Annotated in this window: 106 protein-coding genes and 2 tRNA genes; 68 read left to right on the top strand and 40 right to left on the bottom strand. The window is 36.5% G+C overall.

The genetic code is table 11. The features are described from left to right. The first annotated feature begins 194 nt into the window (after positions 1-194). Positions 195-2,180 (top strand): S9 family peptidase, encoded by a 1,986-nt coding sequence (locus tag A0F92_RS15185; RefSeq protein ID WP_068248321.1) that lies wholly within the window; start codon positions 195-197, stop codon positions 2,178-2,180. Between the two features lie 79 nt (positions 2,181-2,259). On the opposite strand, the gene A0F92_RS15180 is transcribed toward A0F92_RS15185, so the two are convergent. Further along, positions 2,260-3,060: an NIPSNAP family protein gene (locus A0F92_RS15180; RefSeq protein WP_068248318.1), complete on the bottom strand. Its 801-nt coding sequence runs from the start codon at positions 3,058-3,060 to the stop codon at positions 2,260-2,262. Positions 3,061-3,426: 366 nt separating this feature from the next. Between A0F92_RS15180 and A0F92_RS15175 the strand changes: the two genes are divergently transcribed. The 12 genes from A0F92_RS15175 (at position 3,427) to A0F92_RS15120 (ending at position 21,338) form a co-directional block, all read left to right on the top strand. Further along, positions 3,427-4,293 (top strand): DUF4382 domain-containing protein, encoded by an 867-nt coding sequence (locus tag A0F92_RS15175; RefSeq protein WP_068248211.1) that lies wholly within the window; start codon positions 3,427-3,429, stop codon positions 4,291-4,293. A 180-nt stretch (positions 4,294-4,473) separates the two neighbouring features. Then, a complete protein-coding gene (locus A0F92_RS15170; protein ID WP_068248209.1) occupies positions 4,474-4,677 on the top strand; it encodes a cold-shock protein in 204 nt (67 codons plus the stop codon). Between the two features lie 228 nt (positions 4,678-4,905). After that, positions 4,906-6,234: a TolC family protein gene (locus A0F92_RS15165; protein WP_068248206.1), complete on the top strand. Its 1,329-nt coding sequence runs from the start codon at positions 4,906-4,908 to the stop codon at positions 6,232-6,234. Between the two features lie 18 nt (positions 6,235-6,252). Beyond that, positions 6,253-7,374, top strand: a complete 1,122-nt coding sequence (locus tag A0F92_RS15160) for an efflux RND transporter periplasmic adaptor subunit (RefSeq protein ID WP_068248202.1) — start codon at positions 6,253-6,255, stop codon at positions 7,372-7,374. A 21-nt stretch (positions 7,375-7,395) separates the two neighbouring features. Continuing rightward, positions 7,396-10,581: an efflux RND transporter permease subunit gene (locus tag A0F92_RS15155; RefSeq protein WP_068248195.1), complete on the top strand. Its 3,186-nt coding sequence runs from the start codon at positions 7,396-7,398 to the stop codon at positions 10,579-10,581. 126 nt (positions 10,582-10,707) lie between these two features. Continuing rightward, positions 10,708-11,178, top strand: coding sequence for a nucleoside deaminase (locus tag A0F92_RS15150; protein WP_068248193.1), 471 nt, complete (start codon positions 10,708-10,710; stop codon positions 11,176-11,178). Between the two features lie 21 nt (positions 11,179-11,199). Continuing rightward, entirely contained in the window at positions 11,200-12,021 is an 822-nt protein-coding gene (locus tag A0F92_RS15145; protein ID WP_068248190.1) for a purine-nucleoside phosphorylase, read from the top strand. 69 nt (positions 12,022-12,090) lie between these two features. Then, complete coding sequence (locus A0F92_RS15140; RefSeq protein WP_068248188.1) at positions 12,091-14,142, top strand: putative porin; 2,052 nt, start codon at positions 12,091-12,093, stop codon at positions 14,140-14,142. 348 nt (positions 14,143-14,490) lie between these two features. After that, positions 14,491-15,126 carry an HXXEE domain-containing protein gene (locus tag A0F92_RS15135; protein WP_068248186.1) on the top strand — a complete coding sequence of 212 codons (636 nt, stop codon included), beginning with the start codon at positions 14,491-14,493 and terminating at the stop codon, positions 15,124-15,126. A gap of 130 nt (positions 15,127-15,256) precedes the next feature. Then, positions 15,257-15,646: a hypothetical protein gene (locus A0F92_RS15130; protein ID WP_068248185.1), complete on the top strand. Its 390-nt coding sequence runs from the start codon at positions 15,257-15,259 to the stop codon at positions 15,644-15,646. A 142-nt stretch (positions 15,647-15,788) separates the two neighbouring features. After that, complete coding sequence (locus A0F92_RS15125) at positions 15,789-20,159, top strand: CusA/CzcA family heavy metal efflux RND transporter (RefSeq protein ID WP_068248315.1); 4,371 nt, start codon at positions 15,789-15,791, stop codon at positions 20,157-20,159. A 39-nt stretch (positions 20,160-20,198) separates the two neighbouring features. Then, the gene (locus A0F92_RS15120; RefSeq protein ID WP_167517135.1) at positions 20,199-21,338 is read left to right on the top strand and encodes an efflux RND transporter periplasmic adaptor subunit; all 1,140 of its coding nucleotides are present in this window, start codon (positions 20,199-20,201) and stop codon (positions 21,336-21,338) included. Positions 21,339-21,384: 46 nt separating this feature from the next. Here the strand turns inward: A0F92_RS15120 and A0F92_RS15115 are convergent, their stop codons facing one another. From A0F92_RS15115 to A0F92_RS15090, 6 genes are all read right to left on the bottom strand, one after another. Next, complete coding sequence (locus tag A0F92_RS15115) at positions 21,385-22,173, bottom strand: hypothetical protein (RefSeq protein ID WP_068248182.1); 789 nt, start codon at positions 22,171-22,173, stop codon at positions 21,385-21,387. 70 nt (positions 22,174-22,243) lie between these two features. Continuing rightward, on the bottom strand, positions 22,244-23,449 hold the full coding sequence (locus tag A0F92_RS15110) for a hypothetical protein (RefSeq protein ID WP_068248180.1): 1,206 nt from the start codon (positions 23,447-23,449) through the stop codon (positions 22,244-22,246). A 74-nt stretch (positions 23,450-23,523) separates the two neighbouring features. Then, positions 23,524-24,372, bottom strand: coding sequence for a type 1 glutamine amidotransferase (locus tag A0F92_RS15105; RefSeq protein WP_068248176.1), 849 nt, complete (start codon positions 24,370-24,372; stop codon positions 23,524-23,526). Positions 24,373-24,435: 63 nt separating this feature from the next. After that, positions 24,436-25,551 carry a M42 family metallopeptidase gene (locus A0F92_RS15100; protein WP_068248174.1) on the bottom strand — a complete coding sequence of 372 codons (1,116 nt, stop codon included), beginning with the start codon at positions 25,549-25,551 and terminating at the stop codon, positions 24,436-24,438. Positions 25,552-25,569: 18 nt separating this feature from the next. Then, a complete protein-coding gene (locus tag A0F92_RS15095) occupies positions 25,570-26,484 on the bottom strand; it encodes a UbiA prenyltransferase family protein (protein ID WP_068248165.1) in 915 nt (304 codons plus the stop codon). Next, positions 26,484-26,936 carry a hypothetical protein gene (locus tag A0F92_RS15090; RefSeq protein ID WP_167517134.1) on the bottom strand — a complete coding sequence of 151 codons (453 nt, stop codon included), beginning with the start codon at positions 26,934-26,936 and terminating at the stop codon, positions 26,484-26,486. Before A0F92_RS15090 ends, A0F92_RS15095 begins: the two co-directional genes overlap by 1 nt. A 55-nt stretch (positions 26,937-26,991) precedes the next feature. Between A0F92_RS15090 and A0F92_RS15085 the strand changes: the two genes are divergently transcribed. The 7 genes from A0F92_RS15085 to A0F92_RS15050 all read left to right on the top strand — a co-directional run bounded on the left by A0F92_RS15085 (position 26,992) and on the right by A0F92_RS15050 (position 32,332). Continuing rightward, positions 26,992-27,960: a LuxE/PaaK family acyltransferase gene (locus A0F92_RS15085; RefSeq protein WP_068248159.1), complete on the top strand. Its 969-nt coding sequence runs from the start codon at positions 26,992-26,994 to the stop codon at positions 27,958-27,960. 31 nt (positions 27,961-27,991) lie between these two features. Continuing rightward, a tRNA-Leu gene (locus tag A0F92_RS15080) sits at positions 27,992-28,075 on the top strand. Positions 28,076-28,622: 547 nt separating this feature from the next. Next, positions 28,623-29,057: a rhodanese-like domain-containing protein gene (locus A0F92_RS15070; RefSeq protein WP_068248150.1), complete on the top strand. Its 435-nt coding sequence runs from the start codon at positions 28,623-28,625 to the stop codon at positions 29,055-29,057. Between the two features lie 2 nt (positions 29,058-29,059). Beyond that, entirely contained in the window at positions 29,060-29,569 is a 510-nt protein-coding gene (locus A0F92_RS15065) for a TlpA family protein disulfide reductase (protein WP_068248147.1), read from the top strand. A 43-nt stretch (positions 29,570-29,612) separates the two neighbouring features. Beyond that, a complete protein-coding gene (locus tag A0F92_RS15060) occupies positions 29,613-30,287 on the top strand; it encodes an ArsR/SmtB family transcription factor (protein WP_068248141.1) in 675 nt (224 codons plus the stop codon). A gap of 717 nt (positions 30,288-31,004) precedes the next feature. After that, on the top strand, positions 31,005-31,634 hold the full coding sequence (locus tag A0F92_RS15055; protein ID WP_068248138.1) for a hypothetical protein: 630 nt from the start codon (positions 31,005-31,007) through the stop codon (positions 31,632-31,634). Beyond that, on the top strand, positions 31,631-32,332 hold the full coding sequence (locus A0F92_RS15050) for a DUF3307 domain-containing protein (RefSeq protein ID WP_068248135.1): 702 nt from the start codon (positions 31,631-31,633) through the stop codon (positions 32,330-32,332). The genes A0F92_RS15055 and A0F92_RS15050 overlap by 4 nt, the downstream gene beginning before the upstream one ends. A gap of 54 nt (positions 32,333-32,386) precedes the next feature. Here A0F92_RS15050 and A0F92_RS15045 read toward each other — a convergent pair whose 3' ends face one another. Genes A0F92_RS15045 through A0F92_RS15035 form a run of 3 tightly spaced genes read right to left on the bottom strand, consistent with a single transcriptional unit; the run spans position 32,387 to position 34,036 of the window. Then, complete coding sequence (locus tag A0F92_RS15045) at positions 32,387-32,674, bottom strand: hypothetical protein (protein ID WP_068248132.1); 288 nt, start codon at positions 32,672-32,674, stop codon at positions 32,387-32,389. An 11-nt stretch (positions 32,675-32,685) separates the two neighbouring features. Further along, positions 32,686-33,375, bottom strand: a complete 690-nt coding sequence (locus A0F92_RS15040) for a carbonic anhydrase (RefSeq protein ID WP_068248129.1) — start codon at positions 33,373-33,375, stop codon at positions 32,686-32,688. Between the two features lie 55 nt (positions 33,376-33,430). After that, the gene (locus A0F92_RS15035) at positions 33,431-34,036 is read right to left on the bottom strand and encodes a methyltransferase domain-containing protein (protein WP_068248122.1); all 606 of its coding nucleotides are present in this window, start codon (positions 34,034-34,036) and stop codon (positions 33,431-33,433) included. Between the two features lie 149 nt (positions 34,037-34,185). Between A0F92_RS15035 and A0F92_RS15030 the strand changes: the two genes are divergently transcribed. Beyond that, positions 34,186-34,890 (top strand): Crp/Fnr family transcriptional regulator, encoded by a 705-nt coding sequence (locus tag A0F92_RS15030; protein WP_068248121.1) that lies wholly within the window; start codon positions 34,186-34,188, stop codon positions 34,888-34,890. Positions 34,891-35,029: 139 nt separating this feature from the next. After that, positions 35,030-36,136, top strand: coding sequence for a fatty acid desaturase family protein (locus tag A0F92_RS15025; protein WP_068248118.1), 1,107 nt, complete (start codon positions 35,030-35,032; stop codon positions 36,134-36,136). A gap of 66 nt (positions 36,137-36,202) precedes the next feature. On the opposite strand, the gene trxA is transcribed toward A0F92_RS15025, so the two are convergent. The 5 genes from trxA to A0F92_RS15000 all read right to left on the bottom strand — a co-directional run bounded on the left by trxA (position 36,203) and on the right by A0F92_RS15000 (position 40,582). Further along, a complete protein-coding gene (trxA, locus tag A0F92_RS15020) occupies positions 36,203-36,508 on the bottom strand; it encodes a thioredoxin (RefSeq protein ID WP_068248307.1) in 306 nt (101 codons plus the stop codon). Between the two features lie 28 nt (positions 36,509-36,536). After that, positions 36,537-37,481 (bottom strand): DnaJ C-terminal domain-containing protein, encoded by a 945-nt coding sequence (locus A0F92_RS15015; RefSeq protein WP_068248116.1) that lies wholly within the window; start codon positions 37,479-37,481, stop codon positions 36,537-36,539. Positions 37,482-37,656: 175 nt separating this feature from the next. Continuing rightward, the gene (locus tag A0F92_RS15010) at positions 37,657-38,076 is read right to left on the bottom strand and encodes an Hsp20/alpha crystallin family protein (RefSeq protein ID WP_253810530.1); all 420 of its coding nucleotides are present in this window, start codon (positions 38,074-38,076) and stop codon (positions 37,657-37,659) included. 724 nt (positions 38,077-38,800) lie between these two features. Then, a complete protein-coding gene (locus A0F92_RS15005) occupies positions 38,801-39,712 on the bottom strand; it encodes a DMT family transporter (protein ID WP_167517133.1) in 912 nt (303 codons plus the stop codon). 57 nt (positions 39,713-39,769) lie between these two features. After that, a complete protein-coding gene (locus A0F92_RS15000; protein WP_068248112.1) occupies positions 39,770-40,582 on the bottom strand; it encodes a 2,3,4,5-tetrahydropyridine-2,6-dicarboxylate N-succinyltransferase in 813 nt (270 codons plus the stop codon). A 115-nt stretch (positions 40,583-40,697) separates the two neighbouring features. On the opposite strand from A0F92_RS15000, the gene A0F92_RS14995 reads away from it, so the two are divergent. The 8 genes from A0F92_RS14995 (at position 40,698) to A0F92_RS14960 (ending at position 49,734) form a co-directional block, all read left to right on the top strand. Next, complete coding sequence (locus A0F92_RS14995) at positions 40,698-41,270, top strand: L-threonylcarbamoyladenylate synthase (protein WP_068248109.1); 573 nt, start codon at positions 40,698-40,700, stop codon at positions 41,268-41,270. A 309-nt stretch (positions 41,271-41,579) separates the two neighbouring features. Next, positions 41,580-41,798, top strand: a complete 219-nt coding sequence (locus A0F92_RS14990; RefSeq protein ID WP_068248107.1) for a hypothetical protein — start codon at positions 41,580-41,582, stop codon at positions 41,796-41,798. 30 nt (positions 41,799-41,828) lie between these two features. Beyond that, a complete protein-coding gene (locus tag A0F92_RS14985) occupies positions 41,829-42,854 on the top strand; it encodes a glycosyltransferase family 9 protein (RefSeq protein WP_068248094.1) in 1,026 nt (341 codons plus the stop codon). Positions 42,855-42,934: 80 nt separating this feature from the next. Continuing rightward, positions 42,935-44,365: a CCA tRNA nucleotidyltransferase gene (locus tag A0F92_RS14980; protein WP_068248305.1), complete on the top strand. Its 1,431-nt coding sequence runs from the start codon at positions 42,935-42,937 to the stop codon at positions 44,363-44,365. A gap of 124 nt (positions 44,366-44,489) precedes the next feature. Then, the gene (locus A0F92_RS14975) at positions 44,490-45,068 is read left to right on the top strand and encodes an IS1096 element passenger TnpR family protein (protein ID WP_068248091.1); all 579 of its coding nucleotides are present in this window, start codon (positions 44,490-44,492) and stop codon (positions 45,066-45,068) included. A gap of 48 nt (positions 45,069-45,116) precedes the next feature. Continuing rightward, positions 45,117-46,025 (top strand): tRNA (adenosine(37)-N6)-dimethylallyltransferase MiaA, encoded by a 909-nt coding sequence (miaA, locus tag A0F92_RS14970; protein WP_253810528.1) that lies wholly within the window; start codon positions 45,117-45,119, stop codon positions 46,023-46,025. A 210-nt stretch (positions 46,026-46,235) separates the two neighbouring features. Then, the gene (locus A0F92_RS14965) at positions 46,236-47,537 is read left to right on the top strand and encodes a M16 family metallopeptidase (protein WP_253810526.1); all 1,302 of its coding nucleotides are present in this window, start codon (positions 46,236-46,238) and stop codon (positions 47,535-47,537) included. Between the two features lie 127 nt (positions 47,538-47,664). Further along, on the top strand, positions 47,665-49,734 hold the full coding sequence (locus tag A0F92_RS14960; protein WP_068248083.1) for an insulinase family protein: 2,070 nt from the start codon (positions 47,665-47,667) through the stop codon (positions 49,732-49,734). 110 nt (positions 49,735-49,844) lie between these two features. Here the strand turns inward: A0F92_RS14960 and A0F92_RS15725 are convergent, their stop codons facing one another. Continuing rightward, entirely contained in the window at positions 49,845-49,985 is a 141-nt protein-coding gene (locus A0F92_RS15725) for a hypothetical protein (protein WP_167517132.1), read from the bottom strand. Positions 49,986-50,201: 216 nt separating this feature from the next. On the opposite strand from A0F92_RS15725, the gene A0F92_RS15915 reads away from it, so the two are divergent. Beyond that, positions 50,202-50,420, top strand: coding sequence for a hypothetical protein (locus A0F92_RS15915; protein ID WP_253810524.1), 219 nt, complete (start codon positions 50,202-50,204; stop codon positions 50,418-50,420). After that, positions 50,410-50,685 (top strand): fasciclin domain-containing protein, encoded by a 276-nt coding sequence (locus tag A0F92_RS15910; protein ID WP_253810522.1) that lies wholly within the window; start codon positions 50,410-50,412, stop codon positions 50,683-50,685. Before A0F92_RS15915 ends, A0F92_RS15910 begins: the two co-directional genes overlap by 11 nt. An 81-nt stretch (positions 50,686-50,766) precedes the next feature. Here A0F92_RS15910 and pruA read toward each other — a convergent pair whose 3' ends face one another. Further along, entirely contained in the window at positions 50,767-52,398 is a 1,632-nt protein-coding gene (gene pruA, locus A0F92_RS14950) for an L-glutamate gamma-semialdehyde dehydrogenase (protein ID WP_068248078.1), read from the bottom strand. Between the two features lie 121 nt (positions 52,399-52,519). Between pruA and A0F92_RS14945 the strand changes: the two genes are divergently transcribed. From A0F92_RS14945 to A0F92_RS14930, 4 genes are read left to right on the top strand one after another with little or no spacing between them, the layout of a single operon-like run. After that, entirely contained in the window at positions 52,520-53,524 is a 1,005-nt protein-coding gene (locus A0F92_RS14945; protein WP_068248077.1) for a class 1 isoprenoid biosynthesis enzyme, read from the top strand. A gap of 31 nt (positions 53,525-53,555) precedes the next feature. Beyond that, positions 53,556-54,728, top strand: coding sequence for a putative sugar nucleotidyl transferase (locus A0F92_RS14940; RefSeq protein ID WP_068248299.1), 1,173 nt, complete (start codon positions 53,556-53,558; stop codon positions 54,726-54,728). A gap of 37 nt (positions 54,729-54,765) precedes the next feature. Then, entirely contained in the window at positions 54,766-55,527 is a 762-nt protein-coding gene (tpiA, locus tag A0F92_RS14935; protein WP_068248075.1) for a triose-phosphate isomerase, read from the top strand. Then, entirely contained in the window at positions 55,528-56,001 is a 474-nt protein-coding gene (locus A0F92_RS14930) for a hemerythrin domain-containing protein (RefSeq protein WP_068248072.1), read from the top strand. It begins immediately after the preceding gene. A gap of 2 nt (positions 56,002-56,003) precedes the next feature. Here the strand turns inward: A0F92_RS14930 and A0F92_RS14925 are convergent, their stop codons facing one another. After that, positions 56,004-56,972 carry an ion channel gene (locus A0F92_RS14925; RefSeq protein ID WP_068248069.1) on the bottom strand — a complete coding sequence of 323 codons (969 nt, stop codon included), beginning with the start codon at positions 56,970-56,972 and terminating at the stop codon, positions 56,004-56,006. Positions 56,973-57,098: 126 nt separating this feature from the next. Between A0F92_RS14925 and A0F92_RS14920 the strand changes: the two genes are divergently transcribed. The 3 genes from A0F92_RS14920 to lepA all read left to right on the top strand — a co-directional run bounded on the left by A0F92_RS14920 (position 57,099) and on the right by lepA (position 61,404). Next, a complete protein-coding gene (locus tag A0F92_RS14920; protein WP_068248067.1) occupies positions 57,099-58,388 on the top strand; it encodes a lipopolysaccharide biosynthesis protein in 1,290 nt (429 codons plus the stop codon). A gap of 1 nt (position 58,389) precedes the next feature. Beyond that, the gene (locus A0F92_RS14915) at positions 58,390-59,556 is read left to right on the top strand and encodes a glycosyltransferase (RefSeq protein WP_068248062.1); all 1,167 of its coding nucleotides are present in this window, start codon (positions 58,390-58,392) and stop codon (positions 59,554-59,556) included. Between the two features lie 63 nt (positions 59,557-59,619). Further along, a complete protein-coding gene (gene lepA, locus A0F92_RS14910) occupies positions 59,620-61,404 on the top strand; it encodes a translation elongation factor 4 (protein WP_068248059.1) in 1,785 nt (594 codons plus the stop codon). Positions 61,405-61,479: 75 nt separating this feature from the next. Here the strand turns inward: lepA and purB are convergent, their stop codons facing one another. Then, a complete protein-coding gene (purB, locus tag A0F92_RS14905) occupies positions 61,480-62,826 on the bottom strand; it encodes an adenylosuccinate lyase (RefSeq protein WP_068248056.1) in 1,347 nt (448 codons plus the stop codon). Positions 62,827-62,973: 147 nt separating this feature from the next. Here purB and A0F92_RS14900 point away from each other — a divergent pair, with 147 nt between their 5' ends. Both A0F92_RS14900 and A0F92_RS14895 read left to right on the top strand, forming a co-directional pair. Continuing rightward, positions 62,974-63,720 (top strand): menaquinone biosynthetic enzyme MqnA/MqnD family protein, encoded by a 747-nt coding sequence (locus tag A0F92_RS14900; RefSeq protein WP_068248296.1) that lies wholly within the window; start codon positions 62,974-62,976, stop codon positions 63,718-63,720. Positions 63,721-63,731: 11 nt separating this feature from the next. Next, on the top strand, positions 63,732-64,514 hold the full coding sequence (locus A0F92_RS14895; protein WP_068248051.1) for a glycosyltransferase: 783 nt from the start codon (positions 63,732-63,734) through the stop codon (positions 64,512-64,514). A 5-nt stretch (positions 64,515-64,519) separates the two neighbouring features. On the opposite strand, the gene A0F92_RS14890 is transcribed toward A0F92_RS14895, so the two are convergent. From A0F92_RS14890 to A0F92_RS14880, 3 genes are read right to left on the bottom strand one after another with little or no spacing between them, the layout of a single operon-like run. After that, positions 64,520-65,269: a TylF/MycF/NovP-related O-methyltransferase gene (locus tag A0F92_RS14890; RefSeq protein WP_068248048.1), complete on the bottom strand. Its 750-nt coding sequence runs from the start codon at positions 65,267-65,269 to the stop codon at positions 64,520-64,522. 58 nt (positions 65,270-65,327) lie between these two features. Next, positions 65,328-66,473 carry a glycosyltransferase family 9 protein gene (locus A0F92_RS14885; protein ID WP_167517131.1) on the bottom strand — a complete coding sequence of 382 codons (1,146 nt, stop codon included), beginning with the start codon at positions 66,471-66,473 and terminating at the stop codon, positions 65,328-65,330. Between the two features lie 28 nt (positions 66,474-66,501). Continuing rightward, complete coding sequence (locus A0F92_RS14880) at positions 66,502-67,986, bottom strand: polysaccharide biosynthesis C-terminal domain-containing protein (protein ID WP_068248038.1); 1,485 nt, start codon at positions 67,984-67,986, stop codon at positions 66,502-66,504. Between the two features lie 45 nt (positions 67,987-68,031). Between A0F92_RS14880 and A0F92_RS14875 the strand changes: the two genes are divergently transcribed. Together A0F92_RS14875 and A0F92_RS14870 are read left to right on the top strand one after the other, a co-directional pair. Next, positions 68,032-68,841 carry a class I SAM-dependent methyltransferase gene (locus A0F92_RS14875; RefSeq protein WP_167517130.1) on the top strand — a complete coding sequence of 270 codons (810 nt, stop codon included), beginning with the start codon at positions 68,032-68,034 and terminating at the stop codon, positions 68,839-68,841. A 13-nt stretch (positions 68,842-68,854) separates the two neighbouring features. Next, entirely contained in the window at positions 68,855-69,841 is a 987-nt protein-coding gene (locus tag A0F92_RS14870) for a glycosyltransferase family protein (RefSeq protein WP_068248035.1), read from the top strand. On the opposite strand, the gene A0F92_RS14865 is transcribed toward A0F92_RS14870, so the two are convergent. The 4 genes from A0F92_RS14865 to A0F92_RS14850 are packed head-to-tail and all read right to left on the bottom strand — an operon-like array spanning position 69,838 to position 74,960. After that, entirely contained in the window at positions 69,838-70,428 is a 591-nt protein-coding gene (locus A0F92_RS14865; protein ID WP_068248033.1) for a class I SAM-dependent methyltransferase, read from the bottom strand. The genes A0F92_RS14870 and A0F92_RS14865 overlap by 4 nt on opposite strands. A 2-nt stretch (positions 70,429-70,430) precedes the next feature. Further along, positions 70,431-71,348 (bottom strand): glycosyltransferase, encoded by a 918-nt coding sequence (locus A0F92_RS14860; RefSeq protein WP_167517129.1) that lies wholly within the window; start codon positions 71,346-71,348, stop codon positions 70,431-70,433. Further along, entirely contained in the window at positions 71,332-72,462 is a 1,131-nt protein-coding gene (locus A0F92_RS14855) for a glycosyltransferase family 4 protein (protein WP_068248030.1), read from the bottom strand. The genes A0F92_RS14860 and A0F92_RS14855 overlap by 17 nt, the downstream gene beginning before the upstream one ends. A 2-nt stretch (positions 72,463-72,464) precedes the next feature. Then, positions 72,465-74,960: a YfhO family protein gene (locus A0F92_RS14850; RefSeq protein WP_068248027.1), complete on the bottom strand. Its 2,496-nt coding sequence runs from the start codon at positions 74,958-74,960 to the stop codon at positions 72,465-72,467. A gap of 217 nt (positions 74,961-75,177) precedes the next feature. Here A0F92_RS14850 and A0F92_RS14845 point away from each other — a divergent pair, with 217 nt between their 5' ends. Then, entirely contained in the window at positions 75,178-75,462 is a 285-nt protein-coding gene (locus tag A0F92_RS14845; protein WP_068248024.1) for a hypothetical protein, read from the top strand. 38 nt (positions 75,463-75,500) lie between these two features. On the opposite strand, the gene A0F92_RS14840 is transcribed toward A0F92_RS14845, so the two are convergent. The 3 genes from A0F92_RS14840 to A0F92_RS14830 are packed head-to-tail and all read right to left on the bottom strand — an operon-like array spanning position 75,501 to position 77,666. Then, complete coding sequence (locus A0F92_RS14840; RefSeq protein ID WP_253810520.1) at positions 75,501-76,001, bottom strand: NUDIX domain-containing protein; 501 nt, start codon at positions 75,999-76,001, stop codon at positions 75,501-75,503. 6 nt (positions 76,002-76,007) lie between these two features. Beyond that, positions 76,008-76,790 (bottom strand): diaminopimelate epimerase, encoded by a 783-nt coding sequence (dapF, locus tag A0F92_RS14835; RefSeq protein WP_068248021.1) that lies wholly within the window; start codon positions 76,788-76,790, stop codon positions 76,008-76,010. 3 nt (positions 76,791-76,793) lie between these two features. After that, positions 76,794-77,666 carry a nucleoside phosphorylase gene (locus A0F92_RS14830; protein WP_068248018.1) on the bottom strand — a complete coding sequence of 291 codons (873 nt, stop codon included), beginning with the start codon at positions 77,664-77,666 and terminating at the stop codon, positions 76,794-76,796. 70 nt (positions 77,667-77,736) lie between these two features. Here A0F92_RS14830 and A0F92_RS14825 point away from each other — a divergent pair. Both A0F92_RS14825 and A0F92_RS14820 read left to right on the top strand, forming a co-directional pair. Beyond that, positions 77,737-77,807: transfer RNA gene (locus A0F92_RS14825), tRNA-Cys, on the top strand. A 43-nt stretch (positions 77,808-77,850) separates the two neighbouring features. Then, positions 77,851-78,255, top strand: coding sequence for a hypothetical protein (locus A0F92_RS14820; protein WP_068248015.1), 405 nt, complete (start codon positions 77,851-77,853; stop codon positions 78,253-78,255). A gap of 12 nt (positions 78,256-78,267) precedes the next feature. On the opposite strand, the gene A0F92_RS14815 is transcribed toward A0F92_RS14820, so the two are convergent. Continuing rightward, positions 78,268-78,975, bottom strand: coding sequence for a VIT1/CCC1 transporter family protein (locus tag A0F92_RS14815; protein WP_068248008.1), 708 nt, complete (start codon positions 78,973-78,975; stop codon positions 78,268-78,270). Between the two features lie 28 nt (positions 78,976-79,003). Beyond that, a complete protein-coding gene (rocD, locus tag A0F92_RS14810) occupies positions 79,004-80,236 on the bottom strand; it encodes an ornithine--oxo-acid transaminase (RefSeq protein WP_068248005.1) in 1,233 nt (410 codons plus the stop codon). Positions 80,237-80,672: 436 nt separating this feature from the next. On the opposite strand from rocD, the gene rpmB reads away from it, so the two are divergent. The 4 genes from rpmB (at position 80,673) to ftsY (ending at position 82,456) form a co-directional block, all read left to right on the top strand. Continuing rightward, the gene (gene rpmB, locus A0F92_RS14805; protein WP_068248283.1) at positions 80,673-80,909 is read left to right on the top strand and encodes a 50S ribosomal protein L28; all 237 of its coding nucleotides are present in this window, start codon (positions 80,673-80,675) and stop codon (positions 80,907-80,909) included. A 25-nt stretch (positions 80,910-80,934) separates the two neighbouring features. Further along, on the top strand, positions 80,935-81,117 hold the full coding sequence (gene rpmG, locus A0F92_RS14800; RefSeq protein ID WP_068248002.1) for a 50S ribosomal protein L33: 183 nt from the start codon (positions 80,935-80,937) through the stop codon (positions 81,115-81,117). 2 nt (positions 81,118-81,119) lie between these two features. Then, positions 81,120-81,290, top strand: coding sequence for a DUF4295 family protein (locus tag A0F92_RS15720; RefSeq protein WP_074417709.1), 171 nt, complete (start codon positions 81,120-81,122; stop codon positions 81,288-81,290). Positions 81,291-81,493: 203 nt separating this feature from the next. Next, positions 81,494-82,456 carry a signal recognition particle-docking protein FtsY gene (gene ftsY / locus A0F92_RS14795; protein WP_068247999.1) on the top strand — a complete coding sequence of 321 codons (963 nt, stop codon included), beginning with the start codon at positions 81,494-81,496 and terminating at the stop codon, positions 82,454-82,456. 87 nt (positions 82,457-82,543) lie between these two features. Here the strand turns inward: ftsY and A0F92_RS14790 are convergent, their stop codons facing one another. Continuing rightward, positions 82,544-83,026, bottom strand: coding sequence for a hypothetical protein (locus A0F92_RS14790; RefSeq protein ID WP_068248280.1), 483 nt, complete (start codon positions 83,024-83,026; stop codon positions 82,544-82,546). A 103-nt stretch (positions 83,027-83,129) separates the two neighbouring features. Here A0F92_RS14790 and A0F92_RS14785 point away from each other — a divergent pair, with 103 nt between their 5' ends. Both A0F92_RS14785 and A0F92_RS14780 read left to right on the top strand, forming a co-directional pair. Then, the gene (locus A0F92_RS14785) at positions 83,130-84,095 is read left to right on the top strand and encodes a polyprenyl synthetase family protein (protein ID WP_068247996.1); all 966 of its coding nucleotides are present in this window, start codon (positions 83,130-83,132) and stop codon (positions 84,093-84,095) included. Positions 84,096-84,137: 42 nt separating this feature from the next. Continuing rightward, positions 84,138-85,826 carry an amino acid permease gene (locus A0F92_RS14780; RefSeq protein ID WP_068247993.1) on the top strand — a complete coding sequence of 563 codons (1,689 nt, stop codon included), beginning with the start codon at positions 84,138-84,140 and terminating at the stop codon, positions 85,824-85,826. On the opposite strand, the gene A0F92_RS14775 is transcribed toward A0F92_RS14780, so the two are convergent. Next, positions 85,827-87,497, bottom strand: coding sequence for a M1 family metallopeptidase (locus A0F92_RS14775; RefSeq protein WP_068247987.1), 1,671 nt, complete (start codon positions 87,495-87,497; stop codon positions 85,827-85,829). It abuts the gene before it with no gap. 109 nt (positions 87,498-87,606) lie between these two features. Between A0F92_RS14775 and A0F92_RS14770 the strand changes: the two genes are divergently transcribed. Continuing rightward, positions 87,607-89,181, top strand: a complete 1,575-nt coding sequence (locus A0F92_RS14770; RefSeq protein ID WP_253810517.1) for an ABC transporter substrate-binding protein — start codon at positions 87,607-87,609, stop codon at positions 89,179-89,181. Positions 89,182-89,217: 36 nt separating this feature from the next. On the opposite strand, the gene msrA is transcribed toward A0F92_RS14770, so the two are convergent. After that, complete coding sequence (gene msrA, locus A0F92_RS14765) at positions 89,218-89,895, bottom strand: peptide-methionine (S)-S-oxide reductase MsrA (RefSeq protein ID WP_253810515.1); 678 nt, start codon at positions 89,893-89,895, stop codon at positions 89,218-89,220. A 168-nt stretch (positions 89,896-90,063) separates the two neighbouring features. On the opposite strand from msrA, the gene A0F92_RS14760 reads away from it, so the two are divergent. Next, positions 90,064-92,208, top strand: a complete 2,145-nt coding sequence (locus tag A0F92_RS14760) for an endonuclease MutS2 (protein ID WP_068247981.1) — start codon at positions 90,064-90,066, stop codon at positions 92,206-92,208. On the opposite strand, the gene A0F92_RS14755 is transcribed toward A0F92_RS14760, so the two are convergent. The 3 genes from A0F92_RS14755 to A0F92_RS14745 are packed head-to-tail and all read right to left on the bottom strand — an operon-like array spanning position 92,203 to position 95,412. Beyond that, positions 92,203-92,691 carry a GNAT family N-acetyltransferase gene (locus A0F92_RS14755; RefSeq protein ID WP_068247978.1) on the bottom strand — a complete coding sequence of 163 codons (489 nt, stop codon included), beginning with the start codon at positions 92,689-92,691 and terminating at the stop codon, positions 92,203-92,205. The two genes, A0F92_RS14760 and A0F92_RS14755, sit on opposite strands and share 6 nt — an antisense overlap. A gap of 3 nt (positions 92,692-92,694) precedes the next feature. Further along, positions 92,695-94,350, bottom strand: coding sequence for a glucose-6-phosphate isomerase (gene pgi, locus A0F92_RS14750; protein WP_068247975.1), 1,656 nt, complete (start codon positions 94,348-94,350; stop codon positions 92,695-92,697). A gap of 39 nt (positions 94,351-94,389) precedes the next feature. After that, positions 94,390-95,412, bottom strand: a complete 1,023-nt coding sequence (locus A0F92_RS14745) for a threonine aldolase family protein (RefSeq protein ID WP_068247972.1) — start codon at positions 95,410-95,412, stop codon at positions 94,390-94,392. Positions 95,413-95,639: 227 nt separating this feature from the next. Between A0F92_RS14745 and A0F92_RS14740 the strand changes: the two genes are divergently transcribed. The 4 genes from A0F92_RS14740 to A0F92_RS14725 all read left to right on the top strand — a co-directional run bounded on the left by A0F92_RS14740 (position 95,640) and on the right by A0F92_RS14725 (position 98,777). Next, positions 95,640-96,497, top strand: a complete 858-nt coding sequence (locus A0F92_RS14740; RefSeq protein WP_068247969.1) for a sigma-70 family RNA polymerase sigma factor — start codon at positions 95,640-95,642, stop codon at positions 96,495-96,497. Between the two features lie 121 nt (positions 96,498-96,618). Continuing rightward, entirely contained in the window at positions 96,619-97,566 is a 948-nt protein-coding gene (trxB, locus tag A0F92_RS14735; protein ID WP_068247966.1) for a thioredoxin-disulfide reductase, read from the top strand. A 9-nt stretch (positions 97,567-97,575) separates the two neighbouring features. Then, positions 97,576-97,953 carry a dihydroneopterin aldolase gene (gene folB, locus A0F92_RS14730; RefSeq protein ID WP_068247964.1) on the top strand — a complete coding sequence of 126 codons (378 nt, stop codon included), beginning with the start codon at positions 97,576-97,578 and terminating at the stop codon, positions 97,951-97,953. A gap of 50 nt (positions 97,954-98,003) precedes the next feature. Then, complete coding sequence (locus tag A0F92_RS14725; protein ID WP_167517128.1) at positions 98,004-98,777, top strand: tetratricopeptide repeat protein; 774 nt, start codon at positions 98,004-98,006, stop codon at positions 98,775-98,777. Positions 98,778-98,793: 16 nt separating this feature from the next. On the opposite strand, the gene A0F92_RS14720 is transcribed toward A0F92_RS14725, so the two are convergent. Next, positions 98,794-100,161, bottom strand: coding sequence for an MATE family efflux transporter (locus tag A0F92_RS14720; protein ID WP_167517127.1), 1,368 nt, complete (start codon positions 100,159-100,161; stop codon positions 98,794-98,796). Between the two features lie 82 nt (positions 100,162-100,243). Between A0F92_RS14720 and A0F92_RS14715 the strand changes: the two genes are divergently transcribed. From A0F92_RS14715 to A0F92_RS14685, 7 genes are all read left to right on the top strand, one after another. Then, positions 100,244-101,089 carry a DUF3822 family protein gene (locus A0F92_RS14715; protein ID WP_068247952.1) on the top strand — a complete coding sequence of 282 codons (846 nt, stop codon included), beginning with the start codon at positions 100,244-100,246 and terminating at the stop codon, positions 101,087-101,089. Then, on the top strand, positions 101,086-101,643 hold the full coding sequence (locus A0F92_RS14710) for an RsmD family RNA methyltransferase (protein ID WP_068247950.1): 558 nt from the start codon (positions 101,086-101,088) through the stop codon (positions 101,641-101,643). The genes A0F92_RS14715 and A0F92_RS14710 overlap by 4 nt, the downstream gene beginning before the upstream one ends. Before the next feature lie 74 nt (positions 101,644-101,717). Beyond that, positions 101,718-102,356 carry a dethiobiotin synthase gene (gene bioD / locus A0F92_RS14705; RefSeq protein ID WP_068247949.1) on the top strand — a complete coding sequence of 213 codons (639 nt, stop codon included), beginning with the start codon at positions 101,718-101,720 and terminating at the stop codon, positions 102,354-102,356. Beyond that, positions 102,353-102,922: a 5-formyltetrahydrofolate cyclo-ligase gene (locus A0F92_RS14700; RefSeq protein ID WP_068247947.1), complete on the top strand. Its 570-nt coding sequence runs from the start codon at positions 102,353-102,355 to the stop codon at positions 102,920-102,922. Before bioD ends, A0F92_RS14700 begins: the two co-directional genes overlap by 4 nt. Further along, complete coding sequence (gene lpxK / locus A0F92_RS14695) at positions 102,912-103,994, top strand: tetraacyldisaccharide 4'-kinase (protein ID WP_068247944.1); 1,083 nt, start codon at positions 102,912-102,914, stop codon at positions 103,992-103,994. Before A0F92_RS14700 ends, lpxK begins: the two co-directional genes overlap by 11 nt. Further along, positions 103,991-106,018 carry a ribonuclease R gene (gene rnr / locus A0F92_RS14690; protein ID WP_068247941.1) on the top strand — a complete coding sequence of 676 codons (2,028 nt, stop codon included), beginning with the start codon at positions 103,991-103,993 and terminating at the stop codon, positions 106,016-106,018. The genes lpxK and rnr overlap by 4 nt, the downstream gene beginning before the upstream one ends. A gap of 27 nt (positions 106,019-106,045) precedes the next feature. Further along, on the top strand, positions 106,046-106,819 hold the full coding sequence (locus tag A0F92_RS14685; protein ID WP_068247938.1) for a 3-keto-disaccharide hydrolase: 774 nt from the start codon (positions 106,046-106,048) through the stop codon (positions 106,817-106,819). Positions 106,820-106,842: 23 nt separating this feature from the next. On the opposite strand, the gene A0F92_RS14680 is transcribed toward A0F92_RS14685, so the two are convergent. Next, complete coding sequence (locus A0F92_RS14680; protein ID WP_068247934.1) at positions 106,843-108,633, bottom strand: MutS-related protein; 1,791 nt, start codon at positions 108,631-108,633, stop codon at positions 106,843-106,845. Between the two features lie 5 nt (positions 108,634-108,638). Then, entirely contained in the window at positions 108,639-109,955 is a 1,317-nt protein-coding gene (locus tag A0F92_RS14675; protein WP_068247930.1) for a saccharopine dehydrogenase C-terminal domain-containing protein, read from the bottom strand. A gap of 376 nt (positions 109,956-110,331) precedes the next feature. Between A0F92_RS14675 and gyrA the strand changes: the two genes are divergently transcribed. The 3 genes from gyrA to A0F92_RS14655 form a co-directional block, all read left to right on the top strand. Then, positions 110,332-113,037: a DNA gyrase subunit A gene (gene gyrA, locus A0F92_RS14665; protein ID WP_068247923.1), complete on the top strand. Its 2,706-nt coding sequence runs from the start codon at positions 110,332-110,334 to the stop codon at positions 113,035-113,037. Between the two features lie 101 nt (positions 113,038-113,138). Next, positions 113,139-114,515: a hypothetical protein gene (locus A0F92_RS14660; protein WP_068247920.1), complete on the top strand. Its 1,377-nt coding sequence runs from the start codon at positions 113,139-113,141 to the stop codon at positions 114,513-114,515. A gap of 551 nt (positions 114,516-115,066) precedes the next feature. Then, positions 115,067-115,343, top strand: a 277-nt coding sequence (locus tag A0F92_RS14655; RefSeq protein WP_167517003.1) for a helix-turn-helix domain-containing protein, incomplete at its 3' end; no start/stop codon positions are given.

The raw sequence follows: 115,343 nt of genomic DNA, 5'->3' as shown, positions 1-115,343 counted from the left end.
AAAGATGAAAGTTATTTCATTCTATTCATTTTTCAGGAACGAAATTATATGAGTGGCATATGGCTTAACTATGTTTATAATATATTTACAACAAATTGCCTGCTTATTTATTAATGGTAAGAAATATTGCTGTATCAAAATTTGCCTGCCACAAACTAAAATTGTATTGATTACTTAAACAAAAATATATGCACATGAAAAAATGGTTGTTCACGCTCTTATTTTTGACAGGTGGCAGTTCGGTTGTAATGGCACAGTCATCATCAAAACGTAGTTTACTACCAACGGATATTTATCGGATAAAAAATGTATCAGATCCACAAGTATCGCCCGATGGGAAATGGATAGCCTATACCGTTAGTATGGCCGATAGTGCTAAAGATAGGCGCAATACAGATATCTGGATGGTGAGTTGGGATGGGCATCAGACTGTACAGCTTACCCATACACCTGAATCGGAATCAATGCCCAAATGGAGCCCGGATGGGAAATATCTTTCGTTTGTGTCAGCACGAATGGGAAATGCAATGGCGCAAATTTGGCTTTTAGACAGGCGTGGAGGTGAGGCAAAACAGATTACCCATTTAAAAGGAGATTTGGGTGAATATGTTTGGAGTCCGGATGGTAAACAAATTCTTTTAACCATGAAAGACCAGGATTTTTCTGATACAGCCTCTACAAAAACCAGAAAACCTTACGTAATAGATCGCTACCATTTTAAAGAAGATATTACGGGTTATTTAGACAACCGGCATACCCATTTATACTTATTTGATGTACAGGCCGAAAAGTTAGATACATTAACAAAGGGCCAGTTTGATGAAAGTGCTCCGGCTTGGAGTCCCGATGGTAAACGTATTGCTTTTGTAAGCAACAGAACGGCTGATCCTGATAAGAATGATAATACCGATATATGGTTGATGAATGCCGAAAAAGGAGCTTCTTTACAACAAGTAACTACTTGGCCGGGCAGTGATACGCGTCCAATATGGAGTCCCGACGGGCAATCGATTGCTTATTTACAATCCAGCAGCAATCAGGCTTTTACCATGTATGGACAGAGTATTTTAGCTGTAGTGTCTGCAAATGGAAGTTCACCCATTTTATTAACCACTGCTATTGACAGACCAGTTTCAAATCAGCAATGGGCCGCCGATGGCAAGTATATTTATTGTTTGATAACTGATAACAGAAAAAAATATCTTGCAAAGGTAGAACTGGCTACCCAAAAAATACAACCACTTGTGGAGGGTGAATTTTGTTTGGAAAGATTAAATATGAGTGATAATAAATCGCAAATGGCAGCGCTTTGGAGCGATCCCTATCATCCTTATGAAGTGGTAGTGATAGAAGGAAATGCCATGCACCAGATAACGCACATGAATGATGATTTTATGCAATCACTTGCCCTGGCTAAAGTAGAAGGCTTTACATCAGTAAGTAAAGATGGAACAAAAGTTCCCTGCCTGTTATTTACGCCTCCGGGTATGGATAATGCCACTAAGTTGCCTGCCATATTTTATATACATGGTGGCCCGGTAGCGCAAGATGACTATGCTTTTGATTTTACAAGGCAAGTTTTAGCAGCAGGCAATTTTGCTGTGATAGGTGTAAATTACAGAGGTAGTAACGGTAGTGGCTTGGCTTATATTAAAGCCATTTATGCAGATTGGGGTAATAAAGAAGTGATGGATATAACAGGCGCAGCAGATTATTTAATTAAAGCCGGAAAAATTGATGGAAACAGAATGGGAATTAGCGGTTGGAGTTATGGTGGTATTTCAACCAATTATACCATTGCTACCGATAACAGGTTTAAGGCAGCGGCCAGCGGTGCAGGCAGTTCCTTGCAATTAAGTATGTATGGCTTCGATCAATACATTACACAATACGAAACAGAATTAGGGAAGCCATGGGAACATCCTGAAAAATGGATGGCATTGTCTTATCCTTTCTTTCACGTAAACAAAATTAAAACACCAACATTATTTATGGCCAGTGAAAAAGATTTTAACGTACCTACCATTGGCGCAGAACAAATGTATCAGGCATTAAAATCAATTGGTATACCAACTGAATTGGTCATTTATCCGGGGCAACATCATGGTATTATCAAACCCTCTTATCAGGTTGATCGGTTAGAGCGGTATTTGGTATGGTTTAAACAATACTTACAATAGCTTACTATTGAAATAATCACAAAAAAACCTGATGCATTCTGCTCAGGTTTTTTTATGCAAATAGGTTAAAGTTTGTTGTTTAAAAATCTGAAAAAGATGTAGGATGCAGCAAATAAATATTAGCAGTAGAAACAGTATGCTGATATTCCGGTAAAGTAGATAATGTTTTCCAAGCCGGATTATCGCCAAATACTTTCCAATGTGCATCTCTGTCGGCTATATTATTAAATGTGGTCATGTACATTAAGTCGGGCATGTGGCAGCCTGATAAAACTTCTGCATAAAAAACTGCATTAAAATTGAGGCTTTTAAAAATATTGATTTCACCACCTTCATTAAACATTTTCACTTTTTGGTGATAGAAGGTTTCATTAGAACCCTCATAACTTCTTAATTCATAAATACGTTCGGTAAGTGGGCCAGTTAATTGAGGTAAGGCAAACGTTGGATGATCTTTAAATGCTCTTAGCACTATGGTTTCAATTCTCTGATAAGGAGGGGTGTTATAAGCAGCCTGCAAATAAGTTGTACCATTTTTTTGCAGGTTACCATCTTTTAATAATTCATCATCCAGCAACAATAGTTTTTGTACAACTGTATTTGGGATAAAAACATATACACGTTTGTCGGTAGCCGTATCGTTATCATATCTTGTAAATACGCCAATTTTTTCAAAACCATGTTGGTGTAAGGCAGGTAAATATGCTTTTTCTAAATAATCATTTACCATGTTTACCTGGTCAGTGCTTTTACAATGGTAAACTTTAATAAGGTAATAATCTTTTTTCTGTTTTTCTTTTTGTGCTTTCAATGAATTTGAAATTGCTGCAATAAAAAATAAAGACAAAGCCAGCATGCTTTTTTGAGCCAGTCGTTTCATATGGTTTGATTTATCAGTTACAAAATGGTAGCTATTGGATATTGGATATTGGTTATGATTGTGTTTGGTTTTGTAAGTACAATCAGGACTATCCATTTTTTAAATTCAGCCTGCAAGCTACATTTTGTAGTGCTCCGATGCAAGTACATTTCAATTATTCCTGCGTTTTGTTAAGCATTTCTGTTATTATTTGAGGAATATCAATTGTTGGGCTTATTTATACTGGATGAATTTTTAAGTTTTTTTTAAGCTCGTTTGGGCAACAAAATAACTGAACGGGTATCTTTTCATTAAATATTGGCTCGTTTTTTGGAAACAATAATTAAACTGTATCCATGTAATCATTTTTACTTAAAATTTTACGCAATGAAAAACAAAATCGGCATGGTTGGGCTGCTGTTATCAGCCATTTTTATTTGGGCTGCCTGCTCAAAAAGTAATTCAGTTCAGGTACCACCCGGTACACAACAGGTAAGTTTGTATATGACGGATGGCCCTGGTTTCTTTGATCATGTGTATTTAGACATTGATTCGGTTATGGTATTGGTAGACACATCCACCAATACCCGAAACAATGATACTACCAATTGGGATCATGTAGGGGAAGATGATGAGCACCATCATCCCGAAGGAAGTTTTGTTTGGGAAAATTTACACGTACAGCCGGGAGTTTATGATATTCTTTCTTTAAGTAATGGCGTAGATACGCTGTTGGCATCTGCTAATATTAAGGCCGGTTCTATCCGCTTAATTAGAATTAATCTGGGCACCAGAAATTCATTGGTTAAAAACAGTGTAACATACCCATTAAATCTTTTGCCGGGTTCAAAAGGTTATGTATTAATACAATTAAAAGGAGATGAATGGGATGAATACCAGCCCGGTGCATCCAGACTTTGGTTAGATTTTGATGTAGCCAGATCTGTTGTTCAGTGGAATAATCAGTTTTATTTGAAACCCGTTTTCCATTTCTTTACTGAAGCTACTACAGGTAGTATTGCAGGTGCTGTATTGCCCTACAATGCCTATCCGGTGTTAAGCATTTACAGTGGTACCGATACGGCCTATGCATTGCCCAATAAAAAGGGACAATTTAAAGTGCGTGGTTTAAAAAGCGGTTCGTACAGCGTTTTCATCAACGCATCCAATGGGTATAAAGACACTACTATCAATAATATTAACATCAACGGAGCAAATAATGTAAATATTGGCGTTATTCAACTACATCAATAAGTTCCTCTTGAAAATCAATCCCCAGCATCGGAGCAGCTTTGCTCTGGTGCTTTTTTGTAAAATAAATGCCAATATTGAATACCATCTTCAACATATATTTCAATATTCATGGAATTTAATTAGGCTATCAGTAAAATAAGCATTACCTTGCAGGCATTATTTTATTTTTTAAATTTTACAATGAACACAAAAATTCAAGGAACTGTAAAGTTCTTTAACGAAGAAAAAGGTTTTGGATTTATCAAACATGACGATTCAAACAAAGAAACTTTTGTACATGCCAATGGTTTAATTGACCAGATTGAAGCAAACGACAAAGTTGAATTTGATGTACAGGAAGGCCGTAAAGGTTTGAACGCTGTTAATGTTAAAAGAATAGTATAAAAGTATATCTATTTACAACCTTACCAAGGCCGGTAGCAACATTGCTGCCGGTCTTTTTTTTTGATATGTGTCAAACATCCATTTAAATAATTGTTTGTTTTTTTAGTGTTTAAACTTTTAACTTCGCACTCCTTTCACCAATTCCCCGGTTATAATTATTGCAAAAAGAAAAATCAATAAGTATCTTTCTAAAAAAGCTACATTTAATATATGAAATTAAAATAAAATATGAATCGAATATTTTTATTACTTTTTTTGTTAGTATCCAGTATTGGGCCTAATAAAGCTCAGGCGCCATTAAAAGCGACTGCTGCAGATACACTGGCGCAGGCAACATTACAGTCTTGCGTTCAATATGCTTTGCAACACCAACCCATTGTGCAGCAATCATTAATTGACGAACAAATTGTAGATAAAACCATTCAAACCAAATTAGCCGATTGGTATCCACAAATTAGTATGAACTATTATATTCAGCACAACTACCAATTACCTGCATTTTATTTTGGTGGGAATTATGTACGCAATGGTACTTATAATGCATCTAATCTGGGTTTAACACTTACCCAAAATATCTTTAACAGAGATGCGTTATTAGCCAGCCAAACAGCACAACAGGTAAAAAAGCAGGTAAGGCAAAATACTGTTAGTAATAAAATTGATGTTACCGTAAATGTGAGCAAGGCATTTTATGATGTGTTATTAACGCAAAAACAAGTGCAGGTGTTAGACCAGGCTATTATTCGTTTGCAGAAAAATGTGCAGGACTCTTATCATCAATACGAAGCGGGTATTGTAGATAAAACCGATTATAAAAGAGCTACCATTTCATTAAACAATACCATAGCACAACGTAAGCAGGTTTTTGATTTGGTAAAAGCAAAATCTGTTTATTTAAAAGAGTTAATGGGATATCCTGATTCAGCAGATTTACATTTAAGTTATGATACCACTGCCATGGAAAAAGATGCGTTTATAGATACTTCTGTAAATGTATTTTTCGAAAATAGAATCGAATATCAGCAATTGGTTACCCAGCAAAAGTTACAGCAGGCCAATTTAAAATATTATAAATGGGGATTCATTCCCACCATCTCTGCTTATGGTATTTATAATTTCAACTATTTAAATAATGATTTTGGAAAATTGTACAACCAAAATTTAGGTAACTCAAATATTGGATTGCAATTATCTGTTCCAATTTTTCAGGGAAATAAACGTGTGAACCAAATCAAAGAAGCGCAATTACAAATAGATCGTTTAAACTGGGATGTTGTAGCTTTGAAAAGCCGCGTAAATACTGAGTATGCAACAGCACTGGCCAATTACAAAGGCAATCTTGCCAATTATGTTGCATTGAAAGATAATTTGTCGCTTGCCAATGATGTGTATGAAACCATCCAACTCCAATACAATTCCGGAATTAAAACTTATTTAGATGTTATTGTTGCTGAAAGTGATTTACGCACTGCACAGTTAAACTATTATGATGCGCTTTATCAATTGTTGGAAAGTAAAATCGATGTTGAAAAAGCTTTAGGTACTATTAAAAATTAAAAATATAAATATTTTTATATGAACAATTCGCTACGTTTTATTTTGGTATATTTTACAGGATTAGTTTTAATGGCATCCTGCACCAACAAACCGCAGCAACAACAAGCACCGCCACCCGTTGCTGTTAACACTTACCAGGTACAAAAAGGTTCGGCCGTATATTATGATAACTATCCTGCCACTGTTGCAGCACTCAACGAAATTGAATTGCGTGCACAGGTTACCGGATATATAAAAGGTATTTTTTTTAATGACGGACAACATGTTTACAAGGGTCAGAAGTTGTATGATATTGACCATGAAACCTATCAGGCTGCTTATAATCAGGCAGTAGCCAATATGAATGTGGCTTTGGCTAATTTAGACAAGGCACAGCAAGATGCCGACCGTTATACCGAACTGCTAAAGAAAGATGCCATAGCCCGTCAGGTAGTTGATCATGCCATTACAGATTTACAGGCTGCAAAAATGCAGGTAGCAGCTTCAAAAGCAGCAGTTGCAAGAGCAGAAACCGATCTGAAATTTTCTGTTTTATATGCACCTTTTGATGGTACCATTGGCATTTCGCAGGTAAAAATGGGTACACTTATTTCGGCCAATCAAACTTTATTGAATACAATATCTTCAGACAATCCGATGGCAGTTGATATTGCTGTAGATCAAAGCCTGATACCCCGCTTTGCTGCATTAAAAGCACATCCTGCACCGGCTTCAGATTCTATGTTTACCATGAACTTTAATGACCAGTCTGTATATCCTTTACCCGGTACACTTAGTTTTATTGACAGGGCAGTAGATCCCCAAACCAGTACCATTCGTGTTCGATTCATCTTCCCCAATAAAGACAATATGCTAAAACCCGGAATGAGCTGTAATGTTCGGGTAAAGAACAATAATCCATTGCAACAATTTTTACTCATTCCATTTAAAGCAGTGGTAGAGCAAATGGGCGAATATTTTGTGTTTGTACTGAGTGCCAACCAAACTGTTAAAGAACAGAAAATTGCTTTAGGTCAACGCATCAATGATAAAATTGTGGTTCGTTCCGGTTTAAAAGAAGGTGATGCCATTGTAATAGATGGGGTACAAAAATTAAGAGATGGTGCAAAAGTTCAATTAGCTGCACCTCAGACTCACTAAACAAATAATTTAGAGAATATTATGATTGCAAATACATTTATAAAACGCCCGGTTACGGCAATTGTTATATCTATTGTAATTGTGTTATTGGGCGTTTTGGCTATTTTAAATTTACCCATAAGTCAATATCCCGATATTACACCTGCAACGGTTCAAATTACCGGAATCTTTAATGGGGCAGATGCACAAACCGTTGAACAAACTGTAACTACACCTATTGAAACGCAGGTAAACGGTACACCCGGAATGGCTTATCTGCAAAGCAATAGTACCAGCGATGGGCGCACCACCATTAATGTAGTATATAATGTAGGAGCCGATGTAAATATTGGTGCACTTGATGTACAAAACAGAGTGGGTATTGCCACACCACAATTGCCCGATGATGTAAAGCGACTGGGTCTTACTACCCGTAAAAGAAATCCCAGTATTTTAATGCTGGTAGCTATGTACTCGCCCAATGGCACACATAGCGTAACTTTTGTAGATAACTATGCCAACATATTTGTACGCGATGCATTGTTGCGTGTAAAAGGGGTGGGCGATATTTTTACCCGTGCCGATGATTTTAGTATGCGTATTTGGTTGCAACCCGATAAAATGGCGCAGTTAGGGTTAACCACTACTGATGTGTTGAATGCATTGCAGGATCAGAACCTGCAAATTGCTGCCGGTTCTGTGGGCGCTCCTCCACAAAGTAAAGATCAGTCGTTTGAGTACAACGTGTTTACCAATAGCAGGTTAAGTACCGAAGATCAGTTTGCACATATTATTGTTCGCAGTAAACCATCTGATGGGTCATTGGTGTATTTAAAAGATGTAGCCCGTATACAATTGGGTAAATTCAGTTATGCCAGCAATTCATTTGTAGATGGTAAAAGAGCTTCTTATTTACTGGTATACCAGGCGCCGGGCAGCAATGCATTGGAGACTGCGCAGGGTGTATATAATGCCATGAATCAGTTGCGGCAGTCTTTTCCGAAAGATGTAGATTATACCGTTCCATTTGAATCTGTTTCTGTTGTAAAAGTATCGATTGATGAAGTGGTAAAAACTTTATTAGAAGCGTTGGCATTGGTTACTTTGGTTGTATTCTTATTCCTGCAAAGCTGGCGTGCTACTTTAATTCCGGTATTGGCCATTCCTGTTTCTATTATTGGCACATTTGCATTTTTTGTACCCTTAGGGTTTACCATTAATACATTAACCATGTTTGGTTTTGTACTGGCCATTGGTATTGTGGTAGATGATGCCATTGTGGTGGTAGAAGCTGTGCAGCACTATATTGATCAAGAACATTTAACGCCCAAAGAGGCTACTGCACGTGCCATGAAAGATATATCGGGTCCGGTAGTGGCCATTGCTTTAATTCTGGCAGCAGTTTTTATTCCTGTTGGTTTTATACCCGGTATTGTTGGGCGTTTGTACCAGCAATTTGCCATCACCATTGCAATTTCTGTGTTAATTTCTGCATTTGTTGCATTGTCATTAACACCTGCCCTTTGTTCACTGATGTTGCGACCTATGGACTTAAACAAAAAATCAAGAGGTATTAATCAGTTCTTTTTCCGTTTTAATGAATGGTTTAGAAGAACAACAGCTAAATATACCATTGGTGTAAGAAAGGTAATTAAATGGGCACCTTATACAATGGTATTGCTAGTTTGTATTTTTGTTGGAACTGCCATTTTGTTTAAAAACAAACCCACCGGCTTTATTCCTACTGAAGATGAAGGCCGTATTTATATTACGTTTGAGTTACCGGAAGCCAGCTCAACCACCCGAAGTTTAGATGTATTAAACCGGATGATGGGAATTTTAAAAGAGGTTCCCGGAGTAGGTCATTTTGCGGCTTTAGGCGGATTAAACGTAGTAACATTTGCCACCAAATCAAACAGTGGAACCATCTTCTGTCAATTAAAACCTTGGGATCAACGTACCGATAAATCACAACAAATTAAATCCATCATTGCAACGCTTCAAAAACGCTTTGCCGTTATCAAAGAGGCAAATATTGTGGTAATTCAGCCACCTGCCATTCCAGGTTTGGGGCAAACTGCCGGTTTTACTTTTGAATTAGAGCAACGAGAAAGCACCGACGATATTAAAACCTTTGAAAAAGTGGTGCAGAATTTTGTAATGGCTGCCAATAAAAGGCCGGAAATAGCCAGGGCATTTAGCTTCTTTACTGCTAGAACTCCGGGTTATAAGGTAGATGTTGATCGTGAAAAATGTCAAAAATTAGGAGTTTCTATTGCAGATGTATACAATACCTTGCAAACATTTCTGGGAAGTCGTTATGTAAATGATTTTACCATTTATGGCAGAAATTTTCACGTAGTGGCTCAGGCAGATTCCTTATATCGTGGTGATATTAAAGACCTGAATCAGTATTATGTAAAAAATCAGGCAGGTACTTTGTTGCCGATGAGTACTTTAATCACCTATCAGCTTACGGAAAGTGCACCGCTTATTTCGCATTACAATCTATTTAGAACGGCCGAAATTAATGGTACACCCAAAGAAGGGTATAGTAGTGGACAGGCCATTGATGCATTAAAAGACGTAGCTGCACAAGTATTGCCTGCAGGCTATGGTTATGAGTTTTCTGGTTTAAGCCGCGAAGAAATTAATGCTGGCAACAGTACAGTGTATATATTTAGCTTATCTATTTTATTTGTATTTCTGTTTTTAGCAGCTTTATATGAAAGTTGGAGCATCCCATTTTCGGTATTGCTGGCGGTACCCATTGGTGCTTTTGGTGCCATTTTAACGTTAACATTTATTCCAAGGCTCGATAATAATGTATATGCGCAAATTGGCTTGGTAACCCTCATTGGTTTGGCTGCTAAAAATGCCATTTTAATTGTTGAGTTTGCTAAAGAAAGGGTAGATGGAGGCATGGATATTGTACCGGCAACGCTGGAAGCGGTTAAGTTAAGGTTGCGTCCTATTTTAATGACTTCAATGGCTTTTATTTTAGGAGTATTGCCTTTGGCTTTTGCAACCGGTGCCGGCGCGATCGCCCGTTCTACCATTGGATTTACCGTGTTGGGTGGTATGCTGGCTGCCACTTTACTGGCTATTTTTATAGTACCTGTTTTATTTGTGCTGATTGCTAAGATAGCTTATGGCAAACAGAAATTAGAAGCATTGCGTAGGCAACGTTTAGATGAAATAAATGATCTGCCCAAAGCTAATATATAGGTTAAAATAAATAATCCATCTTCTTGCAACAGCCTTACTTTCGGTTAAGGCTGTTGTTGTTTTATCCACTTTTTTTCCCTTATTAAAAAATATGTAATATCCTTGCAGCTGCTAAAACAAGTGTACATGAGTGCTTTGCATTATATGAGAGAAGCCATTAAAGTAGGTTTGGAAGGAATGATGGCTAACCAGGGTGGACCATTTGGCTGTGTAATTGTGAAAAATGGCGAAATTATTGCCCGGGGTTGCAATAAGGTATTGTTGTTAAACGATCCTACCGCACATGCCGAAGTAACAGCCATTCGGGAGGCTTGTAAAGTATTGAACGATTTTCAGCTTACCGACTGCGAAATTTATACTACCTGCGAACCATGCCCCATGTGCATGGGTGCTATTTATTGGGCAAGGCCTAAAAAAGTATATTATGCCAATACAAGGGAAGACGCGGCAGCCATTGGATTTGATGATTCATTTATTTACCATGAATTAACGCTGCCGGTTGATCAGCGTAAAATAGTAATGGAATGTATAGGTAGAAACGAAGCCATTGCTATGTTTGAAGCCTGGCAACAAAAAGACAAAAAAACATTGTATTAATACTTTTCAAATTTTATAATAATGAACAATTTAATGAGCGAGTTACAGGAAGCAGTTGCATATATTATGTCACAAACAAACATTACAGCTAAAGTGGGTATAGTTTTAGGCAGTGGTCTTGGTAATTTAGCCAATTTAGTAGAAGCTGAAAAAGAAATTCCTTATACACAAATTCCGCATTTTCCTGTTAGTACCGTAAAGGGACATGGCGGTAAATTAATTATTGGAAAACTAAAAGGAAAGCCTGTTATTGTTATGGCAGGTCGTTTTCATTTTTATGAAGGCTATGTTCCACAGCAAGTGGTTTTTCCTATTCGGGTAATGAAGTTGTTGGGAGTTGAAACCCTTTTACTCTCCAATGCTGCCGGAGCTGTGAACCCCGATTATAAAGTAGGGGATTTAATGATTTTAAAAGACCATATTAGCTTTTTTACTGCCAATCCATTAATAGGTCCCAATGAAGAGGCTTTGGGTACCCGCTTTCCCGACATGAGTGAACCTTATTGTAAAGTACTTATTGAAAAAGCAATTCAAATTGCAAAAGAAAACAATATTGAATTGCATCAGGGGATTTATACGGCTGTTACCGGACCTACTTTTGAAACACATGCCGAATACCAACTTATTAAAATTGTTGGCAGTGATGTAGTGGGAATGAGTACTGTTCAGGAAACCATTGCCGCAGTGCATGCAGGTATGAAAGTATTTGCAGTAAGCGTAGTAACCGATTTAGGAATTCGTCATGAAGATAACATCATTACCCACGAAGAAGTATTACAAGCCGCCAAAGCTGCAGAACCTAAGCTTAGCTTGTTGTTTATGGAGTTAATTCAACAATTATAATACAAGTGTGTATGGATTATAAAGGTTCTTTTAATGCTTTAGCTTTAATTTGCACATCATTTAGTTAGCATGAACAGATTGGCAGCAGTAAAAATAATTTTTTTATGGATGGCTTTCATCAGCTTTGCAACGCTTGCTGCTGCTCAACAACAATATGGTCAATCAGGCCGATTTAGCGGTGGCAATGCTGGAAATATTTCTTATGATAGAAATGGCAGACCCATTCCCAATCAACCCAAACAAGATTCTTTACAGCATCGCGATAAATATGCGGATTCCATCACTATTTTTTACAGGCATTTCGACTCTACCCGTATTCGTAAAATAGATTCTTCTTTAAATGATTTTACAAAGCGCTTCCCACAACCTTACAATTATTATACGTTAGGCAATTTTGGAACTGCATCGCATTCCCTGTTGTTTTCTCCCATCATGCAATCCGGTTGGGATGCCGGTTTTCATCAGTTTGATATTTATAATTTTACATTAGAAAATACAAAAATATTTCAAACCACACGTCCATACACAGAAATAGCTTATTTATTGGGCAATAAATCAGAACAGTTACTCGATTTTATGCATACGCAAAACCGAAAAAGTAATTTCAATTTTTCTTTTGAATATCGGTTTACAAATGCACCCGGTACCTATAAAAATCAAAATGCCAGTAATAATAATTTACGGTTTACCACTCATTATCAATCGCCGAATAAACGCTACGAAAATTACTTCATTTTTCTTTCCAATAAAAATGCATCCTCTGAAAATGGGGGTTTAAAAAACCCAGGTAAAATTGATAGCCTTGCGCTCAACAATCCATATGAATTGGAAACCAGATTGGGTATTGCCGGTATTGCCAATCCCAACCCATTTAGTACAACTGTTAGTACGGGTAATGTATATAAGCAAAATACTTATTTGTTTAGGCAACAATACGATTTTGGCAAGAAGGATTCATTGGTAACTGATTCTGTTACTTATAAGTTGTTTTATGCTCGTTTGCGTTTACAACAAACACTCATTATTAAAAGTAGTAGTTATAATTATTATGACAACAATGTAATTGATTCGCAATACCAGCAATATTTTAATTTCAGCACCATACGCGACAGTTTAAGTTATAAAGATGCCTGGAGTAATATCACCAACGAGCTTGCCGCCATTACATTTCCCGATAAAAACAATCAAAGTCAGTTTTTTAAAGCAGGTTTAGGTATCCAGCTATTAAAAGGAACATTTACAGATACACTCAATACACGAACGCAAAATTATCATAATATTTATTTGTTGGGTGAATACAGAAACAGAACCCGAAATCAAAAATGGGATGTAGAGGTATCTGGTAAATTATTTCTGAATGGGTATAATAGTGGCGATTATCATGCTTTCATAAGTCTGCAAAGAGAATTAAGTAAACGGTTGGGAACATTGGCATTAGGTTTTCAAAATACAAACAGAACACCTTCTTTTATTTTCGATCCTGCTACTGCATTCCCGGTGAGTGATAAGCAGAATTTTTCAAAAGAAAATATTACTAAATTATCTGCTATTTATGATAATCCGAAAGCGGCGTTTACTTTAAGTGGTGAATATTATTTGATGAATAATTACACTTATTTTGATAGTTTCTTTGTGGCTACACAGGATAAAAATTTATTCAATTTTATTCATGTAAGTGCTGAGAAGAAATTTAAACTCACAAAGCATTGGAATTGGTATACCGAAGTACATTTACAACAGGTAACCGGAAAGGCTCCTATTCATGTACCTTTTTTATTAACCAGAAATCGACTGGCTTTTGAAGGTAATTTTTATACCAACTTATTTCTTTCTACAGGTATTGAAGTAAGGTACTATTCAAATTTTAAAGCCGACAATTATTCCCCTTTTACTGGCCAGTTCTTTTATCAGTCTGCTTACACAACAGCTAACCGACCGGATGTGAATTTGTTTTTCCATTTTAGAATTAAAGGCTTCAAAGGATTTATTCGGTTAGAAAACATCAATACCATCAACCCTTCCAAAGGGTTTACCTTCAATAAATACAATTTTATTACACCACTTTATCCTGAAAGGCCTTTATGGTTTCGATTTGGGGTATGGTGGAATTTTGTAAATTAGTAGTTGACTGAAACTGTAACATACTTTCACTTTTATTTTTTGAAAGACGCTAATATCAATCAATAAAAAATTGCTTGCATACTTGAATTTTTATTTGTAACTTTTGTTCTGATACTAAAGTTTTAGACAGGCATTTATTTTTCTGTTTGTAAAAAATTGATTGCTTTTTATAGATTTAATTTGGTCATTCACCTTCAGTGCATTTTAATTTTTTTTTAATTATCTACTGTAAGCGTTTGCAGTTAAGGTTTTGAGTGTATAAAATATTTATTTATATGTTAAATGGTATGGTTATTGGACTTATAAAATTAGCTATATCAATATTTTTTCACCCCTAAATTTTATCTTATGTTAGAATTTTTTAGAAGAAAATGGTTTGATGTGGGTGCCGTTTTATCAGTTGTAGTGTTGAAGGGTATTTTCATGGAAATTAATAAAATATCAGATGTTACACTCGCTATCTGGGTTGGTTTTGCATCATTGTTATTGCACCAGTTTGAAGAGTATCACTGGCCGGGTTATTTCCCACAAATGATTAATAAGGTATTGTACAAAAGCAAACTGCCAGATAGTTATCCATTAAACCCCAATGGCGCTTTTATAATGGATGTGGGTGTGCAGTGGACTACCTTTATTATTGCCGGTTTTTTTTCAGTATCTGCTGTTTGGTTGGGTATTGCAGTAATGCTGTTTTTATTTGGTAATTTTATAATGCATACTTTTTACTACAATATCAAAGCTAAAACCAAATATAACCCGGGTATGGTAACCGGTATCGTTTTTTTAATGCCTGTTTCTATTTTTTATTTTTGGGCTTTAATTTCTGAACATGCTGCCGGTGTTTGGGATTATGTAATTGGCCTTCCTTTAGGTCTTATTTTCATCTTTGTAAATTTCGTTAAGTTAATTGATTGGATGAAGAATAAAAATGTGCATTTTAAATTCAGAAAAGGAGCCACTTATTCATCAAAATCAACAAACTAATGGCAGGTTTATCCTACTTGCCGGGTAAATTAAAAATATGTATATTATTGTATAAGAATGGGCCGGATTGCAATGATCCGGCTCTTTATTTAAAATAAATGCGTAAATTGCACATGTTTTAGTACCAATAATGAAAAAAATTGCAGCAATATTTTTAATACTTATTTTCCTGTTTGGGGCAACCGAAGCTTATCAGTTACTCAAACTGCCTTTATTGGTGCAGCACTACATACAGCATCGTTCAGAAGATCCCGATATTTCTTTTATTTCTTTTTTAAGAATTCATTACAATAAGAAATTGGTGATTGATGCAGACTGGCAGCAAGATCAACAATTGCCTTTTAAAACACAGCAGTCTGCTAATGCGTTTATGTTTGGTTTTGTAAGTATGCCTTCACATCCTATTTCTGTTCAGTCTGCCCCGCCTCCATTTGTTCAAAAAACTTTTATAATCGATAAAGATCCGGAATACTCCTTCACCCGCTTACAGGATATTTTTCAGCCTCCCAAATTAGCATAATACACAGCAATTTTTATCATAAAAATTGTAGTGCTCTATTTTATTTCATCTACATCACTTTCATGTTGGTATACTGTTATTGTAATTAAACGGTACCAGCTTGTTGTAGGTTATTCTAAATGTTTAAATGTATGTGTTTATTATGCTACAAGCTATTATACAATTTTCTGTAAGAAATAAACTGATTATTGGATTACTGTTATTTGCATGGATTGGATATGGCGTTTATTCGGTTACCAAATTACCGATTGATGCAGTACCGGATATTACTAATAATCAGGTTTTAATCATTACTTCTGCGCCGAGTTTGGGTGCTCCGGATGTAGAACGATTAATTACGGTGCCCATTGAACAGGCAACCCGCAATGTGCCCGGTATTGCCGAGCAAAGAAGTTTTTCTCGTTTCGGTTTAAGTTTGGTAACAATTGTGTTTGATGATAATACCGATTTGTACTGGGCACGTCAGCAAATCAGCGAACGTTTGGTAAAGGTACAATCGCAAATTCCCCCCGGCATTGCGACACCCGAATTGGGGCCGGTTACAACAGGTCTTGGAGAAATATTTCAATATGTTGTTAGGCCAAAGCCGGGATATGAGGGAAAATATTCTTTGGCAGATTTGAGAGATATTCAAGACTGGATTGTGCGTCGCCAATTATTAGGTACAGATGGGGTTGCAGATGTAAGCAGTTTTGGTGGAAAGGTGAAGCAATATGAAGTTGCTGTGAATACAGATAAATTAAAGAGTTTTCAGTTAACCATTGCCGATGTGTTCAAGGCTATGAATGCCAATAATCAAAATACAGGTGGCGCTTATATTGAGAAAGGCCCTAATGTTTTATTTATTCGAACGGAAGGATTAGTGCAAACACTGGATGATATTAAACACATTGTAGTAAAACAAACAGATAACGGAATACCTGTTTTAATTAGTGATGTAGCCGATGTAAGATATGGAACAGCTATACGATACGGAGCAACTGTTTTTAATGATAAAAGTGAAGTAGCCGGTGCGGTGGTGATGATGCTAAAGGGTGGAAATAGCAACCAGGTAATTGGCAATATAAAAAAACGTATTAAAGAAATTGAAAAGTCATTGCCCGAAGGTGTGATGATAGAACCTTTCTTAGACAGAACAAAAATGGTGAATAACGCCATTAGCACCGTTGAAAAAAACTTAGAGGAAGGCGCGTTAATTGTACTGTTTGTGCTAATTGTTTTTTTGGGAAACTTACGTGCCGGCCTTATTGTAGCTTCTGTTATTCCATTGAGTATGCTGTTTGCTGTTGTAATGATGAATTTTTTTGGTGTTAGTGGCAATTTAATGAGTTTAGGTGCACTCGATTTTGGTTTGTTGGTAGATGGAGCGGTAATTATAGTTGAGGCTGTGATGCATAAAATTGTGCATTCACATGCATATATCAATGCAACGAAATTGAATCAGCATCTAATGGATAAAGAAGTGGAATCATCAGCAGGTAAAATGATGAGTTCTGCTGCATTTGGGCAAATTGTAATACTGATTGTTTATTTACCCATACTTAGTTTGCAGGGAATAGAAGGAAAAATGTTTAAGCCAATGGCAGAAACGGTTTCCTTTGCTATTTTGGGTGCGTTTATTTTATCGCTTACATATGTGCCAATGATTACTTCATTGTTACTGAGTAAAAAAGTGAAGCACAAAAAAAACTTTTCTGATAAAATGATAATGCGTTTGCAGCAATGGTACAAGCCTGTTTTGATTAAAGTTTTAAAAGTTCCTAAAACCATTGTTGCCATTAGTTTTATATTTTTTATAGTGGCGGTATGGTTGCTTACTACATTGGGTGGCGAGTTTATCCCAAAATTAGAAGAAGGTGATTTTGCCGTTGATACCCGCTTGTTAACGGGCTCTTCATTAACCAACACCATTGCTACTACCGAAAAAACTGCAAGCGTATTGTTGCATCAATTTCCCGAGGTAGAAAAAGTAGTTACCAAAATTGGTTCCGGCGAAATTCCAACCGATCCAATGCCGGTAGAGGCTGCTGACATGATGGTAATTCTGAAAGATAAAAAAACATGGACCAGCGCTAAAACATTTGATGAACTGGCTGAAAAAATGAGCAGAGCCTTAGAGGAGGTTCCGGGTGTGGCTACCGGTTTTCAATTTCCGGTGCAAATGCGTTTTAATGAATTGATGACGGGCGCCAGGCAAGATGTAGTATGTAAAATTTTTGGGGATGATTTAGACTCACTGGCTCATTTTGCAGGTGCATTGGGCAATATCATTCAATCGGTTAAAGGTGCTCGTGATTTATATGTGGAAACAGTTACCGGCGTTCCGCAAATTGTGATTCATTACAACAGGGAAGCCATTGCAAAATATGGTGCCAATATTGCTGACATAAATATGGCGGTGCAGGCAGCTTATGCCGGTGCCACAGCAGGATTGGTATTTGAAGGAGATAAACGTTACGATTTAGTGATTCGGTTAGATAAGAATCAGAGAGAAAGTATCAGCAATATTGGTAACCTGCAAATTGGTGTTGCAAATGGGTTGCAGATTCCGTTGAATAATTTGACAAGTATTGAAGTAAAAGATGGTCCTTATCAAATACAACGTGAAGATGCCCACCGTAGAATTACTGTTGGTTTTAATGTACGGGGCAGAGATGTAGAGAGTATTGTAAATGAATTACATGCAAAGGTGGAAAAACAATTAAAATTTCCACCGGGCTTTTATATTACTTATGGTGGGCAATATGAAAATCTGCAAAGAGCCACTAAACGGTTAAGCATTGCTGTACCCATTGCGTTGATTTTAATTTTATTAATGCTCTACTTTGCTTTTCAGAATTTAAAATATGCCTTACTTATTTTTTCTGCCATTCCACTTTCTGCTATTGGTGGTGTATTTGCGCTATGGTTAAGAGGTATGCCATTTAGTATTTCTGCAGGTGTAGGATTTATTGCATTGTTTGGTGTTGCGGTATTAAATGGAATTGTTTTAATAGGAGAAATGAATCGTTTGAAAGTAGAAGGCCGAAAATCAATCATTCAAATTATTATTCAGGCAACACAAATCAGGTTACGACCGGTATTAATGACTGCCTCTGTTGCGTCACTAGGGTTTTTGCCAATGGCTTTAAGCAATGGTGCAGGTGCTGAGGTACAACGACCTTTGGCCACTGTAGTAATAGGTGGATTATTAACGGCAACCTTATTAACATTGTTAGTATTGCCATCATTGTATTTGTTGTTTGAAACAAAAAAGAAACCAATGAAACACATACAAAAAAATAAATTGCCTGGTGCATTATTGTTGTTACTATTATTTAGTGCGCCATTTTTACATGCGCAAACAACTGTAAAAAAAGCTTCTTTGCAGGAAATAACAGACCTGGCTTTGCAAAATGCACCTGCATTAAAAGTTTCATTATTGCAGGAAAAGTATAATAAAATAATGGAGGCAACTTCAGCTGAATTGCCGAAAACGCAACTGAATGCAGAACTGGGTAATTATAACAGCATGTTTTTTGATTCGAGAATTATGGTAACTCAAAACTTTGCTTTACCTGGATATTATGCCTCTGTTAAAAAATTGCTTATGACCAATACGGCTATTGCTCAGACACAAACAACCTTGCAAAAAGCAGAAATTAAAAAATTGGTAGAACAACTCTATGTTACATTACAGTATCAAACAGCTCAACTGCAATTGCTGAAAAGGTTAGATAGTATTTATCGTTTTTATAAAAATGTGGCAACACTTCGTTATAATAAGGGTGAAAGCAATTTGTTGGAAAAAACGACCTTGGAAAACACAGCCGGTCATGTAAGCATGAGTTTGGAACAAATAAAAGCTGATATTCTTTCAACACAATTACAATTGCAAATATTTACACAACAAAATGTATTGATTGAGCCTGCTGATAGTTTGGCTGCTACACCACTTTTGTTGGATAGTGCTAAATTAGCGCAACACCCGTATGTGCATTTATACCAACAGCAGCAGCAACAGGCATTGATGCAAACTAAATTAGAGAAAGCCAAATTGAAACCCGATTTTGTGATTGGTTATAACAATCAGTCTATTGTTGGCTGGCAACTTTCTAAAGACAGGGTGGAGGATTATTATAATGCATCCTCACGTTTCTCCTCTTTTTCTTTGGGTATGGGCATTCCGCTGTTTGCAAAAGCACAACATGCCCGTATTCAGGCAGCCTCAATTAATGAACAAACTGCAAAAGCAGCAATTGTTTCTATTGAAAATCAATTGTCTGGTGCTTATCATAAATATGCACAGTTGTACAAAAAGTATTTTTCATCTGTACAATATTATCAAACAAAAGGTTTGGCGCAGGCTAATGTTTTAATGCAAACTGCTTCATTGCAATATCAATCGGGTGCCATCAATTATATTGAGTGGAGTACACTTGTTGCACAGGCCATTGCTTTGCAAAATGATTATTTAAGTGTACTGTATAATCAGCAAATGGCTGTTTCAGAAATCCATTATTTGCTGCAGTAAATGGAGATAAAAATAATTAATTCAAAAAAAATGACTAAAATGTATAAATTAATTTTTGTGGCTATTACAATCAGTGTCTTACTGGCTTGTAAAAATTCGCCCTCAGCTACTGAAACTCAAAATGATACCGGTAAAGCCGATACCATTGTAGTATTAAATGATACGCAATTTCGTAATGCAGGCATTCAATTAATACAACCCATTAAAAAAATAATGCACCAAACAGTTACTATTAATGGTATGGTTGATGTGCCTCCGCAAAGTATGATATCAGTGAGTATTCCTTTAGGTGGATACTTAAAAAGCACACATCTTCTGCCCGGAACCAATGTACACAAAGGAGAAGTGATTGCATTAATGGAAGATCAGAGTTATGTACAGTTACAACAGGATTATTTGGTAGCTAAAGCAAAACTTGGTTTTTTGGAAACTGATTTACAGCGGCAAAAGGAATTAAGTAAACAGGATGCAACCAGTAAAAAAACATATCAGCAGTCTTTATCTGATTATAATGTTCAAATGGCCATGTTAAAGGGTATGGAAGAAAAACTCAGGATGATTAATATCAATCCCGCTAAACTAACCATACAAAATATATCCAGAACTGTGCAATTGTTATCGCCTATTACCGGCTATGTAACAAAAGTGAATGTGAATATTGGCCGATATGTAAATCCTTCAGATGTTTTGTTTGAATTGGTAAATCCGGATGATATACATGCCGCCATGACTGTTTTTGAAAAAGATATAGAATTGTTTCAGAAAGGTACTGCCGGAAAAGTTTCATTAACCAGCGATACTGCGAAAAAATATGATGTAGAAGTGATTTTAGTTACTAAAAATGTAAATGATAACAGAACGGGAATGTTGCATTGCCATTTTGAAAAACTCAATCACAGTCTTTTACCCGGTATGTTTTTAACCGGTGTGTTTGATGTTACCAGTCATCAGGCTATTGTGGTTCCGGAAAATGCAGTAGTGCATTACAATGGTGCTGAATATGTGTTTGTGCAAAAAGAAAAAAATACTTTTGTTGCAACGCCAGTTGAAACAGGGCTTTCACAGAATGGATATGTAGAAATAAAGCCCAATGGTTATATAAATTGGCTATCGGTGCAATTAGCGGGTGGAAATGCATATGCGTTAATGGGAAAACTAAAAAACAAAATGGAAGATTAATGTTATAAAAGTGTTCCTAACGGTTTTTTGCAACAATGCATCTCCGTTAGGAATTCTTTTTATGCCCCCATTTTATTTTTCTGCCGATTAACACTTTAAATACCAAACCATCGGTTGCAGGAGTTAAACCCCATCCGGGACCAATATTTACTTCCCAATCGTTATTATTTTCTAAATCATAAACAAGGAATAGTGCATGGTTTTCCTGCGGCAGTTGTTCAAAATTATTGATAGGCCCAACGGAGCCATAATATTCAAATCCAAAATCGGTATTTTTAAAAAATTGATAAGCAACTTTTACATTGGGCTCAAAATCAGGCGCTTTATGCTGGTCAATTCCTTTTAAAGCTACACCTACAGTAGGATTGAATGAAACATATAAATTCTTCCATTGTTTATCAACGATAGGTCTAATCTCAATACTCCACGTGTCGGGTGAGTAGTATTTACTTTGGTAACCAAATTCTGTAGAGAGGCTTAACCCAACCGGTAAATGCCAGCTTAATGGTGCCATAATTCTTGGCCGGATATGCGAACCTATTATTTGATAACCATATTCGGAAGTATAATTGGAAAATAAATAAAAGCCTAATTCAAAATTATCGGTAATACCGTTGGTGATTTCCAGTGTTTCATGCAGGGCGTGGTTAGAAGGTCGTACGCCATCTATGATGGCTTTTTCGCCATTAAATGTAAAATTACTGTGCAATTCAAACATGGCAGACCCTTTGGGTTGTGTTTGTGAACCGTATACCTGTATTTCATAATTATCCTGTGCATAGCCAAAGCAGCTAATGCAAATGAAAGAGAGGGTAAACAAAATTTTTTGCCTCATATTTAAAAGTAACCTAAACCATTGTTAACTGCAGAATTCAATGTGTCACTCATCACTTTTTAAACGAAATTTAAGCAGGTTGTTCAAAATATGCCATGCTGCCGCCCACCCATTCTTGGTCCTTGTTATACCTTGTTCCAATCATTTTTCCTTTACTTAATCTGGCTAAATTCATCATTGCTTTGGGGCGTTTCCAGTCTTCATCCCAAAAATAAAACAGTCTGATTTCAGCTTTTGCAGGTGTGTCGGGCGTTTCAATGATGGCAGCATAATCTACTTTTTTTTGAATAATCCAATTTTGAGGGTCAGGTATTGCTGTAATGTTTTCCTGATTAACATCTATAATAACCCCCTGGCCTGCAAATGAAAAGACAGGTTTTACTACATATTGGTTTAAATTTTCAGGCAAAGGATGCACACAATTTAAAAAATGTGTTTCAGGTATATTTGGGTGTTCAATAAATGGTAACGTGTATTTGCTGATGCGATAAAACCAATTCGGATGCGGAATCCATTCTGCTTTTACAGGGTTAAAAAAAATAGCTGCTGCTTTTTTCTGAACGGTAGTGGATTGCTGTAACAATTCATCAAAAATTATTCGATTGTATATTCTGTATACAGGTGTTTTTTGGCCCCGATGCAGATAGAAAATATTTTCATTTTCAACCATTAATTCTGTTAGGCAAACTGTTTCAATGCCTGTATAATCTTTTGTGCAATAAAAATCAATTCTGGTTTTTTGCCGGTGTGGAAATAATTCCAGCAATATTACATTTTCAGGAAGATGGTTGCCAATAATTATTTTTTTGAGCGTTTGTATATAACTGTTTGCATCATAACCATTTAAGAATGCAGTATATTGTTTTGGTATTTCAAAATGTTGCCTTAAAATTTCATCATATAATACCTGGAAGGAAAACAAAGATGGGAATCCCTGCATTTCAATTAATTGAGGATCTATAGCTCCATTCTCTCCGGTGCAAATGCCAAAATCAAATGCAATAAAATTTGTATAATCCGTTTCATTTGGAACCATGAGTTGTTGAGGAACAGCTTGTTCTGTAAGTTTTTTAAAATTGGTAGCAACAATAACATCTATAATGCTTTCACAAGCACTCAGCATTTTTTTTGTAAAAGAAGCCGGAATAAAAATGGGTGTTTCAGCCACTCTGAAATCAATGGCACCGGGATGTTTACTGTTCAGTGATTGCAGGAAGTGCTGATATTTTTCTTCAGAAAATGCACTATTAAATGATTGGCGAATAGATGGTACCATAGTATTTTTTTTCTGTACTATGAATATATAGCCTATTCACCATATACCATCATTTGTTCTTTCTAAAATGCCATTTATATTGAAACTGTCTGTTTCACTCCTAAAGCCATTGTTAAAAAATTAGGAATGATATGGTGATAAGTAAACATAATTTTATCGGGGTCTTGTAATTGTGCTACCATGCTCTGCCATTTTTCTTCTCCATGTTCATCAATTACGGCCTTTTTTTTATCTGCCCGCTGTAAATACATTTGCATACCAACCGCATCTGCTTCCGGATGAAATTGTGTTCCGATAAAAAAAGGATTAAATCGAATGGCCATCATGGCTCTTTCATAAGGAAGATGGGGTCTTTCTTTTTCTATGGCTAAAAATGCACCGCCCATGGCTTCAATGTGTGTTTCATTTGGTGCAATTACCTGATAGTTGCGGCTGTCAACTGCATAAAAAGGATCAGATAAATTTTGAAAGAGTGGCTCCTTTTTTCCGGCGTGGAGGAGATGCACCGGGAAAACACCAAATGAGGTAGATTTTCTTGCACAAACGGTTCCTGCCTGATAATGCCTGCAGACTAATTGAAAACTATGACAAATAAAAAGTATATGTTTTTTTAAATCGTTATTTGATTCATGTAAATTGAATGTTTCAATGGATTGCAGCCAATTAAAATAAGCGGCTTCCCATTCACTACCTTCACTGTCGAGGGGAGAACCGGGCCCGCCACTGGAAATATAAGCATCGAAGGATGTATCAGGAACTGCTAAATGTTGGCGAACATCAAATACCTGCATCTGTATTTTTGTGTTATTCAAAATACCCCATGCTGCGATGATGTCTTTAATACATCGCATACCTTCATTTGGCTGGCCATCATATAAATCCAGAATTGCAATGCGTTTTTGGGCATTTATAGAATCATTCATCCGGCAAAAATAAAGAATTGCAGGAATGTTGTTTTTTACCGGATGAATGAAGTTGTTTTTGTATTATGAAAAATAGCTTAAATTGGTTTTTGGGGTAAGTGCAATTAATGTTTCATAAATTAAGTGAATGGTTTGTTCAATGTCTTTTTTATGAATCATTTCTACGGTAGTGTGCATATAGCGCAGTGGCATGGAAATGAGCACGCTGGGGCAGCCATCATTGGCGTAAGCAAAACTATCCGTATCGGTTCCGGTGCTTCTGCTTACTGCACGCATTTGCAGTGGTATATCATTTTTCTTTGCTACTTCTTCAACAAAATGAAGCAGTTTGTTGTGAACTGCAGGTCCATAAGTAGGTGAGGGGCCTTTACCGCAAGCTACATCGCCTTCAATATTTTTGTTAATCATAGGCGTTTGGGTATCGTGTGTTACATCAGTTATAATGGCAACATCCGGTTTAATTCTTCTGGCAATCATTTCAGCACCACGTAAACCAATTTCTTCCTGAACTGCATTCACAACATACAATGCAAATGGCAATTTTACTTTATTCTCTTTTAACAAGCGTGTCACTTCGGCAATCATAAATCCGCCAATACGGTTATCAAAAGCTCTGCCAATAAAATAGTCGTTGGCTAATTCATCAAAGCCATCGGCATAGGTTACCACTGCGCCAATATGAATGCCCAATGCTTCTACTTCTTTTTTGCTTCTTGCACCGCAATCTAAAAACAGATTTTCAACCTTGGGCTGATTTTCTTTCTGATCGCCGTTACTCATGCGGGTATGAATAGCCGGCCATCCAAATACCGCTTTTACCGGCCCTTTTTTGCCATGAATATAAACACGCATGGAAGGTGCGATCTGATGGTCAACACCGCCATTTCTTTTCAAATAAATCAAACCCTGGTCTGTAATGTAATTAACATACCAACTGATTTCATCGGCATGCGCTTCAATCACGACTTTAAATGCCTCATTTGGATTGATAACACCCACTGCAGTTCCGTAGGCATCGGTAAATGTAGTATCTGTATAATTTTTTATATAGTTTAGCCACAGTTTTTGTCCGCTACTTTCAAAACCAACCGGCGATGGAGTATTAATATAGCTTTTTAAAAATGCCATAGAGGCTTCCGGTAACATTGCTTTTGCTTTTGATTTCTTTTCTTTTGACATATTATTCAATTTTAATGTTTAGAATAAAGTACTGAAAATACCACAACAGGCTTTTACCAGCATTAATCCATCAATAATAATAAGATAATACATAATGCTTTGCCGTTTGTGCATTGAGTATGCCACAGTGAGAATGAGTATAAATGGAATGGCATTCCAAATAATTCGTGCTGCACTGAAATGGTGTGTAATGGTATACACTAAAAAAGTGCCAAACCCTATTACACAAAGTGGAATAAGAATATAAAAAATTGTTTTACGCAAACCTACTCGCACAACAAATGTTTTGAGTTGTTGATTATAATCGGTGGCATAATCTTTTATATCAAACATAATACACAATACAGTAATATACATAAAGTTTTTGATGAAAAACATTATATCAAAACTATTTAATTGAAATGTAATATGTTCTGTCATAGCGCGGTAAAGTATAGGATAAATGGTAATGGTACCCGCCCATACAAATCCAATTACAAAAGGTTTTAACCAGCCTGTATTTCTTAAATTAAAATGCTTAAAGTTCGCAAAGCCTATACCGTAATACAAGCCTGCTACAATTGGAACGGAAAGCCATAGTAACCACTCTGTAGCAGTCATATTGAAAATATGGTGCCAGCTGCTTTTTAACAGCAAACAAAAACAAAGCAGGCTAATGATGGATAAGCTGATTTGGGATATCCATACCCAACGGTGATGTTTTACATACCAGTGAGCTCTTTTGTTAGCTGAATCTTCTAAATTTTCGGTAAGATATGCTTTGGTATAATAAACAACGGTTGCAGCAAAAACTAAAACATAATAGAGCCATGGGTTGAGGGGCACATTCAACTGAAAGGCAGTTTCAATAGATAATGCTACAACACAAATACCATAAAAGTAATTGCCAAAAAAAATTGCGGGTATGATACCCCTGTAAGCTTTTAATTGCATCAGGGTAAAAGTACAATATTCGGCGAAACAAGCGTATCACTGGTATGCCCGGCTAAATCTTTCAAAACAAACCTGAAATAGCAGGTATCCGGCACATTCCCACATCCGGTAATGTAATAATAACCGGCACCTGTAACATTGTTAATGAAATTAATATCAAAGTTGCCTTTCAGGTTTTTGGTAGAGGGGAAGTTGGGTACCTGAAAATTAATGGCAAAATTTGCAATAGGACTGGTAGGGCATACTTTTGAAACTTTTTGAATCCACATACTATCCTGTACGTCTCCTTCTTTATCGGTAAATTCAATATTAAAGGATAGCGTTTGCCCTTTGGCAACAACAGTACTGCTTACACTTTTTAAGGTTAATTGCGGTTGGGTAGTGTATTTATTTTTCGAACAACCTGCTATTAGTCCGGTTAAACAAAAAATCATTAATATTTTTGCCTTCATATTTTGCATATTCTATTCAAATATAATTCATTCATCTCAACATTATTTCGCTATAATGGAACTTCTTAACAAGATTTTTTCAATTACACCTCAAAATAAAACAGACGTAATTCAGGAAGTGTTTCATTTTCAATTAAAAAATAACACCGTTTATCGCCAATGGTTTGAATTAACTGGCGGTAAGCAGCAAAATACAATTGATTCCATTCCTTTTCTTCCCATTTCCTTTTTTAAAAGTCATGTTATTACAACTACAGCTTTTGAACCTTCCATTATTTTTGAAAGCAGCGGCACCACCGCAACCGTAAATAGTAAACATTATGTAAAAGATTGGCAGATTTATGAAACCAGCTTTTTAACTGCTTTTCAACTATTTTATGGTGCCCCGCAAGATTGGTGTATTATTGGGTTACTGCCTGCATATTTGGAAAGGAAGCATTCTTCATTAGTGGCGATGGTGCATACATTGGTGCAACAAAGCAGGCATCCTGACAGCGGTTTCTATTTGTATGAATATGAACAATTGCATGCTACTTTACAGCGTTTAGAGGCAGCCGGCCAGCCGGTAATATTAATTGGAGTTACGTTTGCCTTGCTTGATTTTGCCGAACAATTTCCGCTGCCTATACAAAATACCATCATTATGGAAACAGGGGGTATGAAGGGTCGAAGAAAGGAAATAACCCGTGAAGCATTGCATCGGCAATTAAAAAAAGCTTTTGGTATATCTCATGTGCATGCTGAGTATGGTATGACAGAGTTGTTATCGCAGGCCTATTCATCCGGAAATGGCCGGTTTTATTGTCCACCCTGGATGCAGGTTTTGGTGAGAAATGAGGAAGATCCTTTTGAAGTAAAATTACAGGGGGAAGGTATTTTGAATATTATTGATTTAGCCAATCTGTATAGCTGCAGTTTTATTGCTACGGATGATGTGGGGAAAGTATATGAAGATGGTAGCTTTGAAGTTTTGGGCCGTTTAGATAATAGCGATATTCGCGGATGTAGTTTGTTGGTTACATAAATGCAATTATATTTGCAGCCCTGAAACAAATGCCCAGGTGGCGAAATTGGTAGACGCACTGTGTTCAGGTCGCAGCGTTCGCAAGGATGTGCTGGTTCGAATCCAGTCCTGGGCACTTCATTGGAATTTAGGTAATCTGTTTGGAGGTTACCTTTTTTATTTTCCGCTGTAATTCTTTGCAGTAGAGGGATTGACAAAAATAGGCTATTGATTTTTTCAGTTCGAACTTCACCTTTTTTTTATCAAACAGGATTCCTTCTGGGAATACAAGATTTTGTAGTCTGCGTTTATTTTCAAAGCTTGCTGTAACCCATATACTGATTAGGTTCTGGGCAATCATCAAACATTTTTCAACTGCTTTTTCAAGGTTCGAACCATTTATTACAGATTTGCTTAATTCTGTTTGTAAAAAGGTTATTTCATCCTTTATCTATTTCATCCATCACGTATTTGTGTATACTAGATTGTAAGCAAAAAATTAGACAAAGCACTAGAACAGTATATACGCTAATTCTTACAACAAGAACCATTGCCCACAGCAGCCTGTTGTAATATATTTCATTAGGAAGCACAAAAATAAAGTCGCCCTTAAAGAAGTATTCAATATTTCTATTGAATAGAAGAAGAGAGTTGTCGTATCTTTGTAAAAAATACAAAACAATATGCGATATTTTATTTTTCTATTTGTAGCGATGCTGACTTTCAGTAACTGGGCATCTGCACAACAAAAACAAGAACCCTGGGCGAAAAGTCAATTAATGGAAACGGCTACACTGGCGTCAAGAATTACAAACAACAAAACAAAAGATCTGTTGATTTTATCGGTAGGACCTGATGCCATTATTAAAGGTTCTGTTGATATTGGACCGGCCAACAATCAGGAGAATATTAAGAAACTAAATAGCTACCTGAAGAATGTTTCAAAGGACAAAAAAATAGTTATCTATTGCGGATGTTGTCCGTTTGATAAATGCCCTAATATCAGACCTGCATTTAACACCCTAAAAGAAATGGGCTTCAAAAATGCGAAGCTGCTTAACCTGCCTAAAAACATTAAAGCAGATTGGTTAGATAAAGACTACCCAACAAATGATTAAGGATGAAAAGAACAATCTTCTTATTACTGATAATGCTTTTTTCGGGCTATCTCTTTGCTCAAAATTCTACATTAAAAGTTGGAGAAAATGCCCCAGAAATAGCACTACCTAAAGTTGACGGTACTGCTTTCTCTCTTTCGTCATTAAAAGGGAGAATAGTGCTTATTGATTTTTGGGCTACCTGGTGTGCCCCTTGTGTAAAAGAACAGCCAGAACTGAAAGCCTTGTATGAAAAATATGCAAACAGCGTAAAAAATGGAAAATTTGAAATACTGGGTGTATCGTTAGACAAAAGTAAAGAAAACTGGCAGAAAACTATTGAACGTTTCAAAATTGACTGGCTACAGGTAAGTGATTTGAAATTCTGGAAAAGCCCTGTGGCAAAAGACTATGGTATCGAAGGACTGCCTTTTAATGTATTAATTGATGAACAAGGCAAAATAATAGCCATCAATTTACATGGAAAAGAGTTGGAAGAATTAGTACACAAGTATCTGAATGTCGAAAAGTAAGTTCAAGTTTCATTTTTAAATTAAACTGCAAATAACAGTACGTATGAACAAACGGGAATTTAAAGATAAGGTGTATGGAGAATTGTCTAAAGTGGCTAAAGCAATGGCAAATCCGGTAAGGCTGGAAATTATAGACCTTTTGGCACAAGGACCGTTTTCTGTTGAGCAAATTGCCAATTACACTGGACAGTCGGTAGCCAATGCCTCACAACATTTGCAAACACTTAAAAATGCAAAACTGGTAAAGGTAGTACGCAACGGTAATTTTATCAATTATTCTCTGGCAAGTGAAAATGTTTTTAATACCTGGGTTTGTATGCGTGAGTTAGGATTGGCTTACAATGCCGAAGTAGAAAAAATAATAACCGAATTCAGACAAGGACAAAGTAGTGATATGAACGCCGTTGATGCAGACACTTTATCAAAGATGATTGAGAATGATGAAGTGGTATTGCTTGATGTGCGTCCACAGGACGAATATAAGAGAGGACATATCCATAAAGCCCTGTCAACGCCTATTGACCAATTAGGGGCATACTTGAAAAAACTACCAAAAAGAAAAATGTTAGTAGCTTATTGTCGTGGACCGTTTTGTGTATATGCAGATGAAGCCGTAGCTATATTAAAAAACAATGGTTACAAAGCTGTTCGTATGGATGAAGGATTTCCTGAATGGATGCTGAAAGGTTACCCGGTGGAATATGTTGAAGCAGAATAGTCAAGGAATTATTTAGAGTAACAAAAAGAGGATGTATCAAAAGCAAAAAGAAGGGGTTGAGATTTGCATAAACGAAAATTTTCTCCATCCCCTTGCCGAATAAAAAGAGGCTGCATAGCACTTTTGATATAGCCTCTTTTTTACTAATGAACCTCATTTAATATCCACACAATACCTTTAGATCCTAAATAGCTCTTTGATATAAATAAATGGCCAAGTGATTCAATAATAAATTTGTGAAAGGAAGTGGGGTGAACTTTACGAATGATTAGACAACCAGGTCTATTTCGTGTATCAGTCCCCACCGCCTCTCACGGTACTGTATTAGCCCCTTAAAAGAATGGAGAAGTTTTTAGAAACAGTTTGACTTATTAAAATTGGGATTAAATAATTTAATAAGCTATATTCCATTTCAATAAAGAATTACAGCCAAAAATTAGTTTTTTCAAATTTTTTAATTTCTTATCGTTAAAAATAATAAATTCAAATATCCTTCATAGCGAAGGCTTTTTTAGTAAGTTAAAATCTCATTTAAATATTCTACTAAACTATTCGTACTATATCTAGCAAAATGCACTTCACCATTTTGGCGGTTAGAATAACCGCCTTTTTTTTCTCAAATAATTTAATGTTCGTACATATATACGAATTACTTAAAAATTCGGTTTTTTAAACGAATTATTGAAAAGTTTGTATATTTATGCAAACGAACTTTTTATGGCAATGCACGCTGTACTTACTTGCGATATTGTAAACTCTACCCGGCTTCCTGCCTTGAAAGCTAAAAAATTAATGCAGGCAATACAGCAAATTTTTTCCGGTTGTATCATAGAATTTTATCGCGGAGATAGTTTTCAGGTATATCTCTCGCATCCTAAAGATGCATTAAAACTGGCCTTACAGGCACGATTGGCTGCCATTCAACTATCTTTTGGCGATAAAAATAAGGTAGCATCAGATATTAAAATCAGTATCGGCTTAGGAACAGTAGAAATGCCGGTGAAAAATTTAAAAACAGCACGTGGAGAAGCTTTTTTACTTTCAGGCCGGCTGTTTGATACAATGGCAGCATTGAATCAAAGACTTGTATTCGGAATACAGCATGCTTTGGCCCAAGAGGCTTTGCAAATTTTATCCGCTTATGTGGATGCTATTTTTAATGAACTGACTGCAAAACAAGCTGCTGTTTTAATAGAGTTAATGAGGGGTGAAATGCAACAAACAATTGCCCTGAAAATGAAAAAAAGTAAAAGTACTATTCATCAGCATGTGGTATCGGCCCGCTGGCAGGAAATTGAAGCATTGTTGAAACATTATGAAAATATTATTCAATTAATTATGGTATGAATACGGCACTGATTTGGTTCATCAAATTGATTTTATCACACCTGTTAACCGATTTTATTCTTCAGCCCACAAGCTGGATAAAAGCGCGTTCCAGCCGTCATTTTCTAACGTTGCATTTATACCTGCATGCTTTTATTACTGCATTGGTGGTTTGGTGTATGCTGGGTTTTCAATACCATTGGGTGGTTATAGTAATTTTTATTACGCACCTGTGCATTGATGGGTGGAAATCTTATCAAAAACCAACAGTACAATATTTTATCATCGATCAGGTATTGCACTTTCTGGTAATTGTTGCTTGTTGGTATTTTACTTTTTTTAACCTGGGTTCTTTGTTGGCTATCCTTCAGCCATATTATGAAAATGTTAAGGTGTGGAAAATAGTAACAGGATTTGTATTCATTACAACCCCAGCAGCAATTTTTATAGGCCAGTTTACCCGCCAGTGGCGCGATAAAATTGAATTTGCAGAAAACCTTGCCAATGCCGGAAAATGGATCGGTATTGCAGAACGGATCATAGTACTGATATTTGTTTTATATGCACAATATGCAGCCATTGGTTTATTGGTAGCTGCAAAAGCACTGATTCGTTTTAATGAAAAAGATCGTCAGGAAATAAAAACAGAATATCTGGTAGTGGGTACATTATTGAGCTTAGCCATTGCCGTAGTGGTAGGTGTGCTGATTAAATTATAATAAACAGCGTTAAAGCAACAATATCAAAATGAACCCCGAATAAATGCGCTTTCATTATAAAGAGGAGTAATGAATACCCGATATACTTTGATGAATTTCAAAACAATAAATATCTGCCATTTTAATATTACTCCATTGTTGCGCATCATAATGAAAAGGATTGCATTGGTCCAAATGTGTTTGGATCTCCAATAAAATTCGCTTCATTTTTTCTTCATCTGTTCCCATTTGCTGCAATAAATCCATAAATGCATCAATTTGATTCTTTACTTCATCCTGATTGCCGGCAACAAGAATTTTTTCAAGAAGTTCCTGATAATGGGGTTGAATAGCGGGTAGCATACATGATTTATTTAGTAGGAGGAATCTAAAGGTATCACTTTTCCGTTGTTTAATTGATAAATACCTCCAATTACTTGTACACCTTTATCTTTTACTGCTTGTTGAATGTAGGTAGATTGTGTTAATAACTGATGTATGCCATGCAAAACATTTGCTTTGATGAGTGGAAGGGTGTGCAGTTGATCCATCTCACCGACCTTTGCTATTTCCGGTTCTTTGGCAAGGCTGTCAATAATCACCTGCAAAAATCCCTCATTTTTAGAATGATCGGCCATGGCCTGAATAGCCCCACAATGTTCATGGCCAACAATCATAATAAGGTGTACATTCAAATGTTCCACCGCATATTCAATACTACCTATTTCAAAATTACCTAAAACATTTCCGGCAGTTCTAATTACAAATAAATCGCCAATACCCTGATCGAAGAATAGTTCCGGCGCCACTCTGCTGTCTGAGCAGCAAACCACTACTGCAATAGGGTGTTGGTTAACTGCTGTTTCCTCGAAGCGATGCCTGTTTTGGTCGGGGTGTAACGGGTGCATGTTAACATATCGGTTATTACCGGCCATTAATTGCTGAAAAGCAGTACTACCATTTAAGGGCTGTAATGATTTTTTTGGCGGCTGTGCAGGCAGAACACCTGCTGAAAGAAATAGTAAAATAAAAATTAATTTTAAATAACCGGAATAGGGCTGCATGAAGCTATATTTGTGATGATTGTATGCAAGTGATGAAAACCATTTTTGTATCAACTTATATTTTTATCCAGCATTTTAACAAATTATCCATTCTGGCATCTACCAGCGTATAATTACGGGGTACCTCATTTTCTAAACTATGAAAAGTAACCAGCTTTGTGCCGGCAGGCTTTGTTTCTAATTGCTTATAGAGGTAGCGGTTGTAATAATTATAGAGTTCTAATGAATAGTCAATACTCTCATCTATTTTATCTGTTCCGGCAATATTTTCGAAAAATGCATTGTAAAAATAAAAGTGATGATAGTCGTTAAAATTCAATTGTGTAAAATTGCCTTCTATAAAAAACGCATTGGTGATACCTAATTTTAATTTAGCGGCCTCCGCTACTTCAATTAAGCTTTTTCTTTGTTCTACACCATAAAAAAAAGCATCAGGTTTATAGTAACCTGCAACTAAACAAAATTTACCTACACCGCTGCCAATGTCTAATATTTTTTCATTTTTCTGGCTCACTAAAAAATCGGCTGCAGTGCGGGCAACTTCAATGGGTGTCCAATGTTTTTTGGCCAGTAATTGTATTTCTTTTGGATAAAGCTGATGAAATGTGGCATCATTTTCCATCCATTTTTCTCTGGCATTTTTAATATATATCTTATCCATAGCGGCTCTTTTGGTGCATTCATTTCTTCAAAATGTAGGTTAGCACATTTATCAGGTCAAAGTTAGGAACAGATTCAGGTCATAAACGTGAAAGTTCTCATTCAGAAAAGTAATATTTCTCAACTTTAAACCAATAACTTTGAAGCAGTATGAGCATTCATCAAAAATTTCCGATAGATCAATGGGATTTTAAAAGCGAATCTATTCTGGCCGATTTGCCGGATGAGGATAAGGCCATTTTGCTTGCAAACCAAACAGAACAGGAATATGATAAGGGCGAAATTATTTTTCGCGAAAACAGTTATCCATCGGGTATTTTTTATATTGTGAAGGGCAAAGTAAAAAAATATAAAATTGATAAAAACCGGAAAGAACACATTATTTATGTAGCCAATACCGGTGAATTGATTGGATACCACGCCATTATTTCCGGTGATCGGTTCCCCGATTCTGCTGCTGCATTAGAAAAAAGTGTTATTGCTTTTATTCCTAAAGAAGATTTTTTGCAAACCCTTACTGTTTCTGCTTTTTTGGGTACACGTTTATTAAAAACACTCAGCCATGAATTTGCCGTACTGGCTAACAGTTTAAGCATTATTGCCCAAAAATCAGTTCGGGAACGCCTGGCTTTGCAATTAGTAGTATTGCGTGAAAAATATAAAGACCATTTTATGGAGGGCAATGCAGTTGAAATAAACATGAGTCGGGATGATTTAGCCAGTCTGGTAGGCACTGCCAGAGAAAATGTAGTAAGAATTTTATCTGAATTTAAAGATGAAGGTTGGTTAATGACCAAGGGCAGAAAAATTATCATTTTAGATGTAGATGCTTTGATAAAAGTTGCCAATATGTAATTGGATGAATAGAATTTTTACATTCAATACTCCATTTTTTATTCCAATCTTATTAATTTTGTAATAATATTTTTCTAAATATTGTTTTGAGTTTTCACCATTCCCCAACTGTTATTGTAAAACTCAAAAATTTGTTAGCATGGATATGTTCGTAAAGCCTGCAAAACCAGTTTTTAGAAAATTAAGAGATGAAACTTTATTTCAATGTTTAAGAGCCCAAGTAAATGGCACTATTTCAGAATTACGTCCATCCAGAAAAAGTCAGGCTACATTAAAATCATGGTTATTTCCACTCACTTATTTTGCGGCGTGGATATTTGCTTTATTATGGGGAAACCACCATGGTATTTTATTTGCCCTGTATGCATTGATGGGCTTCATGCTGGTAGTGAATTATCTTACATTGATTCATGAAGCCGTACATGGTACCATTTTTAAATCAAAGAGAATGAATCGTTTGTATGTGTACCTGTTTGATTTGATGGGTGCCAACAGTTTTATTTTCCGTATCAGACATGTTCGTTTGCACCATAATTATCCCAATGTAATGGGTTGGGATAGTGATTTTGAACAAAGTCCAATGGCTCGTGTGTTTCCGCATGGGCGGTACGAAAAATGGCATCAATACCAACATATTTATTTGCCGTTCTTATATCCATTGTATTTATTAAATTGGTTGCTGGTGCGTGACTTTAAAGATTATTTCAACAAAAAAAAGTTAGTATGGAAAGTAGTCAATATTCCTGTTATTGAATATATAAAACTATTCTTATTTAAATTGTTGTTTTTTAGCTATATCATCATCATTCCAAAATACATATTGGGTTTAAAATGGCTAACCATACTTGCTGCTTTTTTAATCATGATGTTTACTGCCAGTATTATATCTCTGATTGTATTATTGCCACCGCATGCCAGTTTGGATAATGCATTTCCATTGCCTGACGAGAAAGGTGATATGCCTGATAGTTGGTTAATGCATCAATTATCCTGCACGAATGATATTGTGGAAGATAATTGGTTTACCAGATTTTTTATGGGATCTTTTAATTATCACATTGCCCATCATTTGTTTCCCGCTGTGCATCATATTTATTATCCTGAGATAACTAAGGTAATTGAACAATTTGCTGCAAATCACCGGTTGCCCTACCGAAAAGTAGGGTTGTGGCGGGCATTACACAATCATTACCTACTGTTAAAAAGCAATGCATATCATGATAATATTTTTGAAGAAACCATGTAAATCAATGGTGTTCAATAAAAATTGGATGGGTAACAATTTTCCCTGAAAAATCAGCTCCTTTATCCTTTATGCAACCAAATGGGGCTGTAGCTGCTGCATGATTACATTTTTAGGCACTACACCACTTTGGCGCCACAATATTTTTCCTGCTTTGAATAAAATTAAAGTGGGCACGCCCTGAATTTGGTATTTAGCAGCCAGCGCAGGGTTTTTATCCACGTCAATTTTAATGACTCTTGCTGCATTTCCTGTAGTTCTTGCCACTTCCTGAAGGGTTGGGGCCATCATTTTGCAAGGGCCACACCATTCTGCAAAAAAATCTACCAAAACGGGTTTGGTATCAGCTATAATTTGATTGAAATTTCCTGTCATAAAATTATATTTTTTTATTGTATGTTGTTTAAGCAGCATTTTTAGCCTCATTCAGTAAGGTTTTTTGTTTGGCTGAAAGTTGTGCGGGTATTAATGCATGCAGGGTAATGTATAAATCTCCAAATGCACCCGGTTGGTTATATACCGGCATTCCTTTGCCTTTTAAACGCATGGTTTTACCATTGGCACTACATTCTGGTAATGTTAAGTTTATTTTTCCACCCAATGTAATTACTTCCTGTTTACCACCTAAAAGCATGGTAAATACATCTACCTGCAAATCCATATACAAATCATTTTCCCTGCGTGTAAAAACAGTATTGGGTTGTACATGAACATTAATGTATAAATCGCCGGCTTTTCCGGAACTGTTTTTTATTCCTTTTCCCTTTGCCTTTAACTGAAGTCCTTCATAGGCGCCGGGTTTGATATTCAGTTTTATTTTTTCAGTGCCTGTGCTGATCAATCTTTCAGTACCGGTATAGGCTTCCTGAAGTGATATGGTAATCTCTCCGGTAAGATCCGAGGGTCTCGATTCAAATTGGCTACTACTACCAAACGGGTTGCGTGATTTTGTTTTATTGTTACTTCTCATTCCGCCAAAAAAAGCCTCAAAGAAGTCAGAAAATCCACTTCCGGCACCGCCAAAAAATTCAGCGGGATCACCCTGGAACTGGTAATATTGTCCGCCACCATTATTACCACTTTGCCCGCCAAACGGATTACCTGAAAATCCGCTTTGTTCATATTGCTTCCAGTTGGCGCCAAGGGTATCGTATTTTTTTCTTTTTTCCGGGTCGCCTAATACTTCATAGGCTTCATTTATCTGCTTAAATTTATCTTCTGCCTCTTTGTTATTGGGGTTTTTATCGGGATGATATTTTACAGCCAGCTTCCGATACGCTTTTTTAATTTCATCGGCTGTAGCAGATTTAGAAATGCCCAATAAGCTATAATAATCCTGATATTGCATAAATTTTTGTTTACAGATAAAGTTATACTTGTTTTGATATTTTACAACTGATCAACATCATATTTACCTGTTTGCAGTTGCGCATTTTAACAAACCAAATGCATACAAATGAAATGGGTTGTGCTTATACTGTTGCAGCCGCACAACCCATTGCGTTTCTTTCTTCAACTTCGGCTTAAGCAATAGCTATGGTTTTAGCTGGTTTGGGTTTTGCTTCTTCTTTTTTGGGGATGTAAATGTTTAAGATGCCATCCTTGTACTGAGCAGAAATTTTTTCATCATCAGCAGTTTCAGGCAAACTAAAACTGCGTTGAAAACTTTGATAATTGAATTCCTTCCTGCTGTAATTGGCTTTTTTCTCTTCTTTTTCCTCTTTTGCTTCAGCACTAATGGTCAGCACTTGTTTGTCTAAGTTTACATTAAAATCCTCTTTTTTCATGCCCGGAGCTGCCATTTCAACGGTATAGCCGTTGTCATCCTCTTTAATGTTTACTTTGGGCAATGTGCTTCCTTCCCCTGAAAAATTCCGAAGGCCCCAATCAGCCCAATCATTGTTAAAGAAATCATCAAATAACCTGTTGAATACAGGTGCCATGTTGTTGCTTTTTACGAGTGTCATAGTTGTATCATTTTAGTGGTTAACAATCCATTTTTTTGCTGAAGGTTTTTTTATTTTTTTCAGCATTTTGCTAACTCAATGCTCAAATCCTGTGCAACTGTATTTGTTGCATACTTTTTGGCAGGCAAGGTGTATAAATTAAGAAAAAATGACATTTTAATTGTGGGGTTGCTGTATTTCTGTCAGAATTGAATTGGGAATATGGGGAGGAATACTGCCTGAATAAATCTTCTTAACTTGCTGCATACCTTTTATGTCAAAAAAAAATTCATATTGCTTAGTTAGTGTCTGGGCAAATGTTTGCAATTGCTGCACTCATTGCACTCACGCCATATTTTGAATGGAATTTTTTGGGAAAATTGTGCTTGTGTTACTTTCATTGCTGTTATTGGGTTGGGCAATAGTGTTTATGCGCCAATCAAAATTGTGTATTGTACCATAGCTGCCGGCAACAAAAGCAAAATTGGTTGAAGTGAGTCATTATTGTTTTATCCGGCATCCCATGTACCTACCGTATTGCTTTTTGCAGTAGCCATGTTATTGTTTTGTTTTACATGGTGGCGATGAGCAATTTTACTGATATTGCTAAAAATACTTTTACTAAAAATGCAAATAGAAGAAAGGCTATGGATATTAAAAAATCCGGCTTATCAGCAATACATGCTAAGACCCAAAAATTAATTCCTTTTTGGTATCAGGTTCATGAGGGTTTCCATCCTATTAAGAGAATACCTACAATAACCAAAGCAGTTCCGGCTAATTGTAAAAAAAAGATGGGCTCATCTAAAAAGAAATGTGCTTGTATAATGGTGGAAACAGGGCCAATACTGGTAATAATCGCCACATTATTACTGCCAATTTTATTCATACTAATATTCATTAAAAAAGAAGGTAGCACTGTTGCAATGATTGCCAGTGCAATGCCATAGATGAGCAAATTGGGTTGCAGCAGTTGGCCAAAATTTTGATGGTTGGTTATTAAAAAATGCGTAAAAACACCCATAGTTGCGAACAGCATTACATAGGCGGTATATTTTGTAGAGCCTATAATGGGCACTAATTTTCCTGTACCCGCTAAATATATTGAATAAGTTACAGCACATAAAAAAATCATGAATGTGCCCAAAAAGAAATGGATATTTCCGGCATCTAATTTTACTTCTCCTAAAAAGGCAATGCCAATACCAATGTAAGTTAAGAGCAGAGCGGCAACTTGTGTTCGTTTCAGTTTTGTTTTAAAATAAAAAGTATTGATCAGTACGGTAAACGTTGGATACAAGAACAGTATCAGTCTTTCTAAACCTGCAGAAACAAATTGCAAACCCATAAAATCGAACAAGCTGCTCAGGTAGTATCCTAAAATACCCATCAAGGCTAATAAAACCCATTGTTTGCGGGTTAGCTTTTCGGTACTGGTTTTACGGGCATAAGTTGCTGCAATCAGGTAAAATGGCAATGAAAACAACATACGCAATACCAGCAAATGGATGGCTGATACCTGCGTATGTTGAAATGCCAGCTTCACAAAAATGGCTTTGGTTGAAAAAAGCAGTGCACCTGTAATGGCAATAATAAACCCGCCCGCCATTCCTGTTCTGATTTTTGTATGCATGATTCAACAATTCAGGCAATAATAACTTACTGCCTAAGGCAGTATTTTAAATTTCAATTATACTGCTACATTAAAATCACGCAGTGCATCATTCAAACTGGTTTTTAAATCAGTACTTGGTTTTCTTTGCCCAATAATTAAAGCACAGCTAACCTGGTATTCGCCGGCTGGAAATTGTTTAGGATAAGTACCCGGAATGACCACACTTCTGGCCGGCACATAGCCTCTGTATTCTTTTGGGATATTACCACTTACATCAATTATTTTAGTTGATTGTGTTAATACCACATTGGCACCTAAAACGGCTTCTTTTTCAACACGAACCCCCTCTACAACAATACTGCGGCTGCCTAAAAAGCAACCATCTTCAATAATAACAGGACTGGCCTGTAACGGTTCCAGTACACCGCCAATACCCACACCGCCACTCAGGTGAACGTGTTTGCCAATTTGTGCACAACTGCCAACTGTGGCCCATGTATCTACCATTGTGCCTTCATCTACATAAGCACCAATATTCACATAACTTGGCATTAATACCACATTTTTGGCTAAATAGGCACCATAACGTGCTACTGCATGAGGTACTGCACGTACGCCTAATGCTGCATAATTTTTCTTTAGCAACATTTTGTCGTAAAATTCAAATGGGGGCAGTTGGTAGGTTTCCATGGGTTGTATGGCAAAATACAATAGAATGGCTTGTTTTACCCATTCATTTACCTGCCACCCTTGCGCTGTGGGGGCAGCAGTTCTTAGTTGGCCTTTATCAATGGCTTCTATCACTTCGCGAACGGCGTCACTGTATTGTTTGTCCTGTAATAAATTTCTGTCATTCCAGGCGGCGATGATGCGTGTTTGTAATTCCATTAAAAAAAATTTTTGCAAACATAATTATAAACGGTTACAGAAAGTTGGCTGATGGTTATAAAAAAAAATGATATTACATTCATTTAAATAAATGTAATTCTGTTAGTTTTGAAAAATGAAATCGTTTGAACCAGATATTATTCATGCATTAAAGGTTTTGGAGGCAGGTGGTACCTTGCTGTATCCTACCGATACCATTTGGGGTATTGGCTGCGATGCTACGAATGCGGCAGCGGTTGATAAAGTTTTTCAAATCAAAAATCGTCCGCCCCAAAAAAGTTTAGTTGTATTGGTAGCAGATGAAAAGCAAGTATTACAGCATGTGGCTGCCTTAGACTTGTCGGTATTTAATTTTTTAGCAAAGCAACAAAAGCCCACTACCGTTATTTATCCTGCAGCCATTGGATTTGCAGATAATGTAATTGCCGAAAATGGCTCCATTGCTATTCGTATTTGCCAAGATCCATTTTGTAAACAACTCATTAAAAGATTTAAAAAGCCCATCGTTAGCACTTCGGCTAATCTGAGTGGAGAACCATCTCCGGCTAATTTTGCATCTATTTCAGAAACAATTTGCTCTTCAGTAGATTATGTGGTTCAATACCGACAAGATGATAAACAGCCCTCAGTGCCTTCTACCATTATTGCATGGCGACAGGATGGCTCCATCTATGTTTTACGCCCATAATACGGTTTTGGGTTATGTGTCAAAAATGTTTTGACAGTGATTCAAAGAAAATTCAAAATTGGCGGAAGCTCCCCATTTTTTGAAATCGGCTGAAATATGCTTCTGTAAGGGGTTTGAACCATTATTATTTTACAATTTCAGTCGGACAACAATGTTGAAGAATAATTGATAAAAAAGTATGATTTTTTTTGCACAGGTTCTGATTATCAGCTTCTTATCGTCATAATATTTTTATTTTCATTAATTCTCAGGTAAAAGCTTCTTTTTATAACAAAAATTATTTAGCTTAGAAGAAGCTAATAAAATGGTATGGCCAGAGTTATTGTAGATGTTCCTTCCGAAAAAGTGCAGCCTTTCATTGAATTAATTCTTCAAATGGGGCTGGATAGGCATACCATTGCTTCTGATTTAACCGAAATACAAAACGATATCGAAGCTACATTGGTTCCTAAACCCCTTTGCCTTTTTAAAGAAAAATATCTGTTGTTCGATTGGGAATTTTTCAGCAATGAACTGGAATTTGAATAATGCTGCCTATTATGCATTTATTTTGCAGATATGGAAAAAGTGCTGCTCATTCAAACCGCATTTATTGGCGATGTTGTTCTGGCAACCGGATTGTTGGAAAAAATACATGCTCAATACCCTGAAACTTTACTACATGTTTTGGTTCGTAAAGGGAATGAGTCGCTGTTTGAAGCACATCCTTATATAGAAAATGTACTAATCTGGGATAAGAAAAAGCAGAAGTATCGGCATCTTATTCAATTATTATTTCAAATTCGAAAAGAAAAATATACCAGGGTAATCAATGTGCAGCGTTATGCTGCAACAGGTTTATTAACTGCTTTTTCAGGTGCTGCTGAAACAATTGGTTTTCGAACCAATCCATTCAGTTGTTTTTTCACAAAATCAATTGTGCATCATTTCGGCAAAAATGGTACACCGTTGCATGAAATTGAACGCAATCAACAACTGATTGCACATTTTACAAATGGAAAGGCAGCTTTGCCTAAATTGTATTATAATGCATCCATCGCAGCTTCAGTACAATATTTGCAGAATAAAAAATATATCTGTATTGCTCCGGCTTCTGTATGGTTCACCAAGCAATACCCGGCTGAAAAATGGATAGAATTGATTCATCAAATACCAGATTCATTAACAATTTATTTATTGGGTGCAGCTTCAGATAATGCTTTGTGTGCAAATATAGCCGCTGCCAGTTCCGGTAAACAAGTGGAAAATTTAGCAGGGAAATTAAGTTTTTTACAGTCGGCCGCTTTAATGGAAGCTGCATTCATGAACTATGTGAACGATTCGGCTCCCATGCATTTTGCCTCAGCAGTCAATGCACCGGTTACTGTTGTGTACTGTTCCACCATTCCCGCTTTTGGATATGGGCCGCTTAGCCATGAACAATATATTGTAGAGATACTGGAACAATTAAGTTGCAGGCCCTGTGGTATACATGGCAGGGCTGCTTGCCCCCAAGGGCATTTTCATTGTGCCTTGCATATACAAGCCCCGCAATTGCTGCAACCCTTGCAAATTAAAATGCAGCAACCGGGTTACGTTATTTGATAGCATATTGTTAAATACAGGATATATGCAATAAAAAATTCGGTTGTTAAATGCCTTTTTCAATTTGTACCTTTGCCGCAATGCAGATTACTTTATCAAATACAGAAGAAAAAATTATTACAACCATAGCCAAAGCAACACAGCAAATGCAAATGCCGTCATATTTAATTGGTGGTTTTGTTCGGGATAAAATTCTGGGCAGGCCTACCAAAGATGCAGATATAGTATGTTTGGGCGATGGCATTGAACTGGCACATGCCGTTGCAAAATTGTTTCAGCCCAAACCCAACGTTGCTTTCTTTAAAAATTTTGGAACTGCCCAAATTAAATTACCATTGCCCGATGGCAGTTTTTTTGAAGTAGAATTTGTGGGTGCAAGAAAAGAAAGTTATACCGAGCAAAGCAGAAAACCAAAAGTAATGGCAGGAACACTGGCAGAAGATCAGTTACGGCGCGATTTTACCATTAATGCCATGGGTATCAGTTTAAATGCGGATGATTATGGAATGTTGTTAGATCCTTTTAATGGTATACATGATTTGAAGGCTAAAATTATTCAAACCCCATTAGATCCCCTGCAAACTTTTAGCGATGATCCTTTACGCATGATGCGGGCTATTCGTTTTGCTACCCAATTAAATTTTACTATTGCACCTGCCACTTTTGATGCCATACAACAAGATGCACATCGTATTAAAATTGTTTCACAGGAAAGAATTACAGATGAGTTTAATAAAATTTTACTGGCAACTAAACCCGGCATTGGGTTACAAATGTTAAGTAAATCAGGACTTCTTTCTATTATTTTTCCACAAATGATGGCCTTACATGGTGCTGAAAATATTGATGGGATGGGACATAAAGATAATTTTTACCATACCCTTCAGGTAATAGATAATATTGCTGAAGTTACAGATGATTTATGGTTGCGTTGGGCTGCATTATTGCATGATATTGGTAAACCTGCAACAAAAAGATTTGAACCAGGCCACGGCTTTACTTTTTATGGCCATGAGGTAGTGGGTGCAAGGATGGTACCCAAAATATTTGCGCAGTTTAAATTACCCCTTAATGAAAAAATGCGCCAGGTAAAAAAAATAGTAGAGTTGCATTTAAGACCTATTTCGCTTACCAAGGAAAATATAACTGATAGTGCCATTCGCCGATTGTTGTTTGATGCAGGAAATGATATTGACGCACTTATGTTATTATGCAATGCAGATATTACCAGCAAAAACAAACAAAAAGTGCAGCGGTATCTGCAAAATTTTGAAATGGTAAAAGAACGGATGAAGGCAGTTGAAGAAAAAGATCATTTACGCAACTGGCAACCGCCACTTTCAGGCGAAGACATTATGCGCATTTTCGGCTTGCCACCCGGCAAAAAAGTAGGGATAATTAAAGATGCCATTCGGGAAGCGATTCTTGACGGGGTTATTCCCAATACCTACCAGGATGCCTATGCATTTATGCTGCAAAAAGCAGCTGCATTAAACCTGCAGCCCATTTAAAATGTTTTTCGTTTCTTTGAAGCATTAACAAAAGCTAAATATTGAAAGGCAGCAAATTATAAATATAAGCAGTTATTTTTATTGAATAGCTGTTTGTTTGGATATATACACAAAATTGTACACCATGGCCATTTTAAAATTCAGGGTTTATTTAGAAGAAGATGATGCAGTTTACAGAGATATCGCCATCAAACATACCCAGCATTTTCTCGATTTACATTTAGCCATATTGAAAGCCTATGAATTCGATAATAAGCATCAGGCAACTTTTTACAGAAGTAACGATGCCTGGCAGCGGGGCCGTGAAATTTCGCTGGCGGTATATGAAAAACCTTATGTGGTTGCTCCTTTATTAATGGCCGAAACCACCATTGGCAGTGAAATCAAAGATCCCAATCAGAAATTCATTTATGTGTATGATTTTGATAAAAATTGGGTTTTTCTGGTAGCATTGATTCAGGTAAGTAAGGAAGAAAATACCAAGTTAAATTATCCTGCAATTACCCGTATTGAAGGAATAGGGCCTCAACAATATGGCACCAAATCATTATTGGGTGAAAAATTTGCTGATATAGAAGAAAAATATGATTTAACGGAAACCGGTGATGGTTTTGGTGAAGAAAGTGATGGAGAGAACAGCTCAGATGATAATTTAGAAGAAAACGCAGAAGATGCTGAAGGTCAGGGGCTGGATGATTTTTAAAAAATAGCCTGAGTTATTCTTAATCGGCATTCATTAAAAATATTACTTGTGTATTCATTGAATCCTTTGATGATTTTAGTGGTAGGGCCTACTGCTGTAGGTAAAACGGCACTGGCTTTGCGTATTGCACAATTGTTGAATACCGAAATTATTTCTGCCGACTCTCGCCAATGTTATCGCGAACTCAATATTGGCGTTGCCAAGCCTACGCTTGCAGAACTGGAGTTGGTACCACATTATTTTATTAATTCGCATTCTGTATACGATGATGTAAATGCAGCCGTTTTTGAACAATATGCTTTGCAGGCAGCAGCAAACATTTTTTCCAAACATCCCGTTGCAGTAATGGTTGGTGGCAGTGGTTTATATGTAGATGCATTTTGCAATGGGTTGGATATCATTCCGTCGGTACCACCTGATTTAAGAAACAGCATCATTCAAAATTATCATCAAAAAGGATTAGTATGGCTGCAGGAACAGGTTAAAAAAAATGATCCCGTTTTTTGGCAACAGGCCGAACAACAAAATCCGCAACGCTTAATGCGGGCTTTAGAAGTGATGGAAGCTACCGGTAAATCGGTTGTGCATTTTCGTTCTAAAAAAAGCGTTCAACGATCATTCAGAATTTTAAAAATTGGGTTAGAATTACCTCGTGCAGACTTATACCAAAGAATTAATGAACGGGTATATGCTATGGTAGAAGCAGGGTTAGTAGCAGAGGTAACAGCACTGCTGCCCTTACAACAGCTCAATGCATTGCAAACAGTGGGTTACAAAGAAATATTCGATTATTTGAATGGTTTTGTTTCATTAAACAGGGCTATTGAGTTAATTCAGTTAAACACAAGGCATTATGCCAAGCGGCAAATTACCTGGTTTAAAAAAGATACCACCATTCAATGGCTGAATCCCAATACCATCACCAATCAGTTTTTATTGGAATGGATAAAACAATAAAATAATTTTTTTTGGATATATTTTTTCTTATAAATTGCTAAAAATTTGTATTAATGCAATCCATACAAATTGATGGCTTGCATTAAATCTTATATGCATCGCTCAGAATTTTTTTTTAATTATTCTTTTGCAGAGTGCCCAAATGTTCATATTTTAAAAATAAATTCCTTGCAAATGAAAAAAAATTTTTTTGTTGCGGCAACCTTTTGCTTGCTAGGTCAACTAATACAGGCACAAGCCCGAAAAATTGAATTTGATGAGTACACACTACCCAACGGATTAACCGTTATTTTACACCGCGATAAAACAGCGCCGGTGGTAGCAGTAGGTGTGTTGTATCATGTAGGTTCTAAAAACGAACTACCCGGCCGTACAGGTTTTGCACATTTTTTTGAGCACCTGATGTTTGAGGGTAGCGATAATATTAAGCGGGGTGAATTTATGAAATATGTTAGTAATGCCGGTGGCACCAACAACGCCAATACCACTCAGGATAGAACTTACTACTATGAAGTATTACCAGCTAATCAATTACAATTGGGCTTATGGTTAGAAAGCGAACGAATGATGCATGCTAAAATAGAGCAGGTGGGTGTAAATACCCAACGTGAAGTAGTTAAGGAAGAAAAGCGCACCAGAATAGATAACCAGCCTTATGGCAGTATTATTGGCGAAATATTTAAACGTGCTTTTAAAGTACATCCCTATAAATACCAACCCATTGGTAGTATGGAAGATTTAAATTCTGCCAAATTAGATGAGTTTATACAGTTTTACAAAACATTTTATGTGCCCAATAATGCGGTGCTTTCTATTGCCGGAGATATTGATATTCCGGAAACAAAAAAACTAATTGCAGCTTATTTTGGCCCCATACCCAAAGGAACTTTACCCATACCTCGCCCCAACATAACGGAGCCCCCTTTGGGTGGAGAAGTAAGGGATGTGATTGAAGATAATATTCAATTGCCCGCTGTAATAGAAGCTTACCGGGCACCCAAACAGGGAACGAATGAATACTATGCATTTAATGTTTTAAGTACCATTTTATCGGGCGGTAATTCTGCACAACTCAATAAAGTAATGGTTGACCAAAAACAATTAGCAGTGGCTACCGGCGCTTTTAACTATGCGCTGGAAGATGCAAGCCTCTTTATTATATACAGTATTGCCAACTCAGGCGTGCAGCCGCAGGTGTTAGAAAAAAATATGGACTCGGTAGTGAATGCATTGAAAAACGGATTGGTGAGCGAACACGAATTTCAAAAAGTAAAGAATCAGATCAATACTCAATTTGTAACGCGTAACAGCACCATGCAGGGTATTGCAGAATCGCTTGCTAATTATCAGGTTTATTTTGGTGATGCCGATTTAATTAATACAGAAATCAAAAAATTAGATGCGGTTACAAGAGAAGATGTTTTGGATGTTGCCCAAAAATATTTTGTAAAAGATAACCGGGTTATTCTGTATTATGTTCCCAAAGGAACAAAGGATCAATACAAAAAATAAACCGGACATTTTTTAGTGTATGCAATGCCTAACATGTAAACGATCTTCATTATTCTGAAATATTATGTACAAACCTATATACCGCGTTTGCATTTTTCAGAACAATAACATCATAAAAAATAAACTTATGAAACGTTTTATTCTAACATTATTATTACTGTCACCCATCGCAATTTGGGCACAGGAAAACATAAACAGGGCAGTACCACCGCCGCCGGGCCCTGCAAAAACCATTGAAATTGGCAAAACTGAAAAATTTACTTTGTCTAACAGATTAGAAGTAATTGTAGTTCGTAATACCAAATTACCCAGAGTTTCGGTTTCATTAACCGTAAATATAGATCCGGTACTGGAAGGAAACAAAGCGGGATTAACCAGTATGGCGGGACAATTGTTGCGCAGTGGTACCACCACTATGAATAAAGCAGCATTGGATGACGCCATCGATTTTTTAGGTGGTAATATTTATGCCAGTGCTACCAGTATTGGCGGTTCAGCCCTTTCCACAAACTTCAAAAAGTTGTTTGCAATTATGGCCGATATTACATTCCATCCTTCATTCCCTGCTGATCAACTAGAAAAAATTCGTAGGCAGGAACTTTCAGGACTGGCACAAAGTAAAGATGATCCCAATTCTATTGCAGGAAATGTAGTGAGTAAATTATTATATGGCGCTAACCATCCTTATGGTGAAATTGAAACCGATAGTACCGTTAAAAATGTTACTGTTACAGATATTAAAAATTATTTTGCAACCTATTGGAAACCCAACATCAGTTATTTGGTTTTTGTTGGTGATATTACCAAAGAAGAAGCAAAAGAATTAGCAGAAACCTATTTTGGAAAATGGGAGCGGGGAGATGTTCCGAAACCTCAATATCCAGTACCCGTTCATCCTGCCAAACCCATTATTGCTGTAGTAGACAGGCCGGTATCTGTGCAAAGCGTAATTAATTTTGTTCAAACCGAACCTTTGAAACCCGGCGATGCAGATGTAATCCCTGTCATGGTAATGAATAATATTTTGGGTGGTGGGGCATCTTCCCGTTTATTCATGAATCTTCGCGAAAAGCATGGATTTACTTATGGTGCTTACAGTGCTGTTAATCCCGATAAATTAATTGGCAGCTTCAATGCTGAAGCATCCGTACGGAATGAAAAAACCGATAGTGCAGTAGGTGAGTTCTTAAAAGAGTTTGAATTAATCAGAACTACACCGGTAAGTGATACAGAGGTAGAACTTTCTAAAAATACACTCAGTGGCGCGTTTGCCAGAAGTTTGGAAAACCCTGCCACGGTTGCAAATTTTGCTTTAAATGAAGCCATTTACCACTTGCCATCCGATTATTATCAAAACTATTTAAAAAATATTGCTGCTGTTAATGCCGGTACCGTTATGGAGATGGCGAAAAAATACATTCAGCCCCAACATATGTATACCGTTATTGTAGGCAATGCCAAACAAGTAGTATCCGGACTTGCTAAATATGGAACCATTCAATACTACGATGTAGAAGGAAATCCTGTTGTTGCTCCTGTTACTAAAAAAGCAGATGCCGGTGTTTCGGGTAAAAGTATTATTGAAAAAGCTGCAGCCGTAATGGGTAATGCCGCTTTAAAAGATATTAAAGATGTAGAAATAAGTGGAATCGCTGGTGCAATGGGGCAAACTTTACAATTCGATCAAAAATACTTGTTACCCGATTATTTTGAACAAACTTTAACGATTCAAAGCATGCTGTTGCAAAAGCAACTGATTAAAGATGGTACTTATTCTGTATCTACGCAAGGACAGGAGCAGCCTTTGAAAGATGATGATAAAGAAGAATTGGCTGAAAGTGCTGCCATGCTGCCTGAAGCGTATTATTTATCAAAAGATGGTTATACTTATACAGTAAAAGATATTGAATCCATTGAAGGCAATGATGCTTATGTTGTTGAAATTAAATCGCCCAAGGGCAGAACTTTTACCAATTACTATGATGTAAAAACCGGATTAAAAGTAAAATCTGTAACTGAAAAAGATGGTGGTCCGGCAGGAAAAATGGTTATTCAAACTTTTTATCATGATTATAAATCATACAACGGTTTGCAGGTGCCTATGAAAACAATTGTTGATCAGGGCAAACTGAAAATTGAATTTGATGTGAAAGATGTAAAAGTAAATCAAGGGCTAAAATCGGCAGATTTCAAATAATACCAATTCAGACTTTCTTATCTCCACTATACAAATGGGTAGTATGGAAAAACAGTACTACCCATTCCCTGTTTTTCGTACATTAAAATATGATAAAATTTATATCACATTCAACCAATTACTGATTTCAATTCCAATATGGTAGTTTTAAAAGTTCTTATAATTCTATAAATGGCTGCCGATAAAGGATACTGGTAATTTAAACCAATGATAGCAGGCGTATTTGATTCTAATATAAGTTGAAATTGCATATTGAATGGATAATAGTTTGCTGTAATTTAAAATGAATATTCTTACAAACAGGTTGATTCAAAAATTTTTTAAATGAATTTTCTATTTCATTTAAACCTTTTTGTTGAATGAAAAAATTTAAAGCTGCCTGTAATCATTACTCAAAATAGCATATTTTATTAAAATATGAAAATGATCCAACCTTTTGTTATGCACAATCGTTAAAAAAATGCGTTATGAAAACAAAATTATTATCCTTTGCCTTTGCGGCAATTCTTTTACCGGGTACGTTTTCGGTACAAGCGCAGAAAACAGTTTTAGCCATTGCTGCCGTTAAAGCAGCAGGATTGTTACAGGCTACAGAAGGGGGAAGGGGCCTTTTACGGTTTTTGCTCTTACCAAAGCTGCATTTAATCAATTGCCGGATGGTACAGTGGCTATTTATTGAAGCCTGAAAACAAGGCACTGCTAACTAAAATTTTAACTTACCACGTAGTTCCCGGTAAACCAACTGCTAAAGATGTATTAGCCGCCATTAAAAAGGGGCATGGCACTGCCGAAGTAAATACATTGCAAGGGGAAATGTTGAAGGCAAGTGTGCATGATGAAAAGCATAAGCTGAATGATGCTAAAGGTGGCACAGCAATGGTTACTGCTACTGATGTAATGGCAAGTAACGGACTAATACATGTAATTAATGCCGTTTTAATGCCTGAATGAATTTTTATATATCCCTTCAAATGTAAAAGCAGCCCTGTTTAATTTCAGGGCTGCTTTTTAATAGTAACAAGTATATTGTTGTTATGACTCCTGCATAAAGGGGTAACCGTAATCTACAGGCGGATGAAATGTTTCTTTAATGGTTCTGGCACTTAACCAGCGGTACAGGTTTAAAATACTTCCTGCTTTGTCGTTGGTACCACTGGCTCTGGCCCCACCAAAGGGTTGTTGCCCCACTACCGCTCCGGTAGGTTTATCATTAATATAAAAATTACCGGCAGCATTGCGAAGTTTGTGCGTAGCCAAAACAATGGCTTCACGGTCTTTTGCCAGGATAGAACCTGTTAATGCATAAGGTGATGTACCGTCAACCAAATCTAATACAGCTTCAAATTCGTTGGCAGGATATACATACAGGGTGAGTACAGGCCCAAATATTTCTTCACAAAGTGTTACATATTTCGGATCTTCTGCTATAATAATGGTAGGCTGTATAAAGTAGCCTTCTTTTTTGCTGCATTCACCACCCACTAAAATGGAAGCTTTTTTAGAGCGCCTGGCTCCGTCAATATAACTTTTAATTTTGTCAAAACTTTTTTCATCAATTACAGCATTAATAAAATTGCTGAAATCTTCTACGGTGCCCATTTTAAAACTATGTACACCGGCTACTAATTTTTTCTTGATTTTTTCAGCAAGATTAGAAGGGATATATGCTCTGGACGCGGCAGAACATTTTTGACCCTGATATTCAAAAGCGCCGCGTAACAAAGCCGTAACCGTTACATCAACGTCGGCTGATTTGTGTACCACTACAAAATCTTTTCCTCCGGTTTCGCCAACAATACGGGGGTACGATTTGTACATGGCCATATTTTTTCCAATGGTTTCCCACATGGTATTGAATACCCCGGTTGAACCGGTAAAATGCACACCGGCAAAATCCCGGTGATTAAAACAAACTTTTCCCAAAGTCGGCCCATCCACATAAATTAAATTAATTACCCCTTGTGGCAAACCTGCTTCCAGCAATATTTTCATAAACAACTGTGCCGCAAATATCTGTGTATTAGCCGGTTTCCATACCACTACATTGCCACACATGGCAGCCGAAGTAGGTAAATTACCACTAATGGCAGTAAAGTTAAATGGCGTTACTGCTACTACAAAACCTTCTAAAGGGCGATATTCCATTCTGTTGTGCGTACCCGGTGCACTATTGGGTTGCTGCCGGTATATTTCACTTAAAAAATGAACATTAAACCGTAAAAAATCTATTAATTCACAGGCACTGTCAATTTCTGCCTGAAACGCATTTTTACTTTGCCCCAACATGGTGGCTGCATTGATGTAAGGCCGGTATTTTGTTGCCAATAAATCGGCGGCTTTTAAAAATATGCCTGCACGGTCTTCCCAAGGCATGGCAGCCCAGGCTTCTCTGGCCGTTAATGCTGCATCAATGGCTTGCTGTACATGCTTTTCGTCGCCTACATGAAAATAACCCAAAGTGTGTTTTATTTCATGTGGCGGATGCAGTGCTATTTTTTTATTGGTTTTTACTTCTTTCGACCCAATATACATGGGTATATCTGCAGTGTTTGCTTTTAATTCAGCCAATGCTTTTTTGAGCAATTCCCGTTCTTTGCTTCCGGGTGCATACTGTAAAACCGGCTCATTGGCCGGCATGGGATAAGAAAATGTGCCTAAACTCATGGTGCAATGATTTGTTGAATAAAACTGCAAGTTACTAAACTTGTTTTGTTTGGCATGTAACAAAAAGCATGGTTCTGATTCAATGAAAATGATATGCTAAATAATAGTTTCTTTGTAATCTGTGGAAACTTTAAAGAAATACATACTGGCCATTCCGGTCGTTTTCAAACTTTTGTTGCATTTTATTATCAGCAGGCGGCAATCGAAGCGTTTTGCACAGGAACTGATTGCAGCTATTGAAACAAAACATGGTGTTTTAATAGCTGATGCGGTAAAACAAAAATCCATTATTAGTTATGCCATTTATACCCCCATTGTTTGCGATGCTTTTACGCAATTGCATGGACGTTATACTACTATTGCTGAAAAAACCCGATTGGTATATTATTTTGTAATGGCATCGATGTACGATGATTTTTTTGATAACCATGCATTAACCGTTGCTGAAATTGAAGCCCTTACTTTTTCGGGTGATGATTATACACCTAAGTCGAATGATGAATATCTCATCCGAGCAATTCACCGGTATTTATTGCAGGAAGTAAAACAAAAAAATGCTTATCTGGCTTTGTTTCATGATATGTTTACGGCCCAGAAAGATTCTTTGCAACAATTCAATCCATCTATTTCAGCAGAAACATTATTGTCAGTAACCCATCGTAAAGGTGGCTTTGCAGTGCTGATGTGTTATTTTTATACGGATGTGGAAGGTACCGGGGCAGAAAAAAAATGCTGGTATTTGTTAGGTACTATTATTCAAATGATCAATGATTTGTTTGATACTTACAAAGACAGCAGAGCGGGAATTTATACGTTTGCCAACAATTTTTCTTCTGTTGCTGCTATACAGCATGCTTATAAGCAACAAGTTCTATTGTTAAAAAACGAAATCAATGCCCTGAATGCACCTGACAAACAAAAACGTTTGTTTAATTATACCATGGCTGCGGTATATTGTTTGGGATTTCTGGCCATTGAACAATTACAACAAATTGAAAACCGATTGGGTGCTTTACCGGATTTTGCTACACTGTCCAGAAAAGATTTAATTATTGATATGGAAAAATACAACAACAGAAAACGCTGGATTCAACTTTTTTTTCAACATGGAAGTACTTTGCTATGAACAATGAATGTACATTTTAAAACGATGCTATATGCTGCCTATTGTATTGTACGATAATGCCGATTGGCGGAATGATTTTTATCCCTTTTCAGTGAACCGGTCGGTAGCTGATTTGCGTTTTGGCATTTTTACGCAAAAGGAACGTTGGGAAAAATTTTCAGGCACTACGGTGTATATTGCTACAATAGATTATTTATGCAATTTATACCCATCGGTACCTGAAAATGAAGCAATTTATGTTGCCGCCAATATTTTACCCAATATTGAGCTGTTGAATACATTGGTTGTATTACGGCCCGGACAATCTGTTACTTATCAAAACCGGATGATTGCTTTTTGTGGCAATCATGTAATGGCTCTAAGTTTTTTTCGAAATGAAACAAATAATATTGTTGTTTTCAATTCATTTCAACATTCCCTTCAAATGCTGCAATCTGTTACCGATTTGTTTCGGTTCAATGCAGCCATCATTCAGGAAGATATTACATTAGTTCGTTCTTTACAACAACCGGGTACAATGGATGCATCCAATCGTATTGAAAATCCTGATGCAGTATGGATAGCACCTGATGCCATAGTAAAACACGTTACCATCAATGCAAACGATGGCCCTGTATACATTGGCGAAAATGCTTTGGTGATGGAAGGTACTTTGTTACGTGGCCCCATTGCCGTTGGTGCAAATGCTGTTGTAAAAATGGGAGCTACTATTTATGGAGGCACTTCAATTGGCAGGTATAGCGTGGCGGGTGGTGAAATTAAAAACAGTATTATCATGGATTATAGCAACAAAGCGCATCATGGTTATTTAGGTGATAGTGTGGTTGGAAACTGGTGTAATATAGGTGCCGGAACCAGCAACAGTAATATCAAAAATAGCGGAGCTCCGGTTACTATTTGGAATGATGCTACCAAAACTTATGGCATACCGCTTCAAAAATGTGGTGTTTTAATGGGCGATTATACCCGTGTAGCCATCAATTCCTCCATCAATACGGCCACTGTAATGGGTATTTGTTGTAATGTTTTTGGAGCGGGATTGTTGCCCAGACACCTGCCGCATTTTTCATGGGGTATAGAAAAAAAATATGTATTAAGCAGTGCCATAGAGGATATTTTACATTGGATGGAATTTAAAAAATGCAGGCTATCAAATCATGAAATTAAAATACTGCAGCATATCTTTGAGCAATTGAGTGAATAAACACTTTATTTTTAAATTGAATTAAATTATCAACAACATGCGCAAACAAATTGCAGCCGCCAACTGGAAAATGAATTTAAACCTGGAAGAAGCTACCACTTTAATAACCAATATATTGCAGGCGCCGTTGGCGCTATTGCCCGGCCGGGAAGTAATTTTTGCTGTTCCGTTCCCTTATATACCCATGGCTGTAGAAAAATGTGGTGGAAAAGAAAATATTTTTATTGCTGCACAAAACTGTTCTAATAAAAAATCAGGTGCCTATACAGGCGAAACGGCTGCTTTGATGTTACAATCTGTAGGCGTTCAGTATGTTGTAATAGGACATAGTGAAAGAAGAGAATATTTTCATGAAACGAATGCCATGCTGGCAGAAAAAATTGACCAATGCTTAGCGCAGCAATTGCAACCATTGTTTTGTTGTGGTGAACCATTGGTTGTAAGAGAAGCAGGTAAAGAAACCGAATATGTTGCCAATCAATTGGTTGAATCACTTTTTCATTTAACCGCTGAACAATTGCAACAAGTAGTGATTGCCTATGAACCTATTTGGGCTATTGGAACCGGCAAAACGGCCACAACAGCTCAGGCACAGCAAATGCATGCCTTTATTCGCAAGCAATTAGAACAAAAATATGGTCATCATGTTGCACAATCTGTTTCCATTTTATATGGCGGTAGTGTAAAAGCAGCCAATGCAATAGAATTGTTTTCTCAACCCGATGTGGATGGCGGATTGGTAGGAGGCGCTTCTTTGCAGGCAGCCGAATTTATTACCATCATTCAATCATTAGATTAAATGCCCATTAAACGAACAGAAGCCATGCAGCCACTGTCAAGGCAGCATCACAATGGGTTGTTGTTTTGCCTGTTGTTGAAAAAAGGGATTGCAAAAAATGCAGCTATAAAAATTATTTGTGATTTTTCTATGCATTTCTGGGAGAACGATTTGCAACACCATTTTCAGTTAGAAGAAACCTGCCTCAGTAATTTAGGCAATACTTATCCGGTATTGCATAACGGTATTCAACAAATGTTGAACGAGCATCGTTTGCTGCAGCAATATTTTCAAAAAATGGCCATTCATGTTACCTATAATGATATTACAGCATTAAGTGAATGGCTGGAAAAACATATTCGTTTTGAAGAACGCATTTTATTCCCGCATATTGAAACTACTATTAACAGTGAGGCGCTGCAACGCATTGGAAAATTTTTGCAGGGAGAAGCAGATCATAATTGCATGCAATATCCCATTCGTTTTTGGGAATAATATTACATAGAAACCGGAAGGGTAGCGGGTTCATACGCATTGAGTTTATCTAGATACAAAATGGTTGTGGAACCATCTTCTGATGGATGATACATGGGAACGAATTTGGCACCATAAATAAATTCACGATAGGTATACGAAGTTCTTGAAACAACGGTTGATGAAAAACTTTCATCAAATCCTTCAACAAATACCAGCAATTCTGTTTCTGCAGCAGCAATATCAGCTTGTGTGAGGTCATAAAGCGGACTATCTTGTTGAATGGGATGCACCAGCGTCCAGTTCGACATTAAGGTAGAAGCTTTTGAAATATCCAATGCGGCACTGAAAAATCTATTTTTCATCACACCATCTTCCATAATTTTTAAAGAAATGGTAAAACGGGCTTCTACATTTACCAAATAATTTTTTGTATAAGGCACCAATCTAACCATCAAAGCCACGCCATCTTTAAAAGGAGCAAACAAAGCATTTTTACTGTATTGAATGTAAGCTTTGGGCCTGGCAAATCGCCCATACATCAATCCGGTAGCAATTGCAAAACTCAAAAGCCCGAATAAGGCTTCTAATGATGCAACAAAACTTGCCATAAATCCAATGGGGCTTATTCTTCCGTAACCCACGGTAGTAAAAGTTTGGGCACTGAAAAAGAAGGCTTCTCCAAATTTTTCTGTAGCTGTAGTGGTTTTAATACCACCTAAATGGTCTAACCCTATCCATAAATAAATACCTGCAAAAAAAATATTTATCGAAATAAAGAACAATACAACGATGAGCAAAAATTTCCAAATTGACATCGAAAGGAGTGCATGATAAACATTTAACCTTTCAAAAAAACGCATTCCTTTTACCTGAATATTTGGGGTGCCATCACGATTCAAAAACCGACCGCCCACTAAACTGCTTACAGCGCTTAAACCGGTTTCTGTTTCGTTTTTTGCTTTTTTATTAATGTGCTTGATAAAAGGCATATATCATTGGTTGCTGCATCGAAAATAAAGTATTTTAATTGTATTGTTGATGGTTGCTATAGCCATATTATATTTGATTACAGGTTTGCAGCTGCTATTTTTAATTAGCGTAAAAAATGTTTTGCTTTGATAAGTTTAAAAAAGAATGTACAACAACAAATTTTGGCAAGAAGCATCTATGTGCTAAGTGCTTTATTGGTAAATGTTGCCATTGCCCGTTTTACCAATGCCGCTGCCACCGGAATGCTTTTTTACGCTTCGGCTATTTTTGCACTGATTGTTTTAATAGGAGGGATGAGTTTAGAAAGTGCTTTGGGTTATTATTATGCAGGAGAAAAATTAGGAGCTAAACACGCTATAACAATGGCTTTGTTCCAAATTATTGTGCTTTTAATGGTATTGTTGATGGTTCAGTTATTGTTTCCAACTTTCTTTGCAAGGTTCACAAATGGTTTTAATACAGGTTTGTATCTGTTTGTTTCCGGCACATTGCTTACCAATTTTTTTTTAGCCACATTGTATGCTGAAAAGCAATATCTGAAACCCAATTTAATACAGGCCATACTGAACGTTTTGTTAGTGTTTATTTTGTGGGTTGAATATCGAAAAAACTTTGCTATAGCAATTTTATTTAAAACATATTTCTATTTTATTTTTTTGAATGGAGTGGTTGTTTTGCTGGTGTTTATGCAAAAAGTAAAATGGAAAACGGAAAACGGTTCCATGCATTCATCTTTTCAACAGGTGTACCAATATGCGATGAAAGCATTGTGGGCCAATGTGTTGTTTTTTTTAGTGTATCGGTTAGACTATTGGTTTGTGCATCAATACACCACCGTTAATGATGCAGGCAATTACATTCAGGCATCTAAATTAGCACAAATGTTTATCCTACTTCCACAATTCATTGCTCCGGTAATTTTTAATACAACAGCCAATGGCGGCGCTACCCAACAAATGAATGAATGGTTAGCCGCATGCATGAAGTTTTTTTTCTTAATGTTTTCGATACTGTTTATTGTAGTGGCAACGGGCGGACAATTTATTTTTACGCATCTTTTTGGTTCCAGCTTCAATAATATGCACAAAGTATTGTTGCTGTTCATTCCGGGTTTATTTTTTCTATCGTGTTTAAACTTGCTTTCTGCTTATTTTGGTGGAATGAATCGCGTTCGCATCAATATAGTAGGAGCGGCTTTGGCTGCTGTAACTACTATTGCAGGAAATATTTTGATTATACCTTTTTATACTATTTTTTGGGCAGCGTTGGTAAGTACCTTGTCTTATATAGTGGCTGCTTTATGGGCATTGTATCAGTACAAAAAAATGCCGCCATCGCTTTCTATTGATTTGTTGTCCCTGAAAAAATCAGATTGGCGTTTTATTCAGGCATTATTTCATTCAAAATCAGAATAATATGAAGGTATTGTGGTTGGCCAGTTGGTATCCAGATGAATTAGAACCTAAAAATGGCGATTTTATTCAACGCAACGCGAGGGCAGTTGCTGCGATGATGCCCATTGTAGTAATTCATGTGGTACAGGCAGGTAGCCATTTAAGAACGAAAACCAGATGTGTTCGTACAAAAAATGAAAGGCTGGAAGAATGGATTGTTTATTTTAATTATACACCAACCTGGTTTAAAAAGCTCAATACAATTTTGTATCATTATGCCTACCGGCGTTGTTATGCTGCCATACTTAAAAAATATGTTGCACAGTTTGGATGGCCCGATTTAGTTCATGTACATGCACCCATCAGGGCAGGTTTAGTAGCACGTAGCTGGTGCAAAAAAAATGACATACCTTATATTGTTTCTGAACATGCTTCCATGTATGCCGCCACTGCAATGGATGCTTTTCAAAACAGGCCTTTTTGGTTCAGAAAAGCCGTACAATCTGTTTTAAAAGAAGCAGCCTTGGTTACCAATGTTTCACGAACTATTGCTTTTCGTTTAAAAAAACTTTTCCATTTACCGCGGGTAAGCGTTATTCCTAATTTAGCAGATACAGAGAAGTTTTATTATCAACCCGATATTGCTAATCATGTGTTTATTTTTTTACATGTATCTTCTTTTCTTCCACAAAAAAATATTCACGGATTGCTAAACGCATTTCAGCAATTGATACAATACCATACACAATGGAAATTAGTGTTGGTAGGGCCAGTAACTCCTGAAATTGAAAGACTGATTGTAGAAAAAAAATTATCTGAATACATTGAATTTACAGGAGAATTGCAACATGAGGATGTGGCTGCTGTTATGCAACAATCATCTGCATTGGTATTATTCAGTTGGCAGGAAAATGCACCCTGTATAATTACCGAAGCACTGTGTTGCGGTTTACCGGTTATTACTTCCAATGCCGGTGGCGCTGCAGAACCCATTCATGCAGGCAATGGAATCGTTGTTGCACCCGGTGATGAGCAGGCACTGGTAGCAGCCTGTATCAGGATGATGCAGCAATACCATCAATACAACCGGGCCGAAATTGCACAGGCTGCTGCTAAAGTATTTGCTGCTCCTGTTATTGCCCGGCTTATTGTTGATTTATATCCACCCTTGCTCAACAAAAAAGGATAAATTATTCGCAAAAATTCCCCACCACAGTCTATTTGACAGCTATCCTTATATCTTTGCATTTGTATGAAAAATATTAGAAACTTTTGCATTATAGCACATATTGACCACGGAAAAAGTACGCTGGCGGATAGATTGTTGGAAGAAACCAAGACCATCGGCTCCAGAGATATGATGGATCAGGTATTGGATGATATGGATTTGGAACGCGAAAAAGGCATTACCATTAAAAGTCATGCCATTCAAATTAATTATCCGTACAAAGGAGAGGAATACATTTTAAACCTGATTGATACACCCGGCCACGTTGATTTTAGTTATGAAGTAAGCCGTGCATTGGCAGCCTGTGAGGGTGCTTTGTTGTTAGTAGATGCATCACAAGGCATACAGGCACAAACCATCAGTAACCTGTATCTGGCTATTGATAATGATTTGGAAATTATCCCTGTTATCAATAAAATTGATATGGATGGGGCCATGATTCCGGAAGTAACTGATCAGATTGTAGATTTAATTGGCTGTAAACCCGAAGAAATTTTATTGGCAAGCGGCAAATCGGGTATTGGCATTACTGAAATTCTTCAGGCCATTATTGAGCGTATTCCTGCCCCAAAAGGAGAGGTGGATGCACCTTTGCAGGCACTGATATTTGATAGTGTTTTCAATAGTTTCAGAGGCATTATTGTGTACTTCAAAATTATGAATGGCACACTGCGAAAAGGTGATAAAATCCAGTTTGTATCAACCGGTCAGGATTATTTTGCAGATGAGGTGGGTGTACTGAAATTAACCATGACACCAAAAGATGAGCTCCGCGCCGGAGATGTAGGTTATATTATTACCGGAATTAAAAATGCCAAAGAAGTGAAAGTGGGCGATACCATTACACTGGCTGCCAATCCCGGTGCCATGATTCAGGGTTTTGAAGAAGTAAAACCAATGGTATTTGCCGGCATTTATCCTGTAAATACAGATGATTTTGAAGAATTGCGGGAATGTATGGATAAGCTGCAACTGAATGATGCATCCCTTACATTTGAATTAGAGACTTCCCAAGCCCTTGGTTTTGGTTTCCGTTGCGGATTTTTAGGCCTGCTGCACATGGAAATTATTCAGGAGCGCTTAGAAAGAGAATTTAATCAAACCGTTATTACCACAGTTCCCAACGTTAGTTTTCATGCCTATACTTCAAAAGGCGATAAAATTATAGTGAATAATCCTTATGAAATGCCCGATCCTACGCGTTTAGACAGGATTGAAGAACCATTTATCAAAGCACAAATTATTACACTGCCGGATTATATTGGCAATATTATGACACTTTGTTTAGGCAAACGGGGTATTCTCATTAATCAGTCGTATTTAACCCCAACAAGGGTAGAATTAATTTTTGAAATGCCATTAACTGAAATTGTGTTTGATTTTTATGATAAACTAAAAAGTAGTACCCGTGGGTATGCCTCTTTCGATTATTCGCCTATCGGGTATAGAGAAGCTGATATTGTGAAAATGGATATTTTGTTGAATGGGGATAAAGTAGATGCTTTAAGTGCTTTGATTCATAGAAGCAGAGCGCATGATTTTGGGCGTAAATTGTGTGAAAAGTTAAAAGAATTACTGCCTCGTCAACAATTTCAAATTGCCATACAGGCTGCTATTGGTGCTAAAGTAATTGCCCGTGAAACCATTTCTGCCATGCGAAAAGATGTTACTGCAAAATGCTATGGTGGCGATATTAGCCGTAAACGTAAATTGTTAGAAAAACAAAAGGAAGGGAAAAAACGGATGCGCCAAATTGGCAATGTAGAAGTGCCACAAGAAGCCTTCTTAGCTGTATTGAAGTTAGATTAAATGCTATTTTCTATCTTTCAAAAAACCTGCTTTAACAGAATGAGCAGGCTTTTTTTCTTGCATTGAATGGCATTTTTAAAAAGGAGCAGATACACCGGTATAATTATACGGGGTAATGGCTTTCAATTCTTTTTTAAGAGCGGCACTAATTTTTAAACCATCAATAAAATGATGCAAAGTATTTTTTGTAATACCTTCTTTGCCTCTGGTAAGTTCTTTAAGTGCTTCATACGGATTGGGATAATTCTCTCGGCGTAAAATAGTTTGAATGGCTTCTGCTACAACCGCCCAATTGTTTTCTAAATCTGATTGTAGTTTTGTTTCATTCAAAACCAATTTTCCTAATCCTTTTGTTATAGATTGCAAAGCAATGAATGTATGTGCAACCGGAATGCCCAAATTTCTTAATACGGTTGAGTCTGTTAAATCGCGTTGTAACCTGGAAATAGGAAGTTTAGCGGCCAAATGGGCTGCAATGGCATTGGCCATGCCTAAATTACCTTCGGCATTTTCAAAATCAATCGGGTTTACTTTATGTGGCATAGCCGAAGAGCCTACTTCACCTGGTTTCGTTTTTTGTTTAAAATAATCCTGACTAATATATGTCCAAATATCTCTACAAAAATCAATCAATATGGTATTAATGCGTTGCATGGCATCTAAATGTGCTGCCAAATCATCATAGTGTTCAATTTGTGTGGTAAACTGTTGCCTTTGTAAACCTAATTTTTTTTCAACAAACTCGTTACCCAATTGTACCCAGTTCTTCTTCGGAAAGGCCACTACGTGGGCATTAAAATTTCCCGTGGCACCGCCAAATTTTGCAGTAAACGGAATGGCAGCAAGCGAGGCAACTTGATGTTCTAAACGCTCGGCAAAAACCATGAATTCTTTTCCTAAAATTGTAGGCGAAGCCGGTTGGCCATGTGTTCTTGCTAACATAGGCACTTTTTTCCATTGCTTGGCCAATGCAACAATTTGTTGTTTCAGGTTGAGTAATGCAGGCAGGTACTCCATTAAAATACATTCTTTCCAACTTAACGGAATGGCCGTGTTATTAATGTCCTGCGAGGTTAAACCAAAATGTACCCATTCTTTAATGGCTGCTCCGCCAGCTTTTTCAATATGTTCTTTTAAAAAATATTCTACCGCTTTTACATCGTGGTTGGTAATGGCCTCCATTTCTTTAATATGATGGGCATCGGCCAGACTAAGATTATCCGCTATTTCCAATAATTTTTTTTGTAATGCAGCCGGTAGTTTAAAAAATCGTTTTTCTGCCAAAAAAATAAAATAAGCAACTTCAACCCTTACCCTGTACTTCATTAAAGCGTATTCAGAAAAATAGATATCTAAATGAGCCGTTTGTTTTCTATAACGGCCATCAATGGGCGAGAGAGCTGTCAAAGTGTTTAATTCCATTACAAGTTGGTTTCATTACATGAATAAAATTTGGTTTCAATTGCTGCCATACCGTGTTGAAAGAAATCACTAAAAAATCAATCCATCATTTACATAAACAAATGAAACCGCCGAATTTTCTTTTCTTTGCATGCAAAAGTAAAAGAATTGAACAAGAGAATACGCGTTGGCGCTGTAAGTTATTTAAATACAAAGCCTTTATTATTTGGAGTGAGGCAAAATGCTACATTATTACAACAAATTGATTTAACAGAAGATTATCCTGCCCATATTGCAGAAATGTTATTGAATGATACGATTGATGTGGGTTTAATCCCCATAGCAGTATTGCCCAAAATGAAAGAATCATACATTATTACCGATTATTGCATTGGTGCTGAGCATGAGGTAGCTTCTGTTTGTATTTTCAGCGAGCAGCCCATTGAATCAGTTACGCATGTGCTGTTAGACTATCAAAGCCGCACTTCGGTGAACTTAGCCAAAGTATTGCTGAAGCATTATTGGAAGAAGGAAGTTGTTTTTATAGATGGCGGTATTGATTTCAGAGAACAGATTAAAGGCAATACAGCCGGCGTGGTAATTGGCGACCGGGCATTGGAACAACGCAATATTTCTCCATTTGTATACGATTTAGCAGCAGCATGGAAATCAATGACAGGCTTGCCCTTTGTTTTTGCAGCCTGGATTGCCAATAAACCTTTGAATGCAGCATTTATAGAAGCATTCAATATAGCCAATGGCTATGGTGTTTCGCATATTCATGAAGTGTTAGAAGGAATGGATTATCCGGTGTATGATTTACACAAGTATTATACCGCAAACATCAGTTATTTGCTTACTAATGAGAAGAGAAAAGGATTAGCGCAATTTTTATCTTTACTTCACACAATATAAGTATTGCATTAATGGCAACCATCACCATTATAACCATTTGTTACAATAACTTAACGGCTTTGCAAAAAACCTGTGCGGCTGTTGATGCGCAGACCTGTAAACCGGTTGCACATTGGATTATTAACGGTTCCACTACACCGGATATACAAGACTGGTTATTACAAACAACACAGCCCGCTTACCGAAAATGGATCAATGAAGCCGATAAAGGCATTGCTGATGCATTCAATAAAGGCATTAGCCGGGTGCACAATGGTTTTATTCATTTGCTGAATTCAGGTGATGTGTATGCCCATGAAAATGTATTAATGGAGGTAAACCGTTTTTTGGATGCGCATCCCGAAATACAATGGATGAGTGGTAAAATAACCCTACAACGTGCACAACAATGGGTAACCGTTGGTAAGCCTTTTGAGGCAAATAAATTATATCGGGGCATGCGTAGCGTAGCACATCCTGCCTGGTTGGTACAAAAAGAAGTGTATGAACGATGCGGTATGTATAATACTGATTTTAAGATAGGAATGGATTATGATATGCTTTGCAGAATACAAAAAGAGCCCTATGCTTTTTACAATGATGTGATTACTTTATTTGATGATACGGGCATCAGTTCTACACAATACCTGGCTTCATTAAAAGAAAATATTGTTATTTACGAAAAACACTTCGGTTTTTCCATACCTTGCCGCATTTGGCAATGGCGCTTAAAGTTGCTTTTTATAGTATTGCAAACACCTCTGGGCAAATGGCTTTTTCAATTAAAGAAACGATTGGGGTGGGAAAATGTATAATATAATCACTTCAGTTTTAAAGCAATTCTACCTGTATCATCCATCCTGTTCAGTAATATTTGAATTTTATTTTTCTGAACATATTCATCAACTGCTTGTCTTGAACCTTTCCAGAAACCATAATCGTCAATAATTAAAACACCATATTTATTTAGCAATGGATACAAATGAATCATTTCATGTTTTGTGGAAGCATACCAATCCGTATCTAATCTTAATAGCGCAATTTGTTGCGGTAAAATGGAAGGAACTGTTTGCAGAATATCACCTTCCACAAAATGTATATTGTGAGAAGGGTAATTAATGTTTCCTATATTTCTTTTTACTTCATTTATAGTAGAAAATGCCCAAACCACACTTTCCGATTTATGGGATGCTTCATTTTTTAATTGGGTGGCAGCATCTCGGTTTAATGAATCCTGATCTTCTTTGGTTGGTGCTGTCATTCCGGTAAAGGTATCATACAAATACAACTGTCTGTTAGTAACCCCTAACTGTACCAAAGTTTCAGCAATAGCCATCATGCTTCCGCCTTTCCATACGCCACATTCAACAAAATCTCCCGATATATTATTTTGTATTACATATTTTACAGCTTCTATTAAACCATATAAACGTTCATTGCTGGTCATGGTAAATGGCCTAACTTTTTCAATAATATCTTTATGAAAGGGTTCAAAATCTAATGGAAATATTTGTTTTTTTTCTTCTAAATCGAACAATACCTTCAGTGCTTTAATTGGTTTTATTTTCATTTTTTTAAATTAAAAATATATTATTTATATTTGGTTGGTTTCAAAATAAATTAAGTTGCTATAAATATTTTTTTATAGTTGTAATCATTTTTAATACCGTAACACTGGCATACGGAATGTTTACCACATATTCGTATTTCAATAAATCATTTTCATTTCCTTTCGCCACTGCGTCATCAATTATATCCGGATAAACGGCAATAATATTATTGGCAATTTCTTTTGGATAAGGTGCAAACCGGCCATATTGTGAACCGTTAAAAATTCCAAATACCGTGCAATTTACTAAAGCCGCTAAATGAATGGAGCCGGTATCTACTGACAATAAACATTTGGCTTGTTTCAATACCAGCAATAAATCGGGCAGAGTGGTTTTATTTGTTAAATTTTTTACCGGATGTTGGTATTCTTCTATAAATGCTTTGCAATAAGGTTGGTCTGCCCTTGAACCGCAAACAACGGCCACCCATTTGTATTTTTCGTATAGATAATTACTTACTTCAACAAAATTTTCAGTAGGCCATATACGCTGTGCGCTTCTGGAACCGGGAAAAACTACAAAATAGTCATGGTATAATTTAGAAGGAATTTCAGAATGAATGGATTCTACCGGAAATTCAGGTTTTGTAATTTTACTTTTTTGTTGGGTAACAAATTCAGTAAATGCTTTGTTTCTGTAAAATTCAAAAACAGGCTTTTGCATTTCTGGCATTAATTGCCGATATAGTTTAAAATCGTATAATCTTTCATAGCCAGCATAATTTTCTTTATTGCGGTACATGCCAATGGTTAGTCGGGCTTTTGCAGCTTTTACAATACTGTCATCAATTCTTTTTGAACGGGAATAAATAGGATTGATCACCATATCATATCCTGCCAGATAAATATTGCGTAAAAACCGGTACCGATAATACATATTGGTTTTAAAAGCATGCTTATGCAACCAAATAGCTTTCGCGAAATAATTTTTTCCTTTTAAATTAAACAAGGTTCTAACGGAAGTATTGCCCACAAATTCAATCGTATAATCCTTCAACAAATTACTTTGTATCAATTCGGGAATAAATGATTGCCACAAAACATAATCGCCAATTTCATCGGTACGAACAATCAACGCTTGGGGGATATTTGATTTTTTTCGTTTGCCGGTTATGGCAAGCAATAAAACAAAATCATACACCAATCCTTTTAAAAAATTAAGCATGGCAATCAAAGTATTTTAGCGTGATGCATTATTTTTTTCGAAACCATTTTTCAAATAATTGCATAGCATCCGGTGTTAAATTCATGATAAAGATACCAACTAAGAAAATAATAGAAAACAATGCGGAACGAAGTATAATTCCTGTCCAGCCATTAATGGGATGAAACAGTAAATAACTTACCATAAATGCACCAACACCCAATACGATGGCTAAAATGGTTTTGCTGTTAAAAGGTTGCATGTTAAATTTTCTTCTTAAAAATTCAAAACGTATAAAATTGTAAATCAGGTAGGAAGTCAGTTCACCAACTGCCGAGCCAATAATACCATAATGTTTAATTAAAAACCAGGTTAAGGGCAAACGTAAGGTCAATAAAATTACCCCACTATTAAAATCAAACTTCCAGAAAGTAGAAGTATTAATTACTACATTATTAACACCCGTACCTGCATCTACAATTCTGGCCATACCCAAAATAAACAAAACACCCAGGCCTGATTTGTATTTATCCTGCACATGCAACACCTCCATGCCCTGTGCCACATTCAGCCAAATGTTACCAAATATAAAAAGGGCTAACAACAATAAATTGATACAGGAACGAACATAAATTCGGTTAATTTCTTTAAAATCTTTATCCTTCCAGGCTTTGGATAAATAACCGGTTGCTATTGCCTGAATGCTGCGTTGCGGTACCTGCACCAAATTGGCTGCATATTGCGATAACCCAAAAATACCCACCGATACCAGATCTTGAAAATGCGCAATAAAAACACTATCAATGGTTGCAGCAATGGAGCTAATGAGGGTGCCTCCAAAAATAAATGCCTGCATACCCATCATTTTTTTCCAAAATTTTTTGGTTACCCGGCTCATTTGCAAGGGCAAATACAATTGTTTTATTTTTCGCAGATACAGTACCAGCACCACAAAAATAAACGCATATAAAAAAGTAAATAACCAAACAAAAGTTTCGAAACGGATGATTTTAAAATAAAACAGTAAAATGAACACAGTGGTAACCATGCGCATGACCGTTTCTTTCAAAAAATTAGCAATAATGGTTTGATGAATGGCCCAGCAATACGCTTCTAATACCGAAAATAATAACATGCCCAATGCAAAGGGAAACATGAAATAATAAAAATCTACAATTAAAGGCGATTTTTGCTGATAGGCATGTACAATAACCGGCTGAAAATAAAAACCTACAATCAATAAAATAAAAAATCCGGCCAATGCAGTACCCATTGCCCAGGTAACAATATCTATTTTTTGTGCCGGAAGATTGTCTTTGTAATAAGGATAAAATTTATAAATAACCGGAATGATACCTAAGCTGGAAAAAATGTACATGTTTTGCCCAAAATCAAAAAATATGCGCGTTAAGCCAAACTGTTCGGGGGTAAATGAACCATTGGTTACATAAAAATAGGTATTCAGTGCACCTACTAAAAAACCAATGTACACTAAAAAGCTTGAAATAATGGTTTGATGCCGGATACTACCCATAATGATGGCTACCAATTAATGAATGCAACATAATGCGTCAAATTTATGTATTCAAAATTCAAAGATGGCGAAATAGTGGGAATATATTTATACAAAACGGTTTATCTTGCTGCCGTTACTTTATTATTATGGATTATGGTTTCAAATGATTTTAACCCCACATTCCGTCATCCTTTGTATTGTATACGAAAAGGATTATACAATAAAATTAGATTGTATAGTACAGAATTGAATGGGCATTTATTAGATTTTGGTTGTGGCGCAAAACCTTACCAGTCATTATTTAACCATGTTGAAACCTACACCGGGGTAGATTATAATAGTGACGGGCATACACATCAAAATGAATCAATTGATTTTTTTTATGATGGAAAAACGCTTCCATTTGAAAAGCATCAGTTTGATAGCTTATTCAGTTCTGAGGTGTTTGAGCATGTTTTTAATTTAGAAGCTATTTTACCTGAACTCAATCGTGTGCTAAAGCCCGGTAGTAAAATGCTAATAACCTGTCCATTTGCATGGGAAGAACATGAAATTCCGGTAGATTATGCCCGATATACCCAATTTGCGCTTCGGGCACTATTAGAAAAAAATGGATTCAAAATAATCATCATCGATAAAAACGGCCACGCTTTATCTACCATTCACCAAATGTTGATGGTGTATTTACACGACGATTGGTTAAATAGAGTTTATGTAGTTTCCCGATTTAAATTGTTTAAAAAAATAGTACGACAAATACTGGTGCCTTTTTTAAATCTATTATTTATTTGCACTGAACCCATTTGGCCAAAAAACCAACGGTTATATTTAAATACGATTATTGTAGCTGAAAAAATCAGCGATAGCATGTAAATATGATATATTAATGATGCCTTCTCAAAAAAAAATAGCTTATACGGTATGTTCCGCTAATCATTTGGCTTATGCTAAAACAATGGCCGACAGTTTATTGTCAGTTGCTCCTGAATATACCGTTATCATTGGCTTGGTAGATAGAAATAGTGGCCGGTTTTCAGTTGCTGAATTTTTACCTCATCAATTAATTGAAGTAGAACAACTGGCTATTCCTGCTTTTAAAAGCATGAGTACACAATACACTTTAATTGAGTTGAATTGTGCCATTAAACCTTTTTTGGCTCAATATATTTTGGCGAAAGAACAGCCTGATATTTTATTATATATTGATGCAGATATTTTTTTCTATCATCCCATTACTTCAATTGAAGCTATTTTGAAACAAAATTCCATTGCTATTACTCCCCATTTTTTTACACCCATTAACGATGATGCCTTGCCGATGGAACGGGATGTATTGCGTTCGGGAATTTACAATGCCGGATTTATTGCAATGAAAAACAACAGCATTACGCAGGCTTTTTTACAATGGTGGGCAGAGCGATTAACCCATCAGTGTTATTACAATTTTGCAGAAGGTATGGCTGTTGACCAGAACTGGCTAAACCTGATACCATTGTTTTTTGAACAGGTTGCTATTGTGCAACAAAAGGGTTGCAATGTGGCTTATTGGAATTTACATGAAAGAAACCTGTCAGTTCATGATAACATAGTTTGGGTAAATGAAACCGAACCACTTATTTTTTTACATATTAGTGGCTATAAATTCGAAAATCCCGATACGCTTTCGAAACACCAAACCCGCTTTCAATTAAATAACTTACCTGTTCTTCGTAATTTGTTAGCTGAATATAGAAACCAGGTACACCAAAACGGCTATGCACAATATATTCAAATGCCTTGTTATTTTGCTAAACCTGTTAAAAAATCAACAGGCATCATGGCATTCATTAATAAAATATTACAACCATTGCGCATTAAAATTACGAACGCTTAAAGTTTGTGTATTTGCAGTACCATTACCACATTGTAATCAATTTCGCAATTACTGCTGAATAATAATTTAGTTTGAATATTGGGAATACGTTTTAATTGTTGCAGCATAAATTCTAATCCCATGTCTTTATGTACATGATAGGGGTTGAGTGGCTGACCAATTCGGTTACAAATAGCTTCATATTTTTCCTGATTGGGAAATACCAAAATCAGGTTGCCGCCATTTTTAAGTATACGAATAAATTTTTGAAGCACCTGTGCTGTATCGGGTACATCTTCAATTAAGTGGCTGCTGTACACATAATCATAGGTATTGTCGGAAACAGGTATTTCATCTTTAATAACATCGCAAGGAATATCCACCTTGTCTTTACCGGCATGTGCATATGGTTGCGGATAATCAATGCCATCGCAATCTACTTTTTTTACTTTATCGCCTCCAAAGCCAATATCGCATCCTTTACCAACACAGTAGGGCAGTACCCAATGGCGCACTTTTGCAGTTTCTGACGGGTGTTGAAATTGTATGCCAAACCATCTGCTTAAAGTGCCTTTTATTTTTCGGTTAACGAAAGTTTCAAAATTCATGATTATTGATTTAGTAATCCTTTTAATGCATCTATTCTGAATTGGATAACGGGCCATGCCTTTGCGGGATTTCCCTGCAATGTATATTGAATGGCTAAAATAACGGCTGCACCCAACTTAAAACAATATTCTATTAGTTTTTTAACATAAGCCCAACGATTAATGGCTAATACTCTTCTTCGCTCCCCACGGCCAATTCCACTGGCCACCCGATACATATACTCTTTTGTTAACTTTTTAACTTCAACTACATGATATACCATAATTTCGGGATGGTAATATATCTTTTTCCCGATGGCTTGTAACCGATAAAAGAAATCTTTACCCTCACCACCAATACGTAAGGTACCCACCACACCGGGCAGGTTTTCATTAAAACCGCCTATAACTTTAAAATCTTCTGTTTTAATAATCATATTCGATTCTAAAGGATACTTACCGGGTTGAAATACACAAACTTCTTTGCTGTAATCAAAATTTCCAACCAATGATGAAACATAATAACTCATCCATTTGGGTTCTTCCGGAATATATTTGGGAATAATTCTACCACCCAGGCCACCTGCATCGGGATGTGTTGCAAAAAAATCAATAATTTTTGCTAAGTAATCAGGTACAGCAATTGCATCATCATCCATAAAACACAATAAACTGCCTTTAGCTACAGCAGCACCCGTGTTTCGGGCAAATGAAGCACCTTGCTGCGGTTCATTTAAAAAATAAAAAGCATATTGCGAATGGTCAGCAATAAATTTTTTACAAATCTGCTCAGTATTATCGGTTGAATTGTTATTCACCACAATTACTTCAAAAGCATTTTTGTTGAAAGTTTGTTGCACCAAACTTTCTAATGCTGCAGCTATATAAGTAGCACGGTTATAAGTACAAATTACTACCGATATTTTAATGTTTTGTTCCATGTAAGTTTTCTAAAACAGCATGTGTCTGTTTTGCAATATTACCCCAATAAAATTCATGATAAAAGGAATTGGGAATATTATCTATTGAATTGTTGAATTGTAAAATCTTTTCTGCAAATGCAACCGGATTATAATCGGGTATCAATATCAATTTTGATTGTGCTATCTTTTGAGGAATACCTCTGGCTCCGTTATGTGTTGTAATAACCGTTGTATTTTGTGCCAAAGCTTCTACCAATTTAGTTTTAATACCGGTACCCATTGAGCCGGGTTGAATCAATGCATCTACTCCTGCATTGATGGCAGCTATATTTTCAACAAATCCCAGAAAGTGAATTTCCGGATATTGTGTTAATTTTTGCAGCCATTCCTCAGGCAACATTTTACCACAGATGATGAGACTAAAATTAAATTTATTTTTTCTTAATATCGGTATAATACTACCCGTAATTTCTGTTAAAACTTCAACATTTGGCGCATAGTTTAATGTTCCGTTGAAAAGTAGTAAACAGGCAGATGCAGGAAGATTCACTTGTTGTATTAATTGGCTTCTTGCTGCCTGCTTTTCAGCAGCAGTAGGCGATGACTGCACATCAGTGCCATAACGAATAATTGTTACTTTAGATGGATTTATGTTCCATTGTTTCACGGCATAAGCTGCATCTTCTTCACATTTAAAAAAATTATGGCTACACCTTTGATGCGCCCATTTTTCATATAGTTCATATATTTTCCAATATTTACGCTTTTGTATGTTAAACCTTTCTGCTTCAATATTGTGTGAATGAATAATGAAAGGCTTTTTTGTTAATACATGCAATAAATAACCATACCAGCCCCAATAGGAATGTTCTATAACGATTACATCAATATTTTCTCTGCGAATCAGTTTTATAACAAAAAACAGTTTTAAAATATTCAGTATTCCTTTGCCCTGCGGAAATAAGCAATTGTACTTTTTGGGAAAGGGTATATCTGATAGTTGATTGTTTTTTGCTGCAACGATGATAACATTATCCTGTTTTGCAAGGTATTCATAAAACTGAGCAATACCTTTCTGGCCGCCCATTTGGGCGGGAAACACTTTATAGGAAATCAATGCTAAAACATTCATACTCAGGCAACATCTTTATCTTTATGTTTGCCCTGTTTGAATGAACTTGCAATGGCACCTATTAAGAGCAACCATACCAAAGCAGATGCACCAATGGCAATTTTAGTACTATTGTAATAAGATGCAGGTTTAAACTCAAACACAATATCATGTTTCCCTGCAGGAATGGAGAGGCCTCTTAATACATAATTGGTTTGTATAATAGGTGTTTCTTTCCCATCAATATAAGCTTTCCATCCACGATTATAATATATTTCACTAAACACTGCAAATCCATTAGTGTTACTGTTAGAAGTATAATGAATGATATCATTATCATTTTTTACTAAGTGAATAGTTGCAGTAGAATCGGCTGTGCCTGTATAAGTTACCAATGATTGATCAGCAGTAGCTACAATGGCGGTATCTTTTGGTGTAAAATGATCTAAAGCTTTCATCACAGCTGCTGGCCCGTTTACAAATTGTACAGTTTTTACAAACCAACAGGGCCCCAGTGCATTGGGGTTAAGTTGCACTTCCGGTTTATTGGTTGCAGGATTGTTAACGATAATATATTTTGTATTCAGCATATTCAACACCTGCATATTCATGGGTTGCTTGCGTAGTTGGAAGTTCAGCAAATCTTCCACAATACTTAGTTTGGCAGGATGATAACCACCTACAGAATGAAAATGATAGGAGGTAAGTGCATCATTAAAAACATCCTGCGTTAAATTAAGCACCCGGTAATAAGAAGTATCCTTCATTATTTGCAAATCAGCAGCTGTGGGTTTAAAATAGGTGTCATCAATGGTTTCTTCATCCTGAAAATTTTTATCATTGAAGTAACGCCTGTCTATATTAATGTTATCCGCTGCAATTAAAACAACAAAGGCGGCAATGGCATAAGTTGTTTTCAATTTATTTTTCAGGTAGAAGAATATACTTCCCGCAGCCAGTATTACAAAAATGATGGAACGTATTAAATCGGCTGCAAACAAACTTCTTCTGTCGGCTATCAGTGCATTGTAAATGCTGTTTGATTCAATGGCATTACCCTGGGTAAGCTGGTTGAAATAGGTTTTTAAATTTACATCCGAAGGTGCAGCATAATCAAAACTAAAATACAATAGAATGGCCAATACAAAGAAGGCTCCGGTAATAATAAGTGTTTTCTTTAATGCAAAAAGAGCAATCAATTTATCTTTTGTATCGAAAAATAATTGTTGCAATACCATTACAGCTACCAGTGGAAAAGTGAACTGAGGAATCACCAGCGTCATGGTTGGCACCCTGAATTTATTGTAGAGTGGAAGATGGTTGAATAAAAATTCATTGAAGAACATTAAGTTTTTTCCCCAGCTCATCAGCAAGGCAGCTACCGTTAGTGCAAGAATCCACCATTTATGTGGTGTTTTTAAATATACCATTCCAAAAATAAATAATAAGCAAAGCACTGCGCCCAAATACACGGGGCCACTGGTAAAAGGCTGGCTGCCCCAGTAGGAAGGCATGCTTTCTGCAAACTGTGCAGCCTGGTCATCTGGCACGCCTTTTTGTTGTAAAATTTTTGCAATGTGTGAATCGTCGTTTAACTCACCATTAGATGCACCGCCATATACATCGGGTATTAAAAGGGTAAAACTTTCGGCACGGCCATAGCTCCAGTTAAATGCATAATCAATGGGTAATCCGGAATTTTTTCTGGTAGTATTGGCATGGTTGGTGGTATCTAAATTCAAGGTGCCATTGCGCATGGTAGCTTTAGAATAATCGTTGGTGGTGGCCAAACCTACCAAATTGCAGGTTGCACCAATACCTCCGGCTATCAATGTTAAAACCAGCGCTTTTACAAGATGTTGATAATCTTTTGCTTTGAGCCATTGAATGATAAATCCAATGGTCATAAATCCGGCAATAATAATAAAATAATAGGCTATTTGTAAATGATTTTGTGCAATCAGTAAAGCACTGAACAAAGCTGTAAGCGCAGTACCCCACCAATATTTTTTTTGATAAATTAGCCAGATTGCACCAATTAATGCGGGTACATAACCTAATGCCAACATTTGTGTATCATGCCCTGCGGCAACAATAATGGCTGAAAAAGAGGCATAAGCATAACCAATACTTCCGCCAATGCCTATCCACGGATTGATGCGTAGCACCTGGCTCAGGAAATAAAACGAAATGCACAATAAAAAGAAAAAACCAATGGGTTTGGGTAAAAACAACATGAAAAGCGGATGTGCATATACTACAGAAACCGGATTGGCTGCTGTGAGAATAATTTGATAAGCCGGCATTCCTCCAAAAAGGTTGTTACTCCACAAAGGGTATTTGCCGTGGGTATCTTTATATTGAATTAAATCCTGTGCCATGCCTCTCCAGTGAATTACATCGCTTTGCTGCAATACTTTTCCTTCTAAAGTGGGTTTGGCAAACAGAACCGCAATAATTACAAAAATTACAATTGCTATTACATGAGGCAATAGCTGTTTCAAATGAACATTTTTCATGTGTTTCTATTTTTTTTTGGTACCTGCAACTGCCTGAATTATTTTTCAGTAAATAAGCCTTTCCGCTCATTGCTATTGCATTTATACTATTTACTTGCTGCCATTTTAAACTTTCTATCATTCTTATTTCAACTAAAAATAGATGGATGGAAAGTTAGTGCAGCATCAACTATTTTTATGAAAAGCAAATTAATGCTATTTTGAACGAAATTTTAATATGCAGAATATTTTATTCTTAAACAGGGTTGCACTGATCGGTAATTTGGCTTTTATAACAACCGTTGTGATGCGTTTTAGAGGAGATATTTTTCGCAATGAAATGGTAAGCAGTTATTTTATTACAGCTGGTTATGCCGTAATTGCCCTCAATTCAATTTTATTCATTGCCTTTCTTTTAAAAAAGAACCGATTTTTTTTTCAATCTGTTCCCGGTTGGTTGATGATAGGCAACTTTATTTTTTACTTAACAGAACTATTGTTCTTTTTTGTTACCATCATTTAAGAAATATTGCATTTAATCGTTTCACTATAAAGATGGTATTATTGGTTTAATAATAATTGCACTACTACTTTATCGATTGGTAAATGAACAGAATCAGTTGATAATTCAGATATGGGTAACCAGCGCAATACTTCATACTGGCCATTTACATCTGCAATTTGTTCCGGCGTAAACTGAAAGGGTGTTGTTCCGGTTTTTAATTGTGCGATAGCAGATTCCGGAGCTGATACTTTGTAATAAATTGAAATAATTTGGTCGATGGTGTTAAATGCTGAAATCTGAAAAAAATCGGTGGTGTAAAAATGTTCCTGAACAGTAATCTGCAATCCGGTTTCCTCTAAAAATTCGCGTTGTAAACATTCCCTTGTTCCTTCGCCCAATTCTAATCCGCCACCGGGAAATTTGGTAAAATAATTTCCCCTTATATATTCATCACTTACCAATAGGCGTTGGTGCCGGTCAATCAACAAACCGTACACCCGAATGGTAAATTTTTGTGGTTTGGGTAGTGTTTGATAAGCAATGGGCTGATGCATCATATTCATTTAAAATTGCAAGTATATTTCCCCTTTAAATACAAAAGTTGCCGGTCCGCAAAGCCAGATATTGGTAAATGTTTCGCCCAATTTATCAAATTCAACGGCTAATTTTCCGCCCAAAGTATTTACTTCAATTCTGTTAAACCCGGCTTCATTATGAGCAAATACCAATGCGGCAGCAGTAACGCCGGTTCCACAACTCAGGGTTTCATTTTCAACCCCTCTTTCATAAGTTCTAACGGTAATGGTATCTGCATCGGTTACTTCTACAAAATTTACATTGATGCCTTCTTTTTCAAAATCTTTGCTGAATCGAATGGCTCTGCCTTCTTTAAATACTTCATAATTGGCAATATCCGTTACTGTTTTAATATAATGTGGTGAGCCGGTATTTACCAAAAAATCGCCATAATAGCGTTCTATGGTATCTACATTCTTCATCAACAAATCTACCCATCCGTTTTTTTCGAAATGTGCTTCATGTGGGCCATCAATGGCTTTAAAATGATATTTTTCTTTTTTTAGGCCAATATCATACGCAAATTGTACTAAGCAACGGCCGCCATTTCCACACATGGTACTTTCTTTACCATCAGCATTATAGTACACCATTTCAAAGTCAAAATCTTTGTTATGGCTTAACAGCATTAATCCATCAGCTCCAATTCCAAATTTTCGGTTACATAAAAAATTAATTTGCTCTGTGGTTAATTGAATGGTACCATTTCTATTGTCAAGAATAATAAAATCGTTTCCGGTTCCCTGATACTTATAAAATGTTAACTGCATAATTTAAAGAGTGCTGATAATTGCTAATGCTTTTTTGATTAAATTTTCTACGGCCATTGCGCTATCTTTACTAAATTCTTTACGGATTCGGTTGGCTACAATAACATTTACGGATAAACAATGGTGACCTAATAATTTACCCAATCCATAAATTGCGCTGGTTTCCATTTCAAAATTACTGATTCGGTGCTGTCCGCAGCTAAAACTGCTAAAATTATCTACCAAACCGGGATTGGATAAACCCAAACGCAGTACACGACCCTGTGGGCCGTAAAAACCGGGACAGGTAACCGTAATGCCATGATGAAAGCCCTCTACAAAATGTTTCATGATGCTGATACTACCTGTAGCCAGATAGGGCTGAATATTTCCGGATAACTGGGTATGTTCTATAAAATGTTTTAAAATTTGTTGTTCCTCTTCATTGTTTACCTGACGATAATAATGCAACAAATTGTCTAAACCCAGCCCATGTGTGCCCACTACAAAACTATCTACCGAAATATCGGCCTGTAAAGCTCCGGAAGTACCTAAACGAATAATATTTAAAGAACTTAATTCCGGTTTAATGGTTCTGGTTTTAAAATCAATATTTTTCAAAGCGTCTAATTCATTCAGCACAATATCAATATTATCGGGCCCAATGCCGGTAGAAAGTACCGTTAATCTTTTTTTTCCGATAAAGCCGGTATGGGCAATAAATTCTCTGTGTTGCCTTTTTATTTCAATTGAATCGAAATGCCTGCTTACTTTTTCAACACGGTCCGGATCGCCTACAGTAATAACGGTATCTGCCAGTTCTTCCGGTCTTAGGTCAATGTGATAAACAGCGCCTCTGTTGTTGATAATTAATTCAGATGGTGCAATACTATTCATGTATTTTTTTTGAAGTTGCAAAATTAGAATTTTGTATTTAGTTACGATGCTTTATTTTCGCAGCCCGAATGGTCCTGTGGCCGAGTGGCTAGGCAGAGCTCTGCAAAAGCTTGTACAGCGGTTCGAATCCGCTCGGGACCTCTCATCAAACAAAGGATTACAACAGTAATCCTTTCTTTTCTTTATGAAGTATGCACAAACTATTGGAATTATGGCGGCCATATTGATGGTAGCTGTGTGTTTTTTGCCCTGGATTTACATTCCATCCTTACAACTAACCATTAGTGGTGTACATGGAACAGTGAATGAACAATTTACTTTTGGAAAGCAAATTCTGGCACAGAGTTTTTTTTCTGTATTGCTGATTGCATTTTTTGCATTGCCAAAAGTTTGGGCAAAACGAACCAATTTATTTGTAGGCTTTATAAATATGGCATGGGCCATTAAAAACTTTACCTTGTTTTCATTATGCCGAGCAGGCGAATGCCCAGAAGTAAAACCCGGCCTGTATATTACAGTGGGCTTAGCTGTAATTGTATTGCTGATGACTTTATTACCCAGATTAAAACTGCCTGTCGGATCAAAATAAATAACTGCAGTATCAACCATCAATTAATTTGGCAATGCCGAAGGCTGCGGCTGCAGCGGCGGCTCCAATCAGCATCACACGAAGACCTCCTGTCCACGGATTAATGCCGGTTATTTTACTTTTGAAATAACCGAAAATGTAAAGACAGATTAAAGTAACAATAACAGAAATTTTTAAACCATTGAGCGCATCGGTAACGAAGAAATAGGGGCTAAGGGGCACCAAGCCGCCCACTACATATGATAATCCGATATTAAAAGCACTTTTCCTTGCTCTTTTGGGATCTGGTTCTTCTAAACCAAGTTCATGCTTCATCATAAAATCAACCCATTTGTTTTTATCTTTTACAATTTCCTGCATGGCTTGCTCTTGCAACTGCTCACTTAAACCCCAATTTCTAAAAACCTCCCGTACTTCTTCTTTTTCTACTTCTACTTTGTTTTCAATTTCCCAAAATTCTTTCTTTTGTTCACTGTTATAATGGTCTACTTCCGTTTTTCCGGCTAAATAACCACCTAAACCCATAGCAATGGAGCCGGCTGCAATTTCTGCAATACCGGCAATCCATATTAAATTTACCTGATTGCCAACTGCACCACTTAAACCGGCAGCCAAAGCAAATGGAACGGTTAGTCCATCACTCATGCCAATTACAATATCCGTTAATAAATCTGAGCTTTGTAAATGCTCTTCTTTGTGGTGCAGGTGGTTTTGTATCATACTGTAAAATTACTTATAAACAAATGTTTTAATGAAATGATTGTAATGTTTTACGGATAATTTCAACCGCTTCCATAATTTGGGGCGCTGTAATGATGAGCGGTGGTGCAAAGCGAATTTTATCGCCATGTGTTGGTTTGGCCAATAAACCATTTTCTTTTAAAGCTAAGCAAATATCCCAGGCTGCATCCGGATTAGGGTGTTGTATTACGATGGCATTTAATAAGCCTTTGCCCCGAATGGTTTGTAGAAACTGATTTTTGAGTTTAGCCAATTCTTCCCGAAAAATAACACCCATTTTTTCTGCATTCTCCACCATTCCCTCATCTTTTAACACTTGTAATGAAGTAATGGCTACAGCACAGGCCAAAGGGTTACCGCCATAAGTGCTGCCATGTTCGCCGGGCTGTATGTTTAGCATGATTGCATCATCACATAACACTGCACTAACGGGCATGGTGCCACCACTTAAAGCTTTTCCTAAAATCAAAATATCGGGTTTTACATTTTCATGATCACAGGCCAGCATTTTTCCGGTTCTGGCTAAACCGGTCTGAATTTCATCGGCTATGAATAATACATTATATTCTGTACACAATGCACGAACCCCCTTTAAATAACCCTCATCCGGTACCACCACACCTGCTTCGCCCTGAATGGGTTCAACCATAAAGGCAGCTACATTTTTATCCTGAAAAGCTTTTTCTAAAGCAGCTAAATTATTGTAAGGCACCAATTCAAATCCGGGCATATAAGGCCCAAATCCTTTATAACTAGATGGATCGGTAGAAGAGGAGATGGCTGCCAGTGTTCTGCCCCAGAAATTACCTTCGGCAAAAATTATTTTCGCATTATTTTCAGGTATTCCTTTTTTGGCATAACCCCATCTGCGGGCTAATTTTACCGCTGTTTCCCCGCCTTCAACACCGGTATTCATAGGTAAAACCTTATCGTACCCAAAATATTCAGTGATGTATTTTTCATATTCGCCCAAAACATTGTTGTAAAATGCTCTGGAAGTAAGGGTAAGTTTTTGTGCCTGTTGCAATAGACTGTTAATAATTTTAGGATGACAGTGCCCTTGATTTACGGCTGAATAGCCGCTTAAAAAGTCGAAATAACGTTTTTGGTCAACATCGTATACAAATACACCTTCGCCTTTTTCTAAAACCACCGGTAAGGGATGATAGTTGTGTGCACCGTATTTTTCTTCTAATGAAAGATAGTATGCACTTTTATGGGATAATTGTTGCGTTAACATAAAATTCTTTTAAAATTTGAGGAAATCACATAAACCTGTTACATGGTAAAAAATACCAGAACAATAGCTTATAATAAATAACAATACGATTTGAGAATAATTTAAATAGAAGATTACCCCAAGGGATGATCTAAAAAATCGAGGTTATATTGCAGAAAGTGTTTCATGATTTATTGCTTGCAAGTTACGAATAATTGGTACAGCTCAAAAAAATTTAGTAAATTTCTCTGCAATATTTGTTTTGGTTCTCTGCAAAATTTTTACTGAAAGCGGATAGATTGAATGAAATGAGTAGTAATGTGTATAATTTAGCTTGATTATTACGGCAAAATCTATATTTCCACGGCGTGTGTATATTTTCTCTAAAAAAGATGTGATTAATATGGATTTTTCATTTGTGTTCCTTACCTTTGCCGTCCCGAAAAAAAATAGCATCATGGCAAGAGTATGTCAGGTTACAGGAAAAAAACCATTAACAGGTAACAGCGTTTCACATTCTAACATTAAAACAAAACGCCGTTTTCTGCCGAATTTACAAACAAAACGTTTCTTTTTTGCAGAAGAAGACCGTTGGGTTACTTTAAAAGTATCTTCAGATGCCATTCGTACCATTAATAAAAATGGTTTGGCCTCTGTTATTAAACAATTGAGAGCTGACGGAGTAAAAATTTAATTAAACCAGTAAATTACCCATTACAATGGCAAAGAAAGGTAATAGAGTACAAGTAATATTAGAGTGCACCGAGCATAAAACATCAGGAATGCCCGGCACCAGTCGTTACATCTCTGTAAAAAACAAAAAAAATACTCCTGAGAGACTGGAGCTGAAAAAGTACAACCCTATTTTGAAAAAAGTAACTGTTCATAAAGAAATCAAATAACCATGGCAAAAGCAGCAAAAACAGCGATTAAGACTAAAGACCAAAAAGCCGCCGCTGAAGCAAAGAACTGGACAAAAGTGATTAAACCCATCCGCAGCCCTAAAACCGGCGCTTATACATTTAAAGAAGCCATTGTGCACAAGGATAAGGTGAAAGATTTTTTGGCCAAATAGTTTGATAGCTATAATATAATTTATTGTAAAGCTTTCCTTTTAGGAAGGCTTTTTTGTTGTGCTGTCAGAAAACAATCAATACTTTTTTATAAAATACCATTGTACTATAGGTTATTGATTTCTTTTAATGCAATTGCACAAAAAAATGATTTTTAATCTTACTTTGTGCCTTTAAACATTTTTTCATATTTATTCTATTAACCATGGGATTTTTTGATAAATTATTTGGCAAGAAGGAAAAAGAAAGCTTAGATCAGGGATTGCAAAAAACCAAAGAAGGATTTTTGTCGAAAATTTCTAAAGCAATAGCAGGAAAAAGTACCATTGATGCATCTGTTTTAGACAATTTAGAAGAGGCATTAATTAGTGCCGATGTTGGCATTGATACTACACTTCAAATTATTGAACGAATTGAAGAAAGGGTTAAAAAAGAAAAATATGTGCATACATCTGAATTGAATCATTTGTTAAAGGATGAAATTCAGAATGTATTACAGGATGCTGATGAAACGTATAAAAATTTTGAAATTCCTGCCGATAAAAAGCCTTATGTAATTTTGGTAGTTGGAGTGAATGGGGTTGGTAAAACAACCACTATCGGAAAATTAGCACACAATTATACCAAAGCAGGTTATTCTGTTTTATTGGGGGCAGCCGATACATTCAGGGCAGCTGCTGTTGATCAGCTTACCATTTGGAGCGAAAGAGTAGGTGTTCCCATTGTAAAACAAGCCATGGGCAGCGATCCCGGTGCGGTAGCATTTGATGCGGTAAAAAGTGCAGTGGCAAAAGGGGTTGATATTGTGATGATTGATACAGCGGGAAGGTTGCATAATAAAACTCATTTAATGGATGAACTTTCAAAAATTAAGCGGGTTATTCAAAAAGTAATACCTACTGCACCCCATGAAGTAATGTTGGTTTTAGATGGCTCAACAGGACAAAATGCAGTAGAGCAAGCCAAACAATTTACCGCTGCAACTGAAGTGAGTGCAATCACCATTACTAAGTTAGATGGCACTGCAAAAGGTGGAGTAGTATTGGCCATTGCCAATCAATTTAAAATACCGGTAAAATTTATTGGTGTGGGTGAGCAGATAAATGATTTATTGGTATTTGATAAAAAAGAATTTGTAAATAGTCTTTTTACTTTGCAGGATGCATAGCCAATAGCATTCAGTAAACTTAAACTATAAAAAAAGTTTGAGATTAAAACGAACCCCAAACTTTTTGATTAAATGAATAAATTTAAGTTAAAAGGCATAACGAATACCCAGTCCGCCCCAGCCTCCTTCAAAATAAGAATACCCAACCAAATTAAATGAAGGCTGCCAGTCGAAACTAACGTTGATGGGAGCACCTTTAATTTTATAATCCAAACCCAAAACGCCATCAATACCAATGGCTACTGAATTATCACGGTATGGATAGTCTCTTATCCAGTTATCATTATATGAACCAATATGTGCGCCGGGACCAACATACCATTTTAAACCCGGTGCGCCATTAATATCACCATGTATTTCATACAAACCGGTTAATCTAAAACCATACTGCCAAAAATAACCCAATCCTTCAATAGCATTGTTGCCATTTACGAAATGTTTTACAGAAACAGCACCCGGATAAATTTTTAAACCTACTGCTGTTTGATAAGAACTGCTTAAATTTTGGGCTTCTGTTTTAGCAATACCCAGTGTTAAAGTAATCAGGCTCAGGATGAATATTTTTTTCATAAATAACATTTTAGCAAAATTATCAAAAAATCGTGCCAAAATTTTGTGCATAAAACTTTGATTCTTACAAGTTTATTTGAATTTTTTCCTGTTAGTTTGTGGTATGCATACATTTGAACAACTTACTGAACAATTTGGTAAATATTTTTCAGTGCATCATTTTCCAAAAACGCCTGAAACATTATATGAGCCCTGCCACTATTTTTTACAAATTGGCGGTAAAAGAATCAGGCCGGTTTTTTGCTTAATGGGTAACGAACTTTTTGGCGAAATTCATGAAGATGCATACCGTGTTGCTACGGCTATTGAACTGTTTCACAATTTTACTTTAGTGCATGATGATATTATGGATGAAGCAGATTTACGCCGAGGAATGACCACTGTACATGCTAAATATGGTAATAACACGGCTTTGCTGGCAGGTGATGTAATGGTAATTAAAGCCTACCAATATTTAGAGCATATTCAAAATGATTTTCTGAAACATATTTTGCATATTTTTAATAAAACAGCAGTTGAAGTTTGCGAGGGGCAACAATTAGATATGGATTATGCGCATGCAGCACACATTGAATTAACCGATTATTTAAAAATGATTGAATTAAAAACCTCTGTTTTGCTGGCGGCAAGTTTAGAAATGGGGGCCATTATTGGTGGTGCAAGCGAAGGCAGTTGTAAACATTTATATGCTTTTGGAAAAAATTTAGGTATCGCCTTTCAAATTCAGGATGACTATCTGGATGCTTTCGGGAATCCTGAAAAATTTGGCAAAGTGGTAGGTGGCGATATTAAACAAAATAAAAAAACTTTTTTATTGTTACATGCATTAGAAGTAGCATCACCTGCACAAAAAACAGCATTGATGCAACACATGCTGGGTAATGAACCTGATAAAGTTGAAAAAGTTTTAGCCATATTTAAAGATTGTAATGTGCACGAATGGGCCAATGCTTTAAAAGAACAATATTTAAATACAGCACTGCATCATTTAGAAGAAGTTGCTGTACAAAGTGTGCGCAAAAAACATTTAAAAGATGTTGCGGCTTTCCTCATACAAAGAGATTACTAATTTAATGCTTATCTTACCCTTTTTTATAAAACAGACGATTGCATGTCTACATTGTTTAGAAAAAAATCAATTGAAAAAATTGTTGCTGATTCAGAAGCAGGAATTACGGATGGTCATCAACATTCACTGAATAAGGTACTAACGGTTAAGGATTTAACATTTATGGGTATTGCTGCCATTATTGGTGCAGGTATCTTTTCAACAATAGGAACAGCAGCTTATAACGGTGGGCCCGGTATAGCATTTCTTTTTATTATTACTGCGGTTACCTGTGGCTTTAGTGCTTTATGTTATGCTGAATTTGCCAGTAGAGTACCCATTGCCGGAAGTGCATACACGTATGCCTATGTTAGTTTTGGTGAATTAGTTGCATGGATTATTGGTTGGGCACTTATTTTAGAATATGCCATTGGAAATATAGTTGTTGCCATTAGCTGGAGTGGCTATTTTAATAATTTATTGATGGGTTTGGGTATTCATTTACCCGGTTGGCTGTTAACAGATCCTTTCACAGCGGCTAAAGATTTTCAGGAAGCTACTATTTTAACAGCATCGCATCAACCTTTACCACAACATTTATTGTCTGCAACAGATACCTGGATGCAGGCTCCTGTTCTGTTTGGTAAACACCTGCTCATTAATCTTCCTGCATTTATCATTGTAGTGTTAATTACAACGTTGGCATATATAGGAATAAAAGAGAGTAAAAAATCAACCAATTTTATGGTTATTTTTAAAATCATCGTCATCCTATTTGTAATTGCACTCGGATTTTTTTATGTGAAAACAGATAACTGGGTGCCCTTTCTGCCAAATGGATTTGGTGGTGTGTTAGCAGGGGTATCTGCTGTTTTTTATGCCTATATTGGCTTTGATGCTATTTCTACCACTGCTGAAGAATGTAAAAATCCTCAACGCGATTTACCACGAGGGATGATTTATTCTTTAATTATTTGTACTGTACTCTATATTTTAATAGCATTGGTATTAACCGGTATGGTACATTATTCTGAACTGAAGGTAAATGACCCATTGGCATTTGTGTTTAGTAAAATCAACTTAAAATGGGTGAGTTATATTATTTCAATTAGTGCAGTAGTGGCAACTACAAGTGTAATGCTGGTTTTTCAGTTAGGTCAGCCGCGTATTTGGATGAGTATGAGCCGGGATGGCTTATTGCCCAAAAAGTTTTCTCAAATTCATCCAAAATTTCAAACACCGGCCTTTGCTACCATTATTACAGGATTATTGGTTTCTATCCCTTCATTATTTTTACCAAGTAGTTTAATGACCGATTTAACCAGTATTGGAACTTTGTTTGCCTTTGTGTTGGTTTGTTTTGGTGTATTGGTATTGCCACGAATGCAAAATACTACACAGGGCCGATTTAAATTACCTTACATCAATGGAAAGTATATTATCCCAATACTGTCCATGATATTTATTATCGGATTTCATGAACGCTTTACCGATGCATTTCAACATCTTAGCTCAGAAAGTTATCAGGAAATATTATTTATCGTTTTTGTTTCTATCACAGTAATTGTTTCCGTGTTAAGCTTTATCAGAAATTATTCAGTTATTCCTGTTTTAGGTGCATTATTTTGTTTGTATTTAATGATTGAAATTCCTGCCATTAGCTGGTTGTGGTTTTTTGTATGGATGGGTATTGGTTTATGCCTGTATTTCTTTTATGGAAGAAAACACAGTAAGTTAAGAACCGAAATTTAACTAATGCAGCAATTTCGTTTTTACATAATACAACCGCTCAATTAATGCTGAACGAAATAAGTTGGTCTGATTTTTTTGAATGGAGATTGTTTTCCAATTCGTTGTTGGATATATTTTAATATGTTCACCTGGTGGATTCCATAAACTCAATGGCAAATTGAATGTAGGCAAACAATTACTCCATCTGCAACGAACGGAATGATTTACCGAATCCACCTGATATTCCAAAACAGGTATATGCGTGGTTCGTAAATATTGATCGAAAACATATTGATAATTAAACCCTGCATGCTGATTGATGTAATTTTCAATTTGAGCCGAGGTAACCGTTTGATGGTAAAAAACTTTATTTAAACCGTGCAGTATTTTCCGAAATAGAACATCATTATGCACAGAGTGGCGAATAGAATGTATTAATGCACTGCCTTTATAATACATATCACTACTGCCTTCTTTGTTTACACCATAGGGGCCAATAATGGGTTTATCATTCAAAATATTTTTTCTGCTGCCTACATTATAATCGGTGCCTGCTTCTTTTCCGTAATAATATTCGGTAAACAATGTTTCGCTGTAATTGGTAAATCCTTCGTGTACCCACATATCGGCCACATCTTTGGTAGTAATATTATTTCCAAACCATTCGTGCCCGCTTTCGTGTACAATAATAAAATCCCAACGCAAGCCCCATCCCGTTCCACTTAAATCGCGCCCTAAATAACCGTTTTTAAAATGATTGCCGTAAGCTACAGCACTTTGGTGCTCCATACCTAAATGCGGCGCCTGTACCAACTGATACCCATCTTCATAAAATGGATAAGGCCCAAACCAATACTCAAATGCCCGTAACATTGGTTTTACCTGTTTAAATTGCTGCCAGGCAATACTGCTATCATAGTCCAAAACCCAATATTGAAGCGTTAATAATCCTTTTGCGCCCAACAGCGTATCTTGTTTGTTTACGTATTTGCCTATATAGGGAATAATGTCATAGTTATTAATAGGATTCACCACTTGCCAGGTATATATTTTCTTGTTGAACGAAGTGTTTCCTGAAAATATTAATCTACCATTACCTACTGCCATTAATGTATCCGGAGCAATGATAGTCAATGTGGCTCCGTTATCGGGTTCATCTCCCTGATAATCTTTACACGGATACCAAACACTGGCGCCCAAACCCTGACAGGCAACACTCATCCACGGCCTGTTCAATGAATCTTTCTTCCAAATCCATCCACCATCCCAGGGTGGACGAACGGCTTCCCGAGGCCGGCCATGATAATACACGGTAATTGAATCATGGAATCCCATACGATGCGGAACAGTATTTTTAATGAAAATTACATTATTGGTTCTTGTAAAATAAATAATGCGTTTGTGCTGTACAATACTGTCTACTTCCAAAGGCTGTTGTAAATCAATCTGCATGGTGGTAACCGGCTTTACTACAGCATATTGAATGGTAACTTTACCCTGAATGGTTTTCGTTTCAAAATTAGGATTCACTGAAATGGAATAATGTAAAACATTCCACCAGTTTCGTTGTGCATTATCACTGCCTCTTAATGTATCGGCATGAGTAAAATTATTTTTAGCTTGTAATAATTGCCCAAAACCCAATACCGGAAATACGATAATTAGCGTGGCTAATAAAAATTTATTGTACATCTTTATTATTTAAAAATTTGAAACGCCTATGCGGGTATTAAAGTTCATACAAAAATACGGTTTCACAAAGTGCAGATTTGTATGTTGGATTGCTCTATGTATTTTCCTATTGTCATGCAATACAGCACATTTAACCAATCAACAGGTTTTTGAATACAATGAAAGTACCGGAATAGCCACTTTAGATCCTGCATTTTCCAAAAACCAATCCATTATCTGGGCAGTACATCAGTTATACAATACATTGGTTGAATTAGATAGCAATCTGCATGTAAAACCATCTGTTGCCAAAAGTTGGGAAATAAGTACCAACGGTTTGGTATATACCTTTCATTTACGAACTGACGTTTATTTTCAAGACAATCCGGTTTTCCCGGGCGGAAAAGGACGTTTGTGTACAGCCGATGATGTAGCATTTAGTTTCAATAGAATTATTGATAAAAATACTGCCAGCAGTGGTGCATGGATATTTAATGGACATGTGGCAGATGAACATCCATTTATGGCATTGAACGATAGTACCTTTCAGCTTACTTTAACACATCCATTTCATCCAATTTTGGAAATTTTAACCATGCAGTATTGCAGTATTGTGCCAAAAGATGTGGTATTGCATGAGGGTAAAAACTTTGGAAGAAATCCCTGTGGTACCGGACCGTTTCAATTGTTTTTATGGCAGGAAGGGGTGGCTTTGGTACTTCATAAGCATCCACATTATTGGGAGAAAGATGCAAACGGAAAGGCATTACCGTACTTAGATGCTGTTAAAATCAGTTTTTATCAGAACAAGGCTACCGAATTTTTACAATTCAGACAGGGCCCCCTTTCATTTATCAACGATATAGATCCTGCATTTAAAGATGAAGTATTAACCAAATCAGGTACATTGAGAAAAGAATGGGAGGGTAAAATGCAACTGCAAAAACATCCTTATCTCAATACAGAATATTTAGGGATTTTAATGGATACCACCAATCCACTGGTAAAACAATCGCCCCTGCGATTTAAAAAAATAAGACAAGCCATTAATTATGCTATTAACAAAGAACAAATGATGCTCTATTTGCGCAACTCCATTGGTTATGCTGCCAATGCAGGGTTTTGCCCCAAAGGGTTGCCTTCCAATAATACTGATTTTGTGCATGGCTACACTTACCAACCTGAAAAAGCGAGGCAATTGATAAGCGAAGCGGGCTTTGCAGGCAAAGATTTTCCCGCAATCAAATTGCTCACCATTCCAACTTATGCAGACCTTGCCAGTTTTGTTGCAAAGCAATGTGAAGAAGCAGCCATTAACATCCAGGTTGAAGTGGTTCAGAAAAGTGTATTATTGGAACAAACAGCATTATCAAAAGCATTATTTTTTAGAGGAAGCTGGATGGCCGATTACCCGGATGCAGAAAATTACATGGCGGTATTTTATGGAAACAATCCCGCACCGCCCAATTATACCCGTTATAAAAATAAATTATTCGATACATTATACACAAAGGCAATAGCCACTGTGAATGATTCAGTACGTTATCAGTTATACCGGCGAATGGATCAAATGGTAATAGATGATGCGCCAGTAGTACCACTATTTTATGATATGGTGATACATCTTGTACAAAATAACGTAGCCGGTTTTATGCCCAATGCATTGAATTTGTTGGAATTAAGAAGTACCAGAATACTACCTTAAAGCAATTCTAAAAACTTTGCGCTCACAGCAATGCAACTATTCAACCCCTTTTTTTAATTTGTTTTTAAATACTTTTTCAAATTTTTCCAACTTGGGTCTGATTACAAAACGACAATAAGCTGCATCATCATTATTGTTATAATAGTTCTGATGATACTGTTCTGCTCTGTAAAAATTTTTAAAGGGCTCAATTGCAGTAACAATCGGTTTATTAAATGCACCACTTTTATCTAAAGCAGCTTTGTATTGTTCTGCTTTTTCACGTTGCATTTCATTGGTATAAAAAATCACGCTTCTGTATTGTGGGCCAACATCTGCACCCTGTTGATTTAAAGTTGTGGGATCGTGGGTTTTCCAAAAAACTTCTAATAATTCATCAAAAGAAACCTCATTAGGGTCATAAATAATTTGAGCCAATTCCACATGGCCTGTATTTTTATCACATACTTGTTCATAGGTTGGGTTGGCTACATGGCCTCCACCGTAACCACTATTAACTTCATATACCCCTTTTAATCGTTGAAAAAAAGCTTCGGTACACCAAAAACAACCTTCCCCAAAATAAGCGGTATCGGTTATTATACCGGTTGGTATTTGTTTATTATCCATATTATGTTGTGGATTTACGGTTTTATTTTTTTCTACCGGCTGTGCGCAAGATAGCAGATAGCAGGAAAAGAAAAAACAACTGAATATATATTTCTTGTAATGCATAATCAAATTAATTCATTTTTAAAACAGTATTTACGAAGAATTGTTTGCAAGAGATGTTTATAACCCTGTAAGACAGAAAATTTTTGCTCAAAGTATTCAAAAAATAGTGCTTCACATTGTATACACTACCTAATTAACTTTGCTTTATACTATTTGTTTTCCAATACTATGCGATTATATCCCGATTCAGCAGCATTTCAATTAGAGTTTGAGGCAATACAGCAATTGCTGGTTCATTATTGCAAAACAGCCTATGCCAGCCAAAAAGCAGCAGCATTGCGTATTCATACAAAAAAAGATTTTATTGTGTTAGAACTGCAACAGGTCTGTGAATTTAAGTTGATGTTGCAGCAAAATCAGTATTTCCCAATTGATTGTACGGCCAATTTGCAAAGGGAAATAAAATTATTGGGGATTAGTGGGGCTACTTTATCGGGAGAAGAATTGATACAAATTAAACTGCTGGCTCAAAATATACAATCTGTTTTTCGCTGGTTCGATACAGAACGAAGAGTAGCTTATCCGGGTTTGGCGAAAGTAATTGAACAAAGCTATTTTGAAAAAAACATCATTGAATATATTGATGAAATTTTAGATGATGCAGGTAACGTAAAAGACAATGCCAGCGATGATTTACAAAGTATTCGGCTACGATTATATAAAAAAAGAAACGAATTGCGAAGAGTGTTTGATAAAGTGCTGCAAAAACTATCAAAAGCAGGATATACGGCTGATATTGAAGAAAGTTTTAGCAGTGGCAGAAGGGTAGTGGCTATATTTTCAGAACATAAGCGCCAAATAAAAGGCATTTTACACGGCGAAAGTGACAGCAGAAAAACTACCTTTATTGAGCCCGAAGAAACCATTGAATTAAACAATGAAGTATACAGTTTAGAAAATGATGAGCGGGCAGAGGTACAACGTATCTTAAAAGCTTTAACAGCAAAACTTAGCATTTATGCACCATTGCTTACCAATTATCTGCAACTGATTGGAATGTTCGATTTTATCAGGGCGAAAGCATTATTAGCCATTGATATGAAGGCTGAAATGCCCGATATTGTTGACAAATCAATGCTGGATTTGAAAGCAGCCTATCATCCTATTTTGTTTTTAAACAATCAAAAAAATAAAAAAAACACCATACCGGTTTCTATACAATTGAATGATGAAAACAGAATTTTGATTATCAGCGGGCCCAACGCCGGCGGAAAAACGGTAACCATGAAAACCGTTGGTCTGATACAACTGATGGTTCAAAGCGGATTATTGGTTCCGGTACATCCGCATTCACAAATCGGCATTTTTAAACAATTATTTATTCATATAGGTGACACACAAAGTATTGAGTTTGAACTGAGTACCTATTCATCGCATTTAATGCACATGAAGTATTTTATTGAGATGGGGAATGGGCGTACTTTATTTTTTATTGATGAATTGGGCAGCGGCAGTGATCCCAATTTAGGTGGTGCATTTGCTGAGGTAATTATGGAAGAGCTTTGCCGCAAACATGCTATTGGAATTGTAACTACCCATTATCTGAATTTAAAAATAATGGGGAATAAAACACCGGGCATCATCAATGGTGCAATGGCATTTGATGAAAAAAAATTGCAACCACTGTATCAGTTAATGATAGGAAAACCCGGAAGTTCTTACACCTTTTCAATTGCAGAAAGAATTGGTTTGCCTGCTGCTTTAATAAACAGGGCAAGAAAATTGGTTGATCAACAACATTTTAAATTAGATAAACTGCTCAACAATACCGAGCAGCATTTACAGCAATTACATTCAGAAAAAAATGAATTGAAACAATTGATGAAAGAAAATGCTGTACTCAAAAAAGAATTGGAAACCACCATTAACAGAGAAAAACACCGGCAACAAATTGAGTTATTGAAACACCAAAACAAACTTTCGGAAGAGAAATTAGAATATCTCAAAAACATGGAACGCAAGTTAAAGCAGATTGTGTTTGACTATAAAAAAGCAGAAGATAAAAATGAGGTAATCCGCAATTTGAAACATTTGTTATTTCATAAAAACGAAGTAGCACAAACCAAACAAGTAAAAAAAATAACCCACCAGTATAAAGAAATTGAAACCAACATTTCTGAAGGCATATTGGTAAAACTGAAAAAAAATTATCAGGTAGGAACGGTTAAAGAAATCAGGGGAAAAAGAGCCATTGTTCAGGTTGGACTTTTACCCATGAATATAGAACTGTCTGATTTGGTGCCCGTTGTTGAAAAGCAGGCAGAACAGGAAAAAGATAAACCGGCAATATCACAAAAACAGCCAAAATTATAAATCTTTCAGCATCCAGATAGTACAATCCGTATGGCCGGATGCCCCCATTGCAGCATCTAAATACCGAAAGCCAAATTTTTCATACACTGAAACTGCTTTGCTTAACTCAGGCATGGTTTCTAAATATACCTGACGGTAACCCATTCCCTTTGCCTTCTGCAAACAGGTGCCAATCAAAAAACGACCTGTACCTTTACCTCTGGCATTTTTATGTAAATACATTTTCACTAATTCACAAACACCTTCAGGTAATCCATCCGTTGGATAAATACCTGCACCTCCTAATATTTCACCATTACTTTCTGCAACAAAATAAACTGCATTTTTATTGGCAGTAAACAATTCATATAAATGATCGGTACTATTATCAAAATAAACCGTTCCGGGTTTATTGGCATTAAACTCTTCTAAAGCACTTCTAATAATTTTTGCAAGTGCAACATTATCTTTTGGCTGAATAAAACGAATTGTAATGTCCTGCATTTGTTATTTTCTCATTTGTTTAAAGAGGTTAATTAATGCATTGGTAGAGGAATCATGTGAAGCAACCGGTTTGTCATCTTTTAACTCCGGTAAAATTTTTCCTGCCAACTGTTTGCCCAATTCAACGCCCCATTGGTCAAAACTGAAAATATTCCAGATTACCCCCTGCACAAAAATTTTATGTTCATATAAAGCAATTAAACTTCCTAATGAGTAAGGTGTAATTTCTTTCAATAAGAACGAATTGGTGGGCTTATTTCCGGCAAAAACTTTAAAAGGCACTAACTTTTTAACTTCATCTTCATTGGGCATTACTTTCATCAGTTCTTCTTTCACTTCAGCTTCGGTTTTACCATTCATTAAAGCTTCGGTTTGGGCAAAAAAGTTCGAAAGCAGTTTTGTATGATGATCGCCCAAAGGGTTATGGCTAATGGCCGGTGCAATAAAATCGCAGGGAATAAGCGGGGTACCCTGGTGAATGAGCTGGTAAAAAGCATGCTGACCATTGGTGCCTGGTTCACCCCAAATTACAGGGCCGGTAGCATAATTCACAGGATTGCCCATTCTGTCTACACTCTTACCATTGCTTTCCATATTGCCTTGCTGAAAATATGCCGGAAACCGATGCATGTATTGATCATATGGTAATATTGCTTCGCTTTGCGAACCAAAAAAATTGGTATACCAAATACCTAGCAAAGCCATGATAACAGGAATATTCTTTTCGAATTTTTCTGTTTTAAAATGCTCATCTACTGCAAAAGCACCTTTTAATAATTGTTCAAAATTTTCATAACCAACAGTAAGGGCAATCGATAATCCAATTGCGCTCCATAAAGAATATCGACCGCCTACCCAATCCCAAAATTCAAACATATTGGCTTTATCAATGCCGAATTGCATTACTTCTTTTTCATTGGTACTTAAAGCCACAAAATGTTTGGCTACATGCGCTTCATCTTTTGCATGTTGTAAAAACCAATCTCTTGCCGAATGAGCATTGGTCATGGTTTCCTGTGTAGTGAACGTTTTAGATGCAATTAAAAACAGGGTTTCATCGGGTGTTACATTTTTCAAAATTTCTACCAGCTGGGTAGCATCTACATTACTTACAAAATAGGCTTGAATACCCTCTATCCAATAAGGCTTTAATGCTTCCGTTACCATCACCGGACCTAAATCGCTGCCTCCAATGCCTATATTGACAATATATTTAATTTTTTTGCCAGAATAACCTTTCCAGTCACCACTATGTATTTGTTGACAGAAAGTTTTCATGTGGTTCAATACCTTTCTTACTAAAGGCATTACATCTTTCCCATCCACCAAAATCGGTGTATCAGAAAAGTTACGAAGGGCAGTATGTAAAACAGACCGATGTTCTGTTTCATTAATTTTTAACCCGGCAAACATGGCATGAATGGCTTCTTTCAAATGGCATTCTTCTGCGAGTTGCAGCAATAGTTGCTGTGTTTTTTGGTTGATGATGTTTTTAGAATAGTCAAATAAAATATCTTGAAAACGGATTGAAAATTTTTCAAACCTTTCCTTATCTGCCGTAAATAAATCACGCATATGCCTACGATTCATTTCTTCATCGTGATGTTTTTTAAGCAAGAACCAGGCTTGGGTATTGGTAGGGTTTATTTTAGGTAACATAACGGTTAAATTTTATTCAGCAATATTGATTCTCTTCGATTACAATGAATTGATAACATCCATAGTTAATTGTACCATGGATGGATGGATATCTAAATGCAATACCATTCTAACCTGCGTTGGCGAAATGGCCATTACTTTAATATGGTGTTTTTCCATTATTTCAGCAAATGCCTTTGGTGTAAACCGGCCTTTTACTTCAAAAATGATGATATTGGTTTCAACCGGCATTATTTGCCCAACGAAATCTTTCCTCTGCAGGCAAGTGGCAATAGCCTGGGCATGTTCGTGATCCTGAGCCAGTCTTTTCACATGATGGTCAAGTGCATAAATTCCCGCAGCAGCCAGATAGCCGGCCTGACGCATTCCGCCACCAAAAGCTTTTCTTACTCGTCTTGCTTTTTGAATGAAAGCATTGGTTCCTAATAAAACACTACCCACCGGTGTTCCTAAACCTTTGCTTAGGCAAATAGAGATGGAATCGAATAGCATACCATAGGTAGTGGGTGCTTCATTGGTAGCCACCAAAGCATTCAACAAACGTGCTCCATCTAAATGAAGTTTAAGATGATTGGATTCACAAATCCGTTTTATAGCGATAATTTCCTCTACTGAGTAACAGGCTCCACCGCCTCTGTTGCTGGTATTTTCAAGACTTACCAGCGTACTGACTGGTTTATGCACATCATTGGGATTAATGGCATCGGCAACCTGTTGCGCTGTTATTCTTCCTCTGTTTCCCTGTAATAACCGAACAGAAGCACCGCTATTAAATGCAATTCCGCCCCCTTCATACAAGTAAATGTGCGATAATGCATCACATATTACCTCATCACCGGGTTGGGTGTGTACTTTAATGGCAATTTGGTTGGTCATGGTGCCACTGGGGCAAAATAATCCGGCTTCCATACCAAAAAGGGCTGCTGCTTTTTGTTCAAGTTCGTTAATGGAAGGGTCTTCTCCAAACACATCATCTCCAACTTTGGCCGAAAACATGGCTTCTAACATAGCGGGAGTAGGCCGGGTAACCGTATCTGAGCGAAAATCAATAATAGATGGCATAGAATTGCGAAGATAAATGGGTTCAGATAAATTTTGTTATTGGGTAGGGAGATTTAATTTTTTTTAAAAAAGCATTTTTTTCAGAAAACATTCGTTCAATAAGATGTTTTAACGTAAATTTGCACACTTTTGAAATTTATGAGGATAACTTTAACGCTACTATTGCAACCAAAATGCAACTTTTAGCGTCTATATGTCGTTAGTAAATAAATTGTAACTATCATACTATGAGGCAGCTCAAAATTGCAACCCAGATTACCAACAGAGATTCTCAGGCCGTAGAAAAGTATCTGCAGGAAATTTCTAAAATTCCAATGATCACTCCCGAAGAGGAAACAACACTGGCCCAGAAAATTAAAATGGGTAATCAGAGAGCGCTCGACAAATTGGTGCAGGCCAATTTACGTTTTGTGGTATCTGTAGCTAAGCAGTACCAGCACCAAGGCCTATCACTTAGCGATTTGATTAACGAGGGTAACCTCGGCTTAATAAAAGCGGCGCAACGCTTTGATGAAACAAAAGGTTTCAAATTTATTTCTTATGCTGTGTGGTGGATTCGCCAATCGATACTACAGGCATTGGCAGAGCAGGGCAGATTAGTCCGCTTGCCTCAAAACAAAATTGGCACATACAATAAAGCCAATAAGGCTTATATGGCTTTTGAACAAGAGCATGAACGCGAACCTTCCACCGAAGAGCTGAGTGAAATTTTGGAAATGAGTGAAACTGAAATCAACAACATTTTCCAAAGCAACACTCGTCATACTTCGTTAGATGCACCGGTTCATGAAGCTGAAGATGTAGCAATGGGCGATTTACTGGAGGGTAGTGATGATACCGATGATGATGTGATGAAAGATTCTTTAAGAGAAGAAATCAGAAGGGTATTAAAATCACTCAGTCCACGTGAGGCTGAAATTGTAAACGCTTACTTTGGTTTAGATGGTGAAAATGGTGTAACTATTGAACAAATTGGCCAGAAATACGATCTTACCAAAGAACGCATCCGGCAAATTAAAGAAAGAGCGATTAAACGTTTACAAAAAGCCAGGTATAGCAATGCATTAAAAGCATACCTCGGTTAATCTCTCATAGCGTATTAAAAAAACTCCCCTGTTACCTTGCAGGGGTTTTTTATTGGTTAACATTTCTCTGCTCTCACATTTCAACACTATCATTCCTTAACTTTGCAAAAATTTTTTAAGTATGGATAACGCACAATCAGAAAAAGTTCATGTATTAATAATAGGATCAGGTCCAGCCGGTTATACTGCTGCCATTTATGCAGCAAGGGCAAATATGAAACCCGTTTTATATCAGGGCATACAACCAGGAGGTCAGTTAACCATTACTACAGAAGTTGAAAACTATCCGGGGTATCCGAATGGTGTACAGGGGCCGGATATGATGATTGATTTTGAAAAACAAGCCACCAGAATGGGTGCCGAAATTCGTTATGGTATTGCCACCAAAGTTGATTTTGGTCTACAACCTTATAAAGTATGGATTGATGATGAAAAACTGATAGAAGCTGATGCAGTTATCATTTCAACCGGTGCCTCTGCAAAATGGTTGGGTTTGGAAAGCGAACAACGCTTAAATGGATACGGCGTAAGTGCCTGCGCAGTTTGTGATGGATTTTTCTTCAAAGGTAAAGAAGTAGCTATTGTAGGTGCGGGCGATACAGCAGCCGAAGAAGCATTGTATTTATCTAAACTTTGCACAACCGTACACATGATTGTACGCAGAGATCAGATGCGTGCCAGCAAAATAATGCAGGAAAGAGTTTTGAATACCACTAATATCAAAATTTACTGGAATAGTGAGACAGACGAGATATTAGGCGATAAAAAAGTAGAAGCCGTTCGTATTAAAAACCGTATTAACAATACAACAGAAACTGTTCCCATCCATGGTTTTTTTGTTGCAATTGGTCACCAGCCGAACAGTGACATTTTTAAACCCTGGATTCATATGGATGAAACAGGCTATATTCAAACCATTCCCGGTACTACCAAAACTAATTTGGAAGGCGTATTTGCCGCAGGTGATGTGCAGGATAAAAATTATCGCCAGGCAGTTACAGCTGCAGGTTCAGGTTGCATGGCTGCATTGGATGCAGAGCGTTATTTAAGTGCAAAAGGCCTTGTTTAAACATAAAATATGCTGTCAATTTACCTGAATAATGTGGTTTTCTGGGCATACCACGGTTTATACAAAGAAGAAAAGATAACTGGAAACGAGTTTGAAGTAAACCTTAGGGTTGATTATAATGCATCCAGACCGGCTTCATTTCAAAGTATTCATGATACCATTAACTATGTTGCATTATTTAAAATAGTGCAACATAGAATGGAAAAAGCCACACCCTTATTAGAAGCTATTGCATTGGACATTGCAACGGATATTTTATCTGAATTTGCAATGGCAGAGCGAGTTGTAATTTCTATTAAAAAGTTAAATCCACCCATACCTGATTTTAAAGGTTCTGTAAGTGTTAGTTTTGAAATGGATCGCAACCACTTTAATCAGGCATCATAGCATGGCTTGAAAAAACTTACATATCGGAACCAATAAATTCATTAGCAGATATGCCAAAAGTTAGAATATTTTCAACAGCTATCTTTCTTTTGGCTGTACTGTTTGTTCAATATGCCGCTGCTCAGGATCTCCCATTATTGTTTAAACAAGCCACCAATGCAGAAATTAATTTAAATGAACAGCAGGCTTTAGCTATTTATAAGAAAATTCTGGTGATTGCTCCTGACAATCTCAATGCTTTGGTAAAAGCCACCGAGCTAAGTTGTTCTACCGGCGAACGATTACCTATTGCGAATGATAAACGCATCACCTTTCAATCGGCATTAGCATATGCACAACGCGCTATTGCAGCACATCCGGAAGCGGCAGAAAGCTATTATGCACTTGCATTGGCTTCTGCTAAAATGACGGAAGTAGAAAAAGATCGAAAACTTTTAGTTCAATATGTAAAAGACATAAAAACCAATGCCGATAAAGCATTAAACATCAATCCCAATTTAGGTATGGCCAATTTTGTAGAAGGCCGTTGGCATTATGAAATGAATAATTTGAACTGGGCTAAAAAATTAGCATTAAAAACCATGTATCCGGGTGGTATTCCACCCACCAGCTACGATTCAGCCATTGTATATTTGGAAAAATGCAGACAAACACAGCCCTACTATGTTATGAATTACCTCATACTGGCGAAGAGTTATCAGGCCAATAACAATCCCTCCAAAGCCATTGAAGTGTTAAAGCAATTGGTAAAATTGCCTGTTAGAACGCCGGATGATGCTGCTCTGAAAACAGAAGGTCAAAAAATGTTGGATTCGCTGGAATAATAAGCAGGTTGCTCAACTAAAATTGCTTTTGCTGCCAGCTGCCTTTTTTAATGTACCAATAAGAGGGGATAAACAGTAATATCCAGTACACCCATTCACTTCCCCAACCAACAGTAATGGGTAAATGCCATTTTTCCAATATAAAATAACTGTACAGACAATACATGATGATGGCAAAAAACTCAATCAGCAGATTTACCTGAGTACTACCGGTTCCGGTAACAGCATTTAACCAAATAGTAGATACCGACATCAGTACCAATGCAGTAGAAACCACCCGTAAAACAGGAATGGCATGCGTAATAAAATCATTACCCTGGCCATAAAATGATAAAAATAATGTGGGAAAAATATTGATGATGATGCAAATACTACCTGCAAACAAAACAGACAGTTTCATAATTTTAATGATTAAGCCTTCTACTTTTATGTGCAAACCCTGGCCAATAATGTTACTAACCATTGTATTGGCAGCTGCTGCAAAAGCCCAGGTAAAGCATCCAAAAAAGCCAAAAATGTTGCGCATAATATTTGAAATAGCCAAATCCATTGAGCCATGGTGTTCAATTAAAATATAAAAAAACTCCCAGCTTACAATACTTAAACAGAATTGGGCTATAAGTGGTGCAGATAATCGTAAAATTAATTTAATATTATTTTTGTCAAATTCCCACGATTTAAAAAGTTGCAACTGCCTGTCAATTCCTTTTTTCCGAATAACAAAATAAATAGCCATTAATCCGGTAAACTCTGCAATAATGGAAGAGTAGGCGGCTCCATCAAACCCTAAATTGGGGAATCCCCATTTTCCATAAATCAAAACATAATCAAAAAAAACATTGGCAATCGATTCTGCAGCAGTACCAATAATTAAATATTTACTTTGATTGGTGCCCACCAATACAGCATTTCGTAATTGGTATAGGTATAAAAAAATAAGCCCGAAAATCCGGATACGTAAAAATTTTACAGCCATGCTAACATGCAGTGGATTGCTAAGTGTATGCTCTAAAATTACCGGTATCAAAAACCAGGTAATTAATATTCCTAAAAAGGCTAAAACAAATGAAATTCTGACACCTTGAGCAAATAAATTACCAATGGCTTCAATTTTATTTTCGCCGGCACGTCTGGCAATAATGGCCTGCATTCCATTATTTAAACCAATGCCTATTACCGCAAAAATTAAGTAATATACACCTGTAATACCAGCTACAGCAAGCGGCTGTTCGCCCAAATGCCCTAAAAATACATTGTTGATAATAAAATTTAACTGCGGTACCAAAGTGGCGGCAGCAATGGGTAATGCAATTTTTAATATTTGTTGATTAGAAGTTGTTACCCGATAATCGGCAGTAACAATAGCAGGCTCACTCATATTCATTGCAAATCTACAGTTTTGTTGATATTCGATTTAGATATTCTGTATGTATTCTTTTTTTAAACAGTAATTGTATATTTGAACAATGGTTGAAAAAGAAATCAGTCAATACTGCCTCAACAGAGCGGAGCAGCCGGTTATAGAAAAGCAGCTCACTATTGAAGTAGGTTTGCATTATATCGCTTTAATTGAAACATCAATTGAATCTGTTTCTGTTAGTGCGTTGGAATTATTTACTTTTCAAAAAATTGAAAGCAACTGGTATTTGATTTTTCAGGAAGTCCGCTTACAATCCATTTTATTTGATTTGCCCTATCATACCAAACAAATATTTTTAAATGGATTTGAGCAAATCATAATTCCTGAAAATTTGTATTCTGAATCTGCGGCTCAATCTTCATTAGAGTTGTTGTTTGGATGGAGTAATATGGAGATGAATACTGATGCCATAACATTACCTGAAACCAACTTGTATATTGCCTGTCAAATTCCGCAAAGCCTGCAACAAATGCTGGCAGGTTCCTTTTCAGATACACCTGTTTACAATAGTTTGCGTAAACAAATTCAGCTTGCATTTCAAAGGGCAACCAGCTTTTCAAATTATTGGCTCATTTATTTTTATCCGGGAAGTTTTTCTATTGTAAGTATACAACAGCAACAATTACAAACGGCAGTGCATTTCAGTTATACCTGTGCTGATGATGTGGTTTATCAAATTGTTGCTTTATTGAATACCTATTCTAAACCCGTATTTGAACTGAAAGTAGAAATAAGTGGCATTATTAATGAAACAGATGAAGTTTATATTTCGATACAAAAAATAATTCCTGACATGCAATGGCAGTCTGTTTTACCTGAACAGGAAATTTTAATTGAAAAACATTATTACCCGGAACATTATTTACTACCTTTTTTTAATATTATTTTATGAGGATCATTTCAGGCCAATGGGGAGGAAGAAAAATTAAACCGCCTGCAAAAATGCCTTTTACCAGACCCACTACCGATATTGCCAAAGAAGGGCTTTTCAATATTTTACAAAACCGCATTAGTTTTGAGGGCATTCATACCTTAGATTTGTTTGGAGGTACCGGAGCCATTAGTTACGAACTGGCCAGCAGAGGGGCCGCATTGCTGACTATTGTAGAAAAAGATCCTACAATGGCTGCTTTTATTCAAACAAACATGCAACAATTGGGAGCCCTGCCCAATCAGTTTCAAATTTTTAAACAAGATGTTTTTAGTTTTTTAAGTACCTGTACCGAACAATATCATTTTATTTTTGCAGGGCCGCCTTATGCTTTAGGCAATATCGATGACTTGCCGGCCATTATTGTAGCAAAAAAAATGATTCTGCCGCCGGAAGGATATTTTGTGTTAGAACATACACCGCGTAATAACTATCAACATTTTAAAGGATACAGGTTTGAACGCAATTACGGCACCACCATTTTTTCTTTTTTTTCAATGGATGATGCAGATTGAGCAGTTGCTGTAAAAGAATTATTGATTCAGCAACATGTTCAAATATTTTTTTTATTAAATTGTAGTTTTGATTTATGCAAACAAAATCAATTTTTATAACCGGTATTGGTACCGGGGTTGGCAAATCGGTAGTAAGTGCTATTGTAACAGAAGCATTACAGGCAGATTATTGGAAACCCATACAGGCAGGCCTTGACGATGGTACCGATGCAGCTACCATTCAACAATTAATTTCAAATACAGCTACTCAAATTCATAAAGAGGCCTATGTATTAAAAATGCCGGCTTCACCTCATATTGCTGCAGCTGCCGAAAATAAAATTCTGGAAATAAATAACATCCAAAATGCCATGCCCAAAACCAATAATCCATACCTGATTATTGAAGGAGCCGGCGGATTAATGGTTCCCATTAATCACCATCAATTTATGGCAGATGTTATAAAAGCGCTTAAGGCACCGGTAATTTTAGTAAGTAGAAATTATTTAGGCAGTATTAATCACTCCTTATTAACGGCACTGGTGTGTAAACAATATAACCTGCCTGTTGTAGGGTGGGTTTTTAACGATCATTATTTGCAATATGAACAGGAAATTGTAAACTGGTCAGGTTTTCCTTATATTGGCAGTATCACATTTACAGAAAAACCCAACCGGCAGTTTGTACTGGAGCAGGCAACAAAAATTAAAGAGCGATTGATTGAATTATTATGACCAAGTTAGAACTAAGGAATTTGTATTTACAAAAACGAAAATCAATTTCTGAAAAAGAGAAATTGATTGGAGAAGATTTAATGTTGCTGCAATTACAACAACTAAATTTTAACCACATACATTCTGTATTGAGTTATTGGCCATTAGCAACCACCAATGAGCCCAATACACATTTATTTACGGGATATCTGAAACATTTTTATCCCAATATACGCATTGCCTATCCGGTTACCAATACAACCAACCACACCATGCAGGCAATATTAACAAATGAACATACCCAATTTGCCACAAACAAGTGGGGTATTTATGAACCAACGGAAGGGGATTTGTTAGTACCGGAAAGGATTGATTTAGTTTTTGTTCCACTAATTATCTGCGATAGGGCGGGTTACAGAGTAGGTTACGGCAAAGGATTTTACGACAGATTTTTAACAGAATGTCGCAAAAATGTTGTTATAATTGGCTTTTCTTATTTTGAGCCCGTAACTAAAATAAGCGATACCCAATCTTTTGATGTACCTTTAAATTATTGTATTACTCCCCAAAACAGGTATGAATTTTAATGCTTTCTTTCTAAAATCATTCAGGGTATTGCTTTTACCCTTTGCTATTGTGTATGGTGCAATTGTTTTTATCAGAAACAGAATGTATGATAAAGGAATTTTTCAGGAAACAACATTTAATTTTCCGCTCATTTGTATTGGCAATATTGCAGTAGGTGGTACCGGTAAATCGCCAATGGTTGAATATTTGCTTACATTTTTGCAACCCCGCTTTAAAATAGCTACGCTAAGTCGCGGCTACAAACGTAAAACCAAGGGCTATGCTTTAGCCAATGAAAACACAACTGCATTAGAAATTGGAGATGAGCCGATGCAGTTTCATTTAAAATTTCCAAACGTGCCGGTAGCAGTAGGCGAGGAGCGATTGATAGCTATTCCACAATTACTGCATGATGTACCCGATTTGCAAGCCATCATTCTGGATGATGCTTTTCAACACAGAGCTGTGAAAGCAGGTATAAACATTGTATTAACTGAATATAATAATCTGTACATATACGACTTTTTTTTACCTACCGGCGATTTACGGGATGAATGGTGTTCAGTTAAAAGAGCCGACATTATTATAGTAACGAAATGCCCTGCTGATTTATCGGTTGAAAAAAAACAAAAATTGTTACGCAATCTGCATCCTTTACCCACGCAACAGGTATATTTTACTGCCATTGAATATGGAGTTCCATATCACATTTCTCAATATACTGAAAGGCCTATTACCGATAAAGATGAAATATTATTGGTTTGCGGCATTGCCAATCCAAAACCTTTAAAAGATTATTTGTTGCAACGGGCTGCAACCTATTATCAGAAAAACTATACCGATCATCATATTTTTACCATTGATGACTTAAGGGAAATTATTGAAAAATTTCAATCCATTGATGTTCCTCAAAAAATGATTCTCACTACAGAGAAAGATGCAGTCAGGCTCACCAAATTCAAACAGGAATTAGTAGATTTACCATTATATGTACTTCCCATTCGTCATCAATTTCTGTTTAATGAGGCCTCACTGTTTCAAAATGCAATTGTGAATTACATTATAAATTTTAGCAACAAAAACAACACATGAGTAAACAAAAAAATAATAAGCATACCACTACAAAACATACCCATAAAGCATTATTGGAAACCGGTGTTTTAGAAATAACCAGAAGCGGTATTGGTTATGTAGTGATTGCAAACGGTAGTGGCGATATATTAGTACGGCAGGGAAATTTCAACACGGCTTTACATGGCGATACAGTTACCGTAAAAGTGGTAAAAGAAAGCAGTACAACGAAAAAAAAAGAAGGCAGAATAGTTGAAGTATTAGAAAGAAGACAAACTGAATTTGTAGGCCACCTGCAATTGTCTACTAATTTTGCTTTTTTTATACCGGATACAGAAAGACCTATGCCGGATATCTTTATTCCATTAGATAAACTAAACGGTGCCAAACATAAGGAAAAAGTAATTGCCCGATTAGTAAAATGGGATAAGGATGACAGAAAACCGGTAGGAGAAATTATCAGCATTTTATCGTCTGAAGATGAAAATGATGCTGCCATGAAAGATATTCTGGCTCAGGCGGGTTTTCCCCTTTCATTTGATAAAACTATATTGCAAGAAGCAGCCAATCTTCCGGTAGTATTAGATAAAAAAGAAATTGAGCAAAGACGAGACTGCAGAGATATTTTAACCTTTACCATCGATCCTGTTGATGCAAAAGATTTTGATGATGCCATCTCTATCAAAAAAATAAAAAATAATCTTTTTGAAATCGGTATTCACATTGCAGATGTAAGTTATTATGTAGAACCGGAAAGTATTTTAGATGAAGAGGCTTATAAAAGAGCTACATCCGTTTATCTGCCCGATAGAGTAAACCCAATGTTACCCGAAAAAATTTCGAATGAATTGTGTTCACTCCGTCCGCATGAAGATAAATTTACTTTTTCTGCAATTTTCGAAATTACTGCCGCAGGAGAAGTAAAAAATCATTGGATTGGCAGAACAGTTATTCACTCTGACCATCGCTTTACTTATGAAGATGTTCAAAGTATTATTGAAAATGAAGAGGGATTGTATGTAGAACAAATTTTATTACTAAATACCATAGCTCAAAAATGGCGAAAACAAAGGTTTCAAAAAGGTGCCATTAATTTTTCATCACAAGAAGTGCGTTTTATTTTAGACGAAAAAGGGAAACCCATTGGTATTACTGTTAAAGAAAGTAAAGAAGCCCATCAGTTGGTAGAAGAATGTATGTTACTGGCGAATAAAACAGTAGCTGAATTTGTTGCCAACACAAAAGCAAAAGATGATAAAGAAATTCCCTTTCCTTATCGCGTACACGACAAACCTAATGAAGATAAATTAACACCTTTTATCGCCTTTGCAAGAAAATATGGTCACCAATTCAATACTTCAACTCCCGAAAAAATAGCACAGAGTTTTAACGATATGCTAAAGGCAGTGCAAGGCTTACCTGAACAACATGTGTTAGAGCAACTGGGTATTAGAACGATGTCGAAAGCTATTTACACCGAAAACAATATTGGCCATTACGGATTAGGCTTTACGTATTATTGCCATTTCACTTCTCCCATACGCCGTTATCCCGATGTGTTGGTACATAGAGTAGTAGCATCCATACTAAGAAAAAAACCATTACTGGATAAAAAAATGGAAGAAAAATGCAAACATTGCAGTGAAAGAGAACGAGCTGCAATGGATTGCGAAAGAGCCGGCAATAAATACAAACAGGTTGAATTTATGAAAGAGCGATTGGGTGAAACTTTTGAGGGGGTAGTGAGCGGTGTAGCCGGTTTTGGTTTCTGGGTAGAAACAGTTGAACACAAATGCGAAGGTTTGGTAACCATAGTAAGTTTGAATGATTATGATGAATTTAGATTGGTTGAAGCAGATTATGCTTTAGTGGGTAGAAGAAGTGGCCGGCAATTTAGAATGGGCGATAAAGTAATGATAAAAGTGGTGGCTGCTAATATAGAAAAAAGGCAATTAGATTATGAATGGGTACCCGCAACCTCAATGAAACAAGGGAGAACATCAACCCGAAAGGTAGAAAAAGCAAAAAAAAGAAAACAGAAATAAATTGTATCATCCTTAAAAACAACCAACATGTTTAACAAAAAAACAATACTGTCGGCGCTGGCTTTGTGTACCGCCTTCAGTTTATTTGCCCAAACCGATCCAAAGGAAACTGAACAGTGGTTACCTGTGCCGCCCATTGTTACGCCAGGTATGTCTGCATTTACCAACCCACCTTCAGATGCCATTATTTTATTTGATGGCAAAAATTTAAATGCATGGGAAAATGCCAATAACCCATCACAGCAGGCTGATTGGCTGGTATCGAAAGGCATACTTACTGTAAACAAAAAAGCAGGCAATATTCAAACCAAAGAAACTTTTACTGATTATCAGTTGCATATTGAATGGCGAATACCTGCCGATATTGAGGGGGAAGGACAGGCAAGGGGCAATAGTGGCTTATTCCTTGCTTCAACCGGCCCCGGCGATGCGGGTTATGAATTACAAATTTTAGATAACTATAAAAATACTACTTATGTAAACGGACAAGCAGGTAGTATTTATAAACAATTTCCACCATTGGTAAATGCTTGTCGCAAACCTGGAGAATGGCAGTCGTATGATGTAGTTTGGACAGCACCACGTTTTAATGAAGATGGTTCGCTTGCATCTCCTGCACGTGTAACGGTTTTTCAAAACGGAGTGTTAATACAAAACAATACTGTTTTAAAAGGTCAAACTTTATACATTGGTAAACCTTTTTATAAAGCACATGGACCTGCCCCCATTAAATTGCAGGCACATGGTGATAAAAGTAAACCAATTAGCTTTAAAAATATATGGATTCGTAAGCTGAATTAGCTAATTTTAATTTGAAAAAATAGTTATGTAATGCCCATTTTTTTCATTAAAAATGTGGCATTTTTATTTTGTGCAATCCCTTTTCGTAGCACATAGTCAAAGCTTAGATGGTTGTTTTCTATGGTACTTTCAAAACAATAATTGGTAATGTTGTTTGGATACATTTCCTCTAATAAACTCAATTTTAAATCGTGTGTAGCAAATAAAACAATACAAGGCTGCTGTATTAACTGTAAAATAAATTGTGCTGAACCTTCATATTTATCACATGAGTTGGTGCCCCTTAATATTTCATCAATTAAAATTAATGCAGGATGACGGGTTGATAATTGTGTTTTAATATCAGCCAATTTTTGAAGTTCAGCCATAAAATAGGAAGTATTTTCTTGCAATGAGTCTGAAATTCTGATACAGGTAAATAGATGCATGGGCGTAAATGAAAATTGCGTAGCACAAATCGGCGCGCCTATTTCGGCCAACAAGATATTGATACCTACAGTTCTTAAAAAAGTACTTTTACCACTCATGTTAGAGCCGGTTATTAATAACACACCCGCTTGTTGCAATTGAAATGAGTTTTTAACCAATTGCTTCCCGGATATCATTGGATGGCCTAAATTAGCTGCTGTAATGATAACTCCTTCTGTTTCAATTTCAGGATACACAAATGCGGGATGGTTATAAGCAAACAATGCCATACTATTCAGGTATTCAATTTCACCTATGGCTTCCAACCATGCGTTGATTTTGTTTTTATTATTGTGGAGCCAGTTATCTAATAAAACAGTACAATGTACATCATACATCAATAAGCTATTTAAGAGGGTAGTGGCCAATAAATTGAATCGTTGATGAATCAGATTGGCAATGAATGAAAGTTTGGCTATACTTTTACAGCCTTCATTTGCTTTTTCTTTTAGCTGTTGTAAAACAACTGCATCATTTGCATATACATTTTTAAATACATCTAAAAGCTTACTATAAGTATTCAGCACTTCCTGTTGCTTACCTAAAGTAGCAAATGCTTTACCGTTGTATTTTCCCGCAATTCCTACATGTAACCAATTCAATACAATACAAATGGAAAGCCATGCATAATTGCCGGTATCTAAAGTATAGATGAATGCCACAATAGAAAGGGCAGGAAGTATATACCTGATGCTATTCCAATAGGTACGGCCGGTTAATGAAGTAAAATTAGTTATCCATTGCTGAATGCCGTTGGTATGAACTGTTTCATCATTTTTGTACAGCATGGCTATAGCAATCCAAGTCTCCATAATGCTGTATTGAGTGCTGTAAGTTTTTATGGCAGATTGATACAATAATATTTTTTCTTTTTGCAGCATTGGATTGCTCAATTGATGAAATAATGCCTGTTTACCCAAGTAAGTAGTGGTTCTGTTCAACAAATGAAACAATGATTTTTTTCCGAAAATATCCAGATCGGCATAATAAGCTGTATTCACAAAAAATTCGTTCCCATCATCAAATGCATTGTCTTTTTCGTCCAATACATTCCATTCATTTTGTGCCAGCCATAATTTATTCTGGCAAATCTGTTTTTTATTTTTAAAATTTAAATGAATGGAAATCAATGCCAGAAAACCGGCTAAACCAAGAAAAGACAATAATAGAATTACCTGATTGTTATTTGTAAAATATTGGTATAACAAATACAGCCATGCTACAAAAAATATAGCACGGAAAAATGCAACTGCATTGATTTTATTTTTTAACCGATGTACAGCTAAAGTATAATCCTGAATTTTATTTTGATAGAATACCTGTAACTGATGAATTGAATCGTTCATAAATTTTAAATAACATGCGTTGATGTAGTAAAACAAACTCCTTCCTGTTCTAATAAAGGCAAAACCGTGTTGTAAATGGCAGGATGTGTGGGTATATGCAGCCCTCTTACATTGAGCTGATTGTTTAACAGAAGTGTTGCTGCAATACCCAGCGGTAAACCTACTGTTTTAGCCATGGCAGTTTGCATGGCATTTTCACCTGTTACTTTTAATTCAGCAATATGATAAAATTTTTGGTTTTCAATTGTATACTCAATTTCATGAATCATCATCACCAAATCTTTATCGTTGGGTTGCAATGCCCATTTTTTTTCCAGAATAAATTGTAACACATCAGCAGCACTGCAAGTACCTTTGTTAATTTGAGTAGCAACATCATACCAGCCAATTTGTTGCAACTGGCTTTGCATCAGTGGTGTTGTTGGGAGTTGATGGTACAGATCTTCCAAACCAATTTTTTCAAAATGCTGCTGATAAAATTCAGCAATACACATACCATCTGTTGCATATTGTAACTTTTCATCTGTTAATTGCCAATCAACCATCCATTGCCAGCCTTTACAAAAATCAGCATATCGAATGGTGGTGCGTTTAAAGGTTTCAGCATGTGATAACGCATATTGATCCATGTAATGCAAAGAATCTCTGTTTGAGTAATATACCAACCCGGGTATGGATGCATTTTTCAGTGGAGTACAATTGGCAAAAATTTGCTGATAAGGTACATGCACAATGGTATTATTTTCTTTAAATACTGCCCCGGCTTTTCCGGCCATCACTACATTTCGAGGGTTCCAACTAATTTTATAATGCCAGGCATTATCATCACTTTCCGGTGCCACCAAACCGCCACAATGCGATTGAAAGGAAGTAATTTTTCCGCCCTTTTTCTGAATGGAGGCGATCATTTGCATGGCACTCATATGATCAATGCCCGGATCTAAACCCATTTCACACAAAAAAAGCAATTGCTTTTCCTGAATGGCTGTAGCCATTTGCTGTAAATTTTCATCAACATAGCTGGCAGTCAGTAAATGCTTGTTGTGTTCCAGACAATCTTTTGCCACAATATAATGTAAAGCCGGAGGAAGCATCGAAATTACAACGTTAGCCTGTTGTATCAGTGCAATACGCTGTGCTGCATTTTCAATAGCAATACCCACAGCTTTCACCAATGCATGCTGCCCCACTTTTTCTGCTGCAATTGCAGCATTTGCATCTGCAACTGTAACAGACCAATTATATTGAGTGGCTGTTTTTTTTAAATATTCAATCAGTACGGTAGCCGATTTACCCGCACCAAACAATAAAATATTTTTCATATGTATATAATTTGCTCCAATCCAATTTTATATTTACATCCGGGTTTGCACTATTCAAAACAAGCAACTGAAAACTTTCCTGTGTTTATAAAAAGTGAGTATTTAAATGATTCGAAAGCGTTAGTACTTCCGCCATATTTAAATACCAAAACCCGCCTTTTTTTCAAAGATATGGGCATAAAATGGTTATTAAAAAGTGATACCTGAAATTGCCGGATAGAACCAACAATTTAATGTATATATCCTGTGGAAAAATCTATGAAAAAAGGGCTTTAAATGCCTGATTTTAGCAGCAAAAAAGCTATCTTCGCCATCCTGTTAAACCCCCACTTTGGGTTTACAGGGTTATTCATCTCATTAGTACTACAAAAGATACATGGAAGAAAATTTATTGCCCGAGAAAACAAACGATAACGACCGTATTATTCAGGTAAATATCGAGGAACAAATGAAAACCGCCTACATCGACTACTCAATGTCGGTGATTGTAGGCAGAGCCTTGCCGGATGTAAGGGATGGCTTTAAACCTGTACACAGAAGAGTGCTGTTTGCCATGCATGAATTAGGTAACAGCAGTAACAAACCTTATAAAAAATCGGCCCGTATTGTGGGTGAAGTAATGGGTAAATACCATCCACATGGTGATGCCTCCATTTATGATACATTGGTGCGGATGGCACAGGACTGGACGATGCGCAATGTAATGGTGGACAGTCAGGGAAACTTCGGTAATCAGGATGGAGATCCTCCTGCTGCGATGCGTTATACGGAGGTGCGTTTACATCGCTTTGCAGAAGCCATGCTGGAAGATATTGAAAAAGAAACTGTTGATTTCCAACTCAATTTCGATGATTCGCTTCAGGAACCTACTGTTTTACCTACTCGTATACCGCAATTACTTGTAAATGGCAGCAGTGGCATTGCCGTTGGTATGGCTACCAATATGATGCCGCATAACCTGAGTGAAGTAGTGGATGGTTGCGTAGCATACATTCAAAACCGGGACATTACCATTGAGGAATTAATGCAATATATTAAAGCACCCGATTTCCCGACAGGTGGCGTTATTTATGGCATGGAAGGTGTAAAGCAGGCATTTTTAACAGGCAGGGGCAGGGTAGTTGTTCGCGGGAAATGCCATATTGATACTAAACCCAGTGGCAGAGAGCAAATTGTGATAACCGAAGCACCTTATCAGGTAGGATTGGATGCGCTTACAGATAAAATTGGTCAATTGGTGAACGATAAAACCATTGATGGAATTGCGCACGTTAACAATGAAAGCAACAGCAGGGAAGGAACCAGAATTGTATTGGATTTAAAACGCGATGCAGTTGCCAGTGTTATCATCAACCAATTGTATAAATATACCGAACTACAAACCAGTTATGGTATAAACAACGTAGCTATCAATCATGGTCGGCCTAAAATCATGAATTTAAAAGACCTTATCAGCGAATTTATTCAATTCAGGATGGAGGTGGTAACCCGCAGGGCTAAATTCGATTTAAGGAAAGCAGAAGAAAGAGCACATATTTTAGAAGGGTATCTGAAAGCATTGGATCATTTAGATGAGGTAATAGCACTGATTAGAGCCAGCCAAACCCCTGATGAGGCCAAGGCTGCTTTAATGCAAAAAAGCGCCGAAGAAAAATGGTATCTGGCACAAGAATTATTTACAGATGTTTCATTAGAATTATACCAACAGGCAATTGGATTATCAGAATTACAGGCCAAAGCAATTTTAGAATTACGTTTACAACGCCTTACCGGCATGGAACGCAATAAAATTATTGAAGAATTCAATGGCCTGATTAATACTATCCGGCATTTAAAAGAACTGTTGGCCGATGAAGGTCTTCGATATGATTTAATTTCGAAAGAACTGATTGAAATTAAAGAAAAATTTGGTGATAAAAGACGCTCCGAAATTCAGTATTTGGCTGAAGAGATGAACATGCTCGATTTTATTAAGGAAGAAGATGTTGTAATTACCATCTCACATTTAGGCTACATTAAACGTACTACAGCAACGGAGTACCGTCAGCAAAAAAGAGGTGGAAGAGGAGCCATTGGCACTAAAACACGAGAAGAAGATTTTGTAGAACATCTTTTCGTGGCATCTACGCATGATACCATGCTCATATTCACTGAAAAAGGCCGTTGTTTTTGGTTGAAGGTTTACGAAATACCCGAAGGCGAAAAGCAAAGCAAAGGAAGAGCCATTCAAAATTTAATTCAAATTCCGCAGGATGATAAGGTAAAAGCCATTCTGAATGTGAATAATTTGGATGACAAAGCCTCGCTTCAGGATAAATTTATAGTGCTTTGTACCAAAAGAGGCATTATCAAAAAAACTCATCTGGAAGATTTTAGTCGCCCCCGTGCTACCGGCGTAAATGCCATTACCATTAATGAGGGGGATGAATTATTAGAAGCCAAGATGACCAATGGCAATCATGAAATCATGTTAGCGGTGAAATCGGGCAGGGCAATACGTTTTCCGGAAATAAAAGTAAGACCTACCGGACGCGGTGCCATTGGTGTACAGGGTATTGAAGTAGATGATGCCACCGATGAAGTGGTTGGCATGGTATGTGTTGATAAAGCCGATAAAAGCAAAACCATTCTGGTAATTAGTGAAAAAGGGTTTGGTAAAAGAACACCTTTAATTGATGCAGATGGAGAAGATGTTTATCGCATTACAAATAGAGGAGGAAAAGGGGTAAAAACCATTCATGTTACCGAAAAAACCGGTAAATTAGTCGGTATAAGAGCAGTGGAAGATACAGAGGATTTAATTATCACCTGCAAATCGGGTATTACCTTGCGTACGCCAATTGCCAATATTAAAGAAGCTGGCAGAGCAACACAAGGGGTAATTTTAATCAGATTGGATGCCGATGATGCCATTGCAGCCATATCAACTATTGAAGAACAGGATGCAGAACCAGATCCTTCAACTGAAAATACCGTGCTTTCAAGTGAGGTTAATTCAAATGCAAATAAACCCAATGATGATGCCTCAACCAATAACCTGGAACCAGATATTAACCCGAACGAACCTATTTCAGAAAATTAAAAATAAATTTAAAAATATCAGACACATATTCATAAAATCATTAACGCATAAAAAGTATGTAAAACTGATATATGATTTTATAAAACAATAAACATAAACACATGAAAAAACTTTTATTGGTTGCCTTTTTTGCAGTAGGCTTAACAGCTTTAAAAGCGCAGGATTTTAAAAAAGTGCAAACGGCATTGTTACTGAACCAGGTAGAAAATGCCAAGACAGAAATTGATAAATTAATGCAGGAACCCAAAGCACAAGCCAAAGCAGAAGGCTGGTTCTGGAAAGCCAAAGTGTATGCTGCCTTGTATAAAGATGATAAAACCAGAGAAAAATATCCCAATACTGAGGTAACTGCTGCAGAAGCTTTTAAAAAATACAAAGAAATGGATCCGGACTATAAAATTTTAAAAGAAAATGGTGGTCAGGATATTCCATTTAACCTCTACGTTACTTCATTTAGCCAGGGTGTAAAAGAATTCAATTCCAAAAAATGGGATTCGGCCGCTTTTTATTTTGGTTATGCAGTTGATTACAGTGATGTAATTTTTGAAAACAAATGGAGTACCGCCAAAATGAATTTTGACACTACTTCCATTTTATATGCTGCTTATGCCAATCAGAATGACAAAAAATTAGATAAAGCGTATCAATACTATGGCAGACTTGCAGACAGCTCAGTTCATGGAAAAGAATACGAGGATATTTATAAATTTTTATTGGTAAGCGCCAGCAACAATAAAAACAAAGCCGATTTTGATAAATGGCTGGGTATGGCCAAAAAATTCTATCCAAATGGGGAATGGGATGATTATGAAACCGATTATTTGAATAAAAATTATACCCTTCAGGAAAAAGCTGATTTATTTGATAAGGAAGATGCTGCCGGAACATTAACCGCTGCAAAATACCTTCAGTTTGGTGAGATGTTTGCCAATATACCCAAAGCTGAGAAAGATAAATTAGACAGTACACAGGAAGTTTATTACAAAAACAAGGCAAGATTGGCTTTTGAACGTGCTTATACAAAAGATACTACCAATGGTATTGCTGCTTACAATGCCGGTGTGTTGTATAATTTAGAGTTTAATGCATTAGATGATAAAATGAGAGACAATATTCGTTCACTCCAAAAATTAAATGCCGCAAAAGCCGATATTAAAGATCCAAAGAAAAAAGCAGCTTATGATGCACAAATTAAACCACAGGTAGATGCCATTAAAAAAGCCAATGCAGAATTAGATAAACCTGCTGCAACAGCTGCCGATAGCACTATTACATGGTTAGAAAACGCTTATAGGGCTTTAAAAGCTGTTCCTAATAAATCATCAGCAGAAAAAAATTGTTACAACAAGTCGTTAGATATTTTATACAATATGTATAGTTACAAACGTGATAAATCGAAGGCTGATCAAAAATTATTTGATACCTACGATGCAAAAGTTAAATTCTATGATCAGTTAATTTCTGCAAACGGAAATTAATTAATATTTCAATTTCTTACTAAAAAAACTCATAAACATTTGTTTGTGGGTTTTTTTTATGACTATGACTTACCAAAGTAACTTGATTTTTTAGTTAGGTATCCACCGCATTAAATAAGGAGATGGCCTGCCAATTTCTAATGCTATATTAATTCTTAATTGTTTTATTTTATTTAACATAATATAAATTATAAGTAAAAATAAAATAAAATTTTAGAATAGTTGCTAACCTTATTCAGTTACAAATACTGTTAAAATGATCGATGGATTATCTGGTTATAATCATATCATAATGCTGTTTGAATAAGATGGATTTACGCATTTCTCTTGTATGCATTGACAAGTATTTTTAAGTTATCACTGGAAACAAATGAATTTGTTTTATCCAAATATTGAAGCAACGTCATAGTATGATGATAGTATGCATAAAAAAACAGACCACAATAAATTTGGAGGTCTGTTTTGTTGAAATAGTTAAAACTTAATCTGACAGTTGGGTTAAATTGTGAATGAAATAACAAACAATTTAACCACTTTAAAAACTGTCAGAAATGAATGTAGAAACAAAATTAATCCAAAGCAAGTTAGGATTACTGAAATTAGCAGAAAAGTTAGGTAACGTATCGGAGGCCTGCCGTGTTTATGGTTACAGCCGGGATAGCTTTTACCGGATCAAAGAACTCTATGATACAGGTGGCCCTATTGCCTTGAAAGAAATTAGTCGCAAAAAACCAATTCCGCAAAACAGAATTGAGCCGGAAATTGAGAAGGCTGTTGTAGAAATGGCTTTTGAAAATCCTGCTTTGGGTCAGTTGCGTGTATCCAACG

The organism is Hydrotalea flava (assembly GCF_001623405.1).
Classification (GTDB): Bacteria; Bacteroidota; Bacteroidia; order Chitinophagales; family Chitinophagaceae; genus Hydrotalea; species Hydrotalea flava.
This window is presented reverse-complemented; position numbering and strand designations above follow the sequence as displayed.

Coding starts and splice junctions, on each gene's coding strand:
- rocD (WP_068248005.1), bottom strand. CDS start 80,236: ATGTTAACGCAACAATTATCCCATAAAAGTGCATACTATCTTTCATTA.
- A0F92_RS15110 (WP_068248180.1), bottom strand. CDS start 23,449: ATGGTACCATCTATTCGCCAATCATTTAATAGTGCATTTTCTGAAGAA.
- A0F92_RS15115 (WP_068248182.1), bottom strand. CDS start 22,173: ATGAGGCAAAAAATTTTGTTTACCCTCTCTTTCATTTGCATTAGCTGC.
- A0F92_RS14675 (WP_068247930.1), bottom strand. CDS start 109,955: ATGAAAAATATTTTATTGTTTGGTGCGGGTAAATCGGCTACCGTACTG.
- A0F92_RS15095 (WP_068248165.1), bottom strand. CDS start 26,484: ATGCAATTAAAAGCTTACAGGGGTATCATACCCGCAATTTTTTTTGGC.
- A0F92_RS14710 (WP_068247950.1), top strand. CDS start 101,086: ATGAGGATCATTTCAGGCCAATGGGGAGGAAGAAAAATTAAACCGCCT.
- A0F92_RS15040 (WP_068248129.1), bottom strand. CDS start 33,375: ATGCAGCCCTATTCCGGTTATTTAAAATTAATTTTTATTTTACTATTT.
- A0F92_RS15060 (WP_068248141.1), top strand. CDS start 29,613: ATGAACAAACGGGAATTTAAAGATAAGGTGTATGGAGAATTGTCTAAA.
- A0F92_RS15170 (WP_068248209.1), top strand. CDS start 4,474: ATGAACACAAAAATTCAAGGAACTGTAAAGTTCTTTAACGAAGAAAAA.
- A0F92_RS15155 (WP_068248195.1), top strand. CDS start 7,396: ATGATTGCAAATACATTTATAAAACGCCCGGTTACGGCAATTGTTATA.
- A0F92_RS15050 (WP_068248135.1), top strand. CDS start 31,631: ATGAATACGGCACTGATTTGGTTCATCAAATTGATTTTATCACACCTG.
- A0F92_RS14975 (WP_068248091.1), top strand. CDS start 44,490: ATGGCCATTTTAAAATTCAGGGTTTATTTAGAAGAAGATGATGCAGTT.
- A0F92_RS14680 (WP_068247934.1), bottom strand. CDS start 108,633: ATGAACGATTCAATTCATCAGTTACAGGTATTCTATCAAAATAAAATT.
- A0F92_RS14875 (WP_167517130.1), top strand. CDS start 68,032: ATGTATTCAAAATTCAAAGATGGCGAAATAGTGGGAATATATTTATAC.
- A0F92_RS15035 (WP_068248122.1), bottom strand. CDS start 34,036: ATGGATAAGATATATATTAAAAATGCCAGAGAAAAATGGATGGAAAAT.
- trxA (WP_068248307.1), bottom strand. CDS start 36,508: ATGACAGGAAATTTCAATCAAATTATAGCTGATACCAAACCCGTTTTG.
- A0F92_RS15140 (WP_068248188.1), top strand. CDS start 12,091: ATGAACAGATTGGCAGCAGTAAAAATAATTTTTTTATGGATGGCTTTC.
- A0F92_RS15185 (WP_068248321.1), top strand. CDS start 195: ATGAAAAAATGGTTGTTCACGCTCTTATTTTTGACAGGTGGCAGTTCG.
- A0F92_RS14855 (WP_068248030.1), bottom strand. CDS start 72,462: ATGAATGTTTTAGCATTGATTTCCTATAAAGTGTTTCCCGCCCAAATG.
- rpmG (WP_068248002.1), top strand. CDS start 80,935: ATGGCAAAGAAAGGTAATAGAGTACAAGTAATATTAGAGTGCACCGAG.
- A0F92_RS14940 (WP_068248299.1), top strand. CDS start 53,556: ATGCTGCCTATTGTATTGTACGATAATGCCGATTGGCGGAATGATTTT.
- A0F92_RS14960 (WP_068248083.1), top strand. CDS start 47,665: ATGAAACGTTTTATTCTAACATTATTATTACTGTCACCCATCGCAATT.
- A0F92_RS15175 (WP_068248211.1), top strand. CDS start 3,427: ATGAAAAACAAAATCGGCATGGTTGGGCTGCTGTTATCAGCCATTTTT.
- A0F92_RS15045 (WP_068248132.1), bottom strand. CDS start 32,674: ATGCTACCCGCTATTCAACCCCATTATCAGGAACTTCTTGAAAAAATT.
- A0F92_RS15150 (WP_068248193.1), top strand. CDS start 10,708: ATGAGTGCTTTGCATTATATGAGAGAAGCCATTAAAGTAGGTTTGGAA.
- A0F92_RS14930 (WP_068248072.1), top strand. CDS start 55,528: ATGCCCATTAAACGAACAGAAGCCATGCAGCCACTGTCAAGGCAGCAT.
- A0F92_RS14990 (WP_068248107.1), top strand. CDS start 41,580: ATGGCCAGAGTTATTGTAGATGTTCCTTCCGAAAAAGTGCAGCCTTTC.
- A0F92_RS15135 (WP_068248186.1), top strand. CDS start 14,491: ATGTTAGAATTTTTTAGAAGAAAATGGTTTGATGTGGGTGCCGTTTTA.
- rpmB (WP_068248283.1), top strand. CDS start 80,673: ATGGCAAGAGTATGTCAGGTTACAGGAAAAAAACCATTAACAGGTAAC.
- purB (WP_068248056.1), bottom strand. CDS start 62,826: ATGGAATTAAACACTTTGACAGCTCTCTCGCCCATTGATGGCCGTTAT.
- tpiA (WP_068248075.1), top strand. CDS start 54,766: ATGCGCAAACAAATTGCAGCCGCCAACTGGAAAATGAATTTAAACCTG.
- A0F92_RS15105 (WP_068248176.1), bottom strand. CDS start 24,372: ATGAATGATTCTATAAATGCCCAAAAACGCATTGCAATTCTGGATTTA.
- A0F92_RS14840 (WP_253810520.1), bottom strand. CDS start 76,001: ATGATGCATCAGCCCATTGCTTATCAAACACTACCCAAACCACAAAAA.
- A0F92_RS15160 (WP_068248202.1), top strand. CDS start 6,253: ATGAACAATTCGCTACGTTTTATTTTGGTATATTTTACAGGATTAGTT.
- A0F92_RS14685 (WP_068247938.1), top strand. CDS start 106,046: ATGTTTAACAAAAAAACAATACTGTCGGCGCTGGCTTTGTGTACCGCC.
- A0F92_RS14915 (WP_068248062.1), top strand. CDS start 58,390: ATGAAGGTATTGTGGTTGGCCAGTTGGTATCCAGATGAATTAGAACCT.
- A0F92_RS14890 (WP_068248048.1), bottom strand. CDS start 65,269: ATGAAAATAAAACCAATTAAAGCACTGAAGGTATTGTTCGATTTAGAA.
- A0F92_RS15720 (WP_074417709.1), top strand. CDS start 81,120: ATGGCAAAAGCAGCAAAAACAGCGATTAAGACTAAAGACCAAAAAGCC.
- A0F92_RS14985 (WP_068248094.1), top strand. CDS start 41,829: ATGGAAAAAGTGCTGCTCATTCAAACCGCATTTATTGGCGATGTTGTT.
- A0F92_RS14820 (WP_068248015.1), top strand. CDS start 77,851: ATGAAGTATGCACAAACTATTGGAATTATGGCGGCCATATTGATGGTA.
- dapF (WP_068248021.1), bottom strand. CDS start 76,790: ATGCAGTTAACATTTTATAAGTATCAGGGAACCGGAAACGATTTTATT.
- A0F92_RS14715 (WP_068247952.1), top strand. CDS start 100,244: ATGGTTGAAAAAGAAATCAGTCAATACTGCCTCAACAGAGCGGAGCAG.
- A0F92_RS15145 (WP_068248190.1), top strand. CDS start 11,200: ATGAACAATTTAATGAGCGAGTTACAGGAAGCAGTTGCATATATTATG.
- A0F92_RS15915 (WP_253810524.1), top strand. CDS start 50,202: ATGAAAACAAAATTATTATCCTTTGCCTTTGCGGCAATTCTTTTACCG.
- folB (WP_068247964.1), top strand. CDS start 97,576: ATGCTGTCAATTTACCTGAATAATGTGGTTTTCTGGGCATACCACGGT.
- rnr (WP_068247941.1), top strand. CDS start 103,991: ATGAGTAAACAAAAAAATAATAAGCATACCACTACAAAACATACCCAT.
- A0F92_RS15085 (WP_068248159.1), top strand. CDS start 26,992: ATGGAACTTCTTAACAAGATTTTTTCAATTACACCTCAAAATAAAACA.
- A0F92_RS14740 (WP_068247969.1), top strand. CDS start 95,640: ATGAGGCAGCTCAAAATTGCAACCCAGATTACCAACAGAGATTCTCAG.
- A0F92_RS14745 (WP_068247972.1), bottom strand. CDS start 95,412: ATGCCATCTATTATTGATTTTCGCTCAGATACGGTTACCCGGCCTACT.
- A0F92_RS14660 (WP_068247920.1), top strand. CDS start 113,139: ATGAAAAAACTTTTATTGGTTGCCTTTTTTGCAGTAGGCTTAACAGCT.
- lepA (WP_068248059.1), top strand. CDS start 59,620: ATGAAAAATATTAGAAACTTTTGCATTATAGCACATATTGACCACGGA.
- A0F92_RS14760 (WP_068247981.1), top strand. CDS start 90,064: ATGCGATTATATCCCGATTCAGCAGCATTTCAATTAGAGTTTGAGGCA.
- A0F92_RS14775 (WP_068247987.1), bottom strand. CDS start 87,497: ATGTACAATAAATTTTTATTAGCCACGCTAATTATCGTATTTCCGGTA.
- A0F92_RS15725 (WP_167517132.1), bottom strand. CDS start 49,985: ATGCAATTTCAACTTATATTAGAATCAAATACGCCTGCTATCATTGGT.
- A0F92_RS15065 (WP_068248147.1), top strand. CDS start 29,060: ATGAAAAGAACAATCTTCTTATTACTGATAATGCTTTTTTCGGGCTAT.
- A0F92_RS14980 (WP_068248305.1), top strand. CDS start 42,935: ATGCAGATTACTTTATCAAATACAGAAGAAAAAATTATTACAACCATA.
- A0F92_RS14995 (WP_068248109.1), top strand. CDS start 40,698: ATGAAATCGTTTGAACCAGATATTATTCATGCATTAAAGGTTTTGGAG.
- A0F92_RS15100 (WP_068248174.1), bottom strand. CDS start 25,551: ATGTCAAAAGAAAAGAAATCAAAAGCAAAAGCAATGTTACCGGAAGCC.
- A0F92_RS14880 (WP_068248038.1), bottom strand. CDS start 67,986: ATGGGTAGTATCCGGCATCAAACCATTATTTCAAGCTTTTTAGTGTAC.
- A0F92_RS15005 (WP_167517133.1), bottom strand. CDS start 39,712: ATGCATACAAAAATCAGAACAGGAATGGCGGGCGGGTTTATTATTGCC.
- A0F92_RS15180 (WP_068248318.1), bottom strand. CDS start 3,060: ATGAAACGACTGGCTCAAAAAAGCATGCTGGCTTTGTCTTTATTTTTT.
- A0F92_RS14790 (WP_068248280.1), bottom strand. CDS start 83,026: ATGAAAAAAATATTCATCCTGAGCCTGATTACTTTAACACTGGGTATT.
- lpxK (WP_068247944.1), top strand. CDS start 102,912: ATGAATTTTAATGCTTTCTTTCTAAAATCATTCAGGGTATTGCTTTTA.
- A0F92_RS14830 (WP_068248018.1), bottom strand. CDS start 77,666: ATGAATAGTATTGCACCATCTGAATTAATTATCAACAACAGAGGCGCT.
- A0F92_RS15125 (WP_068248315.1), top strand. CDS start 15,789: ATGCTACAAGCTATTATACAATTTTCTGTAAGAAATAAACTGATTATT.
- A0F92_RS15000 (WP_068248112.1), bottom strand. CDS start 40,582: ATGGAATTACAAACACGCATCATCGCCGCCTGGAATGACAGAAATTTA.
- trxB (WP_068247966.1), top strand. CDS start 96,619: ATGGATAACGCACAATCAGAAAAAGTTCATGTATTAATAATAGGATCA.
- pruA (WP_068248078.1), bottom strand. CDS start 52,398: ATGAGTTTAGGCACATTTTCTTATCCCATGCCGGCCAATGAGCCGGTT.
- bioD (WP_068247949.1), top strand. CDS start 101,718: ATGCAAACAAAATCAATTTTTATAACCGGTATTGGTACCGGGGTTGGC.
- A0F92_RS14755 (WP_068247978.1), bottom strand. CDS start 92,691: ATGCAGGACATTACAATTCGTTTTATTCAGCCAAAAGATAATGTTGCA.
- A0F92_RS14720 (WP_167517127.1), bottom strand. CDS start 100,161: ATGAATATGAGTGAGCCTGCTATTGTTACTGCCGATTATCGGGTAACA.
- A0F92_RS14860 (WP_167517129.1), bottom strand. CDS start 71,348: ATGGAACAAAACATTAAAATATCGGTAGTAATTTGTACTTATAACCGT.
- A0F92_RS14895 (WP_068248051.1), top strand. CDS start 63,732: ATGGCAACCATCACCATTATAACCATTTGTTACAATAACTTAACGGCT.
- A0F92_RS14815 (WP_068248008.1), bottom strand. CDS start 78,975: ATGATACAAAACCACCTGCACCACAAAGAAGAGCATTTACAAAGCTCA.
- ftsY (WP_068247999.1), top strand. CDS start 81,494: ATGGGATTTTTTGATAAATTATTTGGCAAGAAGGAAAAAGAAAGCTTA.
- A0F92_RS14870 (WP_068248035.1), top strand. CDS start 68,855: ATGATGCCTTCTCAAAAAAAAATAGCTTATACGGTATGTTCCGCTAAT.
- A0F92_RS15120 (WP_167517135.1), top strand. CDS start 20,199: ATGTATAAATTAATTTTTGTGGCTATTACAATCAGTGTCTTACTGGCT.
- pgi (WP_068247975.1), bottom strand. CDS start 94,350: ATGTTACCTAAAATAAACCCTACCAATACCCAAGCCTGGTTCTTGCTT.
- A0F92_RS14885 (WP_167517131.1), bottom strand. CDS start 66,473: ATGCTTAATTTTTTAAAAGGATTGGTGTATGATTTTGTTTTATTGCTT.
- A0F92_RS14785 (WP_068247996.1), top strand. CDS start 83,130: ATGCATACATTTGAACAACTTACTGAACAATTTGGTAAATATTTTTCA.
- A0F92_RS15010 (WP_253810530.1), bottom strand. CDS start 38,076: ATGGCACCTGTATTCAACAGGTTATTTGATGATTTCTTTAACAATGAT.
- A0F92_RS14725 (WP_167517128.1), top strand. CDS start 98,004: ATGCCAAAAGTTAGAATATTTTCAACAGCTATCTTTCTTTTGGCTGTA.
- A0F92_RS14925 (WP_068248069.1), bottom strand. CDS start 56,972: ATGCCTTTTATCAAGCACATTAATAAAAAAGCAAAAAACGAAACAGAA.
- gyrA (WP_068247923.1), top strand. CDS start 110,332: ATGGAAGAAAATTTATTGCCCGAGAAAACAAACGATAACGACCGTATT.
- msrA (WP_253810515.1), bottom strand. CDS start 89,895: ATGCATTACAAGAAATATATATTCAGTTGTTTTTTCTTTTCCTGCTAT.
- A0F92_RS15025 (WP_068248118.1), top strand. CDS start 35,030: ATGGATATGTTCGTAAAGCCTGCAAAACCAGTTTTTAGAAAATTAAGA.
- A0F92_RS15130 (WP_068248185.1), top strand. CDS start 15,257: ATGAAAAAAATTGCAGCAATATTTTTAATACTTATTTTCCTGTTTGGG.
- A0F92_RS15015 (WP_068248116.1), bottom strand. CDS start 37,481: ATGCAATATCAGGATTATTATAGCTTATTGGGCATTTCTAAATCTGCT.
- A0F92_RS14850 (WP_068248027.1), bottom strand. CDS start 74,960: ATGAAAAATGTTCATTTGAAACAGCTATTGCCTCATGTAATAGCAATT.
- A0F92_RS14780 (WP_068247993.1), top strand. CDS start 84,138: ATGTCTACATTGTTTAGAAAAAAATCAATTGAAAAAATTGTTGCTGAT.
- A0F92_RS15165 (WP_068248206.1), top strand. CDS start 4,906: ATGAATCGAATATTTTTATTACTTTTTTTGTTAGTATCCAGTATTGGG.
- A0F92_RS15090 (WP_167517134.1), bottom strand. CDS start 26,936: ATGAAGGCAAAAATATTAATGATTTTTTGTTTAACCGGACTAATAGCA.
- A0F92_RS14865 (WP_068248033.1), bottom strand. CDS start 70,428: ATGAATTTTGAAACTTTCGTTAACCGAAAAATAAAAGGCACTTTAAGC.
- A0F92_RS14700 (WP_068247947.1), top strand. CDS start 102,353: ATGACCAAGTTAGAACTAAGGAATTTGTATTTACAAAAACGAAAATCA.
- A0F92_RS14845 (WP_068248024.1), top strand. CDS start 75,178: ATGCAGAATATTTTATTCTTAAACAGGGTTGCACTGATCGGTAATTTG.
- A0F92_RS15030 (WP_068248121.1), top strand. CDS start 34,186: ATGAGCATTCATCAAAAATTTCCGATAGATCAATGGGATTTTAAAAGC.
- A0F92_RS15070 (WP_068248150.1), top strand. CDS start 28,623: ATGCGATATTTTATTTTTCTATTTGTAGCGATGCTGACTTTCAGTAAC.
- A0F92_RS15055 (WP_068248138.1), top strand. CDS start 31,005: ATGGCAATGCACGCTGTACTTACTTGCGATATTGTAAACTCTACCCGG.